Here is a 113,422-nt window from a genome sequence, read left to right as displayed (position 1 = left end):
CGTCGCGCGCATGGAGGTCGCGGTCAACCAGGGCGACTACGCCAAGGCGCTCAGCGAATACGAAACCCTGCCTGAGGCGGCCAAGGCCGCCGGCGCCGACTTTGCCGGCAAGCTGAAAGCGCGGATGGAGGTCGAGACGCAGATCGATTCGCTCATCGCCGGCGCAATGAAGGCGTGAGGAACCCAATGATCCGCATCCTCGCCTTCCTTGCCGTCGTCTTTGCGCTCGGGCTCGGCTTCGCCTGGCTGGCCGACCGGCCGGGCGAAATGCTCGTCACCTTCAACGGCTATCAATACCAGGTCAGCCTGATGGTCGCGGCGGTGGCGGTCGTTGCCGTGGTTGCCGCGGTGATGATCGTCTGGTGGCTGGTCAAGGCGCTGTGGACCAGCCCCTATACGATCTCGCGCTATTTCCGCGTGCGTCGCCGCGACCGCGGCTACCAGGCGCTGTCGACCGGGATGATCGCCGCCGGCGCCGGTGACGGCGCGCTCGCCCGCAAGAAGACCAAGGAAGCGGCAAAGCTGATCCGCTCCGATCAGGAGCCACTGATCCAGCTGCTCGACGCGCAGGCCTCGCTGCTCGAAGGCGACCATGAAGGCGCCCGCGAAAAGTTCGAGACCATGCTCGATGATCCCGAAATGCGGCTGCTCGGCCTGCGCGGGCTTTATCTCGAGGCCGAGCGGCTCGGCGACCGCAACGCAGCCCGCCACTATGCCGGCCGTGCCGCGGCGGTAGCGCCGCAACTGGCCTGGGCGGCCGAATCGACGCTGGAAGACCTGACCGAACGCGGCGACTGGGATGGCGCGCTGAAACTGGTCGACGCCCAGAAGTCGACCCGGCAGATCGAGCGTGACGCCGCCAACCGGCGCCGCGTCGTGCTGTTGACCGCCAAGGCGCAGGCGCTGATCGACAGCGATGCCAATGCCGCCCGGACGGCGGCTCTGGAAGCCAACCGGCTGCGGCCGGATTTCGCGCCGGCGGCGGTCGTCGCGGCGAAATTGCTGTTTCGGCAGAACGACGTGCGCAAAGGCTCGAAAATCCTCGAGGCGGCGTGGAAGGCCGAGCCGCATCCGGAGATCGCCGAGCTCTACACCCATGCCAGGCCGGGCGATGCCGTGCTCGATCGGCTGAACCGGGCAAAGAAGCTGCAGGAACTGAAGAAGAACCATGCCGAGTCCTCGCTGGCCGTGGCGCGCGCCGCGCTCAATGCCCAGGAGTTTTCAACCGCCCGCCGCGAGGCTGAAGCCGCCATCCGCATCGATCGCCGCGAAGGCGCCTATCTGCTGCTGGCCGATATCGAGGAGGCCGAAACCGCCGACCAGGGCAAGGTGCGGCAGTTGCTGTCGAAGGCGGTGAGAGCGCCGCGCGACCCGGCCTGGGTCGCCGACGGCGTCGTCTCCGAGCGCTGGGCTCCGATATCGCCGATCACCGGCAGGCTCGATGCATTTGAATGGCGGGCGCCGATGGAGCGGCTCGGGCAGTTGATCGACGGTCATGAGGATACGCCGGAGGCGCCGGTGCCGGCCATCGCGGCTCCAGCCAGGCCGGTACAGGAAAGAGCCGGGACGATCGAGCACACGGCGGAGACACCGGGCACAGCGACCGAGGAGAAGATGGACGACCGTGCCGGCGAGGATCATGTGACACCAATCACCGCGGCGGCGTTTGCCCAAGTGCCGGAAGATGCCGAGGCCGTCGAGCCGGCGCAGGAGCTGACGCGGCTGCCCGACGACCCCGGCGTCGATCCAGACGACGCGGCGGATAAATCGACGCGCCGGTTTCGTTTGTTCTGATCAGGGTCGAGTGGACCCGGGCTTATTGGGAATGATTTGATGTTCGAACGCGTTTTGTCGTTTCTAAGGGATCTGCCGTCCGGTGGTGGCGCCAGCCCCAGCGCCGACGATCCGCGCATTGCTGCGTCCGCCCTGCTTTTCCACGTGATGAACGCCGACGGGGTGCGCCAGGATACCGAATGGGAACGGTTCAAGAAGGTGCTGGCGGAAAGCTACTCGATCAGCGGCGACGAACTCGACGCGTTGGCGGCTGCCGGCGAGCGGGCCGACAATGAGGCGATCGACCTCTACGCTTTCACCAGCGTGCTCAAGCGCCATCTCGACGCCGAGGCGCGAAAGGCCTTCATCGGCCTGATGTGGGAGATCGTCTATGCCGATGGCGAGCTGCACGAACTCGAGGACAATACCGTGTGGCGGGTCGCCGAGCTGATCGGCGTCGAACGTCGCGACCGTGTCGAGGCGCGTCTCAAGGCGGCCGCCGCGGCGCCTGGTGCTGCCGGAACCTCAAGCGACGAATAGACAGGATCCCGCCTTCCAATGCCGCCCAAGCCAAGTCCGAGACCAAAGATCCTGATCGTGCTGCATCAGGAGCATTCGAGCCCCGGACGGGTCGGCCATATGCTTATCGAGGAAGGCTTCGACCTCGACATCCGCCGACCGCCGCTCGGCGAGGCCTTGCCGCAGACGCTGGATGGCCATGCCGGCGCCGTGGTGTTCGGCGGGCCGATGAGCGCCAATGACGGCGACGAGTTCGTCCGCCGCGAGACCGACTGGCTCAAAATTCCGCTCAACGAGAACCGGCCGCTGCTTGGCATCTGCCTCGGCGCGCAAATGCTGGTCAAGCATCTTGGCGGCAGGGTCGAGGGCCATGGCGAGGGCCTCGTCGAAATCGGCTGGTATCCGCTGAAGGCGACCGAAGCGGGCAGCAGGCTGATGCATTGGCCGGAGATGGTCTATCAGTTCCATCGCGAAGGGTTTTCGCTGCCGAAGGACGCGACGCTTTTGGCGACGGCCGAAACCTATCCCAACCAGGCCTTCCGCTATGGCGACAATGCCTGGGGCATTCAGTTCCATGGCGAATTGACCCGGGCGATGATGCAGCGCTGGGTGGTGCGCGGCGCGCACCGCTTCGAACTGCCCGGCGCCCAGCCCGGCCGCGATCATCTCGGCGGCCGGCTGATCTGGGACATACACCTCAAGCGCTGGCTCGGCGAGTTCCTGCCGATGATTTTCGGCAAGCCGGCGCTGCGGTAATCAGTTTCGCCCCCTGAGATGACGCACCTTGCGCAGCTGCGGGAACAGCACCGCCCATAGGCCGGCAACAGCGATCGCCCCGACACCCCCGACCACCACGGCCGGAACCGTGCCGATCAACGCCGCCATGGTACCGGCGCGGAATTCGCCGAGCTCATTGGAAGCGCCGACAAACACCTGGTTGACGGCGTTGACGCGGCCGCGAACGGCGTCCGGCGTCCACAGCTGGATCAGCGTCTCGCGGATATAGACGCTGAACATGTCAGTGGCGCCGAGCAGCGCAAGGGCCGCAATCGACAGCCAGGTGATGGTCGAGAGGCCGAACAGAACCGTGAACGCGCCGAACAGCGCGACGAAGCCGAGCATGACAAGGCCGGCATGGTTGCGGATCGGGTGTCCGGCCAGCCAGATGGCGACGCAGATGGCGCCGACGCCGGGCGCCGAGCGCAACAGGCCGAGCCCCCATGGGCCGAGTTCGAGGATATCGCGCGCGTAGACCGGCAGCAGCGCCGAGGCGCCGGACAGGAGCACCGCAAACAGATCGAGCGAAATCGCGCCGAGCACGATCTTTTCGCTCCAGATATAGCCGAAGCCGGCGAACAGGGTCTGTACCGTCGGCCTGTCGGTCCGGCTGCGCTGGGCAGGCTTCGGGATGGTAAAGATCAGCACGGCGGCAACCAGCATCAGCACGGCGGCGGTGGTGTAGGCGGCTTCGGCTGAAAGCCCGTAGAGCAGGCCGCCGGCGACCGGCCCGACGATGGTTGCCGTCTGCCAGGTGGACGAGTTCCAGGCGATGGCGTTGGCGAAATCCTCGGGCGGCACCAGATTGGCGAACAGCGATGAGGAGGCCGGCCCGAAGAAGGCGCGCGCGATGCCGAACATGGCGAGCACGATGAAGACCGGCATCGGCCCGGAGAGGCCGCGTAGCGTCAGCAGCAGCAGGGCCAAAGCGCAGCCCGCTTCGACCAGCACCGCCAGCGCCATGATCAGCCGGCGCCCGAAACGATCGGCAACGTCGCCGGTGACCAGCACCAGCAGCAGCGAAGGCAGGAACTGGACGATGCCGACAAGGCCGAGGTCGAATGGGTCGCGGGTGAGATCGTAGATCTGCCAGCCGACGGCGACCGACACGATCTGGGTGGAGAATGTCGAGAGGAAGCGCGCCGCCCAGTAGCTCAGAAACGGCCGATGGCGAAAGGCTGCATAACGCTGGTCAGGCGGTACTTGGGATTCTGTGGTCATGGAATAAGGCCCCGTGGCAGCGAAGTCGGCCGGCGGGGCACTTCCACGGATGGGCGCTGGTCCGGCCAAAAGAGCCTTTAGCGCAGTTCGGCGCAGGGCGCGCGCAAAAATCCGGCCTGGATCAACAATTTCGTCCTGGCAGATAACAAGCGCATGGCAAATTGCAAACCTTCGAGACTAGCCGAAACACCTCTCGCTTCGTCATCCCAGGGTCTGCGCCGCGTCGCTTTGCTCCTTGCTCCGCCCTGGGATGACGAATTGGAGGGGTGTTCGGCCAATCTCGAAAGCTTGTAATTCGCCATCAATCGTCGTCCGATACACCGGATGCGCTGCCACTCTCCGATATCAGCGATTAGCCTTCAGCCATCCTACCTTCGTCCTAGGGCGGAGCAAGGAGCGAAGCGACGCGGCGCAGACCCTAGGATGCCATGCCGTTAGCTTCGAGCGTCGCAGCTTCCGCTGAACACCAACAGACCGACCAGCAGAACGCGTTCAATGTGCATCCCGCTCGATCCAATGATATCAAGCCGTCGCCTTGGCCTTCCTGCCCCGGCCCTTGACCGGCGTGGGCGGGGGGGCTTTGCGGCCGAGGCCGATTGCCTTGGCCAGCTGCGAACGCGAGGCTGCGTAGTTGGGGGCGACCATCGGGTAGTCCGACGGCAGGCCCCATTTGGCGCGATAGGCGTCGGGCGTCAGCCCGAAATGAACGCCGATATGGCGCTTCAAGGATTTGAACTTCTTGCCGTCCTCGAGACAGATGATGTAGTCCGGCGTCACCGATTTCTTGGGATTGACGGCAGGCGTCAGCGGCGCGGCGACCGGCACTGCCGGTTGCCCGAGCCCGCCTATGGCAGCGCTGACGCTGGCGATGAGATCGCCGAGGCCGGAAGCCGGCAAGCGGTTCTTCTCGACGTATGCGGAGACGATATGGGCGGTCAGCTCGAGCAGGTCGATGTCTTTGCGAGCGTTGTTGTTGTCGTCGGTCAATCTATCTCTCCGTCCATGGGGGTCGCAGAAATTCCTAGTCGGCAAATCTGCGCAATGCAATGACGCCGCACCACGTCACACATTATTTTGAATAATAATACTAACGGCAGCGCGGGATTAACAACCCTGAGCCGGTGCTCGATAATATCAGACAATCAGCAATATCAAATAATCAGGGATTTGTCGCGCCATAGTCGAAATCCGCCCTCGAAGGCGCGTGTGTTGTCGCCGCGTCTGCAATCGGCGGGCAAGTCGGTGAGTTCGTCGACATTGCCGCCGCCGATGACCACGTAATCCGGCTGCATGGCGGTGCGAAGCCGGTCGACCACGTCGAAGACGTGTTTGCGCCATTTCTTCTTGCCGCGCTTTTGCAGGCCGCGTTCGCCGACATAGTCTTCGAAACTGCCGCGCTTCTTGTAGGGAAGATGGGCAAGCTCCATCGGCTGGGCAACGTTATCAACGATCATCGCGGCCCCCAGGCCGGTGCCGAGGCCAAGGAACAGCATGCGGCCGCCCTCATAACTGCCGATGGCCTGCATGAGCGCATCATTAACGACCTTGACCGGTTTGCCGAACTCGGCGGCGAAATCGTAGCCGACCCAGCCCTTGCCGAGATTGGCGGGTTCGGTCAGCGGCCGGTTGTGGTGCACCGGGCCCGGATAGCCCATCGAGACGACATCGTAGTGCAGTCCTTCGGCGAGCGTCTTCACCGCCGCGACCATCTGCTGCGGCGTAAGCTCCGGTCCGGAAGCGGTCTTGCGCTCGTCGCCGCCGGCGCTGGTGCGGATCTTGACGTGCGAGCCGCCGATATCGATCGCAAGCACGATCTTTTCTTCCTCCGATGCCGGTTGCTTCACCGCCTTGGCCATCGCTTTCGCCTCCCAGAACTCATTTCGCTGGATTGATCCAGCCGTTCGGCGGCCCGAATCCAGCCATGGCTTCGGCCGGCCCCCACGTCTTTGGCGCGTAGACAGGGGGCGGCGTGGTGTCGCCGAGCACCGGGCCGACGATGCGCCAGGCGAGCTCGCTGGCGTCCTGGCGGGTGAACAGCTGGCCGTTGCCGTTCATGGCGTCGCCGATCAACCGCTCGTAAGGCGGCATGTCGCCCTTCGAATCGTCCAGCGCGGTGAGCTCGACCTGCTCACCGACCATGTCATCGCCGGGCGCCTTGCGCCGGGCTCCGATCGAGATCGCCACCTGAGGATCGATGCGGAAGCGCACGTGATTGCAGTCGCCGGGCTTGATCGGATCGAAGACGTCGAGCGGCGGCCGCTTCAGCCGCACGATGACCTCGGTGGCGTGCACCGGCAGGGATTTGCCGGCGCGAATGAAGAACGGCACATCCTGCCAGCGCCAGGTATCGACGAAAAAGCGCACCGCCGCGAAGGTCTCGACCGGCGAGTTCGGCGCCACGCCCGGCTCGTTGAGATAGCCGTCGAACTGGCCGCGCACCACATCGTCCCTGGTCAGCGTCCGGATCGCCCGCAGGACCTGCACCTTCTCGTCGATGAGATCGTCGGCCGAGCGGCCGACCGGCGGTTCCATGGCGAGCAGCAAGAGGATGTTGAGCAGATGGTTTTCGATGACATCGCGAATGCAGCCGACCTCGTCATAGAAGCGGCCGCGGCCCTCGACACCGAAATCCTCGGCCATGGTGATCTGCACGCTCTCGACGTAATTGCGGTTCCAGATCGGCTCGAGGAAGGAGTTGGCGAAGCGGAAATAGAGCAGGTTCTGGATCGCCTCCTTGCCGAGATAATGGTCGATGCGAAAGATCGACTTCTCGTCGAAGACCAGATGCAGCACCCGGTTCAGCCAGCGCGCCGATTGCAGATCGTGGCCGAACGGCTTTTCCACCATCAGGCGCGCGCCCTGGGCGGCGCCCGACTGCTCCAGCCCCTGGACGACCACCTCGAACATCGCCGGCGGCACCGCCAGATAGTGCAGCGGCCGCTCAGCGCTGCCGAGCGCGGTCTTCAGCTTCTCGAAGGTCGCAGGCGCCCGATAGTCGCCGCTGACATAGCGCAGCAGCGATGCAAGCCTGGCAAAGATCTTGTCGTCGATGCTGCCCAAGGCGTTGACGATGCCGTCGCGGGCGCGCGCCTGCAGCTTGGCGAGGTCCCAGGGATCGAAGGCGACGCCGATCACCGGCTCGTTCAGCGTCCCTTTGGCCACCATGGCGTAAAGGGCGGGGAAGATCTTCTTGTGGGCGAGATCGCCGGTGGCGCCGAAAAGCACCAGCGTGTCCGATCGTTCCTGGCTCATGGGCGTGCCTCCCTGTCGCCCGTCACGAGCCGGCCTTGGGTTTTTCGACATGGCCGCCAAAGGCATAGCGCATGGCGGACAGAAGCTTGTCGGCGAATTCGGATTCGCCTTGCGAGGAGAACCTGTCGAACAGCGCCGAGGACAGCACCGGCGCCGGCACGCCGGTGTCGATCGCCGCCTTCAGCGTCCAGCGGCCTTCGCCGGAATCCGAGACCCGCCCGCCGAACTGCGTCAACGACGAATCGGCCTTCAGTACGCCGGCCGTCAGGTCGAGCAGCCACGAGCCGATGACGCTGCCGTGCCGCCAGACCTCGGCCACTTCAGCGATGTCGATGTCGAACTGGTAATATTGCGGGTTTTCCAGCGGGCTGGTTTCGGCGTCGGCGGTGCGCTGCCGTTTGCCGGCATTCGCCGACTTCAGGATGTTCATGCCTTCGGCATAGGCGGCCATAACGCCATATTCGATACCGTTATGGACCATCTTGACGAAATGGCCGGCGCCGCTTGGTCCGCAGTGGAGATAGCCGAAGGGAGCGGTTCCGGCATCCTTGGCAGGGGCGGGCGAAGCGGCGTCGGCGCCCGGCGCCAGCGTTGCCAAGACCGGATCGAGATGCTGGACCGCGCTGTCGGGGCCGCCGATCATCAGGCAGTAGCCGCGCTCGAGGCCCCAGACGCCACCGCTGGTGCCGACATCGACATAGCTCAAGCCTTTCAAGGCGAGGCGCGCGGCGTGGTCGACGGCCTCGTGATAATAGGAATTGCCGCCGTCTATGATGATGTCGCCCGGCTCCATCAGGGCAGCCACCTGGTCGACGATCTTGCCGGTGATCGCCGCCGGCAGCATCAGCCAGGCGCTGCGCGGCTTCGCCAGCTTGCCGACGAACTCCTCCATCGAGGCGGCTCCGACCGCGCCGGCGCTCACAAGCGCGGCGACGCTGGCCGGGTTAATATCGTAGACGACGCATTCGTGGCCATCACGCAGCAGGCGTCGAACCATGTTGGCGCCCATCCGGCCCAGTCCCATCATTCCTATCTGCATGGTCTCGTCCTGCCTTACTTGAGGGATCGATGATCTAAGTGGCGCTGTGATTGAAGCATGATCTTTTCCGAAAACCGGTCTCCACTTTGCGGGATCATGCTCTATCCGGTATCGCCGATGCCGACAGAAAAGCCAGCATTCTCCCAATGGCCGCTATCGGGCCAGAAGAAAGTGAAGACAATGCTATTGCCGGGGCTATTGCCCGGAGCAATCTCGGCAACCTGCAATTCCGCAAGATGGATGCCGAAAGCATTCGCGGTGGTCTCGGTGTCATGGACGGTTGCCCAATTGTCGCTGCTCCAATGAACCACCGCCCGGGCCAGAAGTTCGATACGCAGCGCCTTGCCTGCCGGGATGGTACGGATCTTGTGGTTGAAGCGCCATGCCCTGAAGCGCGACACCGTCCTGCCCTCGATATAGCGCTTGACGCCTTGCGGCGGCATGTCGAACACCGTGCCGTCGCGCAGCGACCGCAGCAGCTTGATGTGCTCGGAATGCGCCCAGACCAGCGGCTTGGCACTGCCGGAGGGCCCGCCATGCCGCAATTCGCGCTCCGGCATGTCGGGACCGTCCCAGACCTGCTCCGGCAGCAGGCCGCCCGGTCCGGCAGAGTTCTCGAACGTCCTGAGCAGGCTTGCCGCACTATCCCTGCGGCCTGCCGCCAGCTCGTAATGAGCGCGCTCGCCGACCAGCAGCGGCCAGGGCCGGCCTTGGCCGGTTCCATCGAAGGGCGCGCCGTCGGCATGCTCGCCATAGCCGTCGCCGTTGTAGCGGTACCAGAGCGGGCCCTGCGGCAGTTCGCAGCGCAATTGCGCGTCGATGACCTTGACCGTGTCGAGGATGCGCGGATCGTCGGCTGCCCTGAGGCCGAAGCGGACCAGCGCCAGCGCATCGGGGCTGACGATCGCCTTGGCCGGCCGGTCCGTATCCGCCGGCGGGCGGTTCTTGATCGGGACGTAGCCGTCTTTCGGCGATGCCGCGCCGGCGGTGTCGGGCGGGGCGATGCGGACATAGTAGCCTTCGACGCTGGCTTGCTCGCATGCGGCGGTGCCGGCGACGTAGGTCCAGCGCTCGATCTGATCGTTCCAGACATCGGCGGTTTCGCGCAGATAGTTTGCCGGCTCTGTTTTGCCGGCGGCATCGAACATGTCCGCAGCCGCAAGCAGAGCCGCGATCTCGACCGCAAGTGTGAACGGGCTGTAGCCGGCGTCTTCCTCCCAGCGGTCCTCGCCGGTGACGGGGCCGTTGCGCACGACATAGGCGGCAGCGCGCTCGATCATCGGCATGAAGGAGGAGAGTGCGGCAGGCGGCAAATGGCCGGCGCGGCGCAGTGCGTCGGCAAGCAGCAGCGGGAAGGCGCATTCGTCCATCTGGATGCCCGGCCAATAGGCCGATCCGTCGAGCCAGGCGTTCTGCGGCCAACGGCCGTCCGGCTCCTGGATCGCGCGCAGATAGCCAAGGATGCGCAAGGCTTCCGCCGGGTCGCCGGCGGCGAGGAAGCCGCCGGCGGTTTCGACCAGATCGCGCGGCCAGACCAGGTGATAGCCGCCGAGATCGTCGTCGCCCTTGTTGAAGCCCCACGGGATCGACAGGCTGGCAACGGCTGCTCCGGCAGACGAGCGGTGTGCCGCCAGCACCGCCGTGCTGAGGCGGTAGCTGTTGAGGCCGGACGCCGCATGCCGGTCCAGCGGCAGCAATCCGGCCTGCCATTTGCGCCATTTGTCGACGTAGGATCTGGCTGCGGGCCCAAAACCTTGCTTCAGGCTGGCGAAAGCAGTTTGCGCCGCCTGTTGCGGCGTCGTGCCGAAGCCCAGTGCCAGCAATATTTTTGGGTTCGCAGCCGAAAAGGCGATCTCGCCGGTCAGCGCGACATTGCCGTCCTCGGCGCTGCGGCAGGCCAGATCGAGCCGGCCGCCTTGACGAAGCTGCTGCCAGCCGTCGGAGACGCCGACATAGCCGGCCGAGCACACCTTCCACGGCAGCGACGAGGCGAGCGCCAGGCAGGTGCCGCGTCCCGATGCAAACAGGACAGGCTGTCCTTCATGGTCGTCGATCCAGGCGGTGTTGCCCATGCCGGCGTTGACGAGGTGCGGTGCCAGCAGCGCGTAGACGCGGTAGTCGGCGGCTGCGCCTTTGAGCGGCGTGAACATAATCTCCTGCAGCAAGACGGGACGTTCCGGATCCGTCAGGATGCGCTTTTCGATCCTGTAGGTTCCATCGCTTGCGGTGTTGACCAGCCGGTAGGCAGGCACCCCGTCCGCGAGGGGTTCGATACTGTGTTCGGCGTCGCGTTTTTCTTCCGAGAAATAGCCGTCAGGTCCGGTGACGATCAGCCCCAGATCGCGGGTGCAGGCGCTATCGAGGCGCGGGTAGTAGATCTCGTTGAGGATACCGTGGCTGATGGTGAACCAGATCGGGCAGGCCGGCGAGAGCGCGGTGCCGACGCCGCTCTTGGCGCTCGAGGTCCAGCGTGCCGGAATGCCGGGTGCACCCGGGGCAAGGTTCGTCGCCATTCAATCGGTCTCCCGTGCCATCCCTAGACCAGGAGTCGAACCGGTTTCAATGATTGCACCGCAAGTTGATCGCCGGCCATGGATTGCTGTTGACAGCTTGCCGTCTATCTGCATTTGTCTGATAATAGATAAAAAACAAGATTGTGAGCGTATCAGCCAATACCCCACCAGCCAGCCATTAACCACCAGCAAGACAGCAACTCACGGGAGGAGTATGACATGAGGAAAATATTCGTTTTGGGGGCTCTTGCGGCGATGCTCGCCGCAGGTACCGCGCTTGCCGACACCAGCGGCAAGAAAATCGCCTTCTCCAACAATTACGCCGGCAATTCCTGGCGGCAGGCGATGCTGGACAGCTACGCCATCGTTACCAAGAAGGCGGTTGCCGACAAGGTGGTCGGCGCCGCGGACGTCTTCACGACGGCCGACAAGGAAGTGCCGACGCAGGCAGCCCAGGTGCAGAACCTGATCCTGCAGGGCTATGACGCCATCGTCATCAACGCGGCATCTCCGGATGCGCTCAACGGCGCCATCAAGCAGGCCTGCGACGCCGGCATCGTCGTCGTCTCCTTCGACGGTATCGTCACCGAACCCTGCGCCTACCGCGTCGTCGTCGACTTCAAGGACATGGGCAAGCAGGAAGTCGAGCAGATGGCCAAGTTCCAGCCCAAGGGCGGCAACCTGCTGGAAATCCGCGGCCTCGCCGGCACCTCGATCGACGATGCCATCCATGCCGGCATCCTCGAAGGCGTCGCTGCCCATCCCGAGTTCAAGATCGTCGGCTCGGTGACCGGCGACTGGGACCAGACCACGGCACAGAAAGCCGTAGCGACGATCCTGCCTTCGCTGCCGGATGTTGTCGGGGTCGTCGACCAGGGCGGTGACGGCTACGGCGCGGCGCAGGCTTTCGCCGCCGCCGGCAAGCCACGCCCGACCATCATCATGGGCAATCGCCAGGACGAGTTGCAGTGGTGGAAGGAGCAGAAGGAAAAGGACGGTTACAAGACCTGGTCGGCATCGATCGCACCGGGCGTATCGACGCTTGCCTTCTGGGTGGCGCAGCAGGTGCTCGACGGCCGCACCGACGTGCCGCACGACCTGCTGGTGCCCTATCTTGCCTTCACCCAGGACGATTTCGAGGCCGCGCTGCCGAAGATTCCGAAGGGCGGCGTCGCCAGCCACGAATACACGCAGGAAGACGCCATCGCGGCGATCAAGGCCAACATCAAGTGAGCATGGCGCTATTGTTGCCGCCACGGATAACCGGGTATCGTTGAGGGATGCCCGAGGCCAATGCAGACATCATCATGCCGGACGGCGCCGAAAAGCTTTTCGGCGCCGTCAGTTTTGACATCATAAGACTGGACGGAGCCGAAAAACATTTCGGCGCCGTCAGGGCGCTCGCCGGTGTCGATTTCAGCGTTCGTGCCGGAGAATGCGTCGGTCTCGTCGGCCATAACGGCGCCGGAAAATCGACGCTCATGCATATGGTGGCGGGCACGCTTGCCCCCGACAGCGGGCAGATCGCGGTCCGCGGCGGTGTCGAGGCAAGTTATTCGGTGCCGCGCGCGCAGCAGCTCGGCATACGCTGTGTGTTCCAGGAGCTGTCGCTCTGCCCGAACCTCAGCGTCGCCGAGAACACGCGGATCAACCACGCGTCGCTGCATGGCTTCGGCTGGCGGCGCAAAGTGGCCGATCTGATCGCTGCCAAGCTCGACGAGATCTTCCCCGGCCACAGCATCTCGGCATCCGACATCGTCGGTGATCTTTCCATCACCAGCCGGCAGATGGTGGAGGTGGCGCGCGCCTTCACGGTCACGCAGGAGCCGCTTGAGCTGGTTATCCTCGACGAGCCGACATCCTCGCTCGACGCGCATACCGCCGGCCAGCTGCTGGCGTTCGTGCGCCGCTTCATCGCCGCCGGCAAGAGCTGCATCCTGATCTCGCATGTGTTGGGCGAAGTGCTCGGAAATGCCGACCGGATCGTGGTGATGCGCGACGGCAAAGTGGTCTCCGCCGGGCAGGCCGACGCCTTCGACCGCGACAGGCTGGTGACGGCGATGGGCGGAGCGGAGGCGCGCGAGAAGACCGCCGCAGAGATTGCGAGCGGCAAGCCGGAGCCCGGTCCGCTGCGGGTCCGGGCGCGCCCGGCGCGACAGCAGGACGGCAACGAGCTCGTCGCCCGTGCCGGTGAGATCATCGGCCTTGCCGGACTTGCCGGGCATGGGCAGACCGATCTTTTGCTGGCTATCTTTGCTGCGGCTTCCCGTGCCAAGACCGGCATCGAGGTCACCGCGCCGGTGGCGCTGGTTGCCGGCGACCGCCAGTCGGACGGGATTTTTCCGCAATGGTCGATTGCCGAGAACATCGGCATCCGTTCGCTGGCGCGATTGCGCAACGGCCTCTTGATCTCGCCGCAGCGCGAAGCCGAGCTCGCCGAGTTGTGGCAGCGGAAAATCGGCATCCGTACGCCCGACATGAACAACAACATCTTCTCGCTGTCCGGCGGCAACCAGCAGAAGGCGCTGTTCGCGCGGGCGCTCGGCTCCGACGCCAAGATCGTGCTGATGGACGATCCGATGCGCGGCGTCGACATCGGCACCAAGCTCGAAGTCTACGACCTGGTGCGCGAGGAGGCTCGCCATGGCCGCACTTTCCTCTGGTACACCACCGAAACCGAAGAGCTCGACAATTGCGACCACATCTATGTGTTCAAGAACGGCCGGATCGTCGCCAACCTTCGTCGCGACGAACTGACGGAGGAAAAGATCATCCAGTCGTCGTTCGGCGATGCGGCTGAGATGACAGCGGTATCCGTCGAGAATGGGCTAAAATCTTCGGCTCGCGCCACGAGGCGGGCGCGCATGCTGCGCAGCCTGCTGCCGGCACTGTCGCTGGCGCTGGTGCTCATCGCCATCGCCTGGCTCAACCCGCGCGCCATCAGCTATTTCGGTTTCAGCCTGATGCTCAATCTGGCGATCCCGATCGCTCTGGCGACGATCGCGCAGATGTTCGTCATCGCCGGCAACGAGCTCGATCTGTCGATCGGCACCTTTGTCGGCTTCGTCGGCTGCGTGACGGCGACATGGCTGAAGGACGCGCCGCTGCTCGGCGTCGTGATCCTGCTCGGGTCGATCGGCGTCTACGCGCTGCTCGGCGCGCTGATCCATCTGCGCAACCTGCCCTCTATCGTGGTGACGCTCGGCATGAGTTTTGTCTGGCAGGGCATGGCCATCCTCATCCTGCCCAAGCCCGGCGGCAAGGCGCCGGACTGGCTGCTGGCGCTGATGGCCTTCAAGCCACCCTTCATTCCGTTCCCGATCATCGCGGCATTGCTGATCGCAGCCGTCGTCCACTTTGGCCTGATGCGCACCTCCTACGGCGTCATCCTGCGTGGATCGGGCGGCAATTCAGCCGCACTCAAGCGCGCCGGCTGGTCGCTGCTGCGCACCAAGATCGCGCTGTTTGCGCTGACCGGCCTGTTCGGCGTTTTGTCCGGCATGGCGCTGATCGGCATCACCACCTCGGCCGATGCCAATATCGGCAATGGCTACACGCTGCTTTCGATCGCCGGCGTCATCCTCGGCGGCGGCGAGTTCGTCGGCGGCCGGGTGTCGCCGATCGGCGCCGTCATCGGCGCGCTGACGCTGGCGCTGGCGGCATCGCCGCTCTTGACGTTCATGCACATTCCGCCCGACTGGCAGGTGGCCGCCAACGGCGCCATCCTGATCATCGTGCTGGCGGCGCGGGTGCTGATCAGCCGCAGGGAGAGGTGAGCATGGCATCGCTGCGGACACTGCTCGCCAGACCCTGGATCTGGTCGTTCTTCGGGGCGCTGCTGGTGTGGCTGGCGACCATCGCCTTCACCGGCGGCTATGGCGGCGGCGGCATGATCACGGCGGCGCTGTCGCTCGCCGTCTTCACCGTCATCGTCGGCGTCGGCCAGATGTTCGTCATCACGCTCGGGCCGGGCAATGTCGACCTGTCGCTGCCGGCCAATATCGGCCTTGCCAGCGCCGTCGCCATGAAGGTCATGGACGGCAATGATGCGATGATCGCGGTCGGCCTGCTGGCAGCGCTGGCCTGCGGCATGGCGATCGGCGCCGTCAACTACCTGCTGATCTGGGCGCTGCGCATTCCGCCGATCATCGCGACGCTATCGGCCAGCTTCGTCATCCAGTCGGTCGATATCAGCTATGGGCGGGGCCTGCAGATCAAGCCGCCGCCGGGCTTTGCCGATTTCACCAACTGGCAGATCTTCGGCATTCCGGTGCTGGCGATCCTCACCGTGCTGTTCACCATCGGCGCCGGCATCGTTTTGCAGCGCATGATCTACGGACGCTCGGTGCTGGCGATCGGCCAGAACATCCGCGCTGCCTGGCTGGCCGGCGTCAATGTCGGCCGCACCCGCTTCCTCACGTACACGCTGTCGGGCGCGCTCGGCGGCCTCGACGGCGCACTGCTCGCCGGCTATTTCCGCGGCGCCAATGTCGATATCGGCAATGAGTATCTGCTGGCCTCGATCGCCGTCGTCGTCATCGGCGGCACGTCGGTGGCGGGCGGCAAGGCCAATGTGCCGGGGGTCTGGGGCGCGGCACTGTTCCTGGTGCTGCTGTTGACCATGCTCAACACGTTCGGCGTGAGCGTCGGCGTCCGCCTGGTGCTGACCGGGCTGATCATCGTCGGCGTCATCAGCGCCGCCGGTGGGCAGAAGGCGCTGCGCTAGCAAGAATCAGGTGAGGGCGATCGATCTTTCGATTTCATTTTTTCCCATTTCGAAGAGCGTTCCCCACGGGTTCTCGAAAAAAGAATGCTGTCAAGAACGAAGCTGTCTTCTCCGGACACTCCCTTCCTGATGTGCTGGATTTCTTCGCCAGCGCGCAAGCGCCGAATGATTTCGATGCCACGTATTCCGCGTTCTCGAACAGCTTTTTCCCAGAAGTCGTTGCTGAGCGGATTGCGAAATTTCAATTCAAATCGGCCAGTTCCGGACAACACCAGCCGAGACAACTCTTGCAGTCTATCGACCGTCGTGCGGACCGCCCATTTGATCGCTGTCGTTCTCACATAGAGGTCAAGATCCAGTAGGCAGTTCGCCAAAGCCTTGGCGATCGCTTCGTCGTAGTAGCCGGACGTAGACATGTAATTCACGAAGGCAACTCGGCAATCGGGGAGGGGGTCGCTTGCAAACTCCGTTGCCGGTATCTTCAGGACTTCGACTGCTTCGCCCAACTCGCCAAGGCAGTAAGCCGCGCGGAGCCGGTCGCTGGATTTCTCGGACTGCATGAGGCCGACGAGAAATTCCAGATCAACTCCTCGCCTCCATCTCCTTAGGAGTTCCTGCCCGGCTCTGTAGCTTAGATCGTGGTCATGATCGCCGTACCGGGCTTCGTCCATAAGAACGGCAGTGGACTCTCCCGCTAATTCTTTGGTCATTCCTGGTGTTGGCGACGGCCAAAATGTTGGTTGTGTTCGAATCGATACTCTCTACATCCAAAGCGACGTCGTCAATCGTTACCCGCCGGCTGACTCCACCGGCCGGTCCTGACGACCGATCGACCCGACGAAAACACCGGTTTCCATGAGAGCATTGGCGCTGTAAAGCCAATCGCGCCTTCGCCAGCATCGTTTGCAAGAGGTTTGCGTGTCCGATTTCGTCAGCACTACAAGGCACGGCAACGTCGCGGTGGTGAGCATCGACAATCCGCCGGTCAACGCGCTGAGCTTCCATGTGCGCGAGCCGCTGATGCAGGCGCTCGTTTCCCTGCGCGACGAGCCGTCGGTCGGAGCAATTGTGATAGCATGCGCCGGGCGGACCTTCGTCGCCGGCGCCGACATCACCGAATTCGGCAAGCCGGCGCGGCAACCGGACCTGGGCGCCCTAGTCGCCATGCTGGAAACCATCGCCAAGCCGACGGTCGCGGCCATTCACGGCACTGCGCTCGGCGGCGGCCTGGAACTGGCGCTCGGCTGCCATTTCCGTGTTGCCGACCGAGCGGCAAGGCTCGGCCTGCCGGAAGTCAAGCTCGGCCTGCTGCCGGGGGGCGGCGGCACGGTTCGCCTGCCGCGCCTGGTTGGTCCGCTGAAGGCACTCAACATGATCGTTTCGGGAACGCCGATCGGTGCGGCCGAGGCGCTCGCCGCCGGCCTGGTGGATGCCGTCTTCGATGGCGACCTGACCGCGCAAGCGGTGAGTTTCGCCAGCGAAACGGCCGCGAAAGGCGGTCCGTTCACACCGGTGCGCGACCGCAATGATCGCCTCGACCAGGCCGACTTGCCGGCGTTCGACAAGGAAGCGGCAGTGCTTGCCGGCAAAGCACGCGGCCTCGAGGCGCCGATCGCCTGTGCGCAGTCGGTCCGCAACGCCCTGACGCTGCCCTTCGACGAAGCGCTGGCGGCGGAGCGCGACCTGTTCGTCAAGCTTGTCGGCGGGGACCAATCACGCGCGCAGCGGCATTTGTTCTTCGCTGAACGTGAGGCGGCAAAGATTGCCGGCAAGGACGTCGTCAGGCGCAAGATCGCCCGGGTCGGCGTCATCGGCGCCGGCACGATGGGCGGCGGCATCGCCATGGCGTTCGCCAACGGCGGCGTCCCCGTGACCTTGCTGGAAGCGACGCACGAGGCTTTGCAGCGCGGGCTGGCGACGATCAACAAGAATTATGCCGTTTCCGTCATCCGCGGCTCGCTGAGCGAAGACGCCAAGCGCGAGCGGCTGGATTTGTTCAGGGGCAGCACCGACTATGCCGACCTCGCCGATTGCGACCTGATCGTCGAGGCCGTGTTCGAGGAAATGGCGGTCAAGAAGGAGGTATTCGGCAGGCTGGATGCCGTGGCCAAACCGGGCGCGATCCTCGCTACCAACACCTCCTATCTCGACGTCAGCGAAATCGCCGCTTCGACGTCGCGGCCGCAAGATCTCCTCGGCATGCATTTCTTTTCGCCGGCTAACGTCATGAAGCTTCTGGAAATCGTCCGCGCCGACAAGACTTCGCCCGACGTGCTGGCGACCATCGTCGATCTGGCACGGCGGATCGGCAAGGTGCCGGTCGTCGTCGGCGTCTGCCACGGCTTCGTCGGCAACCGCATGCTGGCGGCGCGCGGTGCGGAACTGGAGACGCTTCTGCTGGAAGGCGCAATGCCGCGCCAGGTCGACCAGGTGTTCACCGATTTCGGCTGGCCGATGGGGCCGTTCGAGATGAGCGATCTCGCCGGCCTCGACATAGGCTGGCGCAACCGCAAGGCGCGTGGCCAGACGGCCGTGATCGCCGATGCGTTGTGCGAACAGGGACATTTCGGCCAGAAGACCGGCAGCGGCTTCTATCGCTACGAAGGCGGTTCGCGCACGCCGCTGCCCGATCCCGATGTCGAGGCGCTGATCCGCAACAAGGCTGCCGAGCGCGGTGTTGCACCGCGCGCGATCGGCGCCGAGGAGATCATCGAGCGGACGCTCTATCCGATGATCAACGAGGGCGCCAAAATCCTCAAGGAAAAGATTGCCGCCCGCGCCTCCGATATCGACGTCGTCTGGGTCAACGGCTACGGCTACCCGGTCGGCAAGGGCGGGCCGATGTTCTGGGCGAGCCTCGAAGGCGTGGACAAGATCATCCGGCGGCTGGATCACTGGCACCAGCAGACCGGCAAGGATGTCTTTCGAGTGGCACCCCGGCTCAGGCAGATGGCCGAAACCGATTCCTGGGACGGCGCTGCCGGCTGAACTTGGGACTACCGAATCCGTGCGTCCATGATCTCGACAAAACGCGCGAACAGACCCGCCTGCGACTTTATCTTGAGCTTGCGGTAAATGTTGCGGCGATGAACTTTTACGGTTCCCGGCACGATGCGCATCGCCCTGGCAATCGATTCCGTGGAATGGCCCTGAAGCACCAGATCGACGACATGCTGCTCGCGCGGCGTGAGCGAAAGGCTCTTCCAGATGTGAGCACGTTCGAACTCACTGACCGGAGCAATCGCCTCGTCTTGCTTCGTCCCAACCGGTCCGTCAGCCGGAAGGGTAGGCCAGCGCAGCCTGACGAGGCTGATCACCGCAGGCGCCATGTCGCGCAGCAACCTGGCATCGGCGGTTCCGAACGGCCCCGAAGCGCGCAATCGCATTAGCGAGACCACCAGCGCGTCCTTTCCCGGCAGCGGCACGAAAAAGCCGACCTCCTCCGCAAGCCTGGTCTGGCTGTAATAGGAGCGGTAATATTCGCTGGCATAGAAGCGATCCGGCGCCAATTCGCGCATGCGCCAAAAGCCTTCCTTGCGCTCGACTGCCGCATGGTGGAACGGATCGAGCAGATAAGGCCCTTCCTGATAGAGCGCGACGAAGACGTGGCTTTCGGCCGGCGAGAATGTCTCGAACAGCAGCGGCGGGCGTGAGGCGCCGCGATAGCCGAAGATCACGCAATGATCGAAGCTGACATGCTGGCGGAGCCAGGCGACCATCGCCTTGCCGAAAAGCTCGCCGCTCGTCTCCCGCGTCGCTGCGATGAGCGCAGCGAGCCGGCTGTATTCATCCCTGCGTGAAACGCCCAATTCATACCCCTCCAGACGAGAAAATAGATGAAATATACCACCTGGGAGGTATATACTAGCCGCCATTGGCTCTGATAGCGTTTCGAGACCAACTAGCCGCTGGAGCCCGCAGCTTTGACCGCAGTGCCCGACATCGAGTTTCGCGGGGTCACCAAACGCTACGGCAGCGTGATCGCGGTCAGCGGCATCGATCTTGCCATCCCGCCGTCTGCCTTTGTCGCGTTGCTCGGGCCGTCCGGCTGCGGCAAGACAACCTGTTTGCGCATGATCGGCGGTTTCGAACAGCCAAGCGAAGGTGTGGTATTCATCCGTGGCCGCGACATGGCCGGCACGCCGCCCTATCGGCGGCCGGTCAACATGGTGTTCCAGCAATATGCGTTGTTTCCGCATCTGGATGTGGCGGACAACGTCGCCTATGGCCTACGCCAGGCGCGGCCGCGCCTGTCGTCGCGGGAGATCAGCCTGAAGGCAGGCGAGGCGCTCGCCATGGTTCGGCTTGCCGGCTATGGACGCCGCAAGATCCATGAGCTTTCCGGCGGCCAGCAGCAGCGTGTCGCCCTGGCGCGGGCGCTGGTCAACAAGCCGGCGGTGCTGCTGCTCGACGAGCCCCTGGCGGCGCTCGACAAGAAGCTGCGCACCGACATGCAGATAGAGCTGCAGAACCTGCAGCGCGAGATCGGTATCACCTTCGTCCTGGTCACCCACGATCAGGAAGAGGCACTGTCGATGAGCGATTTCGTCTGCGTCATGAATGGCGGGCGCATCGTCCAGCTTGGGCAGCCGAGCGAAATCTACGACGAACCCGCCGACCTCTTCGTCGCCGATTTCGTCGGCAAGACCAATCTCTTGAGCGGCAAGGTCGTCGGGCTCTCGGGCAAGCTCGTCGAGGTAGCGCTTGCTGACGGCACCGTCATCGCCGCGCGCAAGCGCACTTCGCTAGCCCAGGGCGAAGCCGTCTCGGTAAGCCTGCGTCCTGAATCCTTAAGTCTCGGCGCGCCCGGAAGCGGCCGGCTGAACGGGCTTGTCCGCAACCGGATCTTTCTCGGTTCCACCGCGGAATATGCAATCGAGGTCCAAGGCATCGGGACGCTGCTCGCCAAGGCCGATCATCTGGTTGGCGGTGGAAATCTCTTCAAGCCGGGTGAACCCGTCGCCGTCGGCTTTACAGCCGGAACGCCGCTGGCGTTTCCGGAGAATAACGGGACCAACCAGAGGGAAAACAAAAATGTCGAAATCGTATCGTGACGGACTGCCGATAAGCCCTGAAAAATTCGTCGACCAGTTGATGCGCCTCAAGCGCGGTTCCATCGGCCGCCGCGAGTTCCTTGGCCTCACCGGCCTAGGCATCGCAACGGCAGTAATGGCCCGCGAACTCGGCATCATGCCGTCGCCAGCCTTCGCCCAGGAGGGGCTTGGCGACCGCATGTCGATTGCCACCTGGCCCAATTATCACGACCCGGCGACGTTCGAGAATTTCAAGGCCGAAACCGGCGTTGCCGTCGAGGTGAACGTGTTCGGGTCAAACGAGGAGATGCTGGCCAAGCTGCAGGCCGGCGCCTCGGGCTGGAGCCTTTTCGTTCCGACCAACTACACGATCTCGACTTACAAGAAGCTTGGCATCATCGAAGCGCTGGATATGGCCAAGCTTGCCAATTATGACGGCTCGCAAGAAGACCCGCGCTTCACTGGGGAAGGCACCATCGACGGGGTGACCTACGCTGTGCCGAAGAATTGGGGCACCACCGGATTTGCCGTCAACACCAAGAAACTGACCAAGCCGATGACGAGCTGGAAGGAATTCTGGGACACGGCCATGGCGGAGGGCGACGGCCGGACCATGGTTCATGATTACCAGCTGACCACGATCGGCAACGCGCTGAAATATTTCGGCTTCTCGTTCAACTCGCTGAGGCCGGAGGAACTCGCCAAGGCGGAGGAATTGCTGCTGAAGGTCAAGCCGCATCTGTTCGCGGTCTCTAGCGACTACCAGCCGTCGATGCGTGCCGGCGACGCGTGGATGACGATGTGCTGGACCAATGACGGGGCGCAGCTCCACCGCGACATCCCCGAAATCGCCTACGTGCTTGGCAAGGAAGGCGGCGAGATCTGGACCGACTTCTACGCAATACCCAAGGATGCGCCGAACAAGCCTGCCGGCTATGCCTTGCTCAACTATTTGATGAACCCGAAAGTCGCGGTCAAGGAGCACCTGGCCAACGGTGCGCCTTCCACCGATGCGCGGGTCAATGCGCTGCTGCCCAAGGAGGTGCTGGACAATCCGATCCTCTATCCGGCGGCGGATCTGCTGAAGCCGCTCGAATTCGGTGCGGCTGCGACGCTAACCGATCCGGGCCGGGCCGAATTGATGGCACGCTTCAAGTCGGCTTGAACCGGGCAGGCCACAGGCTCGATGCAGGCAACTCCCCGGCGGACAGATGTCCGCCGGCACCCGGGCGGTTTTTTCAATGCGCAGCAACGTCCTCCGTCACAATCTCCTGACCGCCCTGCTGCTCGGTCCAGCAACGGCGTGGCTGGTGGTGTTTTTAGTTTTGCCGTTCGTGGCGATTGCCGTTTTCAGCGTCGGCGAGCGGGCGCCGGAAGGCGGCTATCAGGCCGCTTTCACCTTGGCGCAGTTTGCCAATCTTCCGGCGCGGGCGACCGCCTTCTGGAACACCATGGTGCTGGCGCCGGCGGGCGCACTGGCCTGTCTTCTCGTTGCCTATCCGGTCGCCTATTACCTCGCTTTGCGCGCACCCGAACGGTGGCGGCTGATCCTGCTGGCGCTTGTCGTCATCCCGTTCTGGACCAGCCTGCTGATGCGAACCTATGCCTGGATGTATGTGCTTGGCGGGCGCGGCATCCCAGCTCTGCTGGCCTATGTCGGGATGGAGGACGTGCGGCTGATCAACACGCCGGGAGCGGTTCTGCTCGGCATCGTCTATGGTTATCTGCCGCTGATGATCCTGCCGATCTATGTCAGCCTCGAGCGGCTCGACCGCCGGCTGCTGGAGGCCTCCGCCGATCTCGGCGCGACGCCGATCTCGACATTCCTCGGCGTGACGCTGCGGCTATCGCTGCCAGGTGTGATGACCGGCTTCTCGCTGGTCATGATCCTGCTGCTCGGCGAATATCTGATCCCGACGCTACTCGGCGGCGGCAAGGTCTTCTTCATCGGCAACGCGCTGGTCGATCTGTTCCTGCAATCGCGCAACTGGCCATTCGGATCGGCAATCGCCATCACACTTGTGGCGGTTTCAGTGGTCGTGCTGCTTGCCGCGAACCGCATTTCGACCCGGCTTTCGGGTGCCCGCCGGGTGGACCTGATCTGATGCGTGCCTTCGTCGTTGCAGTCTTTGCCTTTCTCTACCTTCCGATCGCGCTGGTGGTGCTGTTTTCGTTCAACGCCGGCCACCACGCCAGCGAGTTCACTGGCTTCTCGGTGCAATGGTACGGCAAGGCCCTGGCAAACCCGTTCCTGGTCGAAGCGCTGAAGAACAGCCTGTTCATCGCCACGACCAGCGCCTTGCTGGCGGCGCTGTGCGGCACGGCCGCCGCGCTTGGCCTGGCGCGTGTCGGCGTGCGGACGCGAGCCGTGTTCGATGCGCTTTTGGGTGCTGCGATCGTCGTTCCTGGTGTCGTCATCGGCATCTCGACGCTGGTCGCGCTGGTCCAGCTATTCGGGGTGGTCAACCCGTTTGTCGCTTCGCTGTGGCCGAACGACCAGCCACCGCGCCTGGCGCTCGGCTATGGCTCGATCATCGCCGCGCACGGGCTGTTTTCGATGGCGCTGGTGGCGATGATTGTCGGCACGCGCCTCGGCAGCCTCGATCGCAATCTGGTCGAGGCCTCGAGCGATCTTTACGCCACCCCGCTGACGACGTTCCGCAGCATCGTGTTGCCGCAGATCATGCCGGCGGTGATCGCCGGCTTCCTGCTCGCCTTCACATTCTCCTTCGACGATTTCATCGTCGCCTTCTTCGTCGCCGGCGCACAGACGACATTGCCGATCTATGTCTTCGCCTCGATCCGGCGCGGGGTCACGCCGGAGATCAATGCCATCGCGACGATCGTGCTCGTCGCCTCCGTTTTGCTCGTGGTGCTTGCCCAATGGCAACTGCGGCAACGAAAACCATCACACTGAAAGATAAAAAAACATGATTCTGAGAGATCGCATCGCCGTGGTGACGGGTGCCGGGTCGGGGATCGGGCGTGCCGGCGCCATGATGATGGCCAGGGAAGGCGCGCTCGTGGTGATCGCCGACAGGGACCAGGCGGCGGGGGAAGCAACCGCTTCCGACATTCGTGCGGCCGGCGGTCGGGCCGAGGCCGTCGCCACCGACGTCGGCGAGGATGCGGCGGTCGAGCAGCTCATTGCGGGAACGCTGGGCCGGCATCGGCGGATCGACATCCTGCACAATCATGCCGGGATCCAGGTCGGCGGCACGCTGACCGAAGTCGGCGCCGACGGCATGGATGCCTCCTGGCGGATCAATGTGCGGGCGCAGTTCCTCGCGGCCAGGCTGGTCATGCCGTCGATGATCGCGCAAGGCGGCGGGGTGATCCTGAATACCGCCTCGAATTCGGGTGTGTTCTACGACCGCGAAATGATCGCCTACGCAACGTCAAAACATGCAGTGGTGGCGATGACCCGGCAGATGTCGCTCGACTATGCCAAACACAATGTCCGCATCAACGCGCTGTGCCCCGGCTGGGTCGATACGCCCTTCAACGAGCCGTTCATCGCGCAGATGGGCGGGCGGGCAGCGATCGAGAACTATGTCCGCACCAAAATTCCCATGCAGCGCTGGGCCAGCGCGGAGGAAATCGCCGAAGCGATCCTGTTCCTCGTCTCCGACCGCTCGTCCTTCATGACCGGTCAGGCGCTGGTGATCGACGGTGGAGAAAGCATCGGCTGATCCGCCGCTCCCGGCGGGCGGCAGCTGAAATTCTCTTTGGCCTAACGGCCGGCGGCGAGATGTGCTTTCGTCTCAAGGAGAATGCGGCCAACATGGCTGGGTCGCGAGCAGAAACCATCAGCGCAAACGGGAAGGCTGCATAATGGCCGAGGCCTATATCTGCGACTACATCCGCACGCCGATCGGACGCTTCGGCGGTTCGTTGTCGGCGGTCCGTGCCGACGATCTCGGCGCTATCCCTCTGAAGGCGCTGGTCGAGCGCAATCCAAACATCGACTGGGCTGCCATCGACGACATCGTCTATGGCTGCGCCAACCAGGCCGGCGAGGACAATCGTAATGTGGCGCGCATGGCGCTGCTGCTGGCCGGCCTGCCCAAGGAGGTTTCGGGCTCGACCGTCAACCGTCTCTGCGGTTCGGGCATGGATGCGGTGATAATTGCTGCCCGCGCCATCAAGGCCGGCGAGGCGGAGCTGATGATATCAGGCGGCGTCGAATCGATGAGCCGCGCTCCGTTCGTGCTGCCGAAGGCAGAGACCGCCTTTTCGCGCAATGCCGAGATTTACGACACCACGATCGGCTGGCGCTTCATCAATCCGCTGATGAAGAAGCAATACGGCGTCGATTCGATGCCGGAGACCGGCGAGAACGTGGCGGAAGAGTTCGCTGTCTCCCGCGCCGACCAGGACGCATTTGCCGTGCGCAGCCAGGACAAGGCTGTAGCCGCACAAGCCAATGGCCGGCTGGCAAAGGAAATCACGCCGGTGACGATCGCGCAGCGCAAGGGCGATCCGGTCGTTGTCGACAGAGATGAGCATCCCCGCGGGGGCACGTCGATCGAAGCGTTGGCCAAGTTGCCGACGCCGTTCCGACAAGGTGGCACGATTACGGCCGGCAATGCCTCGGGCGTCAATGACGGCGCCGCGGCGCTGATCATCGCCTCGGAAGCCGCCGCGAAAAGATATGGGCTGACGCCGATCGCCCGTATTCTGGGCGGTGCCACCGCCGGCGTGGCGCCGCACATCATGGGTATCGGCCCGGTGCCGGCCACGCAAAAGCTGTGTGCCCGGCTCGGCCTGACGCCGCAACAGTTCGATGTCGTCGAGCTCAACGAGGCCTTCGCCTCGCAAGGCATCGCCGTGCTGCGCCAGCTCGGCATTGCCGAGGATGCGGCGCACGTCAACCCGAATGGCGGTGCCATCGCGCTCGGCCATCCGCTCGGCATGTCCGGAGCGCGCATCACCGGCACGGCGGCATTGGAACTGCGCGAACGCGGCGGCCGCTACGGCCTCGCCACCATGTGCATCGGGGTCGGCCAGGCGATCGCGGTGGCGCTGGAGAGATTGTGAGCAAGCGTCGATTTGCCGGGCCATTTAATGGCGCGTTCCGCCCACTCAAATTTGACCATGTGGACAAAAGCCGGGCACCGCTCCATAGTTCCTTCGCCGATATTCCAGAGAAGAGAGCCGGCTCGACACGGCGCCAATCAGAGGGGCATGCAATGGACAACGGGAAGAGCAGAATCCAATCGAAACGCGAAGGGCTTTCGCGACGCAACGTGCTGGAGCTGGGCGCGCTCGGCCTAGCGGCAGCGATGCTGCCTGGCAGCGCCTTTGCCAAGACCAAGAAGCTGAAAGTGGCGGCGATCTTCGCCACGCCGATCGAGGAGCCGTGGGACAACCAGATCCATGTTGCCCTGCAGAAGGCCGAGAAGGAACTCGGCATCGAATACAAATGGTCGGAGAAGGTGCAGACCGCCGATTTCAGCCGCGTCATGCGCGAATATGCGCAAGGCGGCTATGAGCTGGTGCTGGGCGATGCCTTCGCCGCCGAGCGCGAATCGCGCAGGACCGCCAAGCAGTTCCCGAAGACCGCCTTCCTGTTCGGCTCCGGCGCCGGGCCGGCCGAGCCGAATTTCGGCGTTTTCGACAACTGGATCCATGAGCCGGCCTATCTGTCCGGCATGATCGCCGGAAAGATGTCGAAGTCAGGCACGATCGGCGCCGTCGCGGCGATGGGCATTCCGGAAGTGAACCGGCTGGTCAACGCCTTCTTTGCCGGCGCCAGAGAGGTCAATCCCAACATCAAGAAGAAGGTCGCCTTCATCGGCTCGTTCTTCGATCCGCCAAAGGCAAAGGAAGCGGCTGTCGCCCAGATCGACGCAGGCGTCGACGTCATCTATGCCGAGCGCTTCGGCGTCATCGAAGCGGCGGCGGAGAAGAAGATCCTCGCCATTTCCAACATGTCGGACCAGTCGAGCCTCGGCCCCGACACGGTGATCACCGGGCCGGTCTGGGATATGTATCCGACCGTCGAGCAGGCGATCAAGCTGGTCAAGGCCGGCGTCTTCACCGCGCAGGATTACGGCGATTTCTCGCGCATGGCCAAGGGCGGCTCCTACCTCGCGCCCTACCACAAGTTCGACAAGACGCTGCCGGCCGAGGTCAAGGAACTGGTCGAGAAGAAGAAGGCCGAGATCCTCGACGGCAATTTCCGCGTCGACGTCGATGAGAATACGCCGGTCTCAGACTGAGCGGCGCATCCCTCCCCCTTGAGGGGAGGGTGGCCCGCAGGGCCGGGTGGGGTCCTCGGCGACGCGCTCCATCTTTTTCGGTCTAAACGTCGAGGCAGCTGAGGGGACCCCTCCCGCCTCGCTTCGCTCGGCACCCTCCCCTCAAGGGGGAGGGATATCGGCGTCAACGCCACCAGGATCCCGCCTTGTCAACGCCTGCCCCTCTCATCGAAATGCGCGGCATCTCCAAGAGCTTTGGCGCCGTCAAGGCGAACGAGGCCGTCGATCTCAGTGTCGCGCCGGGTGAAATCCTCGGGCTGCTCGGCGAAAACGGCGCCGGCAAGACGACGCTGATGAACGTGCTGTTCGGCGCCTATGCGCCCGATGCCGGCGAGATCCTGGTGCAGGGCCGGTCGGTGGCGATCAACAGTTCGGCCGATGCGCTGGCCGCCGGCATCGGCATGGTGCACCAGCATTTTCATCTCGCACCGCGGCTTTCGGTGCTGGAGAACCTCTTGATCGGCATTCCCGGCAGATCGGGCCGGATCGACCGCGCCGGCGGGCTGGCGCGGCTCGCCGAGATCGGCCGCCAGCACGGGCTGACGCTCGACCCGGACCTCCCCGTCTCGGCGCTGTCGGTCGGCGAGCAACAGCGGCTCGAAATCGTCAAGGCGCTGTTTCGCGGCGCAAGGCTGCTGATCCTCGACGAGCCGACGGCGGTGTTGGCACCAACCGAGGTCGACGGGCTGTTTTCGGCGCTGCGCTCGATGGCGGCACAAGGGCTCGGCATCATTTTCATCTCGCATAAGCTCAACGAGGTGCGAGCGCTGACGCATCGCTGCGTCGTGCTCCGGCATGGGCGCGTTGCCGGCCGCGTCGATGCGCCGGCCAGCACCACGTCGTCGGAGATGGCGCGGCTGATGTGCGGCCACGAGATCGTGCCTCCGGCCAGAGGACCGTCGATGCCGGGTGCGGCCGTGCTGACCCTCGACGGTATCTCGACATCGCATCATTCCGGCATGGCGCTGCGCGATGTTTCGCTGTCGGTTCGTGGCGGCGAGATCCTCGGCATCGCCGGCGTCTCCGGCAATGGCCAGCGCGCGCTTGCCGAGGTCATCTCCGGCGTGCGTGCGCCCGATGCCGGGAAGATGACCATAGCCGGCAAAACAGTTTCGCGGTTCTCGCCGAGCACAGTCCAGGCGCTCGGCCTCGGCCGCATACCGGAAGACCGCATGACGACCGGACTGGTCACCAATCTGCCGCTCGCCGATTCGATGGTGCTGCCGCGCATCGGCACGGCGGCGTTCAGCCGCAACGGCCTGCTCAAGCCGGATGCGATCCGCGCCTTCGCCGAGGCACAGATCAAAGCCTACGATATACGTTGCCCCGGGCCGATGACGCGCGCCGGGGCGCTTTCCGGCGGCAATCTGCAGAAGGCGCTTCTGGCGCGCGAACTCGCCTTCGATCCGAAGGTGCTGATCGTTTCGCAGCCGACTCGCGGCCTCGATATCGGCGCCGCGCGCTTCATCCACGAAAAATTCCTCGACATGCGCGCCAAGGGCTGCGGCATCGTCGTCATCGGCGAGGATCTGGAAGAGTTGCTGATGCTCTCGGATCGTATCGCGGTGATGTATGAGGGCCGCATCGTCGGCACGCTGGACAGCGCCGACGCCAGCATCGCCAGACTCGGGTTGATGATGACCGGAGCGGAGGGCCATGCCTGATGTTCCGTCTCGAGGCCCGCACCTCAACGCCCGCCTGGCTCAATCTGGCGCTGCCGCTGCTCGCCATCGGCGCGACGCTGATCCTGTGCAGCGGCCTCATTGCACTGGCTGGCGCCGGCGTGATCGAGGCCTATGGCGTTATGTTTTCGGCGTCGCTGGGCGACAGCTACGCCGTCACCGAAACGCTGGTGCGTGCCGCGCCGATGATCTTCACGGGACTTGCCGTGGCAGTCGCCTTCCGCGCCAAATTCTGGAATATCGGCGCCGAAGGGCAATTGCTGGCTGGTGCGGTGGCGAGCTGTGCCATCGGTGCAATCCCGATGCCGGGGCCGCTCGCCATGCTGCTGATGGCGCTGGCGGGCGCTGCCGCCGGCGCGGCCGTCGCCCTGATCCCCGCCACGCTGCGGGTAAAATTCAGGGTCGATGACGTGGTCAGCTCGCTGCTGCTCAACTCGGTCATTTTCTACGCACTGATGGCGCTGATCGAGGGGCCATGGAAGGACAGTTTCAGCGGCTACCCGATCTCGCCGCCGATCGAGGATACGGCCAATTTTCCGGTGCTGCTCGAAGGCACGCGGCTGCATCTCGGGGTCGTCGCGGCGCTGGTCGCCGCACCGGTCATCTGGCTCGTGGTCGCGCGCACCACGCTCGGCTTCCGCATCAGGGTCACCGGCGAAAACCCCGAGGCGGCGCGCTATGGCGGCATCAATGTTGGGCGGGTGCTGATTTCGACGGCGCTGTTGTCTGGCGCATTGGCCGGCCTTGCGGGCGTCGGCGAGGTCGGCGGCGTGCATTTCCAGGTGATGAGCGACATCTCGCCGGGCTATGGCTATTCCGGCATCGTCGTCGCCATGCTGGCGAGGCTCAATCCGCTCGGCGTCGTGCCGGCGGCGATCTTCCTTGCCGCGGTGATGACCGGCGCCGAGGCGATGTCGCGGGCGACCGGCGTTCCGGCCTTCCTCAGCGATGTCATCCAGGGAACGGCGCTGCTCGCCATGCTGGTGGCGCTGCTGTTCACCGCCTATCGCCTCCGTCGCGTGGGAATAGCCAAATGAGCGTGGTGCTGGAACAGATCTTCCAGGTCGGCTTCCTGGCCGCGATCATCCGCATCGCCACGCCGCTGGCCTTTGCGACGCTGGGCGAGATGTTCTCCGAGCGCGCCGGCGTGCTCAATCTCGGCATCGAAGGCATCATGCTTTTGTCGGCAATGACCGGCTTCACCGCGGCGAGCCTCAGCGGCAGCCTCTGGCTCGGCGTGCTCGCGGCGGTGCTGACCGGGTCGCTGATGGGCGCCGTGCACGCGCTGTTCACTGTAGCGCTCGGCCTCAGCCAGCATGTCTGCGGCATCGGCGTGACGCTGTTCTCGTCGGGCCTTGCCTATTTCCTCTACCGGCTGATCTTCGGACAGCAATCGGTGCCACCGAACATCAAGGGGTTCGAGACGCTGCCGATCCCGATCCTGTCCGACATACCGGTGCTTGGGCGGGCGGTGTTCAACCAGTTTTCGCTGGTCTACATGGCGATGCTGGCCATACCGCTGGCCGCCTTCGTGCTCTACCGCACACCTTGGGGCCTGTCGGTGCGCATGGTCGGCGAAAACCCGCGTGCCGCCGATTCTGCCGGCGTCAGCGTCATTGCAACACGCTTCCAGGCGGTGATCCTCGGCGGTGCCTTGATGGGACTGGCCGGTGCCTTCCTGTCGATGGCGCAATTCAACGCCTTCACCTTCGGTGTGGTTTCGGGGCGTGGCTGGGTGGCAATCGCGCTCGTCGTTTTCGGCCGCTGGGATCCGTGGCGATCGGCAGGCGCGGCACTGCTGTTTGCCTTCGTTGACGCCTTGCAGTTGCGTATGCAGGCGAGCGGGCTTGGCCATATCCCCTACGAGGCCTTCCTGATGCTGCCGTTCATCTTCACCATCGTCGCTATGGCGGTGATGTCGCGCAATGCGGTGGCCCCGTCGGCGCTGCTCAAGCCGTTCCGGCGCGAAGAGCGGTAGCGGCGCTTCGCCTTTCACATCGCGGTGAAGCCGTTATCGACGAACAGATGGGCGCCGTTGACGAAGCTGGCCTCGTCGCTGGCCAGGAACAGGGCTGCCTTCGCGACCTCTTCCGGCTCGCCGATCCGCCCTTGTTGCGCCGCCATTGCCGCGTCGGAGACATCGACGCCGAGTTTGTCGAGATCGGCGACCTCGCGCAGGCCATGCGGTGTCCTGATGAAGCCTGGACAGACCGCATTGCAGCGGATGTTGCGGTCGCGGAACTCGACGGCGATGGCGCGCGCGAACATGTGGCAGGCGCCCTTGGTGGTGTCGTAAAGCACCTCCATCGGCGTCGCCGCCACCGCCGAGATCGACGAGGTGCAGACGATGGAACCACCGCCGGCGGCGATCATGCCGGGCAGCACGGCGCGCGTCATCAGGAACATCGAACGCACATTGACGGCATGCAGCCAGTCCCATTCCTGCAGCGTGGTCTCCAGGAAGGGTTTGATGACGATGGTGCCGGCGTGGTTGAACAGAACCGTAACCGGGCCGAATTTTTCCGTCGCGCCCTTCACCGCCGCTTCGACCTGCGCCTCATCCGATACGTCGGCGACCCAGTGCTCGGCGACATGGCCGCGTTGCCTGATTGCCGCTGCGGTAGCCGCCGCCGCTTCGCCGTTGCGGTCGACGATCGCCACCTTGGCGCCCTCGGCCGCGAAAAGCTCCGAGGCCGCACCGCCCATTCCCGTCGCGCCGCCCGAAATGATGGCGACCTTGCCGGCCAGTCTTGTCCCCATGGTTTGCTCCCTGCTGCCTTGCCGTGACGTCGCGGCTTTCCGCTAAAGCGATGCTATCCCTCATCCATTGGATGGCCAAGGAGCCACAGACACGTGGACCTGACGTTTCCTGCCGTCACCCCGGCATGCCGCAAAAGGCAGCGCTAAGCATTAAAAGCACTAATGTGTCTATCATTTGGAGAAAATTGTTCTAAGGATCGCGCGAAAATAGCACTCGACAAAGTCTACTGATTTTATAGATTAAGCGCCGAGACGGAGGTCGATATGTCCTATAGCCAGAACGCTCAGACTGCCCGCAAAGGCCAAAGGCTGGGTTCCGACCAGGTTTGGCGGCCGGCCTATGCCGGCGCTTTCGCCTATCTCGTCTTTGCCCTTGCGTTTGTATTCACCGGGGCAGTGGTACTGGGGCTGATCCCCTGATTGTCAAGGCTCTGATCATCGAGGCTTCCTCGGGATAGCGGCCTGCCGTTTGCAGAAATTCCGGAGTTGATGAACCGAATGCCGGTGTGCATTTGCGCGCCCTGATTCCAACGTGATGGAGGAGATGGCAATGCCGATCGAGTTCACGCATGTTCCCGGTAAGATCCACGCTGCCGACGCCAGCTTTTTCTATGACTTTGTCGAGACCGCGACGAAGCTGTCACTGATCGAGGATGCTGGATTCCAGAGGATCGTCATCGACGACCAGGCCGGGCTGCTGACCAATATGGACCTTGCCGCCCAGACGCTGGACCGGACCTCGTCCCTGGAGGTCGTGCTCACGCATTGGGCAGGCGTGATCGAACCAACCGTGGCGGCGCGACAACTCGCTGCCCTCGACGCGAGAAGCGGTGGCCGGCTGTCGCTCAGGATGCTCAGCGAGCCGCTGAGCGACGACGATGCCGAGGCACGTCCGGCCGGCCACACAGTGGTCTGGCAACGCATTGATGAATATCTGGTGCTGCTGAAGCGATTGTGGTCGAACGACAGGCCGTTCGACCATGAAGGCACCTTTTACAGCATCAAAGGCGGCTATGTGCCGCGCAAGGGGCCGCATGGTGCCGATGTGACCATCCGCATGGGCGGGCAGTCGGGCACTGCGCTCAGGGTCGCGGGCAGGCATGCGGACGTGTTCGAGCTGGCACCTGGCTCGCTTGCAGAAATCCACCAGTCAATGGAGCGCGTACGCGGCGCTGCTGCCGAACACGGCCGGGCCGGCAAGCTGCGTTTCGCGCTTCCCGTCCGAATCCGTTCGGAAGACAAACCGGCCGCTTCCTGCCAGAAGGCGCTCGAACTTGCCGGGCCGCCGGCGCAGGTCGCGCTTTCGCTGCTTTCCTACGCCGCTTTGGGGATCACGGAGTTCATGATCGTCGGCGTCGACAGGCCACGCGAGATTGCGACCGCCGGCCGCGAGGCGATCGCACTGCTGCGCAATTCGCTGGCGCGTCGCGAGGCCGATGTCTCCCAACCCGGCGCGTTTGCATCGCGCCCGACCCCGGAAGCACGCGCCGGCTGAAGCGCCGGTCATCTCAGGACCCGTCCGACAATCGCGCCGAAAGCCGGCGGGTCGAATGCCGGCAGGATCAGCGGTTCGACGAAACCGTCGCGCCGGGCCGTCAGCACATATTGCAGCATGGCCTCGTTGCTTGGCATTTCGAAGATCTGGACGAAGTCATAGGCGCCGAGCGTGGCATAGAAGGCGACCGATCGTCCGCCGAGTGCTGCAACGCGCTCCTCGCTGACTTTCCTGCGATCGGGGCTGCCGGCCAGTTCCGCCAGCCCCTTGTCCGTCAAGCGCATCAGCGAAACGTAAAGTTGGTCGGTCTGGGTTGCGGCGGCTGTGCCGGCGGTCTCTTCGAGCATATCAGTGCACCTTGCCGGAGATTTGCGAAAGCGCCGCGATAACGGCGGCTGAATCGGTCAGCGCGCCGAAGATGCCGTTCTCGACCGTCACCATGTGCAGGGCTGCCTCATGCGCTTTCTGGTCGCCGCTGGCGCAAGCATCCGAGATGGTCAGGCACTGGAAATTGCGGTCGCAGGCCTCGCGCAAGGTCGTGTGCACGCAGACGTCGGTCGTGCATCCCGAAAACAGGAGATGCGTGATGCCTTGCGCGCGCAGCACATGCTCGAAATCCGTGTAGGTGAAGGCGCTGTTGCAGGTCTTGTCGACGATGATGTCCTCAGGCGCGACGTCGATCTCCGGAACGATCTGGAAGCCAGGGCCGGAGCGCAGCAGGATTTCGGTTCCTTCGAGGCCGGCCCGCTTGCGCCGCCATTTCTCGTAGGGCGTCATGTCGGCCATATCCGGCCGATAACCTTGCCTGGTGTGGATGATCCTGAGACCGGCCGCGCGGGCTGCCGCGATCAGCCGGCTGACCGTCGGCAGGATGGCTCGCAGCGGGCTCGGATCGTAGCCCTGCTTGGCGAAATAGCCTGTCGTCGACAGGAAATCCTCCTGCAGATCAATGACGACGAGGGCCGTATGTTCGGCAACCAGCCTGCCGTCATAGGGAAAATCGAAAGGTGTCGCCTTGATCATGGGGCTCTCCCGGGAGGTCAGGGCATCGAGATTTCGTTCGGCAGGACGCCGATTGCGGAGGGATGTATCCGGCAATCGACAGTTTGTCCGGGCATGACCGCGACGGTCGCTTCCGAGCGCAGCGTCGCGACCATCTCTTCGCCGGCCGTCGTCCGGAGCACGATGCGTTCGAGCGCGCCGACAAAGGAATTCTCGACCACTGTCGCCCGGAAGCCGATCTCATCGCCTGACGCCTGCCCGATGCGGATCTCCTCGGGGCGCACCCATACCGTCAGGCGATCGCCGGGCCGCTCGCGGCTGCCCTTTCGGAGGGGGAAGCCGAAGCGCGCGCCGAACGCCTCGACCATCGTCTCATCGTCATCGGCGCGGTGGCCGGTCAAAAAATTGTTCTCGCCGAGAAAACCGGCGACGAAGCGCGTCGACGGTTTCTTGTAGAGGTCGCGCGGCGGTCCGATCTCGACGATGCGGCCATGATTGAACACAGCGATACGATCGGACATCGCGATCGCCTCTTCCTGATCGTGGGTGACGTAGACGAAGGTCACCCCGGTCTCGCGATGCAGCCGCTTCAACTCCTTCTGCATCGTCTCGCGCAGCATACGGTCGAGCGCCGAAAGCGGCTCGTCGAGCAGCAGGATGCGCGGCCCGAAGGCCAAGGCGCGAGCGATGGCGACACGCTGCTGCTGGCCGCCCGACAGTTCGCGCGGCTTGCGCTCGGCCAGATTGTCGAGGCCGACCAGCGACAGCATCTCGGTCACCCGCGTGGCTATCCTTGCCTTCTCCCATTTGCGGACCCTAAGCGAGAAGGCGATGTTGTTGGCGACGGAGAGATGCGGGAACAGCGCATAACCCTGGAAGACGAAGCCAAAATTGCGGTCCTCCGGGTCGACACGGGTGATATCCCTGCCGTCGAGGCTGATCGTGCCCTTGCTCGGCGTGGTGAAGCCGGCCAGCGACATCAGCAAGGTCGTCTTGCCGGACCCGGAAGGCCCGAGCAAGGTGACGAACTCTCCTGCTTCGACCGAGAGGTTGATCCCGGTCAGCGCAGTGACCTTGTCGTAGGTCTTTGCCAGATCGTCGATGACCAGCAATGCCATGTCAGTCCGGGGTCATATCAGTTCGGGACCATGTCAGATCGGGTCCCTGATCAGCGGCGCCGTCGAGCAATGCAGGCCACCGCCGCCAAGCTCGACCGTCTCGTAGTTGCAGGTCAGCACGGTGATGCCGGCGGCATCGAGCCTGTCCGCCAAGCGCTTCGAGCGGCTGCCATGCATGATGACGCGACCGGGCGCGACGGCCAGGCAGTTGAGCGACATGGCGCTGTCTTCGGGAGGCAGTTCGATCATCTTGATGCCGCGCTTGTCCAGATATTCGATGAACGGGTAAGGAAGTTCGTTGACATTGACGATCGCCGTCTCGACGTCGACCATAATGAAGGCGCCGTCGATGTGAATACGGTATCCCGGCATCGGCACCTTGATCAGCGTCACGCCGAGGCCGGCGAGGATGCTTTCGACCTGCCGCACCCCTTCCGGATTGCAGGCGATGCTCACCGTGCAGACGGCCGTCTTGGCATCGATGAAGGCAAAGCCGCCGCCTTCGAAGACGGCCGAGCCGTGGATGGTTCCGAGGATCGGACATCCGGCCTTGGCCAGCGCCCGCGTCACCGGCAGTTCCTCGCCGCGGCGCACCCGCCGGGCCAGGCGGGTGACGATGGCGCCGCCCGGAATGCCGATGACGCTGTCACGGGTGTAGATCTGCTTCATCGCTCCAGGAGCGGCCTTGTCGACGAGGATGACGTCGACGCCTTCCGAACGCAGCAAATTGGTGAACTCGTCATGGGCGCGCTGCATGGCGGGCAAATCGGGCATCGTCCGGCCCATCCAGTACCAACCCTTTTCCGGATCGCCGAAGCCGCCGATTTCAGGCATCGGCTTGTTTTCGACCACGGAAAGCTCGTCGCCGGGCCTGTGCATCAGCACAGCGCGCAACCGGCCGACATCGTTCGAGCAACCCCAATGGCGGCCCCATACCGGGATCTGTTCCTCAGCCGTATCGAAGCCCGGCTCGGGGACGGAGCCGAATATGCTGAAGAACTTGTTCTCGCGGTATTCGTTGTCGCTCATTGCGGTGCTCATAGGCCTTCCTTTCCTTTCGATTGTTCCCGGCGGCGGGGTGCTTGAACTAGGATCTCTGGTGCCGGCGTTCGGTCAGCGCGCGTGCGGCAAGCGCCAGCACGGTTATGACGAGCAGGACGGTAGCGATCGCCGCCAGCGCCGGATCGACCGCATCCTGGATGCTGGTCCAGATGCGGCGCGGCAGCGTGACGACGGCGCGCCCGGTGATGAAAAGCGTCACCGTGATCTCGTCCCAGGAGGCGACGAAGGCGAGCAGCGCGCCGGCGGCAACGCCCGGAACGATGTTGGGCAAGATCACCTTGCCGAACACGGTCATCGGCCTGGCGCCGAGGCTTCTCGCCGCCTGCACCAGCTTCTGGTCGAGATTGGAGAGCGAGGCACCGATGGCCAGCACGGTCAGCGGCAAGGCCAGCACGACATGCACGAGAATGACGCCGGTGTAGCTGTCGAGCAGCGACAGCCGCGCCCACAGCTTGACCATGCCGACGGCGTAGATGATCGGCGGCACGATCATCGGCGACAGCAGAAGGATGCGCATCAACGACGGCCACCAGCCTCCTGCCGCCCAGGCGCCAACGGCGAAGGCGACACCGAGCGCCGTGGCAATCGCGGCGCAGGCGAGCGCGATGCCGGCGCTGGTCAGCATGCTGGGAAGCCAGCCCTTGCTCCAGTCGGCAAGCGCCGCGAAATGCTGCATCGAAATGCCGTCCTGCGGCAGCGACAGATAATCGCGGTCGGTCAGTGCGACCGGGATCACCACCAGGATCGGAACGAACAGGAAGCCGAGCAGGCACCAGGCCAGCAAGCGCGGCAGGCCAACTTCGATGATGCGCCGGGGCTTCATTGCTGCGGCCTCGCGACGAAGGCGGCGCGCAGCGCCGGGCTGCGCATGGCGGCAAAGACGATGATGCCGACCACCAGAAGCAGCATGGTCGACAGCGATGTTGCCAGGTCCCAGCGCGAGGTGCTCGAGATCTGCACCGAGATGTATTCGGCGATCATCAGGGTCTTGCCGGCGCCGAGCAGGGCGGGCGTGACGAGGAAGCCAAGCGAGAAGACGAAGACGAACAGTGTCGCCAGCGCAATGCCGGGCAGGCTAAGCGGCAGCCAGACGCGCCAGAAGATCGTTGCCGGCCGCGCGCCCAGCGAGCGTGCCGCCTGCATGATGCGGCGGTCGATGTCGGACAGATTGGCGTAGAGCAGCAGGATGGCGAACGGCATCATGTAGTGCACCATGCCGATGGTGACGCCGAAAAGGTTGTAGACAAGGTCGAGCGGCGTCGAGATCACGCCCGTACCCGTCAGCGCGCTGTTGAGGACGCCGCGGCGCCGCAGGATGGTGATCCAGGAAAACGCCCTGACCAGCACAGATATCCAGAACGGCACCAGCACCAGGAACAGCGAGATGCGGCGCCAGCCGGCCGACATATGGATGATGGCGAAGGCGACGATGTAGCTCGCCAGCACGGTCAGCACCGTGGTCATGACCGACACTTTGAGCGTCGTCATGACGACGCGGCCGACCGCGGCATTGGCGAACAGGCTCTGGTAATTGGCAAAACCCGGCTTCGGCTCGGTCAGGCTCAACGCAAGAACCTGCAGGATCGGCGCCGCATAGAGGCCGATCGCCACCAGGCTGGCGGGAACCGTCAGCAGCAGGGCTGTTGTCTTGAAATTTCGCATTGGATCAAATTCGCATCGGATGAGGGCCGCCGCCTTGCCGGTGGCAGCCCTTCCCTGTCGGCTCGCCCCTCTCAGCTCGAGATGAAGTCCAGGTACTTGTTCTGGAGCTCGGTCTCGTGTTCCGCGTAATAGGCGGGATTGAGCATGATCTGCGAGGCAGCATTCTCCTTCGTCGTCGGGTTCACGGCCGCGTCCTCCGGCGTCATCAAGGCCAGCGTCTTAGGGTTGGAAGGCCCGTTGCCCATGATCTGCAGCAGCACCAGCTGGCCGGCCGGATCGAGCGTCGAATTGATGAATTCGAACACTTTCTTGCCGGCGGGATTGCCCTTGGGAACCGACCACGCGCTGGCCGAAAGGATGTTCTGCTCCCAGATCCACTTGAACTTGTCGGGCGTTTCCTTGTGCAGGAGATTGGCGCGGGTGTGCCAGATGTTGCCCATCACGACCTCGCCCTCGCGGAACAATTGCTGGGTCTGAGCGCCGCCTTCCCAGAAGATGATGTCGGCGAGCATAGGCTTGAGCTTCTTGAATGCCCGGTCGACGTCGAGCGGATACAGGTCGGCGGGCGCGACACCGTCCGCCATGAGCACGAATTCGAGCTGGCCCTGGATCCATTTGCACATGGTGCGCTTGCCGGGGAACTTTGCCGTGTCGAAGAAGTCGGCCCAGCCGGTGGGTGCTGCACCCTTGGTTGCGTCGGCGTCATAGGCGAGCACGTTCGAATAGACATAATTCGAGACGCCGAACTCGCCGGCGAAATTCTCCGGCACCTGCGATTTGTCGACGATCGTGTAGTCGATCTTCTCGACCAGATTGCCTTTGCCCAGCGTCAGCGAATCGATCATGCCGCCGTCGGTGGCATCCCAGATGACCTTGCCGGACTCGACCATGGCCCGGATCGTGCCGATCGCAGGCCCCGCCCCGTCGATCACCACCTTCATGCCGCTCTTCTTGGTGAAGGGGTCGCCATAGGCTTTGGCGAAGGCATCCGCCGCCGCACCGCCCCAGTTGCAGACGACGATTTCGGAGGCATCGGCCAAGGCGATGCCCGGCTTCAAGGCGCCCGCAAGGCCGAGGCCGCCGAGTGCGACGAGGAACGAGCGGCGATCGATTTCACCGCGCGTGAATTTTTCCAGCGCGATCTCAGCCGCGTCTTGTGCGAAATGCGAGATTGTCATTGTTCATTCTCCCATTGTTGATGTTGACTGCAGGTTTCGCGGATTTGATCCGTCTCTGTTGTCTTTCTGGGCCATGACCTTTCCGAAAACCGGTTCCCACTTTTCGCTGACGCGGACCTTCGGTTCGGATCATGGCCTAGGTTCCCACTCTCGTCAGCGATCGGTTTTCCGCCGAGGCGTTTCCAGTCAGTTTCCAATGTGCCTTACGAGGCGCGGCCACGGAGTGGCGCACGACAAGCTTCACCGCGACCGGCGCCGCATCAGGTATCTCGGCACCGTTGATGTGGTCGATCAGCAGGCCGACCGCCCGACGGCCGAATTCCTCCGCGGACTGACGGATGGCCGTCAGCGGCGGATCAAGCAGGTCGACATTGCGGATGTCGTCGAAACCGACCAGCGACAGATCGGCGGGCACACTGATGCCGAGCTTGCGGCAGCCTTGCAAAATCCCCAGCGCCAGCATGTCGGCAGAGGCGAAGATTGCGGTCGGTGGATTGTCGAGCGCAGCGAACCGCAGGATGGCGCGCAGGCCGGACTCTTCGTCATAGTCGCCGAAAAAGACGTGGTCTGGATCCAGCTTCACGCCTGTGCGCTCGAGGCATTCCTCGAAGGCTCCGAACCGCTCCTTGCTGCTGAGCAGCGCCGGCGGGCCGCCGACAAAGGCGATCGCGTTGTGGCCATTATCAAGAAGATGCTCGGTCGCCAGCCTGGCGCCGCGACGATTATCGGCAAACAGGCGCGGCGCAATGGCGCCGGGCACATCCTCGTCGACCAGGACGACGTTGCTGCAGGCATTGATCTTCTGGACCAGCGCGCCGTCGTCCGGGTGGTTGGTCATCAGCAGGATACCGTCGACCTGCGCGTCGTCGATGCGCGACAGGAAGCCCAGTTCCTTGGCGGCCATGTTGCGGCTGTTGAACATCACCAGGCTGTAGCCGAGCCGGCTTGCTTCTTCTTCCGCCGAACTCGCGATGGCGGCGAAAAATGGGTAGGAGATGTCGGAAACGATCAAGCCGATGGTTTCGCTGCGGCCCTTGCTGAGGCGCCGCGCGATGGCGTTGGGCCGATATTCCAGTTCCGCAACCGCTGCCCTGATGCGCTCGCTGGTTTCCGCCGGCAGCTTTATGCGGCCGTTCAGATGGCGCGACACGGTGGTGACCGAGACGCCAGCCGCATGCGCGACATTCCGGATCGTCGATGCGGTGGGTTTCTTCATGAGGCGACTGTGCTCAGCGTTCCCGATAGGCGAGGATTTCAGCACAGGAAATTGCGCTTGTAAACCGCTTTACTAAACCGGTTTCGTAAAATCGAACATTACCACCATTCGGGGAAGGTCGCGTAAGCGGCCTTGGCCAGCGTCGGGATCTCCTCGTCGGGAACCGAGTTGTAGGGCCAGAGCAATCGCGGGCCGAGCGGCGCCCAGCCGCCGGCCGCCGCCATCGCCTTGTCGAGTGCTGCATCGCTGACATCGTAACGGGTGCGAAACGGTAGGACATGTGCGGCGAGGAAGGCCTGTATGCGGGCCTCGAGTTCGGCAGCTGCGGCCATGTCGGTGCGGATCATCTGCCACCACTGCACCGCGCCCTTCGGGTTGAGGCAGGCAACGTTGGAGTAGCTGCCATGGGCTCCCCCGGCATAGCCTGTTGCCAGCGTGTGGCCGGGGACGAAGACGGAAAATCCGTCCAGTCTGCGGCGCGTGTCGGCATACCAGCCGGCGTCGCCGCCCGGCAGCTTGGCGCCGACCAGCGATGGCACGGCCGCACGCAGACTGGCGATGCCGTCGAGCGTCAGGCGGCGCTTGGCGTGCGGCGGGTTGTAGAGCACCAGCGGCGTTTCGGGCGCGGCCTCGCAGAGGCCGCCGGCAAAACGCATGATCTCGTCGTCACTGGGCGGCCACCAGTCGGGCAAGGTGAATTGAGCCGCCGTCGGGCGAAGTCCGGCGACCCGCGTCAGTCGCTCCAGCGCGACGCGCGGATTGGACTGGCTGATGCCGATCTGGAAAGGAAGGCGCGCGCGGCCGGCTATGGTTGCGACCAACTCACAAAGCCGGTCGAATTCGGGCTCGGTCTGGCAATGGAATTCGCAGGCCGTGCCATTGGAATAGACGCCGTCGACGCCTGAGGCGCAGAGCCGGGCGATCGTCTCTTCCGTCGCCTGCCAGTCGATCGCTCCGCGATCGTCGATGGCCAGCATCACCGCGCCCCAGATGCCGCGCGGTGCGTGTGCGGGCAAGCGGGCCAGATGGTCGTCGAGGTCAGCGTCCACCGGCGATCTCGTGTTCGCGGCGGGTTTCGTTCGACGCGAAGGCAGCCTCGATAATGGCGATGATCTTGCGCGCATAGATGCCGTCGACCGGCACCGGCGTGTCATCGGCAATGGCATCGCGCATTGCGCTCCATTCGCGCACCAGCGCGTTATGCATCCAGTTCGGCTCAAAGGACCCGGGCAGCTCGGTCCAGACCGTCTCGCGGCCAAGCATGGTGCCGCGGTCCATGTCGATGCGCAGCGTTCCCCGCTCGCAGACCAGATCCATGGCATAGGTGGTGGCGCCGGTGCGATAGCCGACGCTCTGCACCTGGCCGATGCCGCCGCCGGCGAAGCGCAATCCGAGCAGAGCGCTGTCGTCTGCTTCCTGGTCATGGAACTTGGCGCCGAGCATGCCGCTCACCGACACGACATCGTCATCCATCAGCCAGACCAGGCGATCGACCGCGTGGATGCCGGCCGTCAACAGCATGCCGCCGCCGGTCGCCTTGCGCAGATGCCAGTCGCGGCGATTGTGCTCCATCCACAGCTTGATGATCCAGCTCGATCCGGCGAGCGGCCGGCCGAGCTCGCCTTCCTCCAGAATTTGCCTGGCCGCCATGCAGGGCGGGGCGAAATGCATGAGGTGGGCGACCATCAGCTTGACGCCACCCTTGGCCACGGCGGCGTTGATCGCATCGCAGGCAGCCACCGTCGGCGCCATCGGTTTTTCGAGCAGGATATGCTTGCCGGCCTTTGCCGCGCCGATGGCCATTTCGGCATGGAGATGGTGCGGGCTGGCAATGAGGACCGCATCGACCTCCTTGTCGTCCAGCAGCCTTCGCCAGTCCGCGTAGCCGCGGCCGCCATGTTCAGCGGTGAATTGCTGCAGTGCGTCGGCATTTCCTCGAGAGGCGGCGACGAGGCGAATGCCGCCAGCCTCAGGGATTGCCCGCGCATGGGCTGCGCCGAAATCGCCGGCGCCGATAATTCCTATTCCAATCATGGTCCTGCCTTTTGATAGGCGGCGTCGATCAGCGACATCGCCGCAACATAATCTTCGATGGACACCGGCGGAGGCGCCTTTCTGGCCAGCCGGTCAAGCGTATCGCGCATGAACAGACGATAGCGCGTCGCCGGCAGTTCGACCGGCAAGTCGACGATTGCCGCGTCGTCGAGCGTTGCGCAGATAACATGGTCGCCATGATCGATGAGGGTGGCATTGGCACTGACGATGCGCCACTCGAAGTCACCGCCGGGGCGCATCGAAGCAAAGGTGTAACCGGCCTCGACGATGAACAGCGCGCCGGCCTCGTCTTCCAGCACCAGAAGTGCGTGATCCTCGACCGGGCCGGGATGGATGCGGTTCGCGATCGAAACGCTTTTCAGGCCGAGCTTGCCGGTTGCCAGGCTGAGTGCCGCGTCGACGCCGTGTATGCCGAGATTCCTCAACGCACCCCCGCCACCAACCGCCGGGTCGAGCACCCAGGCGACACCGTCGGCGATGTAGCGTTGCGGCGGGCCGTTGACCAGCCGGAACTGGCAATGCGCCACGGGGCCGGCGCGACCTTGCCGGCGCAGCCGTTCAAGGCCGGCAACGGCCGGCCCGAAACGGTTGGGCAGGGGAACAGCGACAAAAGCCTGGTACTGCCTGGCGAGGTCGCGCAGCGCCATCAGTTCCCTCGTATGGCTGGCCGCCGGCTTCTCCAGGATCAGCGGTACCCTTGCCGCGATGATCGCACGTGCCCGCGCCGGCACCATCGAAGGGTGCCCCATCAACAGGATCACATCCGGCGGGCTGGAGAGTATCTCCTTGAAATCTTCGATAAACGGCAGGTCGTGGTGCGCGGCGAACGCATGCGCTTGGCCAGGATTCTCGTCCCAGATACCGGCGATCTCCGCACCGTAAAAGCGTGCGGCGTCGAGGTGCATTTCGGCGTGCCAGTGGCTCGAGCCGGCGAGGATAATCTTCATTCGGAGGCAGGTTTGCTATGGGCTTGCAGGATATCCTACAAGTGGCTATACGACAAGCGGCGGGCAAGCTTCAGCGGATGATGAAAGCAGTGGGATGGCGGAACTGAAGTCGATCGAACCGTTGAGCAGACCACCGCTGCTGCACGTCACCGTGCAGGAAAGCCTCAGGGCCTATATCGAAAGCAACCAGCTCAAGGCCGGCGATCCCTTGCCGCCGGAGACGTTTCTGGCGCAGCGGCTCGGCGTCGGCCGCAACTCCGTGCGCGAAGCCATCAAGGCGCTGGAATCGATCGGCATCCTGGAGACGCGACGCGGCATCGGCGTGTTCGTCAAGGAGTTCTCGTTCAAGCCGCTGCTGGACAACCTGGCCTACGGTTTGCAGGATTCGCTGCGCGACGTCGAAGAGCTGCGCGAAATCCGTCGCGTGCTGGAAACCGGCCTCATCGCCAAGACGATCGAGATGATCAGCGCCGAAGATATCGAAGCGCTGCGCCAGTTGACCGAGCGCATGCGGCAACGTGCCGAGCGCCATGAGAGCTTCGCCGAAGAGGACAAGCAATTCCATCAGCTGCTGTTCCGCTGCCAGAACAATCGCATGCTGAGCGCGCTGATCGACATCTTCTGGATGGCGTTCAACAAGGCCTCGAATTTCACCAATCTCGACAATCCGACGCCGCTGGCGACATGGCGCGACCATCACGAGATCGTCGAGGCTGTCGCCGCCAAGGATGTCGACCAGGCGCGTCGGCGGCTCGACGACCATTACCGGGGGATCCAGCAGGTTATCGCCAAAAACCGAACAAGCTGAAGAACAACCTGACTATGCCAAGGGAGGAAACCATGCGCATCAGGACCATCGCATTCTCAGTCGCCGGGCTACTGCTCGCCAGCATTGCCCCATTGACCAGTGTCCAGGCACAAAGCGCCAAGACCATTGCGGGCGGCTTCGACGTCGGCCCGGGCGGTTTTCCCAAGAACTTCAACCCGCTGGTCGCGACCGGCGGCTACAGCTGGCTCAGCACCTATTTTGAACCGCTGGTCATCTACAATGCCGGACTGACCGAGATCGAAGGCGACCTCGCCAAGGACTACAAGATCAGCGACGACCAGCTGAGCTATACGTTCAACCTGGTCAACGAGACTTGGCACGACGGCAAGCCGTTCACCTCGAAGGACGTCAAGTTCACCCTCGAGCTTGCCAGGAACAAGGCCTCCGGCAGCCTGTTTGCCGCCCGCCTCGCCAACATCGCCTCGGTCGATGCGCCGGATGACCACACCGCAGTGGTGAAGCTATCGAAACCGAACGGCTCGTTTCTATCCATCCTCTCGCAGCTGATGATCCTGCCGGAGCATGCCCTGGCCGCCCTGCCGCCGGAATCGCTGGCGACAAGCACCTGGTGGTCGACCACTCCGGTCGGCACCGGCCCGTTCAAGTTCAAGCGCTACGTGAGCGACCAATATGTCGAGCTGGCAGCCGATGACGATTATCGCGGCGGCAAGCCGAAGGTAGACGTGCTCATCAACCGCTATTTCGAGTCGCCGGCGGCGGCCGTTGCCGCGCTCCGTGCCGGCGAAATCCAGTTCACCTATGTCGAGCCCGACGATGCGGCATCGTTCAAGAGCGACAGCAATTTCAAGGTGATCGAAGGTGCCTCGTACGTGGTCAACTATATCGGCCTGAACCAGAAGGTCGACCTGTTTAGGGATATCCGTGTCCGCCAGGCAATCATGTACGCGATCGATCGCAACGCCATCATCGACAGCCTCTACGGCGGTGCCGCCGAGCCAGCCAATTGCGGCTATGTCGCGCCGCATCTCGTTCCCGCAGGCCTCGAACCCTATGCCTACGATCCGGCAAAGGCCAAGGCGCTGCTGAGCGAGGCGGGCTGGGACAAGATCAACGGCGACAAACCGATCACCCTGCTGACCTATTACGGCTCGCCGCAAGCGGCCAACGTGATGGCCGCCATCCAGTCGATGCTGGCCGAAGTCGGCATCAACGTGGTGCCGCGGGTCGTCGATACGCCGACCTATAACGGCATCGTCTACAAGCAAGGCACGCCGGACTGGAACGCCTTTCCGATGGTCTATGCCGGCCTGCAGAACGGCCCTAACCCGGCCGGCCTCAATCCCGGCCTCAACAAGTCGCAGATCCCGCCGGCAGGCTTCAACACCATGCGCATCGAGTTCGACGATCTGAGCACCGCATTGGACGCCGCGCTCGGCCAAACCGATCCGGCCAAGCTCGATCAATCCTGGCAGGGGGTCTGCAAGGTCATGAACAAGGACCTGCCCTGGGCGACGTTGTGGGTGGCCAACCGCTATGGCGTAGCCTCCAACAAGCTGCATGACTTCGTTTGGACGCCGGCGCCGGGCGGCGGCCCCTACGCAGCTCACCCCGAGCGCTGGGACATCCAGTAAGAAACCCGCAAGCAAGTGAGCAGGCGGGACCACTTTGGCGCCGCCTGCCACCGCCACGGAAAGCCCATGTTGAGCTTCATCGCCCGCCGCAGCGCCACAGGACTGCTGATGCTGGTCGCGCTCAGCGTCCTCATCTTCATCCTGTTGCGGCTGGCGCCGGGCGATCCGATCGACGCCTATATCAACCCATCGGTCCCCATGTCGGCTTCCGACCTCGAGGGCCTGCGCGAACGGCTCGGGCTCGATCGGCCGCTTCCCGTGCAATATCTCGCCTGGGTGCGCGCGGCGCTGAGCGGTGACTTCGGCTATTCGATCCAGCGCAGCGGCGTTGCCGTGCTGCCACTGGTCATGGAACGCGTCGGCCCGACGGCGCTGCTGATGGGTACGGGCCTGGCGATCGCCATCGTGCTCGGCATTTCCGCCGGCATTTTCAGCGCGGTGCGCCGTAACGAACCATCCGACATCGCGCTGTCGGTGCTGTCGTTTATCGGTATCTCCAGCCCGGCTTTTCTGACAGCGCTGCTCGGTCTCTATTTCTTCTCGGTGCTGCTGCGCTGGGCGCCGTCCGGCGGCATGCAGACCGCGGGTGCGCCGTTCTCGGCGACGGATGTGCTTGCGCACCTCGTCCTGCCCGCCTGCCTGCTGTCCGTCGGCCATGCCGCGCTGATCATGCGTTACATGCGCGCCTCGCTGCTGGAAGTGCTCAACCAGGATTACGTGCGGACGGCGCGTGCCAAGGGCGTGCGCGAGTTCTGGGTTATCATCAAGCATGCAACCCGCAACGCGCTCTTGCCGGTCATTACCTTGATCGGCTCGACTGTCGGCATCGCCATCGGCGGCGCTATCTTCCTGGAAAGCGTGTTCAACTGGCCGGGCATGGGACTGCTTCTGGTCAACGCCGTCGGCACCCGCGATTACCCGGTGATCATGGGCGCTACCCTGGTGATCGGCGTTTGCGTCATCCTGGTCAACCTCTTGACCGACGTCGTTTATGCCGTCGTCGACCCGCGCATTCAGGTGGCATGATAGCAATCACGGCGCCAGATCCTACAGTTGACCCGGCAGCCGTGCCGCAAACCAAAGGCCCGCTTCGCCGCGCGCTCGACCGCTTTTTTGAAAACCGCGCGGCGCGTGCCGGGCTTTTGATCGTCATCCCGATCCTGCTGGCGGTTTCGACGTATCCTTTGTGGTGGCCGTTCGGTCCTAACACTATCGACCTCCGAGCAATGAACAAGGCGCCGTCGGCCATTCATTGGCTGGGCAGCGACGGCGTCGGGCGCGACGTCATGGCCCGGCTGCTGCAAGGCGGGCGGATCTCATTGCTGGTTGCCGTCAGCTCGGTCGCCATCTCCAGCGTCATCGGCTTCCTGGTCGGCGCCGTCGCCAGCTTTGGCGGGCGTCTTGTCGACGGCACGGTGATGCGCCTGGTCGACCTGGCGATGACGCTGCCGCCGGTGATCTTCCTGCTGGTGCTGGCTTCGATTGCCGGCACCGGCATCGCGCCGACCATACTGGTGATTTCGCTGCTCTCCTGGCCGGTGCTGTCGCGCATGGTGCGCGCCCGGCTGCTCGAACTGCGCGAGCGCGATTTCGTCGTTGCCGCCCGCGGCATGGGGGCAGGGCTGCCACATCTGCTGTTCCGGCATGGCCTGCCCAATTGCATCGATATCCTGGTCGTCTACGCCACCTTGCAGATCGCCAACGCCATCCTGCTCGAGGCCGGCCTGTCCTTCCTCGGCCTCGGCATCGCACCGCCCGAAGCCAGCTGGGGCAACATGCTCAATCTCGCCCGCTCCACCGTGGTGCTTGAAAATTACCCCTGGCAATGGATGTTCCCGGGCGCCGCACTGGTGCTCACCGTGCTCGCCATCAATTTCATCGGCGACGGCCTGCGCGACGCATTCGACCCCCGCTCCGATCTCAACTGACCTCAAAGGTTTATCAAAATGCCCCTGTTTACCGGCGTCGTGCCACCTGTCGTCACCCCGCTCAATGCCGATTTCAGCATCGACTTTCCGTCGTTCACCCGCACCATCGAGAACCTGCTCGACGGCGGTGTTCACGGGCTGTTCGTGCTCGGCTCGACCAGCGAGGTGGTCTTCCACGACGAGGCGGGCCGCAGGGCCGTCCTCGAGCACGCGGTCAAGGTCAATAACGGCCGGGTTCCGATCTTCGCCGGGGTCATCGACCCGACGACCGACCGCGTCATCAACCACGCCCGGATCGCCAGATCGGCCGGCGCCGACGCCATCGTCGTCACCGCGCCGTTTTATACCCGCACCAGCCAGCCGGAGATCGGCGACCACTTCCGCTATATCAAGGATGCGATCGACATTCCGGTCATCGCCTACGACATCCCGGTCTGCGTCCACGTCAAGCTGGAGCGCAAGACCACGGTCGGCCTCGCCAGGGAAGGCGCCATCGCGGGCATCAAGGATTCCAGCGGCGACGACGGCAATCTGCGTTACGTGCTCAAGGACATGGCCGACGACCCCGGCTTCTTCGGCATGACCGGCTCCGAGATCCTGGTCGACAGCGTGCTGGCGATGGGTGCGCACGGCGTCGTGCCGGGGCTCGCCAATGTCGACCCGCATGGTTATGTCAGGCTGTGGAAGCTGACGCAGGCGGGCCAGCATGCCGAAGCCCGCCTGGAGCAGGAGCGGTTGCTGAAACTGTTCGAGATCGTCTGGATCTCGCTCGGCAGGACCAGCGCCGGCTCGGCCGGCGTCGGCGCCTTCAAGGCGGCGATGAAGAGCCTCGGCATCATCGCGTCGAACACCATGGCGCGGCCGCAGCGCAGCCTGAACGACGAGGAAACCGCAAAGATCGACATGATCCTTCGCGATGTGGGGCTGCTCCGCTGAGCGCCATGCCGATCCTCTCGATTTCCGGCCTGCGCGCGGTGTTCCGCATCGCGGGGCGCGACATCGCGGCGGTAAGGGATGTCGACCTGACGATCGGCTCCGGCGAGACGGTGGCGCTTGTCGGCGAATCCGGGTCCGGCAAATCTGTCACCAGCCTGTCGATCATCGGCCTGTTGCCAAAGAGGGTCGGACATATCGCCGAGGGGTCGATCGCGCTGCGGCGCAAGAACGGCACGGTTACCGAGCTGACCAGCCTCGATGCCGAGTCGCTGCGCAAGATACGCGGCAATGAGATCGGCATGGTGTTCCAGGAGCCGATGACAAGCCTCAACCCGGTCTACACGATCGGCGAGCAGATCGCCGAACCGATCCGCATCCATCTCGGCAAATCGCACCGCGAGGCAGAAGCAGACGCGGTGCGGCTGCTGGAACAGGTCGGCATTCCCGATCCGAAGCGGCGGGCGCGGCAATATCCGCACGAACTGTCGGGCGGGATGCGCCAGCGCGCCACCATTGCCATGGCCCTGTCCTGCGATCCTGGTTTGCTGATCGCCGACGAGCCGACAACCGCACTGGACGTCACCATCCAGGCCCAGATCCTCGATCTTTTGGCCGACCTGCAGGCGCAGCGCGGCATGGGCATCCTGTTCGTCACCCATAATCTCGGCGTCGTCGCCGAAATCGCCGACCGGGTGGCGGTGATGTATGCCGGGCGTATCGTCGAAACAGGTCCGGTGAGCGAAGTGTTCGCCCGTCCGCGTCATCCCTATACGGCAGGGTTGATGCGCTCGGTGCCGCGGCTCGGCCAGGCCACGGCGCTGAAGGCGGCGGGAACGCCGCTGCCGACCATTGCCGGAAATGTTCCGTCGCTCGCCTTGCTGCCCAAGGGCTGTTCCTTCGCGCCGCGTTGCCCGATGGCTATCGCTGCCTGCCGCGCTGCGGTCCCTCCATTGTTTGCGGCGACGCCGACCCAGCAAAGCCGCTGCCTGCGCTGGGAGGAGCTCTGATGGCCGACGCCCCTTTCCTCGCTGTCAAAAACCTGACCAAGCATTTTGCGCCGACAGCGTTCTCGCGCGGACCCGTCGTAAGGGCGTTGGAGGATATTTCCTTCGATATCAGGCGTGGCCAGGTGGTCGGCCTGGTCGGCGAATCCGGCTCCGGCAAGACGACGATCGGCCGCTCGGTGCTGCGTCTGATCGAGCCGACATCCGGCCAAATCAACTATGACGGCACCGACATCACCAGGCTGGGTGCCGCCCAGTTGCGCCGCCAGCGCCGCAAGATGCAGTATATTTTCCAGGATCCCTTCGCCAGCCTGTCGCCGCGCATGACGATCGGGCAGATCCTCACCGAAGGCCTGGACATTCAACGCATCGGCAAGAAGTCCGAGCGGCGGGCGAAGGCCGAGAAGGCACTTGCCGCGGTCGAGTTGCCGGTCGACGCCTATGACCGCTACGCGCATGAATTTTCGGGCGGCCAGCGCCAGCGCATCGGCATCGCCCGGGCGCTGACGCTCGAGCCGGAATTCATCGTTGCCGACGAGCCGGTCTCGGCACTCGACGTCTCGATCCAGGCGCAAATCATCAATCTGTTGCGCGACCTGCAGCTCCGGCTCGGCTTGACCATGCTGTTCATTTCGCACGATCTGGCTGTCGTCGAGTACATCTGCGATACGGTCATCGTGCTCTATCTCGGGCGCATCATGGAGGTTGCGCCGGCGGCCGAGCTTTATGCCCGGCCGCAGCATCCCTACACGCGCGCGCTGCTGTCGGCCATTCCGTCGCTCGACCCGCTGGCCAGGCAAGGCCGGCAGGTGCTCAAAGGCGATATTCCAAGCCCGGCAAACCCGCCGTCGGGCTGCGTTTTCCGAACCCGTTGCCCGTTCGCGCTGGAAGCTTGCGCCGGGGCTGTACCGCCGCTGAGGGCGACAGCCGAGGGCCATCTGAAGGCCTGCATTCGCGACGACATCGCTTAGGTTTTCTGCCCTCGGCCTACGGGAGAACTTGGGCGAGATGGACAAGGTCGTCGGCCACAAAGTCCCAGCTCTCAAGAGGCGAGAGATCGGTCGTCTGCGCCGGGCCATGCTCTTTTGGCCGAGCAACAAAGGCGGTTCCGATACCGCACCTTCGTGCCGCGGCCAGGTCGTCATTGTGCGCGGCGATTAACACGGCCTCCGCAGGTCGCACCCCCAGGATCTCCACTGCGCGGAGATAAGCCTGCGGCGCAGGCTTGTAGGTGCCGAACACATCCGAGCCAAGGACGGTGTCCCAAGGCAGGCCGGCGCGCTTGGCCATATCCAGCAACAGCCGGGTATTGGCCCCTGATAAGGGCACGATGATGAAGCGTTCCTTCAGCCTCGCAAGGCCTTTCAGCGAATCGGGCCACGGCTCCAGCCGGTGCCAGGCGAGGTTGAGTTCCTCAAGTTCGGCGGTCGGCAGCTCGGATGGGGCCAGCCCGAACTGGACGAGGGTGGCGTCCAGATTCTCCCTGTTGATCACGTCAAGTGACACGAAAGGCCGGTGCCCCGTCCGCACCGCCTCGGTCGAGGCGTCATAGCGCGACGCCCACGCATCGGCGAATTCACCGGGATCGACCTGCTCTGCACCAACTCGCGCGAGGAAGGCGCCGGCCTCCCTTGCGATACCGCTGCGCCAATCAACGACGGTTCCCAGAACATCGAAGAATAGGACTCGAGTAGTGGTCATTGAGCTTTCCTCCGACCTCATTGAAACGTCGCCGACGCCAACCCATATGCAATGCGCGTCGGATGTTTCCTCCCATTCGTCCGGCGCGTTCCCCTCTGAAGGTTTTCGACCTTCACATCTGGCCGGGCTTTGCAGCCCGGCCTTTTTTTTGCGGGGTAAGCGAGCGAGCCGAGATCATGGCGCAGGGGTGCCCAGCGTATCGATGCGTTTCGCCAGCGCCGCGGGATCGCCAAGCACGCGCAGCGTCTTCAGCCGAGCGGTGCCGCCGGCGGCGATCGAGACGCCCGATGCCGGCACGCCAAGCGCCTTAGCTACCAGCCTTTCCAGCGCTCGATTGGCGGCTCCGTTTTCCGGCACGGCGCGGACGCGGGCTTTTAGATAGCTTCGCCCATCCACCGATGTTTCGATGCCTTCCAGCCTGTCCATCGCTGATTTCGGCGTCAGCCGGACAAACAGGTCGATGCCGTCGGCGCGCCTGCGGAACGGCGCACTCATCGACGCCCTGGGCTCAGACGACCAGCGAAAGCACGGTGGTGAGCAGGAACTGCCGGATGAAGAACAGGATCAGCAGCAGGATGATCGGCGAGATGTCGATGCCGCCGAGGTCGGGCATGAAGCGGCGGATCGGCCGCAGCGCCGGCTCGGTCAGCCGATAGAGCATGTTGCTGATGGTGTCGACGAACTGGTTGCGGGAGTTGACGACGTTGAAGGCGTAGAGCCAGGAAAATATCGCCGAGGCGATGATGATCCACCAGTAAAGGTCAAGCGCCATGACAATGGTCTGAATGAGGGCGATCATGCCGGTCTCCGATTGTTGCCGACATGTAGCCACTGTAGGTGAAAGCGGCAAGAGCCGCCTTCTGCCGCATGGGCGAGGGCGCACGAACGGCCGAGCGGCATTTCGGCAGCAAGCGCAGCCTTGACAGGAAACCGCAGCGGCCGATAAAAGCCCCATCCGCTGGACGGGGCTGTAGCTCAGCTGGGAGAGCGCGTCGTTCGCAATGACGAGGTCAGGAGTTCGATCCTCCTCAGCTCCACCAGCGGATTTTTTTCGAACCCTTGCCTGGATGAATTCCAAGGAAGTCCTCCTTGGATTCACGGCGTCTCTCAGACGAAGCTCGCGAACGCATTGCAGGCCTGCTGGCGGCTTGGCACTATCGTTGCCGGGTGGATGGGTGGATTCACATCGGCGACGTAAAGACCCTCTACACCAGTAGCTTATGCGGCCTATTGCCACTGCGCCTCGTCCTTGCCAGACTTGGTCCGTCTTCAAAACCGAGGGGAATTCACCATGACCAGCACGACAAGGCGTGATTTTGTAGGTCTTACAGGAATGGCAGCGACTGCCCTGGCCGGCGCTGTTGCAACACGAGCTACCGCTGCGGAAAGCGACGTATCGCCATCGTTCGATGAGGTTCTTCAAGAGTACGATCAAAACAACACAGAAAGGACTAGATCAAAGCTGGCGATCTATGTGGTCCTTTCTCATCTGCACGCCAGTCTCGAGGAGGAATTTAGCGACCTTGGGCTAGAGCTGCCTTTAGGGAAAAAGGCCTTGCCATCGAACCTGCCGGCCAATTTCGCCGACGCGCAGGTTGCACCCCTTCCTTGGCTCTTCAAGCCCTCGGAAGTTACCGACCACGAACGAAACGGCTATGCGGCGATTGCAATGCGAATGAACGCAGTGATGGCAAGACACACGGCCGACGTGAGTGTCGGGGTTTCGCATATCATGTCGCACAAGGGATAACCGCGACCTTGCCGGCGAGAACGGCACGTCAGGCGAGCACAACGCCGGCCGGCGATTTGTTGTTGCGGGCGAACCGATTACCTGTTTTGGCGAGGCGACTGCGCTGCGAGAGTCCTCACAATGGATAAATACTTCCGGGAGGCGCCGCGCGAGATAGCAAAGCTCTCGGCACCCCGGCCAGTGGGAATTGTCAGCCGTCCGCGCGTAGTGGCGCTGCTTTCGCAGGCCCTCGACAGCGGTGCATGCTGGCTGGCGGCGCCTGGTGGATACGGCAAGACCACCGCGGTGATCGACTTTCTGGAACACGGCGGGCGGGAACAAGGCGGGCTGAAGCAAGGCGAATCGGCGTACAACTGGTATCGGGTCGACACCGAGGACCAGGACGTTGCGCGCCTTTTCCACTATCTGACGCTGTCGCTCGACGGCAGGCATGCCGGCATGCCGGTCTTTGGTCCGGAATATGCCGACAATTCCGACGATTTCGCGCGGCTGTTCTTCCGCACCTATTTCTCGCGGCTTGATCCGGGCACGATCCTGGTCCTCGACGATCTGCATCGTGCCGATGCGCCAGGCTTTCGCCGGACGCTGGCGATCCTGTTGCGCGAACGCCCCAACACTGTCCGCTGCATCTGCACATCGCGGATGCTGCCTGAGGGCGACGTCGCCGACCTCGTGCTGGCGGGACAGTTGCCGGTGCTCAACCAAACGCTGCTGGAGTTTTCGCCTGGGGAGGCTCGCAACCTCGTCACCGCCCGCTCGCAATCGCCGTCCGAGGTCGGCGACATTTCGGAGGCGCGCGGCTGGGCGGTGGGCCTTCTCCTGCTGGCCAACGCCGGAATGTACTACCCGCTTTCGCAGACCGGCCTTGCCGGGGGCGCCGGCCTTCGGGAGATTGTCGGACGTTATTTCCTGCGCGACATCGCGCCGGAGGACCAGGATCTGCTTATCAGGCTCAACGTTCTGCCGGAGATCAGCACGGAGCTTGCCGATGCGTTCCTGGGCTCGCCGCAGGCTGCTCGCCTGCTGGTGCGGCTGCAGCATCGCCAGCTGCTGATCACGCGCGACGGTCCGGGCGGCGCCGCCTTCCAGCTGCATGACTTGTTGCGCGAATACCTTGCCGGCCTACTGGACCGGCGCGTGACGGAAGCGGACCGTTCCAGGCTGCGCGAGCAGGCAGCAAAGGTCCTGCACGAGGCAGACAAAACCGACGCGGCAATCGTGCTGGCGTTGCAGGCGGGCGCCTGGCCGCTGGCACGCCAGCTCATTCTGGAGTGCGCTAACGGCGTTCTCTCGCAAGGGCGCAGGGCCAGCTTCGTCGAATGGTGCAACAGGCTGCCCCCCGACCAGATGGACGGGTGGGTCCATTATTGGCTGGGCGTCGCCTTCGCATCGGACGATGCGAAGGCCGAACCGCACTTCTCCAAGGCATGGCAAGCATTCGAGAACACCGACATGCGCGGCCAATGCCTGACGGTCGCGCGGGCGGTCGTAGTCAAGACTGCCAGCTGGCGTACGCATGAGGGGCTGGCGGATTGGACGCGCCGAGCCTCACAGGTTCTTGCCAGGGGATTGCCGGAGTTGGATCCGGAGGAACTCATGATGGTCAGGCTCGGCATCCTGCGGGCCGTCGATTTCGCCGAACCTGGCGAATTCGACGTCCATGACGCGAAGCGCCTCGTGAATGATATCCAGCAGCGCCTGACACATCTGCCGATCGAGGATTCGGTCGAGTTGCGCCTGCTGGCAAGCGAAGCGCTCATCGACTACGCGACCTCGTCGGGGCAGCGCGACATTTTTGCCAATGCCGTGGACAGCGTTGCCGCCGATCTCGAACATCCAGATATCCCGCCGCTGGTGCTCGGCATGTGGCTGGTGTCCTTTGGCTCGGCCAGCGGCCGTTACTTCCCCTATTCGCGGCGCGGTTTTGTCTATGCCTCGGCCGAGGATGCGTTGCGACGCGCAACGGCGATAGGCGAGCGGCACGCCTTACGGGGCGTCGAGTTCAGCGCCCTCTATCAGCTTCAATTGCTGATGAAGCTTCACAACAGGTTCTCGGAATTCAATGCGCTCGTCTCCCGGCTGGGCGAGATCGCGGACAGCAGGTTCACAACCCAGGTCGCTGTAGTCGCCGACTGCCACGCGGCGATGCACACGCGCAGCGGCGACTTCGTCAAGGCTTATCTCGACTGCGATGCCTTCATGGATGCGATCGAGCGGGCGAATGAGCCGATGATCGAACGCTGGCCGCATTACGTCACCAAATACCAGGTCCTGCTGGCCGATCGGCGTCCAGCGGAGGCCATTGCGCTACTCCAGGAGATCGTCGAAAGGCTGAGCGGCGGCCCTCGCCAGCGGGTCGAACTCAATATTCTGGCCGCTCGGGCCCTGGAGCAGAAGTGGAAAGGCGGCGCGTCCTATGGCACTCGTCTGGCTGAATTCATGGAGGTGTTGCGCCAGGTCAACCCCTCCGCAATCCTGCTCAACCTGCCGGACCTATTGGCCGATCTGGTCGCCGATGCGCTGGAGCGAAAGATCGACGTCGATCTCTGCCGCCGCGTCGTTCGGGCGCGATATCTGGTCCCGCCCGCTGGCCGACCCGTCCAGTGGCCTTGGCCGCTCAGGATCCACTTGATGGGAGGCTTCCGCCTCGAAATCGATGGTGCCGAGGTCGCGCCCGGTGCCAAACCTACCCGCGCGCTCGACATATTGCGCATTATCTGCCTGTCGAGGGACCAGGTCTGTTCGGTGGAAACCCTGCAGGATTGGCTCTGGCCCGACCTCGACGGCGACCAGGCCAAAGCGGCCTTGGAGCAGGCGCTGCATCGTCTGCGCAAATTGCTCGGGCAAGGCGAACTCGTAACGCTGAGAGAAGGCCGTTTGCGGCTCGCTGCCGACAAGGTCTGGATCGATCTGCAGGATTGGGAAGACCGGCTGAAACCCGTTCTGTCGGGCCAAAGAGACTGCGCAATCGAGGAGCAGGAGATGCTGCTGGAAGGCTTTGTCGGCCCGCTTTTCTCGAATGCCCCGATGCCCGCCTGGTCGAATGCCGCGGCCGACCGGGTGCGGGATGGGTTTGTGGAGCTTGCCGTGCGGATCGCCAAACACTGGCAGAGTCAAGGCAATGCGGATCGGGCACGCCAGGCGTGCCGGCGTGCGCTCGATTTCTACCCGGAATCGGCCAAACTCCATGGCACGCTCATCCAGGAGAGCCTCTCCAGGAACGATCATGCCGGCGCCATCGAGGATTACCGGCGCTATGAACGCGCGCTCGCTTCGACCGGCGATGACGAGCCCTCGCCTTTGCTGCGTTCGCTCGTGCGCCCGTTTCTCTAGACCGGTTCATCGTTTCACCGAAACGCCGAACCGCTCTATCTCTTTATTTTTGCGCAATTCCGGACGGAAAACCGTTCCACACTTTTCCTGGAATTACTCTGGCGCAGCTCGGAACTCTGTAAGCCGTCCGTAAGTCGCGGTCTGGGAACCTCGGCTCGTCGATCAAAACCGATCGCCGGAGGCCTGAAGCCCCCGATACCAACACTCACAGGAAGGAAAAGGTCATGCCGTATACTGCCAGAGCAACTTCGAGAGTGCGTGCCGGCACCATCCGCGCTGGAGCCACAAGACTTTCCGACCAGCTCAGGATCGGGCCTTGGTCGCTCCTCTCGCCCGAAGCTGTCATACAGCAAAAGTACAACTCCCTTGGAGGCGCCGGCTTCGCCGAGATCGACAGGAAGGACACTGGAAAAGCCTGGTATCTCAAGAACGGCTCATGCATTTGTTACAACGATGCCATGCACGACGCCTTTGAGATCCATGGCGAAATCTACAGGAAGTGGATTGCGCTTGGCGGTCTCGCGTGGGGCATTCCCTGCACCGACGAAACCGGAACTCCCGACGGCGTCGGCCGATACAATCACTTCAACAACAATACCGCTTCGATCTACTGGACACCGAACACCGGTGCTCAAGCGATTTGGGGGGCAATTCGCGGCAAATGGGCAGCAATGGGCTGGGAGCGCTCGGTTCTCGGCTATCCGGTCACCGACGAAACCGGAACTCCCGACGGCGTCGGGCGCTACAACCATTTTGCCAATGCCGGCTCGATCTACTGGACACCGAACACAGGAGCCAACGTGGTGTACGGTGACATTCGAAAGAAGTGGGAAAGCTTGGGCTGGGAACAGTCATATCTGGGGTACCCAACGACCGACGAGACCGAATTTGCCGACGGTGGCCGTGCCAATCTGTTTGAAAACGGCGGCATATACTGGTGGCCCGACACCGGCGCGATCGACCTTCGAGACGTCGTCGTCCACTATACCGGCCTCCATTGCTTCGGCGAGACCGACTGGGATCAGGGATCGAGTGCGGACGAACCCTATGTCATCGTCAGCGTGACAACGCCGCAGATCGCCGACACCAGGCGCAGCCAGGTCTATGGCGACGTCGATGCCGGAGATACGAGACCCGACCTTATGGAAATCTATCGAGGCAAGCCCTACGGCATCAATATCGGCACGGTGCTGATGGAAAACGATTTTGGCGACCCCAACAAATACAAGGACGAGGTGCAGAAGATCGTCATGGGCGTCCATACGGCGGGCACGCTGGCTTTGGGCCTCATTCCGGTGGCAGGACCTATCATTGCCGCGATAGCCGGCCCCGCCCTGGGATCCTTGATGCCATCGATCGGCGGCGCCATCAGCGATCTCTTCGATTGGGGCGATGACAGGATCGGGAGCGCGACAGTGACCATCTCCGCAAAGCAGATGGTGTTGCTCGCGGCACGTACGAACAATACCACCTTCAGCGGGATTGGGTTCAAAGTGGAAACGCCCCTGATTTCCGGCGAGGGGGCTTCCTACAAAGCCTATTTTGGCTTTGTGCCTGCCTAGGCCAATCGCCTCGGCAAAAACCTTCGCCGAGACAATCAAACTTACCAGCCCCGCCTTCCATTGGCGGGGCTGCCACTTCGCGACTGAGAGTTTCCGTAGCGGTCGTCGCAAGGCGCGGTCCGGATGCGGCAGCGGCCGATCAGCATAGCGGGCAAGCTGTCGTTGCCTACCCCCGCACAGCCCGTAGCGCCGCCATGAACGCGGCTCCTTCGGCCGGAACGATGGAGACCGCATTAAGTGCAGTCACCTCAACGACGCGAACGGCCAACGGGGCCGAGCGGGATCGGCGGAAACCGGATCAGGCGGTGCGCAACCCGACGCCATGACAGCCGACATCAATCAGGATGGAAAGAGAACGGTGACAAGAGCGGGCATGCATCACACCAGCCCGCGCTTGGCCATCATCGCTTCCGGGGAAGGCATCTTGCCGCGGAAGGCGGTGTAGAGTTCTTCCGGGTCCTTCGAGCCGCCGGCGGCGTAGATGTTCTTGCGCAGCCGCTCGGCCAGCGCCGGATTGAAGGGATCGCCTGTTTCCTCGAAGGCGGCGAACGCGTCGGCGTCGAGCACTTCCGACCACATGTAGGAGTAATAGCCGGCAGAATAGCCATCGCCGGCGAAGATATGGCCGAAATGCGGGGTGCGGTGACGCATGGCGATGGTATCAGGCATGCTGAGTTTTTCGAGCGTTTCGGCTTCGAAACGAAGCGGCTCCTGCGGCGCATCCGACTGCGCATGATAGGCCATGTCGACCAAGGCCGAGGCGGTGAACTCGACGGTGGCGAAGCCGGCGCCGAAGGTGCGCGCCGCCAGCATCTTGTCGACCAGCGCCTTTGGCATCGGCTTGCCGGTCTTGACATGCAGCGCATGCTTTTCCAGCACCGCCGGCACCGTCAGCCAGTGTTCGTAGAGCTGCGAGGGCAGCTCGACGAAATCGCGGCTGACCGAGGTGCCAGCGACCGATGGCCAGGTGACGTCGGTCAGCATGCCGTGCAGCGCGTGACCGAATTCGTGGAACAGGGTCTTGGCCTCGTCGACCGACAGCAAGGCTGCCTCGCCGGCCGGCGGCTTGGCGAAATTCATGATGTTGTAGATGACCGGCTTGGAGCCAGGACCAAGCTTGTAGCCGGATTTCAGCGCGCTCATCCAGGCGCCGGAGCGCTTCGAGGGTCGCGCGAAATAATCGGCGAGGAACAGGCCGCGCTCGCTGCCGTCGGCATTCTTCACGACGAAAACGCGAGCGTCCGGATGCCAGGTGGCAATGCCCTTCTTTTCTTCGAAAGAAATGCCGAACAATCGTGTTGACACGTCGAAACAGGCGTCGATGATGCGGTCGAGCTGCAGATACGGCTTCAGCTCGGCCTCGTCGAAGGCGAATTTCTCTGCGCGCAGCTTCTCCTGATAGAAGCGCCAGTCCCAGGCGGCGAATTTCTCGTTGCTGCCGGCCTCGGCCGCCAGCCGCTGCAATTCGGCCTGGTCGCTTGCGGCCTTTTCCACCGCCTTTTCCCAGACTGGATCGAGCAGCGCGTGCACCGCCTCCGGCGCCTTGGCCATGGTGTCGTCGAGCTTCAACGCGGCGTAGGAAGCGTAGCCGAGCAGCTTCGCCTTCTCGGCGCGCAGGCGCAGCATGTCGCGCACCACTTCCGTGTTGTCGGTAGCGCCGCCATTCTGACCACGCATGATGAAGGCGCGGAACGCCGTCTCGCGCAGATCGCGGCGTTCTGAGAAGGTCGAGAACGGCTCGTAGATCGAACGCGACAGAGTGACGGCGTAGCGGCCCTTCTGGCCGCGCATCTCGGCGGCTTCCGCCATCGAGCTTTTCAGGAATTCCGGCAGGCCGGCAAGGTCGGCCTCGTCGAGGAACAACGCCCAGTCGCGCTCGTCGGCAAGCACGTTCTGGCCGAAATTGGTGCCGAGCGAGGACAATTCCTCGTTGATCAAGGCCAGCCGCTTCTTGCCTTCGGCGTCGAGCCTGGCGCCGGAGCGGACGAAGTTTTTCCAGGTCTTTTCCAAGACCCGCAGCGTTTCGGCATCGAGCTTCAAAGCCTCGCGGCGCTGATAGAGATCGTCGATGCGGGCAAACAGTCGCTCATTCATCGAAATCGCCGAGAAGTGCCGCGACATCTTCGGCGAGATGTCGCGCTCCAGCGCCTGGATCGCCTCATTGGTGTGGGCGCCGGCGCGGCACCAGAAGATCGAGGAGACACGGTCGAGCGCCTCGCCGGCAAGCTCGAGCGAGGCAAGCGTGTTTTCGATCGTCGGCGTCCCGGTGTTGCCGGCAATCGCTCCGATCTCGGCCTCATGCGCCTTCAGGGCCGCGTCGAAGACCGGAGAAAAATCGCCGTCTCCGATGCGTGTGAAATCGGGCAGGCCGAGCGGCCCTTGCCATGCGGTCAGCGGATGGGCGGCGAGGTCGACGGTGGACGGCATGGGCAAACTTTCGCTGAGTGGCGGGAGAAGATGGATCGCCACCGATGTAAGGCGCCGGCCGGTTGCGCGCAACAGCGGGTCCCGTTCATGGTTCCGTCAGTAGCTGTCGCAGTTTTCGGCGATCGCGGCCTGCGAACTGGCGGTGATCTGGTCGTTGGCGACCGCAAAGGTCTCCTGCATCAGCATGTCGTTGCTGGGAAAATCATAGCAGGCGATGACAGTGGTGACGCCGCCCTCCGATTTCTCGATCCGATGGCGGATTTCGGCCCCGGCGACGGCGCCTTGCCACTCGGCGATCGAGGCGATGAATTCCTGCTTGCTTTGCACTACGCCGAGGTCGTCGAGCTTGATGCGGACGTTGTCGGCAAGCAGGTCCGACAATTCGGTGCGGTCGGCGATCAGCAGTGCCGAATACCAGCGGTCTATGATCGCGCTATCGTCGGCACGGGCGACATTTGCCGAGCAAAGCAGTGCCGCCGCCGCGAACGCGAACCGAGCTCGCATCATGCCTCGTCTCCTACTCCGTCTCCGGCCGCTCGAAATCGCCGGTTTCCTTGTTCATCACCCAAAGCTCGCCGGTCGAAATATCGAACCAGGCACCGTGCAGCGACAGTCGCCCCTTGCCTTCGAGGATCGAGACGCAAGGGAAGGTACGCAGATTGGCGATGGAATAGCGGATCGAGATGCGCTCCAATGCCGTCTGGCGCTCGGTCGCGGTCATGAAGGTGCTCGACGATACGGTCTCGGCCGCGGGCGCGATCAGGCTCATCCACTTGCCGATGAAATCGCCCGGCGACAAGGGTGCGGCCGTGGTGTCGAGTGCCGCGCGGATGCCGCCGCAGCGGCCGTGGCCCATCACCACGATGTTCTTGACCTTGAGGCTCTGCACCGCAAATTCGAGCGCCGCCGATGTCGAGTGGAACTGATCGTCGGGCGCATACGGCGGCACCAGATTGCCCACATTGCGCAGCACGAACAGTTCGCCCGGCCCGGCATCGAAGATCGCTTCGGGCGCGGCCCGCGAATCGCAGCAGGCGACGATCATCGTTTCCGGTGCCTGGCCCTCCCGCGCCAGCGAGCGATAACGGCCGCTTTCGGTGAGATAGCGGCCGCTCATGAAACTGCGGTAGCCGGTGAGAAGATGCTCGGGAAGATGGGGCATGGGCAGCGGCGGGAGCCTTTCCGGGTTGAAGGCAGCTCGGTTCAATCCCGAAAGGCTCTAGCGCATCGGCCCGAAAATCGGAACCGATTTTCGGAAGGCGGGATGGCGTGGTTTCGACGTGCCAGCCCGTATTTTGACACAGGTGAACGAACGCCGCCATTAATCGGGCTCAAAACCGCAGATTGGCGGTTCGACTATTCCGCGATGTCCAGCAGGGTCGATATCAGCAGCCTGCGCTCTTTGGCGGAGAGAATGTCCGAACCGAACAGGTTCATGCTGCGAAGCCCTTCGATGGCGAGGTAGCAGACCAGCAGCGCCTTGAGATTCGGCGTCTCCTCCTTCAGCCGCTCGAACACCTGCCGCCTGAACGATTTTATCGGCGTCAGGAAATCGGGATCCTCGGCAATCGCCGAAAATATCCAGGATGCCGACGGTTTCGACTCCTCGGCATGCTCGGCCGAAAGCTTGATATAAGTTGCAAGCGGGCTTTCGCCGTTGACGCCGGCCGTGCGGGCGGACTCCAGCGCCTGCTCGAAGGCGCGCAGGTAATCCTCCACCAGCGCCTGCATCAATTTCGCCTTGGTTGGGAAATTGTAGAGAAGACCACCCTTCGACACGCCGGCACGGCTGGCGACCGCATCCAGCGACAGGCTGCCAGGACCCGTCTCGCGCGCCACGGCGGCGGCGGCGGCGAGGATCTTCTCGCGCGAATTTGCTCTGCGGGCCTTCATCAAGCGTTCCCCATTCATTAGCTTAGGCGGAATTGACAAGACCGTCCAGACGGTACAGTAAGATCGCCGTCATTTGAAATTGGGACCAGGCACAGGTATGTGTTCCGGTCATCCGACCGTTATGCTGGGCCGTGGCCGAGGGACTGTTCGTGATCAAGCGCTTCATCATCGCCTTCATTCTGCTCGTGCTGGTGTGCGGCGGCATCGTCGGCTTCAACCTGTTTCGCGACAATGCGATCAAACAGTTCTTCGCCACCATGAAGCCGCCGGCCGCGACCGTGTCGACGGTCATCGTCAAACCGATGTCCTGGACGCCCGGCATCGAGGCGATCGGCACTGTCAGTGCCGTACGGGGCGTCGACCTCACCGTCGAAACCGCGGGCATCGTCAAGGACATCCTGTTCCATGCCAATCAAAAGGTCGCCGCCAACGCCGTGCTGCTGCAGCTCGACGATGAAGTCGAGCGGGCCGACCTCGTGGCATCGAAAGCGCAAGCCACATCCGACCAGACGACGCTGATGCGCGCTCTTGAGCTGCAGAAGCGCGGGGTCGGCACCGACGCTACGCTCGACACGGCGCAGGCAGCAGCATCGGTCTCCGCCGCGCAGGTAAACAAGCTGCAAGCGGTGCTCGACCAAAAGCAGTTGACGGCCCCCTTCAAGGGTACCGTCGGTATTCCGAAAATCGACCTTGGCCAGTATCTCACACCTGGCACCGCTGTGGTGACCTTGCAGGACATGGATACGATGCGTGTCGATTTCACCGTGCCGGAGCAGCAGCTTCCGCAGCTGAAGATCGGACAGACGGTGCGGTTGGGCGTCGGCGGCGGCGACATGCCGTTCACCGGCAGCATCCGCGGCATCGATCCGAAGATCGACCCGACCAGCCGGCTGGTGACGGTAAGGGCGGAGGTCGGCAATCCCGAAGGCAAGCTGACGCCCGGCCAGTTCGTTCAGGTGCGCGTCGAACTGCCCGAGGAGAACGACGTGCTGGCGCTGCCGCAGACGGCGCTGACTTCCAGCCTGTACGGCGACTTCGTCTTCGTGGTGCGCCCGGCCAAATCCGCCGAAGCCAACGGCGCGGCGCCCGAGGCAAAGCCGGGAGAAAAGCCGGCTGCAGATGCTGCCAAGCCCGCAGCCGAGGCACCCGCGGCAAAACCCGACGAAAAGGCGGCCGCTACCCCAGCCAAACCGGCAGCGGAAGGCAAGCCGGCAGCGGAAGAACAGAAGCCGCAGCTCGTGCTAGCCCAGGTGTTCGTCAAGCCAGGCCGCCGCAACGCCGGCCTGGTCGAGATTCTGGAGGGCATCCCGCCCGGCGACGAAGTCGTTACCGCCGGCCAGAACCGGCTCTCCAACGGCATGTCCGTTGCCGTCGACAACACGATCGATCCGAGCAAGCCAGGGAACCAGCAGGCAGCCCAGCAATGAGCTTTTCCGACCTCTTCATTCGCCGCCCGGTCCTTTCGACCGTGCTTGCCTGCATGATCCTGCTTCTGGGTTTTCAGGGCATCTTCAACCTTTCGATCCGGCAGTATCCAGAGGTTGAAGAAACGGCCATCACCATCACCACGGCCTATCCCGGCGCCAGCGCCGACCTGATCCAGGGGTTCATTTCCGCGCCGATCGCGCGTGCCGTCGCGTCGACCGAAAACATCGATTATGTGACATCGGCGAGCCGGCCGTCATCCAGCACCGTGACAGTGCAGATGAAACTCGGCTCCGACCCCGACGTCGCGCTGAACGAAGTCTTGTCGAAGGTGCAGAGCGTTCGCGGCGATCTGCCGGACGAAACCAAAGATCCGGTGATCGTCAAGGGCACCGGCCAGCAGTTCGCGATGATGTACATCTCGATGCAGAATCCGAACATGACGCCGGAACAGCTCACCGAATATATCGAGCGCGTCGTGCGGCCGCGTATCTCGACGGTCGAAGGCGTCGCCGACGTGCAGATTTTCGGCGCCGCCGAATATTCGATGCGTGTCTGGATCGACCCGATCAAACTGGCGGCGCACGGCGTGACGGCGGCGGAAGTGCTGACCGCGATCAACGAATCGAATTTCCTCTCGGCGCCCGGCGATACCGAAAACGAATATGTGGCTTCCTCGATCACGGTTCGCTCGACCCTGCAGACGCCGGAGGCTTTCGCTGCCCTTCCGCTCCGCTCGAAAGACGGCAATGTCGTGAGACTGCGCGACGTGGCCCGCGTCGAGCTCGCCGCGGCGAGCACCGACACCAGGGTCACCTTCAACGGCAAGCCCGGCATCTTTCTCGCCATCTTTCCGACGCCGGCCGCCAATCCGCTGACCACGGCGTCGGCAATCCACAAGATTGTGCCGACCATCCAGGAGACGCTGCCGCAAGGCATGACGATGGAGATCGTCTACGATTCAACCGAGCAGATCAGTGCGTCGATCGAGGAGGTGTTCAAGACCATCGGCGAGGCGGTCGCCATCGTCATCGTTGTTATCCTGCTCTTCCTCGGCTCGTTCCGCTCGGTGCTGATGCCGATCGTGACCATTCCGCTGTCGTTGATCGGCGTCTGTTTCCTACTGTTTTCTTTGGGTTATTCGATCAATCTTTTGTCATTGCTGGCCATGGTGCTGGCGATCGGCCTCGTCGTCGACGATGCCATCGTGGTGGTGGAAAACATCCACCGCCACATGGAGGAAGACGGCTTGTCGCCGATGCAGGCGGCGTTCAACGGCATGCGCGAGATCTCGTCCGCCGTCGTCGCCATGACGATAACATTGGCCGCCGTGTTCGCGCCGCTGGCCTTCACCGGCGGCCTGACAGGCGCACTGTTTCGCGAATTCGCGGTGACGCTTGCCGGCTCGGTGGTGCTTTCGGGTGTCGTTGCCCTAACCGTCACGCCGATGATGTCGGCACGCATCCTGAGGGCCGGCTCGCACAGCCGCTTCCAGCGCATTGTCGACAACACGTTCGGGCGCGTCGAACACCTCTATGAGCGGCTGGTCAGCGGCTCGCTGAAATATCGCCCGGTGACGCTGATGATCGTCATCGCACTGGTCGCCACGACCGGCTTCATGTTCACCAAGACCGCGAGCGAACTGGCGCCGGAAGAAGACCAGGGCTTCTTACTGTCTATCGTGAACGCGCCGCGCTATGCGACGTCGGACTACACCGAGACCTACGTGAACCAAATTCTCGGGCTGGTGAATGATATCCCCGAAACCAGGGCGCGGTTCTCCGCCGTCGCGTTCCAAGGCCCGACGAACAGCGCTTTCGTCGGCTTTGCGTTCAAGGACTGGGCCGAGCGCGCGCGCAGCTCGAAGGAACTTCAGGAAGACATCACTGCCCGCCTTGCCAAGGTGGCGGGCGTCAAGGCTTTCGTCTTCGCGCCGCCGACGCTGCCCGGCTCCGGCGGTGGCCTGCCGATCACGATGGTAGTGCGCTCGACCGGCGAGGCCTCCGAAGTCTACGAGGCGGCGGAAAATATCAAGAACAAGGCGCAGGCCTCCGGCCGCTTCCTCGCCGTGGAGAATTCGATGTCCTACGACGCGCCGCAAGTGACGGTGACGATCGACCGCGACCGCGCCGCGGCACTCAACCTGCCGATCGCCGACATCGGCCGGACGCTGACGCTTCTGGTCGGTGGTGCCGAGGTGGCGCAATTCGACCGCGAATCCAACAGCTACGACATCATCCCGCAGGTGCCACAGCAATTCCGCGACAATCCCGAAAAACTGGGCGAGTATTTCGTGCGCAGCGTCTCAGGCGAGATGGTGCCGCTTTCGGCGGTGGTGAAGATCTCGACCAACGCGTCGCCGGCCGCCATCGAGCAGTTCAACCAGTTGAACTCCGCCACGATTTCCGCTCTGCCATTGCCCACCGTCACCACCGGTGACGGGCTGAGGACCATCGAGGACATCGCTAGGGAAAGCCTGCCCGACACCTTCTTCATCGACTACACCGGTCAATCGCGCCAGGAGAAGGAACAGGGCTACACGATCATCATCGCCTTCGCGGCGGCGGTGCTCGTCATCTATCTGGTGCTGGCGGCGCAATTCGAAAGTTTCCGCGATCCGCTGATCATCATGATGGCGGTGCCGCTGTCGATCTTCGGCGCGATCGTGCCGCTTAATGTCGGGCTCGGCACGCTCAACATCTACACCCAGGTCGGCTTGATCACCCTGATCGGCCTCATCACCAAGCACGGCATCCTCCTGGTCGAGTTCGCCAACCAGCAGCGTGAAATGCACGGCATGCGGCGGCGCGATGCGATCATCGCCTCGGCCAGGGTGCGGCTGCGGCCGATCCTGATGACGACGGCGGCGATGGCGCTCGGCGTGGTGCCGCTGATCATCTCCAGCGGCGCGGGTGCCGCGGCACGCTATTCGATGGGCCTGGTGATCTTCACCGGCATCCTGGTCGGAACCATGTTCACGCTGTTCGTGGTGCCGATGTTCTACACCTTTATCGCCAGCAAGGACCTGCCGCATCACGCCGAAAAGCCGGATCCGAAGCTGATGCCGGTAATGCCGGATTAGATTGTACTAACATTGTACAATAAAAAGACCGGATTTCCGGCCTTTTTTGAGAGCGACGAGAGCAGTATCGCTCACTTGACGATGACGATGCTGGTGTTGGCCGGGCCGAAGACCTCGACGAGCTGGTAGAAATCGGCGGCGTTGTCCGGATGCAGACGCACGCAGCCATGCGAGGCTGGCTGGCCGAGGCGCTTGATGACGCTTGTCGCATGTACGGCGTAGCCGCCGCTGAAGAAGACCGAATGCGGCATCGGGGCGTTGTCGTATTTCTTCGAGTACCACATTTCATGCATGCGGGTCGGCTTGAACGAACCGGTCGGCGTGACGTGCGTCCTGTCGCCGGTCGAAACTTTCCAGGCGAATGTCGGCCGGCCGTCGACCAGGATTTCCATGGTCTGCTGCGATAGCGACACACGCGCGACGATCTTGTTGGCGGCGGCGTGGGCTGCGCCGTTGCCGGCACCGAAAAGCAAGGCAGCACCGGTGATGACGGCGGCGGCGATGTTGATGAGCTTGGCGGAAATGGCAGTGTACATGATGTCTCCCCTATTCTGCCGGTCGGGGCCGGCTCAATTCGATGACCGGCTTATCGGGGCGTCATGTTTCAAGCCGATTTCGCTAGATGCTCGTTTGTGTTTCGATTCTGTTTCCCCTGACAGAAAAGGTCCGTGCAAAGCAGCTTGCAGTTGCACGACGTCGTTATGACGGTGGCGTGTTTGCCTAGGCGGATCGGCCAAACCGCGGCGCGAATACGCGATTGTCTTTCGTTTGATAGGAATTCACCTGACTCCGAAACCGAGCTGCAACAAAGCGCAGCCTCGGCGGCATGATCCGGATACAGCGAACAGGCAAAGTTGACCTAACGAAAACAGCGGTCAACGAACGATCGGAAGCCAACACTGTTTTCGCGACGGTCTGGATTGGTCTGGACAGTTTCCAGCCTGCGCGTCGACCGGCTCAAGCCCCTCTGGCGGGGGCGGCTTAGGGCCGTTGAGGATGCGCGGCGCCTCCGGCAACTTGCAGCCGAGAGGACCGAAGGCCCGCGCCGCAACGGGGGGCTCCGCTGGCGGCGCGGGCGCTTCGGGGGTTCCCCTGAAGTGCCCGTAAATTCCAATTTTGAGGAACGAACAGGATGAAAACGAAATTCGCGGCTTCCGTGCTTTCCGCCCTGCTTTATGTCCAGGGCCTGCTCGGCATTGCCGGCCTCGCCACCGTGCTGCTGAAGGAACGTGCCCATGCCGGCGAGGTCAGCACGAACAGTGACATGCTGTCCGGCCCGTCGCTTCTCGTGGTGCGCTGAAGAGCATCGGACCCCAAAGTGGAAACCGGTTTTGGGAAAATCGATGCTCAAGACAAAAGGGTGGCCGTCCTGCCTTCAATCGGTGAATTGCGTGGGCGGATCGAACCGGTAGCCCGCACCCCGTATGGTGGTGATGGTTTCGGTATCGAGCTTGCGACGCAGCCGCACGATGCGCGAATCGATCGACCGATCGAAGGCTTCGGCATTTTCGGCGGGCGCGGCGGCGATGATGTCGTCCCGCGTCAGCACCTTGCGCGGGCTGGCCAGGAACAGCCTGAGCAGCGCCACCTGCCCGGGGGACAGCTGTTCTTCCGTGCCCGAGCGGTGCATGACGATGGCCGATCGGAGATCGACCGTCGCGTTCTCCAGCACGATCAGTTCCCCGGCGCTCCTGCCGCGCCGAGCCAGAAGGCCGCCTACGCGAGCGGCAAGCTCCCTGACATTGAGCGGGCTTTCGACGACGTCGGCGGCGCCGAGTTCGAGCGCCAGAACCTTGTCGACCAGATCGGCCGGGCGGCAGATCAGGATGAAATCCGGTCCACCTTCGCCGCCATGTCGCCTGAGCAGGTCGCGCCCCTCTGCCTGGCTGACGCTGTCGCCGACAACCACGACATCGATACCCTTTTCCGAAAGCAGCGATTCGGCCTCCCACGGCTGTCGCGCCGCGCGGACGTCATGACCGCGCCGCTCGAGATGATCGGCGAGATCGGTCGCAATTACTTCAGCGACGGAAACAAGCGCGATAACGGATCGTGCAGCCATGTTTTTCTACCCCGCATACGGCAACCCAAGAAGAGTGCTGGACATCATGTTTATACCCAATCTACTTTCCGCTGAAAGCGGGAGCGAAAGCATCGTGCGGGCACGAATTGTTATTGTCGAGGACGAGCCCGACCTGAGGGATGCGGTCGCCGAGTATCTCGGCGCCAGCGGCTATGATGTGGCCACGGCCGAAAGTGCGGCGGCGGCGCGCGACCTTTTGGAAACCCAGTCCTTCCATCTGGCCATTCTCGACATCGCCATGCCGGGCGAGGACGGCCTGTCGCTCGGCCGCTGGATGCGGTCGAAAATGCCGATCGGCATCATCTATGCGACGGCGGCCGGTACCGCGCTGGACCGCATCGTCGGACTGGAGCTCGGCGCTGACGACTACATCGTCAAGCCTTACGAATTGCGCGAAGTGCTGGCCAGGGTGCGCAGCGTGCTGCGCCGCGTTCCGGAGCCGACCGAGCCACAAAAGGCCAAGGCTGAAACATCCGGCGGCCGCCGGTCCGTGAGCTTCGGACCCTTTCACGCCGATCTCGACGGCAGGCTCGTCACCGGCGCCAACGGCGCGGTCATCGACATGGCCAAGAGCGAGTTCGACGTGCTGGAGGTGTTCCTGACGCGCGCCAACCGGCTGTTGACGCGGGCGGCGATCTCCGAGGCGATCGGTTTCGTCGAGGACCCGGAGTCGTCCCGCGCCGTCGACATCCGCATCATGCGGCTGAGAAAGAAGATCGAGGCGGATCCGGCCAATCCGAAATTCCTGCGCACGGTGCGCGGCGAAGGCTATATCTTCTCGCTGCCAGTCGGGGAGAACAACTAAGGCCCGGCGGCTTGAGCAAGCCACGGCCAGGAAATGACGGCTGACCATGACGGCTGAAACAACACGCGCGGACATGCAGGGCGCCAGGCAGGGCGCGGCGATGGCGGCCGTGCATGTGGTTCGTCGGCTGCGCGAAGCCGGCGACTGGCAACGCGAAATGGAGGGTATTCTCCAGACGCTTTGCGAAGCCATGGATTGTCACCGCGGCATCCTGTTTCGCCTGCGCGAACTGCCCGGCCAGGGCTTCGCCCAATCGGTCGCCGCTTATTGGATCGCCCCCCGGTTTGGCGGCGAACTGGCGTCACCGACCGTCATCATGCAGTCGGTCGTCGATTCGGACCCATTGCTGGAACGGCTGGCGGAGGACGAGCGTCAAGGCAAGATCTTCGCCGGGCACACACGCGATCTCGAAGGCTTTCTGCGGACCGATTTCGAAAAGCAGAACATCAAGTCATTCCTGTCGGTGTCGGTCTTTTCGCACGGCAATTTGTGGGGCACGCTGGCGGTCAACGACTGCATCCACGAACGCGAATGGACCGACCAGGAAGAGGCGGCGCTGCACATGGTGGCACTCGCCATCGGCGATGCCATCGAACGGTCGCCCTCCGACGCGCATGCCAGCGACGTCATTCGCCGCACCATGCTGCAGGCCTCTCTCGACGCCATCATCGTCATCGACGAGACCGGCTCGATCATCGAATTCAATCCGGCCGCCGAGAAGATGTTCGGCTATAGGCGCAGCGATATCCTCGGCAAGGACCTGCTCGACACGGTCGTGCCGGAATATTACCGCAAGGGCTATGCGTCCGGCGCCGAATATATGTCGGGCCGCGGCGCGCCGATGGTCGGCCAGCGGCTCGAAACGGTCACCCAGAACGCCGCCGGCGAGGTTTTTCCGATCGAGCTGACGGCAACCGAGATGCGGGTCGCCGATCGCCAGCTGATCTTCGGCTCTATCCGCGACCTGCGCGACAGATTGCGCGCCGAGGAGGAAATCAACCGCCAGCGCGAAAAACTGCACCAGAACGAGAAGATGGCGGCGATGGGCTCGCTGCTTGCCGGCGTTTCGCACGAGCTCAACAACCCGCTGGCCGTGGTCGTCGCCCAGTCGACGCTGCTGCATGAATTCGCCGCCGATCCGCAGACCAAGGTGCGCGCCGAAAAGGTGCGCGCCGCTGCCGAGCGCTGCGGCCGTATCGTCAAGAGCTTCCTGTCGATGGTCCGCCTGCACCCGGCCGCACAAGCCGAAACCGACCTCAACCAGGTGATCCGCGCCGCACTCGAAGTGACCGCCTATGGTGCACGGTCGAGCGGCATCATCATCGACACCGATTTCGCCAGCGGCCCGTTGCTGGCCATGGCCGATGCCGACCACGTGACGCAGGTGGCCGCCAACTTCCTCATCAACAGCCAGCACGCCTTGGCCGGCGTTGCCGGCGACCGCCGGATCAAGGTCCGGACGTTTCGCAGCGACCGCGGCAATCCCGGATTCTCGGTCGAGGACAACGGGCCAGGCGTGCCGGAAGCGATACGCTCACGCATATTCGAATCCTATTTCACCACCAAGCCGGTCGGTGTCGGTACCGGCATCGGCCTGTCGATCTCGAAATCGATCATCGAGCGGCACAATGGCAATATCTGGTTCGAGGAGGTTTCGCCGAGAGGTGTGCGTTTTATCGTGCAGCTGCCGGCGATCGCTGCCGGCGCGGCCGCCGCCGGCGAAGCTCCGTCGCGGTCGAGCGGCTTGCGTCACGCGCTGATCATAGACGATGAGCCGGATGTCGCCGCGTCGCTGTCCGATATTCTGGAGCTGATGGGCATCAAGTCGCGGGTCGTGCCGGCCTGGGTCTCGGCCGCCGCGACGCTGAGCGGCCATGTGCCGCCGGACATCGTGTTTTCCGATTTGCGCATGCCCGGCACCAGCGGCATAGCCGCCTATCGCGAGCTACTCGCCGAAATGCCGGGTGTGGCGCGGCGCTTCGTGCTTGTCACCGGCGATCTGATCGGCGCGAAAGGCGAGATCGAAGCGCTGCCGGCGCAGCAGCGACCGCCGATCCTCGAAAAACCGTTCAGCACGCTGGATGTGCGCGGTGTGCTCTCGGCCATTGCCGAGCAGGCGGCTCTGGGCGGCTAGACTCCGCGATCTCGTCCCGGAAGAAAAAGGCTCCCGGCCGACATTGCGGCGGGAGCCTGACTGGAGTGCTGGAGGGCGCTCGCAAAAAAATCAAAAAACGTTCGGCGTATCGGCCAGCGGGGCGGCATTGGCGATCATGCGGACCGGCCGTGCCTTGCCCGACTGCGCAGCGATGACGCGCAGGCAATCCAGGCTCTCGGCGCCCCAGGCCTGCCCCTTGCAGGCAAAATCGATCTCCGGCATCGGCAGGCGCGCCGTCTTGGTGGTGGTTGTCGCGCCATCGATGAGGTTGGCCGGCGGGTTCAGTGAGGCGAAGGCCGGACCGATGGTCGGCGTCAACGCCATGCCGGCAAATGCGGCAGCCGCCAGCAGCATGAACATCGCCATCGGATGATCACTGGCGCGCTGGCGCAGCGCCAGCTTCGGGCGCCGGTCGTTACGCTGGGGACCCTGCTGGCGAAGGTCGGTATCGGTGATCTGGATTTTCGTACGCATCGTCGTTTCCTTCGGTCTTCTTCTTTTCCCTGTTGAAACGAACTTAATCGCACCTTGTAACCGGCCAACGATGATGGATTAACGACTGTGTAACCGGCATGAAACCAAGCCCGCGGCCATTCCTGGGCAAACCGATCCGGCGTAGCTGGCAGCACCGGTGGCATTCTGTGCTCGTTTTCCGCTACCCACGGCACCAGATCCACGTCGCTTTTCCAGGCCCACAGAGCGTCGGGCGGTCAACAAGTGTAAGGGGATTAACGTCTGGAATTCCCGGGATTTTCTCGACTTCGATCGTTCGGACTGGGCTCTCGAATCCCGCTCGATTTCCCGTCAAGAATTCGCCCCATTTTCCCAAGCCATTGCATTTCAACGGAAAATATGCTTTTATTGAACGAGTATTCAATAAATAAAGAGCCTTTTATGAACCCGCATCTGCGTGACGTGGCAACCCCCAACGATTGGGATCGGCGGGGGCTGCCGGGCTGGAGCTATCATTCCGACGCCTTGCTCGAACTCGAGAAAGAGCACGTCTTCCGCAACCATTGGCAGATCGCCGGCCATGTCTGCGACGTGCCGAACGCCGGCGACTATCTGACGATGGATGTGGTCGGCGAGCGGGCGCTGATCGTGCGCGGCAAGGATGGCGTTGTACGCGCCTTCAACAATATGTGCCGCCACCGCGGCAGTCGCGTCGTTGCCGACAGCCAGGGCACTTGCAAGAATGCGCTGGTCTGCCCCTTTCATGGCTGGGTCTACAATCTCGACGGCACGCTGCGCGGTGCTGCCCGCCCCCGCACCTTCCCCGACCTCGACAAGACTGAATTCGGCCTGATGCCGCTCGAGCTCGAAATCTGGATGGGCTTCATCTTCATCCGTTTCCGCAAGGGTGGGCCGCAGCCATCGGTGGCCGAGCTGTTGAAGCCGATCGAAGCCGAGATTGCCCATTACGGCGTCGCCGAGATGGTGCCGTCCTGGGGCATCTGGACCCAAAAGACGCCGGTCAACTGGAAATCGGTGCGCGATGTCGACAATGAAGGCTACCACGTCGCCATGGCGCATCCGGCGCTGCAGGACCTTTACGGTGCGACCTATTTCGACGAGCCGTTCGTCAACGGCGTGTCGCGCTCGTTCGCCACCTACAATCCGCATGCCGGACGGCGCTGGAGCGTCGCGCAGTACATCAAGCTCGCACCCGAGGCGAAGCACCTGCCGGAACACCTGCGCAAGGCCTGGATCTACTACGGCATCTTCCCGAACAACGTGCTGTCGATCATGCCGGAATCGGTGCAGTTCTATCAGGAATTTCCGCTGTCGACGGGTGAGACGCTGCTGCGCGGCGCCATCTACCGCTATCGCGACGAGACCAGGGAACAGGCGGCAGCCCGCTACCTATCCTACCGCATCGACCGCGACACGCTGGCCGAGGATGTACAGCTTTCGATATGGTCCAACGAATCCATGCTGTCCGAAGCCTTCGGAGGTTTTTACCTCTCCGATCTCGAATATGGCGTGCGCACCCACCACGACCATTTGCGTAAGCAAGTTCCCGTGCTCGGATTGGAGACCGCGCCCGAGGAGAAGGATATGTGGGCACTCAACGAGGCGCTCAGATCACGCTCCTGACGCCCCCGGTCCTCAGGCCCAAATGGCGACCGGAATGCCGAAACGATCGGCGAGCGGCGGATCCGGAAACGGCATTGCCTCGCCTCTGACGATGCGTCCGGCAACCACCATCATCGCCGCAGCATCGAGGAAATCGTCGGCGGCCGCGCCGCGCGGCGGCGTCTGGTCGAGAAAATCCTGGCTATAACCATGCCGGGCAAGCAGCGCCTTGCGTTCGGCCATGCCGGCCGGATTGATGTTGCCCCTGATCTTCTTCGGCAGGCGCATCGCCCGGTCGCCGTTCAGTTTGCAGAAGGCAACTTCCGGATGCGATTCGAACACGCGGCTGCGTAGTTCGGGGCGCGCGATCAGCAGCGAATCGATCTCACGGATCTTGGCGAAGATGCCGAAGGCCTGGATCGAGACACCGCGCGGCGGATCTGAGGTCGTCCTGGCTATCTCACTTGCCTTGCGATGTGCGGCGTACCAGGCGTCGACAGTGGTGAAGGCTTCGATCTCCGCGTAGAGCGCGGCGCGGGAGGGGATGGCAAAGACACTGGACTGCCGGGCCCCGAGCAGCGGCCGCACCAGCGCCTCCGGGCCGCGACCGCCTCTTTGCGAGAAATCGGGCAGGCCGATTGGCATATCGACCGCTACCAACGAGTCGGCGGGCAGTCGGTCGAGCAACGCCGCGAAGCTTGGGAAAACGGCTGTCGACGGTGCCGCACCGGGATCGCGGCGGACGGCTATCCAGCCGGCCTTGCAACCGTCGACGCCGACAAGCACAACACCCCAGGGCGCATCATCCTGGGGCACGGCGTCTTCGGCCTGCGTCACGCCCGGCGGTCCCGTTCCGGATGCAGCAGATGGCGAAGCTGCACCATCGCCATTGGGTGCGATAGGCTCTGGGCATCGGTCTCGAGCTGCAACTCGTCGCCGCCGCGCTTGGCGGTCCGCGCCAGGATCTCGTAGACCGCCGCCGTGGTCGATTGCAGCGCCTTGGCGGCCGGCTGGCCGGACAGGATCCGCGCCAGGTAGACGGCCGCCGTCAGGTCGCCGAGCCCATTCGGCGGCTTCTCGATCAGGCGATGTTCGGCAAGCAGTGCCTCTCTGCCGGCGAGCAGTAAATTGCCGGTGCCGCCGGCCATCATCGCCGGCGCCGATGTGACCAGCATGGCCGGTGGGCCGGCCTGCAGGGCTGCAGCCATTGCCGATTTCAAGTCGGGCAGCGGCGCTCCGGCCATCCATTCCAGCTCGTAGCGGTTGGGCGTGGCGATATCGGCGATCGGCATCAGCCGGTCTCGCATGGCGATTGCGGTCGGCTCAGGTACGTAGAGCCCGCCCGAATCGCCCATCACCGGATCGCAGATATAGAGGGCGTCCGGCGTCTTCGCCTTCACTGCGCCGACCAGCGAAGCGACGGCTTCGGCCTGGCCAGCCTCGCCGAGATAGCCGGACAGCACGGCGCCGACCTCGCCCAGCCACGGCGCGCGCTCGAGGTCGGCCATCAGCGCCTTGAACTGGTCCAGCGGCGGCACGATGCGGGTGGCCCGGCCATGGCCCGGATGCCAGGGCAGGATGACGGTCGGTACCGCCCAAACCGGAAAGCCGAGCGTCTCCAGCGCAAAGACAGCGGCACGGTTGCCGACCGAGCCACGGGCGACATGGCTGGAGACGACGATGACCGCGCGCGGCGCGTCGGTTTTTTCGGCACTCATTGATTTTCCTAACTGCCCCTGGTGACGAAAAGCACGAGCCAGATCAACAGGCCGATGGCAATAAGCAAGCCCGCTGCCCGACCGATGCGGGTGCCCCAATATTCGATCGGGTCCGACCGGTCGGCATCGGCCGCGGTGACGTGGTCGCGCGCGCCTTTAGTGGTTCGTGCAAGGAACGAGGTGCCCCCCGGGTCGGTCTCGCGCGCCACCCGTTCGATGATGCGGCGTGATTCCGCGTCGCTGTCGTGGCGTTTCGCCATGGTGATGTCCCGTTTTATGCCGAGCTTAACCCGTTCGCCTCGTCTGTCACAGGGCCCGACGGCGAATGGCAGAAACCAGTAACACTTCTCGGCCGAAGTCATTTTCTTACGCAAGGATTGTGCTAATGCTTCGCCTGCCAATGCTATCGAGGGGACTTATCATGCTTGCCCAGCGCCTTTCTTCGCCGCCAATCTTCCGTAATTTAGCTGCGTTCCTGGTTATGGCCGTCATGCTGCCGCTGCTTGCCGGCTGCGGCTACAACACCGTTCCAACAGCTGAGGAAAACGCCAAGGCCGCATGGAGCGAGGTGTTGAATCAATACCAGCGCCGCGCCGATCTCATCCCCAATCTGGTCAACACGGTCAAGGGCTACGCGGCGCACGAGAAGGACACGCTCGATGCCGTGGTCGAAGCGCGCGCCAAGGCGACGCAGGTGACCGTGACGCCGGAAACGCTGAACAATCCGGAAGCCTTCAAGAAATTCCAGGACAGCCAGGCCGGCCTGACCAGCGCGCTGTCGCGCCTGCTGGCGGTGGTGGAGAACTATCCCGATCTCAAGGCCAACCAGAACTTTCTGGCGCTGCAAGCACAACTCGAAGGCACCGAGAACCGGATCACGGTCGCCCGCCGCGACTATATCCAGGCAGTGAGAGAGTACAATCTGACGCTGAGGACCTTCCCGTCGGTGATCTGGGCGACCTTGTGGTTCCGCGGCAACCAGCCGTTTGCGAATTTCACCATCGAGGAGGATAAGATGCAGCCGCCGAAGGTCGATTTCGGCACCAACACCACGCAAGGCGGGTGAAGAACAGCCGGTGAGCGTGGTCCCTATTGGCCTTGCACTCCGTAGCGCCCCCCTCTGCCCTACCGGGCATCTCCCCCTTAAGGGGGGAGATTGGCAGCTTTGGCTTCACCGCCCATCCTGCATCGTTGGAGATTGGCGAAAACAGCTGTGACAGCCGATCTCCCCCCTTGAGGGGGAGATGTCCGGCAGGACAGAGGGGGGCGCGACAGAACGCCAGCCTGGCCTTCCTGCTCGTCTTCCAAAGCCTTCTCCTCCTCCCGCTCACCGCCCTTGCCGCCGCACTGCCGGCGCTGACCGGACGGGTCGTCGACAATGCCGGCATCATCGATGCCACGACCGAGGCGGCGCTGACGCAGAAGCTTGCCGAGTTCGAGACGAAAGGGTCCGACCAGATCGTCGTCGCGACCATCCCCAGCCTCGACGGCGAGGAGATCGAGCCTTACGCCAACCGGCTGTTCCGCGCCTGGAAACTGGGCCAGGCGAAGGAGAACAACGGCGTCCTGCTTCTGGTGGCGCCGAACGACCGCAAGATGCGCATCGAAGTCGGCTATGGGCTGGAAGGCACGCTGACCGACCTGCACACCAAGCTGATCATCGAAAACGACATGGTGCCGGCCTTCCGTGCCGGCGATTTCTCAGGCGGCATCAGCAAGGCCGTCGACGACATGATCATGGTGCTGGAAGGCAATCCCGAAGAACTGGAGGCGCGCGGCGAACGCAACCAGCAGCCGCCGTTCAACAGCGACGATCTGTTCTTCACGATCTTCATAGCCATCTGGGCAATCATCTTTTTCGGCGGCCTCGCAGCCTCCATCCTGCCGCCGATCTTCGGCCAGAAGATCGGTCCCGGCCGCTATCGCTGGCTGGGCATGACCTTCGAGCCAAACCGGCGGTCGTCCGGCGGCTGGTCGGGAGGTTCCGGCGGGGGATGGTCGTCGAGTTCAAGCGGTGGCGGGTTTTCCGGCGGCGGCGGTTCGTCCGGCGGCGGCGGCTCATCGGGAAGTTGGTGACGAGATGACAAGACACGCCATCAGCCCGGTGGAATCCGGCCGTTTCATCAAAACGATCGGCACCGCGCTGTTGGCCATGGCGGTGCTGCTGGTCGGCTTCGCGGCCTTCGCCGCCGCACTGCCGGCACTGACCGGACGGGTCGTCGACAATGCCGGCATCATCGATGCCGCGACCGAGGCGGCGCTGACGCAGAAGCTTGCCGAGTTCGAGACGAAGGGTTCGGACCAGATCGTCGTCGCGACCATCCCCAGCCTCGACGGCGAGGAGATCGAGCCTTACGCCAACCGGCTGTTCCGCGCCTGGAAACTGGGCCAGGCGAAGGAGAACAACGGCGTCCTGCTCCTGGTGGCGCCGAACGACCGCAAGATGCGCATCGAGGTCGGCTATGGGCTGGAAGGCACGCTGACCGACCTGCACACCAAGCTGATCATCGAAAACGACATGGTGCCGGCCTTCCGTGCCGGCGATTTCTCTGGCGGTATCAGCAAGGCCGTCGACGACATGATCATGGTGCTGGAAGGCAATCCCGAAGAACTGGAGGCGCGCGGCAAGCGCAATCCGGCGAATGACAATCCTGTCGATCCCATCTTCATGCTGTTCATTGTCCTGTGGGCGACGATGTTCTTCGGCGGCTTGGCAATGGCGTTCCTGCCGCCGATCTTCGGCACGAAACTGTCGCCGGGCGTGTACAAGTGGCTGGGCATGACGTTCCGCTACGGCCGCCGGCCAGCTTCGTCATCCTCCGGTGGCGGTGCCTGGACGTCGGGGACCTCGTCCGGCAGTGGCTGGTCGTCGGGAAGCTCCAGCAGCAGTTGGTCGTCCGGAAGTTCCGGCGGCGGGTTTTCAGGCGGCGGCGGTTCGTCCGGCGGCGGCGGTTCTTCAGGAAGCTGGTGAGACATCAATCATGGCAACACGACCGATCAGCCCCGAGGATCATGAGCGCATCGCCGGTGCGATCCGCGCTGCCGAATCAAAGACCGACGGCGAGATCTACTGCGTCGTGGCGCATGCCAGCGACAGCTATTTCTTCCCGGCCGCTTTCATGGCGATGCTCGGCATGCTCGTCGTCAGCCTCGCCGTCGGTTATGGGCTGGAAGCCTGGTGGCTGTCGATCCGCTTGCCGCATTTCGTCATCGCCGAGCTTCTGGCGCTTGCCAGTGTGCTCATCCTGTTGTGGGCATTGCCGGCATTGCGCATCCATTTGGTGCCGAGGCGGCTGCGCTACCAGGCCGCCCACGCCAATGCGATGAAGCAGTTCCTCGCCCGCAACGTCCACCGCACCACGGCGCGCACTGGCGTGCTGGTGTTCGTCTCGATTGCCGAGCGCTACGCCGAGGTGGTCGCCGACAGCGGGATCGATTCTCGTGTCGGCCAGCATGTCTGGGACGGTGTCGTCCGCGACCTTACGGCGCATGCCGGCGACGATCGGCTTGCCGAGGGGTTCGTCAAGGCGATCCAAGCAGTCGGTGCGGTACTGGCCGAGCATTTTCCGGTCTCGACCGGCGACAGCAACGAACTGGACGACCATCTGGTCGAGATTTGATCTCGCCAAAAGCGGTTTCGCAGCGTCTCAAGGACGCACCGTCCGGCTGTGTGAAAGCATCGCGGCGGTTGACCGGACTCTTGCAATCGGGCGCAGCGGGTTTATGGTTAACCAATCATGAATACGCTGAGCATCGACATCAGGAAAGCCGAACCGCGCGATGCAGCCGCCATCGCCGACGTGCATCTCGAGGCCTGGCGCGGCGCCTATTCGGGCATCATCCCGCACCGCACGCTGACATCGATGATCAACCGCCGCGGCGCCGACTGGTGGGCGAATGCCATTCGCCGCGCTGCCACCGTCCTGGTCGTCGAAATCGGCGGCAAAATTGCCGGCTATGCGACGATCGGCAAGAACCGCGCCCGCGAACTCAGGCAGCAGGGCGAGATCTACGAACTTTACCTGCGGCCGGAATATCAAGGCATCGGGCTCGGCAGCCGGCTGTTCTCGGCCGCGCGGGCACGGCTGGCCGACCATGGCCTGAAAGGCATGGTGGTCTGGGCGCTGGAAGACAATCAGAACGCACTTGCCTTTTATGCCGGCGCCGGTGGCCGCGATGTTGCCGAAGGCGTCGAGATATTCGAGCAGAAGGCGCTGAAGAAGGTCGCTTTCGTCTGGGAATGACGGCCAGCGCATGATCCGGCCGGTTTTCGGTTCGGACGATCTCCCCGTACCATTCGCCGCATTGCACCATTCGCCGTCGCCCGCTATCGATCTCCAATCGAGAGAGGGATAAAGCGATGCGTATCGAAGCGATTGCCAGCGGAAAGAACCCGCCCGAGGACGTCAACGTCATTATCGAGGTGCCGATTGGCGGCGAGCCGATCAAGTACGAGATGGACAAGGAGGCTGGCACGCTGTTCGTCGACCGCTTCCTTCACACTTCGATGCGCTATCCCGGCAATTACGGTTTCGTACCGCATACGCTGTCGGGCGACGGTGACCCGATCGACGTATTGGTCTGCAACACGCGCGCGCTGGTGCCAGGCTGCGTCATCAATGTGCGGCCGATCGGCGTGCTGGTGATGGAGGACAATGCCGGCCAGGACGAGAAGGTGATCGCGGTGCCTTCGCCCAAGCTGACCTTGCGCTACGAGGACGTCCACGAATACACGCAATTGCCCGACATCACCCGCCAGCAAGTGCAGCACTTTTTCGAGCACTACAAGGATCTCGAACCCGGCAAATGGGTCAAGATCGAAGGCTGGTACGATGCGGCCTATGCCAAGAAGATGATCGTCGAGGCAATCGAGCGGGCCAGGCGCAAGTAATTATCGGGCGCAAATAATCAGTTGTCGACGCGGCCGAAAGCGGGCGCGTCGCCAAGCACCTCACGCCTGTCCTTGCCGCAGGCGAAGGTGCGTGCCTTCTCGTCGGCAAGCTTGCGCGCCTGATCGTTGGCGGCGGGATTGCCGGTGGCGAGCACAAGGCCGATCGTGCAACCTTCGTGGGCGTCAGGCTGGGCAACCTTGGCGACGATCAGCACTTCCGTCGACTTGTTCTCGCCCTCGGTATCGCTGATCGAGCGACGATGAATGACGGCGAAGGGAATGGCAGTTTTGCCGTTGGTTTCGATCCGCCACTCGACCTTGGGTCCAGCCGAATTGAGGCCGGAAAAGCTTTCCCAGACCGTGGTCATATCGCCAGGTGGAAAGCCGTAGAACAGCGATTCCCGCGCGTCGTCGTAGGAAACCAGCACCGGGTAGCCGCGGTAGCCCGAACAGGCGAGATCGGCCCAGTCGCCGTCGCCTTCCTCCGCTTGGGCATAGGTGACGCAGTCCTTCTCCCAATCGAGATCGGTATAGACGCTGGATATGTCGCCGGCCCGGGCCGCCTGGCAGAAACCGGCGAGGGCAAGCGGGATCAAGAGAGCGCGCATGGCGGAACAACTCAGTTCGGGGGGCGCAGCGTACCGTCAAATTTAGCAGCAGCCTAGAGGAAGTCAGGCTGCGCACAGTGGTCTGGTAAAACGGACCACTATTTCTTCAAGCTTGCCTCTATGAGAAGATCGGCGTTGCGGGCCACTGACTGCGCCGGTCCGCCGGCACCGAACAACTGACCGCTAATATAGGCGCCCTCGATCAGCAGCAGCAGCCCGTCGCCCAGCGTCTCGGCGTCGCCGGCGCCCATCGCCGCCGCCATGGCACGCAGGCGGCGGCGCAATTCCTGCTTGTTGGCCTCGCTCACGACGCGGGCCGGATGGCCATGTTCGGGATATTCGACCGCGGCATTGGTCATGCCGCAGCCACGATAATCGGGCCTTTGCGTACGCTTGCCGACACGCGTCAGGAAGGCGACGATCTGCGCGCGCGGATCGCCCGGATGGGCATTCACCGCCTCGTCGAAGCGCTCCCAGAATTCGAGGTCATAGTGCCGAAGGTAGGATGCGGCCAGCTCGTCCTTGGACGGAAAGCTGCGGTAGAGGCTGGGCTTGGTGACGCCGGCACGCCGCACGATCTCGTCGACGCCGATCGCCCTGATGCCTTGCCGGTAGAACAGATCGCGCGCCACCTGGAGAATCCGTTCGGCGGCGCGAGGCGGCGGTGCGTCATTGGCCTTGATCGTTGGTTCAATGCTTTTCATGCCTGGTCTGCCGATTAGCTGGTTGACAATGTTACCGGTCGGTACGTATGTTTCGCGCTCCTGCAACGTACCGGTCAGTAACATGATAACTCAATCCCGCCCGTTTGGCCAGCGCTACGCTTTCGTCGTGGTCGCCGTCATCTTCCTCTGCCTGCTGATCGCAGCGGGCCTGCGTTCGGCGCCGGCAGTCATGATGCTGCCGCTGGAGAACAGTTTCGGCTGGCGGCGCGACGTGGTGTCGCTGGCGGCGGCCACCGGCATCTTCCTCTATGGCCTGACCGGGCCGTTTGCCGCGGCGTTGATGGAGCGGATCGGGCTGCGCCGCACCTTGCTTGCCGCGCTGCTGTTGATGTCGGGATCGACCGCGCTCAGCCTGTTGATGACCAAACCGTGGCATCTGCTCCTCACCTGGGGCGTGTTTTCCGGCGTCAGCTCGGGCGCCGTCGCCACCGTGCTCGGCGCGACCATCGTCAACCGCTGGTTCAAGACCAATCGCGGCTTGGTGATGGGACTGATGTCGGCGTCCAGTGCCACCGGGCTGCTGGTCTTCCTGCCGCTGCTCGCCTCGCTCGCCCAGTCGGGCGGCTGGAGGCCGGTTGTCATCGCGGTCTCGGTTGCCACCGCCTGCCTGCTGCCGCTGGTCTGGCTGCTGGTGCCGGAGCGGCCGGCCTCCATCGGCATGGTGCGCTATGGCGCCGAGCTCGACGACGTGCCGCCGTCACCACCTGCCGCGCAAGGCAATTTCCTCGCGCATACGATGAGCACGCTGCGCCGCGCCGCCGGCACGCGCGTCTTCTGGTATCTGTTCGCCACTTTCTTCGTCTGCGGCTTCACCACCAACGGGTTGGTCGGCACGCACCTGATCGCCTTTTGCGGCGACATGGGCATAGGCGAAGTGCAAGCCGCCGGCCTGCTGTCGATGATGGGCATCTTCGATCTTATCGGCACGACGCTGTCGGGCTGGCTCACCGACCGTTTCGACCCGCGCAAGCTGCTCGGCGTCTATTACGGTATTCGCGGCCTGTCGCTGATCTATCTGCCCTATTCCGGCTTTTCGGCAACCAGCCTGATCATCTTCGCCGTGTTTTACGGACTGGACTGGATCGCCACGGTGCCGCCGACGCTCAGGCTTTCCAACGAGGCGTTCGGCGACCGCAGCGGACCGATCGTCTTCGGCTGGATCGTCGCCGGCCATCAGGTTGGCGCCGCGACAGCGGCCTTCTTCGGCGGCACCATGCGCGAGCTGCAAGGCAATTACGAGCTTGCCTTCCTGATCGCCGGTATGACGGCAATAGCCGCCGCCTGCATCTCGCTGCTGATCAATACCACCCGCCCGGCGTTTGATCCGGAACCGCAGGCGGCATAGGGCGCAATCGGCCGTGCTAATCTCCCCCCTTGAGGGGGAGATGGCCGCGAAGCGGCCAGAGGGGGTCGGTCCGACTGGGCTCGGCCCCTTATCGCCGATGCAGGAGGCCGGCGCTCCGTGCGAGACGACCCCCTTCTGTCGCCTTCGGCGACATCTCCCCCTCAACGAGGGAGATTCGCCAGCCTGTTCACTGTTATCAAACCTTCATCGTTTCGAAATGTGCCTGAAACATTGAAGCTGGAGCTTGGCGGCGACGTTCAATGCCATCCAGGAGACAGCCATGAACAAGATTTCGATGACGCGGCGCGCTTTCGTCACGTCGGCCAGCGCCGTTGGCCTGGTCGGCGCCTCGGGCCTCGCCCTTCCCTATTACTCGCGCGCCAATCAGCGCCCGGCGTTCACCCATGGCATCCAATCCGGCGACGTCGATGCCACCAGCGGCATGGTCTGGACACGCACCGACCGGCCGTCGCGCGTCATGTTCGAGGTGTCGTCGACCGAAAGCTTCACCAATGCCGTCCGCCTGGCGCCGCTCGATACCTCGCCGGCCAGCGATTATACGGTGAAGCGGCTGCTTACCGATCTCGCCTCCGACCAGGACATCTTCTACCGCATGGTCGCGGCCGATCTTGCCGACATCAACGCCGTTTCCGAGCCGGTCGTCGGCCGCTTCCGCACGGCACCTGCCTCGAAGCGCGACATTCGCTTTGCCTGGTCGGGCGACACCGCCGGCCAAGGCTGGGGCATCGACGAGACCGGCATGAAGACCTACGCCACCATTGCCAAGCACACGCCCGACTTCTTCCTGCATTCGGGCGATACGATCTATGCCGATGGTGCGATGAAGGACGAGGTCGACCTGCCCAACGGCGGCAAGTGGAAAAACAAAGTGCTGATCGACGAGAAGCGCAGGGTTGCCGAGACGTTGGACGAATACCGGGCGCAGTGGAAATACAACATGATGGACAGGCATGTGCTGGCGCTCAGCGCCATCTGTCCGACCTTCTATCAGTGGGATGACCACGAGGTGCTGAACAACTGGTCGGACTCGAAGGACCTGAGCGCCGACGATCGCTACACTGAAAAATCCATCCATGTGCTGGCGGCACGTGCGGCGCGCGCCTTCCACGAAATGACGACGATCCGTTACGAGCCGTCGGAGCCCGGCCGCGTCTACCGCAAGATCGCCTATGGTCCGCTGCTCGACGTGTTCTTCCTCGACATGCGTTCCTACCGCGGCCCCAACGGTTCGGATATGCAGGAGACGATGACGCCGCAATCGCGCATCCTCGGTGAACAGCAGATCAAGTGGCTGAAGCGTGAACTGGCGAATTCCAACGCAACCTGGAAAATCATCGCCGCCGACATGCCGCTCGGCCTCGTCGTCTGGAACGACGGCACCAAGAAGGTAGGGGCCGAGGCGGTCAGCAATGGCGACAATGGCCCGGCCAAAGGGCGTGAGCTGGAAATTGCCGACCTTCTTCGCTATATAAAGAATGCGGGTATCAGCAACACTGTCTGGCTCACCGCAGACGTGCATTACACAGCCGCGCATTACTACAATCCGGACAAGGCGCAGTTCCAGGACTTCAATCCGTTTTGGGAATTCGTTTCGGGTCCGATCCATTCCGCACGTTCGGGCCTAATGGTTTCGATATGACATTCGGCCCGGAGCTGAAGTTCATAAAGGCACCAACTGCCGAACAGGGTCAAAACCTACCGCCTTCGGCCGGCCTGCAGTTCTTCGGGCTCGTCGAAATCGATGGCGCCACCGAGCAGTTGACGGTGCGGCTGATGGATCGCGACGACAGCGAACTCTACAAGGTCACGCTCGATCCGGTGCGGTCGGCGTGAGCGACGGCGTCACTACCCTCGGGCCAGCCCGAGGGTAGGACGTATATCAATCGGGATAGCAGACGACGGGAATGTTGGGCCAGACGGCGCTGTCGCATCCGGCATTTTGCTGCCGCTGCTTGAAGGCGGCGCTGACCGGCCCGGTCACCACCGGATCGACGCCATCGGGAGCATCGGCAAAAAGCTGCTCCGCCGACGGCTTGTCGGACGGCAAAGCAGACCGCGTCTCCTTGAACGACGCCGCCGACTGCGCCGCGCCGGCCGCGAGGAGGACGGCGAGCGCGGTACATGCCAAAATCGGCCGGAGTTTGATGCCTATCTCGATCATGAAATTCGAACTGTCCGGACCATGAAAGGTTCCGCCTTGGTTAATAATTCCACTTCACACCAAGACATTTAAGATTTGGTGACTTTATTTGGTGGCTCGCCTCCTCTTTCGCAATTGCGAAAAACCCTGTATGAGCCGCCCAACCGAAAGAGGCAGCGCCTTTTGGCCTGCTGCCTGCAACGCTCCCGAGACCGAAACATGAAAATCCGCAATATCGCGATCATCGCGCACGTCGACCATGGAAAAACCACCCTCGTCGACCAGCTTCTGAAACAGTCCGGCTCGTTCCGCGACAACCAGCGCGTCGCCGAGCGCGCCATGGATTCGAACGACCTCGAAAAGGAACGCGGCATCACCATCCTGGCCAAGGCGACCTCGGTCGACTGGAAGGACACCCGCATCAACATCGTCGACACGCCCGGCCACGCCGACTTCGGCGGCGAGGTCGAGCGCATTCTGTCGATGGTGGATTCGGCCATCGTGCTGGTCGACGCCGCCGAGGGGCCGATGCCGCAGACCAAATTCGTGGTCGGCAAGGCACTCAAGGTTGGACTGAAGCCGATCGTCGTCATCAACAAGATCGACCGGCCAGATGCCCGCCACGTCGAAGTGGTCAACGAGGTGTTCGATCTTTTTGCAGCACTTGACGCCACCGACGAGCAGCTCGACTTCCCTATCCTTTATGGTTCAGGCCGCGACGGCTGGGTCTCGGAAAACCCCGAAGGTCCGAAGGACCAGGCTCTGGCGCCGCTGTTCGACCTCGTCATCAAGCACGTGCCGGCGCCGACCGTTCATCCCGGCCCGTTCCGCATGATCGGCACCATCCTGGAAGCCAATCCGTTCCTCGGCCGCATCATCACCGGCCGTATCGAATCCGGCACGCTGAAATCCAACCAGGCGGTCAAGGTGCTGCACCATGACGGCACCCAGGTCGAAACCGGCCGAATCTCGAAAATCCTTGCTTTCCGCGGGCTCGAGCGCCAGCCCATCGACGAGGCGCAGGCGGGCGACATCGTCGCTATTGCCGGCCTGTCGAAGGGCACCGTCGCCGACACGTTCTGCGACCTGTCGGTGACCGAGCCGCTGCACGCGCAGCCGATCGATCCGCCGACCGTGACGATGTCTTTCCTGGTCAACGATTCGCCGCTGGCCGGTACCGAAGGCGACAAGGTGACCAGCCGCGTCATCCGCGACCGCCTGCTGCGCGAGGCAGAAGGCAATGTCGCGCTGAAGATCGAGGAATCACCTGACAAGGATTCGTTCTTCGTTTCCGGCCGCGGCGAATTGCAGCTGGCCGTGCTGATCGAGACGATGCGCCGCGAAGGTTTTGAGATCGCCGTGTCGCGGCCGCGCGTCGTCATGCAGAAGGGCGACAGCGGAGAATTGCTGGAGCCGGTCGAGGAAGTCGTCATCGACGTCGACGAGGAGCATGCCGGCGTCGTCGTGCAGAAGATGTCGGAGCGCAAGGCCGAGATGGTCGAGCTTCGCCCTTCGGGCGGCAATCGCCAGCGCATCGTCTTTCACGCACCGACGCGCGGGTTGATCGGCTACCAGTCGGAACTGTTGACCGACACGCGCGGCACCGCTGTGATGAACCGGCTGTTCCATGCCTATGAACCTTACAAGGGTGAGCTGCCGGGCCGTACCAACGGCGTGCTGATCTCCAACGAACAGGGTGAATCGGTGGCCTACGCCATGTGGAACCTGGAAGACCGCGGCCCGATGGTCATCGACCCCGGCGTCAAGGTCTATCAGGGCATGATCATCGGCATCCATTCCAGGGACAACGACCTCGAAGTCAACGTGCTCAAGGGCAAGAAGCTGACCAACATCCGCGCCGCCGGCAAGGACGAGGCGGTGAAGCTGACACCGCCGATCCGCATGACGCTGGAACGCGCGCTGGCCTGGATCCAGGACGACGAGCTGGTCGAAGTGACGCCGAAGACCATCCGCCTGCGCAAGCTCTATCTCGATCCGAACGAGCGCAAGCGTTTTGAGAAGTCGGCGAAAGTGGTCGGCGCGGCATAAAGGGCAATACCGCGCAATGAGCGGTAAACTCGTCACGGCTGTCATATACGACAATCGACCCGAGGCCGAAGTTTGCGTGTCGATGCTCGACGCTTATGGAATTTATGCTCTCGCGAATTATCTTCTCGACACGGGCAGGCTTGGCTTGATCCATGTGCAAGTCGCCGACAGCGATCTCGATACGGCCAAGGGTTTGATTGGCTCGGCCTCCAAAGAGGGCGACTGACCCCTGGCCGTAACTGTCTCTGATTACGGGTGCCCTTGCCGTCGCCTCATCCACCTGCAGCCGAAATGATTTCGTCCCGGTCTGGTTCGCCAGACAGGTGGATCCGGATCGCCGTTCCCGCCCGCGCCGGCCGGCGCAAGGCTTTGGCCCCGTCCGGACCAACCACCTGCAATCGCTTCTCTTCCCAAACCTGTAGCCGCGATCGCGGGACACCGAGTTCGCTGGCCAGCAACCGGTCGAGCCGCAGCGTTGTCGGCATTTCGAGCCAGAGCTGAAGTTCGAGAGCGCTGGTATTTTCCGGCCTGTCCCCGAGCACCTGCTTATGAACGATGGCTTCGGGAAACTCCTCGACGCGCCCGATACTGCTTCGCAATGCGGCAACATCGAAAGCATGGCGCCGCGCCAGGACCGGATCATTGCTTTCGAGCGCCTGCAATATTGCCGGTTCGATATCGCGGCGGCTGCAGCGCTCCAGAATGCCGAAATTCCAGGAATTGTCGCAGTCGATGCAGCGGTAGATCAACCAGGCGTGAATGCGCTTGCCGTTGGCATTGACCCGGAATTTGCCGCTGCAGCGATAGGCTTTCAGGCCGCCGCAGCGATTGCAGTTGAGGTGAGGTCGAGGTGCGGTCTTGGGTGTGATCGCCCAGCGGATACGCAGTATCGAAGGCATGCCGAAAAGCCCTTCCCGTCGGGAAGTTCGTCAGATCGGCGATATCGAGAACCCTTGCGGGCACGGCGTGGCGAGAGACTGCGGTAGTTGGAAATCAGGTGTCGCGGGTGGTTATGCGCGACAGCGGTTCAGCAGTGCCAAACCGGTCTCGAACCGCCACCCGAGGAACACATGATGTGAAAACAGGCATCGCGACTGCGACGCCCTGCTCTGTGTTGGGGGAGTTGACGAGACCGGCGGTTACGTAGGCAAAGTGAAGCTCGGAAAGGATTTCGGAACGACATCTCTAGCCGTGAGGTGCCTGGCCGACAAGCCTTCTTTCGGTAGACGCTACCGTCGCCGGAACAGTTGGGTTATGTTGAACGACCCAAACATTTCAAACGAGACCGCGTTATGCATTTCACGTCGCTGCTGATTTTTGCCGGCGCCCTGCTAGTTGCAGCCGGCTCGCCCGGCCCATCGATCGCCGCTCTTGTGGCGCGGGTCATCTCGAAAGGGTTTCGCGACGTGTTTCCGTTCCTGCTTGCCATGTGGATCGGCGAAGCGATCTGGCTGTCCCTGGCGGTGTTTGGCCTCGCCGTGGTGGCGCAGACGTTCCATTTAGCCTTTGTCGTCGTGAAGTGGGTCGGCGTCGCCTATCTCGGCTGGCTTGCCTGGAAGATGTGGACGGCACCGGTCGAGACCAAGGAAGGCGCGCTGCCGCGCGAAGATTCGCCCGTCAGACTGTTCTTTGCCGGCATGGCGGTGACGCTCGGCAACCCCAAGATCATGATGTTCTATCTGGCGCTGCTGCCGACCATCATCGACCTCGGTTCGGTCAGCATGATCGGCTGGGTCGAGCTGACCGCGACCATGGCCGTTGTCCTGGTCGCTATCGATTTGACCTGGGTGCTCGCCGCATCACAGGCGCGCAAGCTGCTCAAAAGCAAGCGGGCGATGAAGATCGCCAACCGCGTCAGCGCCGGAACCATGGCCGGCGCTGCGGCGGCTATCGCGGCGCGGTCCTGAGCCGGCGCGTCAACCCATTTCGATTATCGGCGCAATCTCGACGCTGAAACCCGGGTCCGTCAGGATAGGACAATCCTTGGCTTTGCCGACGGCATCGTCGATGTCTTTCGCTTCGATGATGGTGTAACCGGCGGTCGGATTGCTACCGCCATTGTTCTCGACCTTGCCGCCGGGCAGCAGGGTCTTCGACATGCCGACTGGATTGCCACCGTCGACCACCGCTGAGCCAAGCTTGCCGTACCAGCCGTTCCAGGCATCCATCGCTGCCTTCCGTTCGGCCTCCTCGGTCGGCATCTTGCCCGAGCCGTGATAGACGTAGAGAAATTTCGCCATGTTCTCCTCCTTTGATCGGCGGCATCGAACCGGCATGCGGTCATGCCGCATGCCGATCATCGGACCAAACCGGCAAACAAGCAACGAGAATGCGAAGTAGCTAATATAATGTGCGGTTGGCTCGCAACGGCGGTGCCCTATCGCGCCATCGCATGGTATTCATCGTTCGGCCGCATATCGATTGCCGATGCCAGCCGGTTCGACATGTTGAAGAACGCCGCGGTCGAGGCGACGTCCCAGATGTCGCGGTCGGAAAAGCCGACTTGCCGCAGCGCCGCCCGGTCCGCTTCGACGATCTTTGCCGGCTGCCCGGTCAGCTTCACCGCGAATTCGAGCATGGCGCGTTGCCTGTCCGAAAGCTCGGCGGCGCGAAAATTCATCACCATCATCTCGCCGAAGGCCGGGTCGCCGGAAAGCTGGCGCACCGCCGCGCCATGCGCGACCAGGCAATAGTAGCAATGGTTGACCGACGAGACGGCCACCGCGATCATCTCGCGCTCGAGTTTCGACAGGCCGGATTCACCCAGCATCAAATCATTGTACATGTCGGTGAAAGCGCGCAGCTTCTTCTCGTCGAAGGCATAGGCGAGCAGCACATTGGGAACGAGGCCGAGCTTCTCCCGGCACTTGGCGAAATAGGCCTTGCTCGCGTCGCTCAGCTCCGCTGGTGCCAGGTCAAGCGCGGTAATTTTCTCCGTCATGGCGGATTTCTCCTCGTTTTCGCCAGGCTGCCGGTGAATTCCGACATTTCGTCGCAAGCCGTCAAACCTTTGTCGCCAAATACCCGTCATCTGTTAGCATAGCCGCAAAAACATGTGACGGGAGGGACTCATGGCCAGCGTAAAGTCAGCGAGCCGGTTGAAAAAAGCCGGCGTGACGAGGGGTGAAGCCGCGGGTGGCGAAAAGCCCGGCAGGCTTGCCGACTACTTGCTGGCCCGAGCTCCGGCCGAAGATGTCGCCGCCTATGACGTCATCGATCTCGAACGCGCTGCCGAACTCGCCGGCCGCGCAGTGGCCAGGCACAAGAAGGACGACTGCGTCGTTGCCATAGACGTCGATTCCGGTGTCGTCCGCCAGGGCCGGCCGATGACGGTGATCACCGTCGTCAACGACAACATGCCGTTCCTATTCGATTCCGTCCTCGGCGAGATTACAGAAAGCGCTGGCGAGCCGCTGCTGGTTACCCATCCGGTCATAGTCGTCAGGCACGGCAAGAACGGCGTCGAGGAAATCCTCGGCGATGGCGGTTATGCCAAGGGCGACCACAGCCATGACCGACTGAGCGTCATCCATGTCCATATCGGCCGCCTTTCGGCCGAGCAGGCCGAAGGCCTGGCCGCACGCCTGACCAAGCTGCTCGGCCAGGTGCGAGCCGCCGTCACCGACTGGAAGCCGATGCTTGCCCGCCTCGACCAGGCGATCTCGGAATTCCGCTACTCGCCAGTGCCGCTCGACAAGGCCCATGTCACCGAAGCGATCGCCTTCCTCGAATGGCTGCGCGACGACAATTTCACCTTTCTCGGCATGCGCGAATTCAACTACACCGGCGGCGAGACGAGCGGCATGCTCGAGCGCGCCGAAAAGCCCGGCCTCGGCATCCTTTCCGATCCCGACGTGCTGGTGCTCAGGCGCGGCACCGAAGCGGTGAGCACGACGCCGGAAATCCGTGCCTTCCTGCATGGGCCGGAACCGCTGATCGTCACCAAGGCCAACGCCAAGTCATCGGTGCACCGCCGCATCTACCTCGACTACATCGGCGTCAAGACCTACACCGGCAAAGGCGTGCTTTCAGGCGAGCTCCGTATCGTCGGCCTGTTCACCTCGACTGCCTATACGCGCTCGGTGATGAAAATCCCCTACCTGCGCTCGAAGGCGGAAACCGTCATTGCCAAATCCGGCTTCAATCCAAGCGACCATTCCGGCAAAGCTTTGATCAACGTGCTGGAGAGCTATCCGCGCGACGAGCTGTTCCAGGTTCCGGTGCCGATCCTGCGCAAGCATGCCGAAGCCATACTGGGCTTGATCGAGCGACCGCGCGTCAGGGCATTGGTGCGTGTCGACCAGTTCGACCGCTTCGTCTCCGTGCTCGTCTTCGTGCCGCGCGACCGCTACGACAGCGTCGTGCGCGAGAAGATCGGCACCTATCTGAAGACCGTCTTCGAAGGCCGGCTGTCGGCCTATTATCCGGCCTTCCCGGAAGGCGGGCTGGCGCGCGTCCATTTCATCATCGGCCGCTCCGGCGGCAAGACGCCGAAGGTCGAGCAGGCGACGATCGAGGCGGCGATCCGCGACATCGTACGGACCTGGGACGATGCACTGCGCGAGACCGCGACAGAGACCGGCGCCGATGCGAGACTCACGGCCATCGCCTCGCGTTTTTCGGAAAGTTATCGCGACAGTTTTCCGCCGGCCGTGGCGCTGGCCGACGCCGGGCGCATCGCCAAGCTCGATACGTCAAATCCGATCGCCATCGACTATTACCGTCACACCGTCCAGAAGCCGCATCAGGCTGCGCTGAAGATCTATCACCATGGCAGCCCGGTGGCGCTGTCGCGGCGCGTGCCCGTGCTGGAAAACATCGGTTTCCGCGTCATCAGCGAGCGCACTTTCGAGGTCGGCGACATTCAATCCGGCATGGTCTTCATCCACGACATGGAACTCGAGAACAGCTACGGCAGGCCGATCGACCTCGGCAATGGCGGCGCGCTTTTCCAGGATGCGTTCCTTTCCGTCTGGCGCGGCGATGTCGACAATGACGGCTATAACGGCCTTGCCCAGACCGCCGGCCTGTGGTCGGGCGAGATCACTGTCCTGCGCGCCTATGGCCGCTATCTGCAGCAGGCCGGCATCCCGCAGAGCCAGGATTTCATCGCCGCCGCGCTCAAACGTTATCCCGAGATCGCCCGCGGCCTGCATGCGCTGTTTGTCGCCCGCCTCAGCCCGACGGCCGAGACGGAAGGCGTCGTTCAGGCCAAACATCTGAAAGCCAAGATCACGGATGCGCTGGAAGACGTTCCCAACATTGACGACGACACCATCATCCGCCGTTATCTGAACCTGATCGAAGCCTCGCTGCGCACCAATCATTTCGTTGCCGATACGAAACAGAAAGGCCAATCGCTGGCGATCAAGCTCGATTCGCAATCGGTCGACGGGCTGCCGGCGCCGCGGCCATGGCGAGAGATCTTCGTCTACGGCTCCGAGGTCGAGGGTGTGCATCTGCGCTTCGGCCCGGTCGCGCGCGGCGGCCTGCGCTGGTCGGACCGTGCGCAGGACTATCGCACCGAGGTGCTCGGCCTGGTCAAGGCACAGCAGGTCAAGAATGCGGTGATCGTGCCGGTTGGCGCCAAGGGCGGCTTCTACCCGAAAAAGCTGCCGATGAGCGCCGGGCGCGACGCAATTTTCGAGGCCGGCACGGCCGCCTACAAGAATTACGTTTCCAGCCTGTTGTCGATCACCGACAATATCGGGCTGGACGGCGTCGTCCCGCCAGCCGGCGTCGTGCGGCGCGATCAGGATGATCCGTATTTCGTCGTCGCCGCGGACAAGGGCACGGCGACCTTCTCGGACATCGCCAACGCCATCAGCGAAAGGCACGGCTTCTGGCTCGACGACGCTTTCGCCAGCGGCGGTTCGGCCGGCTACGACCACAAGAAGATGGGCATTACCGCCAAGGGCGCCTGGGAAGCGGTCAAGCGGCATTTCCGCGAGATGAACCGCGACATCCAAACCACGCCGTTCACCGTCGTCGGCGTTGGCGATATGTCGGGCGACGTGTTCGGCAACGGCATGCTGCTGTCGGAGCAGACCCGGCTGATCGCCGCCTTCGATCATCGCGACATCTTCATCGATCCCGATCCCGACATGGCCGCTTCGATGGCCGAGCGCCGGCGTATGTTCGCTCTCGCCCGCTCAAGCTGGCAGGATTACGACAAGACGAAGCTGTCCGAAGGCGGCATCATCGTCTCGCGCAGCCAGAAGTCGATCACCTTGCCGGCCGCCGCGGCTGCAGCTATCGGCCTCGGCAAGACAACGGCCACGCCGGTCGAGATCATGAGTGCCATCCTCAAGGCGTCAGCAGATCTTTTGTGGTTCGGCGGCATCGGCACCTATGTCAGGGCATCGGGCGAGACCAACCAGGACGTCGGCGACCGTGCCAATGACGCGATCCGCATCACCGCGCTCGACCTGCGTGCCAAGGTCATCGGTGAAGGCGCCAATCTGGGCGTCACGCAGTGGGCGCGCATCGAATTCGGATTGAATGGCGGCCGCTGCAACTCAGATGCGATCGACAATTCGGGCGGCGTGAACTGCTCGGACGTCGAGGTCAACATCAAGATCGCGCTGGCTTCCGCCATGCGGAAGGGATCGCTGACGCGGCCGTCGCGCAACAAATTGCTGGCCGAGATGACCGACGAGGTCAGCGCCCTGGTGCTGTCCAACAATTACCAGCAGACGCTGGCGCTGTCCCTTGCTCGCAAGCGCGGCCTTGCCGACATTGCCCATCAGAGCCGCTTCATGGAGGCGCTCGAGGCGCGCGGGCTGCTCGACCGTGCCGTCGAGACGCTGCCGTCGCCGGCGGCTCTTGCCGAGCGCGATGCGCGCGGCGAGCCGCTCACCCGGGCCGAGCTCGGCGTGCTGCTTGCCTATGCCAAGATCGTGCTGTTTTCCGATATCGTCGCCAGCGACGTGCCGGATGATCCGCATTTCGACCGCGACCTGATGGGTTACTTTCCCGACCGCATGGCAAAGAAATATGCGGCGGAAATCCACGGCCATCGCCTGCGCCGCGAGATCATCGCCCGTGCCGTCGCCAATGACCTGGTCAATCGCGGCGGTCCGTCCTTCGTCAACAGGCTGCAGGAAGCGACCGGGCGCAGTGCCGCCGATGTCGTGCGCACCTTCGCCGTGGTGCGGGATGGCTTTGCACTGCCGGCGCTGTATCGCCAGATCGACGCGCTCGACAACCAGATCGACGGACAGATCCAGCTCGACCTCTATCAGGCGGTCAGCCGGCTGATCTATGTGACGAGCGGCTGGTACCTGAAGAACGATGCCGGCACTGCACTGCTCGGGCAGCGGATTGCCGAGTTGCAGGATGCGCGCAAGGCGCTTGAGCCGAAGCTCGTTTCGCTGCTGCCGGCCTTCTCGCGCGAGCGGATCGAGGAGCGGCGGCACAGCCTGTCGAGGGGCGGCGCGCCCGAGAGCCTTGCCGAGCAACTGGCGTTGACCGATGTGGCGGAACTCATCCCCGACATAGCGCTGACGGCGCGGACGGCAAATGCCGGCATCGTCGCTGCCGCCAAGGCGTTTTTTGCAGTCAGCGATGTCTTCCGTATCCCGCGCGTCGAAGATGCGGCGCGCTCGATCACGCCCTCGGATTATTACGATCAACTGGCGCTTTCCCGCGCTACCGACACGATCGGCGCGGCCAGGCGCGGCATCGCGGTGGCGGCGCTGACCGGCCATGCCGAGGCGGCGGATCCGGTGTCGGCATGGTTGGAGGCCGGCGGCGAACGGGTCGGACGCATCCGCGAGCGGCTGCAGGCGCTGACCGAGGGCGGCGACATCACCGTGTCGCGGCTGTCGGTGGCGTCCGGCCTGATGAGTGATCTGACGCAGCTGTGAGACGTCTTCCACATCGCGCGGGATTGCCGGGAAGAACTGCGCTATTGAGCGAACGGCGCCCTGCGTTGGGGGGCACCGGAGCATGATCCCAAAAAGTGACGATCGGCTTTTGGACAAGATCGTGCTCAACAAGAAGACGGAGCGTCATTCCGATTCGATCGGCATGGAGCAAGCTCCAGCGGAGGGGACATGGCTGAGATGGCAGTGCAGCGGGCATCGGGACGCGGCATCTGGGGATGGATGCTGTTCGACTGGGCGGCACAGCCGTTTTTCACGGTCGTTACCACCTTCATCTTCGGTCCTTATTTCGTCTCGCGCATGGCCAGCAATCCAGAGACCGGGCAAGCGGCCTGGGGCTACGGCATTGCCGCCGCCGGCCTCGTCATTGCCGTTTTGTCGCCGGTCCTCGGCTCGATCGCCGATCAGACCGGACCACGCAAACCGTGGATAGCCTTCTTCGCCGCGGTTAAAATCACCTGCCTCACCCTGCTGTGGTTCGCCGCGCCCGGCTCTAATCTTTTTCTGGTCGTGGCGTTGTTCTCGCTGGCGTCGGTCGCGGCGGAATTCTCGACTGTGTTCAATGATTCGATGATGCCCCGCCTGGTGCCGAAGAGCGACATCGGCAGGATCTCGAACATGGCCTGGGGACTCGGCTATCTCGGCGGCATGATCGCACTGATCTTCGTCGTTACCGTCATGGCCGGCTCGCCTGAAACCGGCAAGACCGTCGTTGGGCTCGACCCGATCTTCGGCCTCGACCCCAGGCTCGGCGAGGACGCGCGCGCTACCGGGCCGTTGTCGGCGGCCTGGTATTTCCTGTTCATCCTGCCGATGTTCTTCTTCACGCCTGATGCGATCAAAGGCATTCCAATCGGGCCGGCGGTGCGCGAGGGACTATCGGAACTGAAGTCGACGCTGGCCGAAGTGCGCAAGCGCAGCGGTATTTTTCGCTTTCTCGTCGCCCGTATGATCTATCAGGACGGCGTCAACGCACTGCTGGCGCTAGGCGGAACGTTTGCGGCGGCAATGTTCCATTGGTCGATTACCGAGATCGGCCTGTTCGGCATCATCCTCAACGTCGTTGCCATCGTCGGCTGCCTGGTTGCCGCACGCCTCGACACAGCGCTGGGTTCCAAGACCATAGTGATGATTTCGCTGGTCATGCTGAGCATTGCCACGATCGGCATCGTTTCTACCGGGCCGGGCTATACGCTGTTCGGCGCCTGGGTGATGCCCGGACTGGATGGTGGCGGATTGTTCGGCACGGCGGCGGAAAAAGCCTACATTTTCTACGGCCTGCTGATCGGGCTTGCCTTCGGGCCGGTGCAGGCATCGTCGCGCTCCTACATGGCGCGCAGCGTCTCCGCTGCCGAATCGGGCCGCTATTTCGGCATCTATGCGCTGGCCGGCCGGGCAACCAGTTTTGCCGCACCCTTCATGGTGGCCACGATCACCCTGGCTAGCGGCTCGGCGCGGCTCGGCATGGCGGCGATCGTGCTGTTCCTTGGCGCCGGCATGGCGATCCTGATCGGCACGCCCTATCCGGCGGATCGGCCGGCGGAGTGAGCTGCTCTTGCCTTCTCCCACAGCGGGAGGGTAACGCGTTCAATGCCGGAAATGCCTCACTCCGGTGAAGACCATGGCAATGCCGTGAGCGTCGGCGGCGGCGATGACATCATCGTCGCGCATCGAGCCGCCGGGCTGGATGACGGCTGTGGCGCCGGCTTCGATTGCCGACAAAAGCCCATCCGCGAACGGGAAAAAGGCATCCGAGGCGACGACCGAGCCCCTGGTCAAAGGCTCCGTCAGGCCGGCAGCCTCGGCCGCGTCGAGCGCCTTGCGCGCCGCGATGCGCGAGGAATCGACCCGGCTCATCTGGCCGGCGCCGATGCCGACTGTAGCGCCATCCCTGGCGTAGACGATGGCGTTCGACTTGACGTGCTTTGCCACGCGAAAAGCGAATTTCAGATCGGCCAATTCGGCCGGCGTCGGAGCGCGCCTGGTCACCACTTTCAGCTCGAGGTCATCCACCACCGCGTTGTCGCGGCCCTGGACCAGCAAACCACCAGCAACCGATTTCAAGCCAAGGCCCGCCGCGCGAGGGTCGGGCAGGCCGCCGGTGACCAGCAGGCGTAGGTTCTTCTTGGCGGCAATGATGCGCACTGCTTCTTCGGACGCCTCCGGTGCGATGATCACTTCGGTAAAGGTCTTGACGATCTCTTCGGCGGTTCCGGCATCGAGGACGCGGTTCATGGCGACGATGCCGCCGAAGGCCGAGACCGGGTCGCAGGCCAGCGCCTTGGCATAGGCCGCCTGCAGCGAAGCGTCCTCAGCGACGCCGCACGGGTTGGCGTGCTTGATGATGGCAATTGCTGCGGAGCGCGACGGGTCGAACTCGCCGACCAGCTCGAAGGCAGCGTCGGTGTCGTTGATGTTGTTGTAGGAAAGCTGCTTGCCCTGAAGCTGGCGCGCCGTGGCGACGCCCGGCCGCCTGTCGCCGTTGACATAGAAGCCGGCGCCCTGATGCGGGTTTTCGCCATAGCGCATCACCGACTGCAGCTTGCCGCCGAAGGCGCGCCATGTCGGATGCTCGATCTCAAGCGCCTCGGCGAACCATCCCGAGATCGCCGCATCGTAGGTGGCGGTGCGGGCAAAGGCCTTGGCTGCCAGCTTCTTGCGGAAATCCAGCGACAACGAGCCGAAATTCATCTCGAGCGCGTTGAGCACCGAGGCATAGTCATCGGGATCGGTGACGATGCCGACATAGGCGTGGTTCTTGGCCGAGGCACGGATCATCGCCGGGCCGCCGATGTCGATGTTCTCGACGATCGCCGCGTAGTCGGCGCCGGAGCGACGCACCTCTTCGAACGGATAGAGATTGGAGACGACGAGATCGATCGGCTCGATGCCGTGGTCGCGCATCGCTGCGGCGTGCTCGGGATCGTCGCGCACGCCAAGCAGTGCGCCATGCACCGACGGGTGCAGCGTCTTGACGCGGCCGTCCATGATCTCGGGAAAGCCGGTGAGCTCGGACACGTCGCGCACCGCCATGCCTGCCTCGGCAAGGGCCCTTGCGGTGCCGCCGGTCGAGACTAGCTCGACGCCGGCCGAAGCCAGCGCCCTGGCGAAATCGATCAGGCCGGTCTTATCAAAGACGGAAAGGAGCGCGCGACGGATGGGTACAAGGTCGGGCGCGGGAATGTTCTTGGCGGCGACGGCCATGGGCTGGCGGCCTTTCCAGTTCTGGTTGGAGAGCGTCCGCGGGCCGTAGCATATGAGGCCCGGAAATCAAGCCGCAAGACTTGATCAGTGTCTGCCGTTGCCATCGGCTTCAGCTTTTTCCGGACGGCCGGCGATGATGGTGCGCGTCAATTGCCAGTGGACCTCGGAAATTTCCGAGGCCTTGAACGCAAGCACGATCTGGCGGCTGCGGCGCGGGCCGCCAAGCCCTGCGAAATAGATCGATTCCTCGACCTCGGGCACCACTTCGGTAGAGGTAAACACCCAGGTGTCGGCATGGTCGGCGGCCAGCACCAGACGGTCATGCTCATCCTGGAGCAGGCTTATATCGGGATGGACATGGAAACGCACCGTGACGAAGTCACGGCCATTGTTGCGGATAGAAGCGCCGCCCGGGCGCAGGAAACGGTCCCTGCCGGCAAGTACATTGCCGTCGGTCGATAATTTCAGCTCGCGCTCATGCAGGAAGCCGAAGCGCGCCACATAGCCGTCATGGCGGGCGATGAAGCCCTGGCTGCCCTTCTGGTCGGTGCGCTTGCAAGGCACATGCTGCGGCCCGCCGATCAAAGGCGTGCCGAGCAGGTCGTTGACGCGCAAGGAGTGATTGAAACGCGCCGACGACGTGTCGTTGATGGTGGCGGTCGAGTGGGCGGCGGTGGCGCGGGCAAGCGGCCGGAACTCGGCGGCGCCATAAGTGTCTATTCCGGCGTTGACGATATAGTGCTGGCGGCCCGACGATAATTCGAAGGCGAGGCATCCGGCGTGAGCGGCATTGGATACGTCGACGGGGGGCGGCAGGCCGGTATCGGCGATCACAGTGACACCGCCCATCGACAGGCGCTCATAACCCGAATGCGGCGCGTGCAGCAACGGTGCGCCGGCGGTGTCGTCGTGATGCAGGATGCTGGCGATACGGTCGTGAATGGTGGCGCCCATGCCGTTGAAGCGGGCAAGGCTGCCGTCCTGATGGCGAAAGAAGCGCAGTGCCGGCAGCATCCGGTCGATGGCTCCGATCAGGGCGGCCGGCGGCGTCTCGGCCTGATTGGCGTATGTCTGGCGCAACGGCAGAAGGTCGGCGAGGATTTCAAGCACGGTCATCGGATTACGCGAGAGATGGCCGCCGTCAGGCAGGATCTGGCGGTCGAGCTCCTCGGCGAGATTGCGGGTGGCACCGCGTAGCGCCGAGGCCGGCGCCGGCAGCGACAAAGCGGCAAAGGCCAGCGCAATGCGGGCGCGCAGCCTGTCCTTGCCGTCCGGCATCTCGCGCACCATGGCGCGCAGATAGCGGATCTGGACGGCGAGCGATTTCAAGAACGCGCGGTAGAACGGAAATTCGGCGCCCTGCAACACGATCGACGAATGCTGCAGCCAGGCAATGACACGCTTGGCCGTCGTGCCAGGCTCCCAGGCGACGCCGGAAATATGGCTGCCATGGATTGCAATCCAGTCGGAAACCAACGCCCGCGCGTTGGCGGCGGCGAGCTCGGTACCGGCGGCACGCATATGGCGCAGCCAGCGAAAGCCATGCAGCGTTTTCTGCCAGCCGGGATTGGGCACGTCGATCTGGAAGGGCGATTTGCCGCCGGTCTCGACCAGATGCCCCGAAAGCGGATAGCGGCCGTAATAGATCTCGAGCGCGATCTGAGGATCGGCGAGCCGCAGGTCCGGTGGGGCGATCAGGACGCGCTCCGGCGTACGGCCTGAGTAGCGCCAGCGATAGAGTGGCCCGGCGCGCAAGCGCCGGCGCGTCTTGCGCCAGAACTCCCTCGCGACAAGCGTCCACAGACGCGTCGTGTTACCGGCAGCGATTGCCAAAACCCCTCCTGATCGTCCTCACCCAAGCACAAGTTTATATGATTCAAGAACTTGTGCGAAGGCGAATTCCGCGGCAGTGGGGCCGTTCAGCCTGTTTTCCATGCCTCCTCGCCCCAAGAAGCCGGATGGCGCTTCAAGATCGGCCCTTAGCCGGCTCTGCGCATGCGGGCGGCGAAGAAGCCGTCCAGCCCGGAGCGGCCCGGCGAGCCTAGCTTCAGATCGGCAGGCGTGGTGCGCAACGTGCCTTGCGGCGTCAGAAACGGGTCGATGCCGGCGATCTCACCCGGCCGAAGCGGGTCGTCGACAATCTCCGCATTGCCGGCGAGAAAGTCGCGATAGAGCTCTTCGCCTTCCAGCGGATCGAGCGAACAGTTGGAAAAGACGATGCGTCCACCAGGCTTGACCAGGGTGACGGCGCGGGCAAGCAGCCGGCGTTGCAGGTCGGCCAGTTTTTCGACGTCGGCCACCGTCTTCGTCCAGGGGACGTCGGGATGCCGCCGCACCGTGCCGGTCGAAGAGCAAGGTGCGTCGAGGAGGACGGCGTCGAAGAGGTCCTTCGGCTCGTATTTGAGCAGATCGGCCTGGACGATCTCGGCGGCCAGACCGAGCCGTTCGAGGTTCTGCGTCAGCCGTGCCAGCCGCGTTTTGGACATGTCGAGCGCGGTGACGTGGGCGCCGGCGAGGATCAGCTGGGCGGTCTTGCCGCCCGGCGCGGCGCAGAGGTCGGCGATTCGCAAACCATTGATGTCGCCGAACAGCTGGGCCGGCAGGCTGGCCGCTGCATCCTGAACCCACCAGGCGCCTTCCCCAAAGCCGGGCAGTTCGGTCACGGAAGCGCTGAGCTTTTCCACCCGCACCGTGCCGGTCGGCAAGACAAAGCCGCCGAGCCGTTCGGCCCACAGCGCCGGGTCCGACTTGACCGAGAAATCGACCGGTGCCTCATGGCGATGGGCGAGCAGTATCTGCCGGGCCTTGTCGAGGCCGTAGACTGTTTTCAAACGGTCGGAAAACCATTTTGGCGCCTCGTCGGTAGCGGCAAATGCTGCGGCGAGCTCGTCCTGCTTGGCCCGCGCCAGCGTGCGCAGCACGCCGTTGACGAGGCCGGAAAAGCGCGCCGTGCGCGGATCGGACTTGGCGTGTGTCACGGCGAGGTCGACGGCGGCGCTGTCGGGAACATCGAGGAACAGGATCTGCGCTGCCGCCACATGCAAAATGTGCGAAAGCGCCGTGGCGTTGGGCGGCAGCGGCTTTTCCAGGCGACGGGCCAAAAGGCCTGATATGGTCATGCGGTAGCGCAGGGCGGTGACCAGAATGGCGCGCACCAAAGCGCGGTCGCGCAGGTCGAGCGCCTTGTATTGTGGATGGCCGTTTTCATGGTCGGTCAGCCCGTCGAGCGGCGTTTTCGCGTCAATGACGGCGGCAAGCAGGCGCGCGGCTGCCTTGCGCGCGGCGAGACCGCGAGCTTCTGAAGCCTCACTGTGAGTTGGCCTCATTGTGTCGGCGATCGGTTGACTAGTTTAAATATGGCGCTGACAAAATCTTCTTTACTTCCTAGGGGTGAGATCACCTGAATGTAGTCTTTCTCAACCGTGCCGACATAGTCCGCGACTTGCTTTGGAGATGCACCATCCCCGACAAGTCGGACGATGTGGCGGAGATAGGTGTCATATTCATCTTCAGGAAGTGGGCGAAAGCCCAGGTCACTTGATGTTGCTATGCTCGCCATCGGTATGCCGATAGGGTTCCAGTGCCTTGCACAAAGATCGCGCATTTCCGCCAGCGAGATCCCGCCTTTTTTGTCTGTCGCGCTCGTCACGACCACGGACCTTTGGGGCCGGTCGGATTGCGTCCCCAGGGATTGGGTCTCGGCTTGGCCGGCTCAGCCGGCCTCTCGGGCCGCGCGGCCCTGTCCCACGGACCAGACGGCTGCCCGGTCGCTTCCGGCGCCGGCCTTGGCGTCGCGGCCGCTTCGGGTGCGCCGGCCATTTCGCTCGCCATCCTCTGCAACGCGGCGATGCGGTTTTCTGTGCTCGGGTGAGTGGAAAACAAACTGTCCATACGCTCGCCGGAAAGAGGATTGATGATGAAGAGATGGGCGGTTGCCGGATTGCGCTCGGCATCCGGGTTGCGGATGCGTTCGGCGCCCCGCGCGATCTTGTCAAGCGCCGAGGCGAGCCACAGCGGGTGTCCACAGATTTCGGCACCGCGCCGGTCGGCCTCATATTCGCGGGTGCGGCTCACCGCCATCTGCACGATCATGGCGGCCAAAGGCGCGACGATCATTGCCACCAGCACGCCGACGATGCCGAAGGAATTGTTGTTGTCGCGGTTGCCGCCGAAAAAGAAGGCGAAATTGCCGAGCATCGAAATTGCGCCGGCAAAGGTGGCGACGATCGTCATGGTCAGCGTATCGCGGTGCTGCACATGGGCGAGCTCGTGCGCCATCACCGCCGCGACTTCTTCATGCGATAGCCGCTCGAGCAGGCCGGTGCTGGCGGCGACAGCGGCATTTTGCGGATTGCGGCCGGTGGCGAAGGCATTGGGCTGCGGATTGTCGATGAGATAGGTTCTCGGCATCGGCAGGCCGGCACGTTGGGCGAGACCCTGCACGATGGCGTAATATTCAGGCGCGTTGCGTTCGTCGACTTCGATCGCACGGTGCATCGACAGCACCATCTTGTCGGCGTTCCAATAGCTGAACAAATTGGTGCCGGCGGCGATCAGCAAGGCGATCATCATGCCGCCGGATCCGCCGACCAGATAGCCGACGCCCATGAACAGGGCCGTCATTGCGGCCAAAAGCATGGCGGTGCGAAGGGTGTTCATCGTCTGCTCCATTTGGGCCCAACAAAGGGGTCGATCCTTGTGGGCCCATCGCTATATGATGGGAAACAGCGGTTCCCGTTTCAATCGGGGCCTGTTTCAATCTAGCGGAAGATCGCATGATCGACAAAACCAGCCAAACGCATGCTAACGGCTCGCCGCAAAAGCCGCTGACCCCGGCAGCCAGGCGCGCCTTGGTCGAGGCCGAGGCCCGGCGGGAGAAATATCGCGAGCAGGAAGCCACGCTGCCGAGGGAGATCGGCGGGCGCGGCGGCAAGGAGCCTGGCCGCTATGGCGACTGGGAGGTCAAGGGCCTGACCAGCGACTTTTAGCGCAAGCAGGATGCTAGTTAAGCAGGCTGTGCGGTCCGTTCCGCTTCGATGGCAATCCAGCCGTTGTCATCGACAGCGATGCCGATCGCGCCATAGCCGGTGATGGCGGCATGCGGCGTCTGCAACGGATGCCGGTGCGTGGCGCTGATCACCACGATTGCAGCGCCCGCGGCTTCGGCTGCCGCTATGCCGGCCGGCGCGTCCTCGAAGACGAGGCAGTCGCGCACATCGACGCCGAGCCGTGCGGCCGCCAGCCGGAAGCAGTCGGGTGCCGGCTTGCCGCGAGCCACGTCCTCCGCCGCGACGATCACGGCGGGAGCCGGAATGCCGGCGGCCTGCAGGCGCAGCAAGGCAAGTTCGCGCGGTGCCGAAGTGGCGATCGCCCAGCTTCCAGGCGGCAGCGACGCCAAGAAGGCCGCGGCGCCGGCAATCGGGCGAATGCCCTCGACATCGGCCGCCTCGGCCTGCAAAAGCGATTCGGCTTCGCGGGCAGGATCGACGCCTGGGAGCGCCAGCCGGCCGATGGTCTCGATCGCCCGCACGCCGTGGATGGTCGGCAGGAATGCGGCGACGTCAAGACCTTGCCGATGCGCCCACGCTGCCCAGACCCTTTCCGCCGCGGCGATCGAATTGAGAATCGTGCCGTCCATATCGAACAGGAAGGCCGCGAATTTTCTGCCTGCGAACATCGGTTTCCCGGGGTCATCTTGGAGGAATTATTTCGAAAGACGCGTGTCGATCGACCGTAACGTTGCCGCGTCCGTATGGGAAGTCGCGAGGCGTCGTTTTTGACGACCACAAGGAACCGCCGCACACTCTCCTGCGTTGACCAGCACTATCTTCCATGACGATCGTAGGGGGACGGCGATGCTGATCAGGCTCGGCTATGAAATTGCCATTGAATGCGCTGCAGCCACGCCGATTGTTTCGCTGCTCGAGATCCATCGGGATCGCCAGGCCGACATCAAGCGGCAGACGCGCGTGCTGACGTCGCCGTCGGTTCCGACCAGGGTCTACCACGATCTTTTCGGCAATAGCTGCCGCCGCTTCACGGCGCCGGCCGGAAGCTTTCGCATCCTTTATGACGCGGTGGTCGAGGACAGCGGCGAGATGGACGAAGTCAACACGCTGGCCGGGGAAGTCCCGGTTGCCGAATTGCCGGACGAGGTGCTCGGCTATCTGCTCGGCAGCCGTTACTGCGAGACCGACCATCTCGGCGACCTGGCCTGGCAACTTTTCGGCCAGCTTCCGCCGGGCTGGGCGCGGGTGCAGGCGATCGTCGACTATGTCCACAACCGCCTGTCCTTCGGCTACGGCTATGCGCGCTCGACCCGCACGGCGGCGCAGGCGCATGAGGAGCGCGTCGGCGTCTGCCGCGACTTTGCCCATCTGGCGATCACGCTCTGCCGCTGCATGAACATCCCGGCCCGCTACGTGAACGGCTATCTCGGCGATATCGGCGTGCCCGCCGATCCGGCGCCGATGGATTTCTCGGCCTGGGTGGAAGTGTTCCTCGACGGCAGATGGTACACCTTCGATCCTCGCCACAATGTGCCGAGGATCGGCCGCGTCGTCATAGCCCGCGGCCGCGACGCCACCGACGTGCCGCTGCTGCACAGTTTCGGCCCTCATCGGCTCAGCCTGTTCAAGGTCTGGACCCACGAGCAGGAAGGCAATCTGTTCAAGCCGCCCTATCGCGGCGTCGACAAGACCGTCAGCGCACGGATGCTGGCCTGATCTTCGGACACATTCGCAGTCCGGATTTCCACCTGCCGCCACTGCGGCAGCACTGATCCTGTTCGATACATCTCGTCTGTACCGGATTGGGACGCAGTCCAGCCGTCTCGAATTGCGAGCCCGAATCTTGGTAAGCGCTTTTTGAACAAAGCCGTGCCGACGCGGCTTTCGTTTACCCGCTGTTTACCTTGTCGCCGCTCGAAACCGCTTGGAAACAATGGCCTGAGCGGGGGCCGCTCGCTTTCCCGCGCCCGGCGGCGCGATCCGGCCGGATTCCTGCAATGCGCGTTCGGACAGCTGCAGGCTGTAGCGAATGGAGGCGGAAAGAATGCGGCGTTTCGGGGGTCTTGTTCAGGCGATCGGCGGCTTTGCCGGGGATCGCAGCGGAAATTTCGCGGTCCTGTTTGGTATAATCGGCTCAGTACTGGCGCTGAGTGTCGGCTTTGCCGTCAACGTATCCCAACTCTACAATGTGAAATCGAGCCTGCAAGGCGTCGTCGACGCTGCGGTCACCTCGACGGCCCGCGACCTGACGACCGGCGTCATCAGCGAGGCCGAAGCCAGCAAATCGGTGCAGGCCTTTCTCGATGCCAACAGCACGGCGGGTATCCTGCAGGACAATCAGATCGTTCTCGACAAACTGACCGTCGACCAGACCGCCAGGACCGTTCAGGCGGACGTTCATGTCAATGTCAGCTATTATTTCCCGCTTTTCAGCACGGGTAGCATGCAGCGCGTTCCCGCATCGACGACGGCTCTCTATTCGGACAAGCAGATCGAAGTCGCGATGATGCTCGATGTGACCGGCTCGATGGCAGGCCAGAAAATCATCGATCTGCGGACGGCTGCGGCGAATGCCGTCGACAGTTTTCTGGGCGGTCAGGACACCTCCAAACCGCGCGTGCGGGTTGCCATCGTACCTTATGCCAATTCGGTGAATGCCGGTACACTTGCCGCCAGCAGCGTCTATGTGGAAACCACCGCCAGCCAACGCAAACAGGCGCCGGCCAATGACGCTGTGCAGTATGTCTCGGGGCTCATCCGTCCTGACAATTGCGCCACCGAACGCAAGGGGACCTACCAATATTCGGACGCAGGCCCCGACGCCAGCATGGTCAACCGCGACTACCTGCTGTCGTCCTTCGCCTGGCAAACCGGCACCGCCGCCTGCCCGGCCACCACGCTGATGCCGCTGACGGCGGATGCGACGGCGCTCAAGACTGTCATCAAGAATTTCGTCGCCTCCGGCGGCACTGCCGGCCATATCGGCGTGCAGTGGACCTGGTACATGCTCTCGGAGAACTGGGGGGGCATCATGAGGACTTCGCAGCGGCCGGCCAAGATGGATCCAAGAAAGGTCGCCAAAATCGCGATCCTGATGACCGACGGCGAATTCAACCTGTCCTACTTCGATGCGAGCACGGTGAGCGACGTCTACAATGACGCCGGCAAGGAGCCGACCCGCACGGCCGCCAAGAAACTTTGCGCTGCCATGCGCGACAACGGCATCGAGATATTCACTATTGGGTTTGACCTAAACGAAACGAATGCCAAGGCCACGCTCCAGGATTGCGCGAGCCCGGACACCGCCAAGATCAAGCACTTCTACCAAGCTGCCAATGGAACCGAACTCAACCAGGCTTTCCAGGACATAGCGCGCAACGTCGAGATGTTGACCGTAACCAAATAAGGGACAACAGCCCAAAAAGGAAAAGGCCGCCGCTTCTCGCGAAGTCGGCGGCCTTCCGTGTTTCCGTCCATGGCGCGGCTCCTGGCGGCGACGGTTGGTCGCCAGCCGCGCATCTCGCGCCTTAACGGGAAGACTGCTTCCCGAAAGTGCGATCCGCTGAGGCCACGTTCTGGAAAACGAAATCACTCGACATCGGATCACCTCCTTTCGATTTGTTGAACACTTCCTCATGATGGGGTGTCATCCGGCAAATGGCAAGGCGCGGCACTCGAAAATCCTGAACAAGCGTGCTTGTGCACTCGGGCGGCTTGCGGCCGGCCGATCGGGCAGGCAAGATCGAGCCGCGATTGTTCCGGGCCGTTATTTGCCGGGTAAGGGAGGACGGGGATGGAGGCAGCCGAGAGAGCGGCCCGGATTGTTCGGACGGTCATCGAGACGCTGAAGCCGGGTTTCGCGGTGAGGCTGTGGACAGGCGAGCGGATCGGCCCGGCTACCGGCCCGGTGCTCACTATCAACGACCAGGACATCGTCTGGCAGATCGTACGTCGGCCCTCTTTATCGACGCTGATCGAGATGTGGATTGCCAAGGCGGTCGACGTCGAAGACGGATCGCTGTTCGATTTCTACGCCTTGCCCACGCACGGCAAGCTCAGGACGAAGCTCAAGACATTGCCGAAGCTGGCGATCCTGCGCGACCTGCCGGCGGTGCTGTTTTCGCGAAAACAGATGACGACGCGAACCGATCTTTCCGGCCGCAATCCTTTCGTCAGCGGTTCGAGCAAGGAGGCGATCCAGCATCATTACGACATTTCCAACGCATTCTACCGGCTCTTCCTCGACGAGCGCATGGTCTATAGCTGCGGCTACTTCAAGGATTTCGCCAACGATATCGATCAGGCCCAGAGAGACAAGCTCGACCATATCTGCCGCAAGCTTCGCCTGAAGCCCGGCGACAGATTGCTCGACATCGGCTGCGGCTGGGGAGCGATGCTCATCCATGCGGTGAAGAATTATGGCGTCGTCGGCCACGGCGTTTCGCTATCGGAAGCACAGACCGAACTCGCCCGTGAACGCATCCGCGCCGCCGGGCTGGAGGACCGCATCACCATCGAGATCAAGTCCTATGCCGAGCTGTCCGGCTCCTTCGACAAGATCTCCTCGATCGGCATGTTCGAGCATCTGGGGCTTGCCAACCATGCGGCCTATTTCTCGAGGATCCATCGCCTGCTCAAGCCCGGCGGCATCTATCTGCACCACGCCATCACCCGGCGCGACAAGGGCAGCTTGAAGAAGACGCTGCGCAAGGGGCCGGAATTCAAGGCGCTGATCAAATACATTTTTCCGGGCGGCGAACTCGATACGATCGGCATGACGCTCGGCAATCTCGAGGCGCACGGCTTCCTCGTCTACGACGTCGAAAACTTGCGCGAGCACTATGCGCGCACCTGCAGGCTATGGGCAGAGCGTCTCCACGCACGCTTCGACGAAGCCATCGCCGAGGTCGGCGAAGCCAAGGCGCGGCTCTGGCTGCTTTATCTCACCGGTTGCTCGATCACCTTCGAACGCGCCTCGGCGCAGGTCTTCCAGACCGTTGTCACTAGGCGCGCGCGCGGCCCGAGCGGCCTGCCGCCGACGCGGGCGGATTTGTATCGATAGCTACAGGAGGCGCATCGTGGCGCCGATCTCGACGCGGGCCGGTCGGTCGACGGTGCAGTAGACGCCGAGATTATGGGCGTTGTGGCGGACCAGGCTGCGCAGGATTGCCGGGTCGTGGTCGAACCCGTTCTGGCCAATGATGGTGAAGCCGCAGCGGCGGCACGGCTCGGAGATGGTCAGGAGCAGGTCGCCGATTGCCAGCTTGCACCCGATCCATTCCGTCTCGGGAAACGACCCCTCGACCTCTGGCATATCGACGACGATGTTGGGGCGGAAGCGGCGCGCGTCGGCGGTGCCCTCTGGATGCAGCACTTTCAAACGCGCCAGTGAGGCGGTGGTCAGCAGATGAATAGGGGTTTTGACGTAGCGTTCCGTCAGCAGGGGGCCGAGGTAATCCGGAGCCGCATTTTCCCGGCGGAACGGCCGGATGGAAGCCGCAAAGCCGAGATACGCGGAAACCGCGCGATCACTTTGCGCGCCAGGTGCCGAAAGCCAGCGTCCGTCGGGGATGGCGACCTCCAGCCTGCCGGCCTGCGACAGCCGGGTGCGGATGCGGGGCACCTTGTGCCATTTCGCTTCGCGGTCGGGCCGCGCGATTTCATCGGTCGAGGTATCGACAAGACCAAACAGGCGGTCGCCTTCGACGGTATACCAGTCGACGGAGATCGCCTCCTGAAACTCGCCGGCGAGCGAGCTCGCGGGATAGCGCCAAAGCTCGGTGACGGCGCCCAATGCGGGTTGCATCAGCCCTTCTTGTTTTGCCGGTTGGCGATCAGGTCGTCGACGACTGCCGGGTCGGCGAGCGTCGAGGTGTCGCCGAGCGCGGCAAAATCATCCTCGGCGATCTTGCGCAGGATGCGCCGCATGATCTTGCCGGAACGGGTCTTCGGCAGGCCGGGCGCGAACTGGATCTTGTCGGGCGAAGCGATGGCGCCGATCTCCTTGCGGACATGGGCGACGAGCTCCTGGCGCAATTCCTCGCTTGGCGTCTCGCCGGCCATCAGCGTGACATAGCAGTAGATGCCCTGGCCCTTGATATCGTGCGGGTAGCCGACGACGGCGGCCTCCGAGACCTTCTCATGCGAAACCAGCGCCGATTCGACCTCGGCGGTGCCCATCCGGTGGCCGGAGACGTTGATGACGTCATCGACGCGACCGGTGATCCAGTAGTAGCCGTCAGCATCGCGGCGGCAGCCGTCGCCGGTGAAGTACCTGCCCTTGTAGGTCGAGAAATAGGTCTGCACGAAGCGGTCGTGATCGCCATAGACGGTGCGCATCTGGCCCGGCCATGAGTCGGCAATGCAAAGATTGCCGCTGGCTTCGCCTTCCAGTACCTTGCCGTCGGCGTCGACCAGCTGCGGCTTGACGCCAAAGAAGGGCCGCGTCGCCGAACCCGCCTTGAGGTGGGTGGCGCCCGGAACCGGCGTGATCATGATGCCGCCGGTCTCGGTCTGCCACCAGGTGTCGACGATCGGCACCTTGCCGTTGCCGACGACGTTGAAATACCACTCCCAGGCTTCCGGATTGATCGGCTCGCCGACGGTGCCGAGCACGCGCAGCGACTTGCGCGACGTTTTGGTGACATGGGCATCGCCGGCGCCCATCAGCGCGCGCAGCGCCGTCGGCGCCGTGTAGAAGATGTTAACCTTGTGCTTGTCGATCACGTCCCAGAAACGCGACTGCGACGGGTAGTTCGGCACGCCTTCGAACATCAGCGTGGTGGCGCCGTTGGCGAGCGGCCCGTAGACGATATAGCTGTGGCCGGTGACCCAGCCGACATCGGCGGTGCACCAGTAGATATCGCCCTCATGATAGTCGAAGACATATTGGTGGGTCATCGAGACATAGACGAGATAGCCGGCGGTGGTGTGCAGCACGCCCTTCGGCTTGCCGGTCGAGCCGGATGTGTAGAGGATGAACAGCGGGTCCTCGGCGTTCATCTTCTCGGGCTTGCATTCGGCCTTAACCGTGGCGACCTCGTCATGGTACCAGACGTCGCGCCCGGCGGCCCAGCCGGTCTTGCCGCCGGTGCGGCGCACGACCAAGACCTTTTCGACTTTCGTTCCGGCCTTGGCGGCGATCTCGATCGCCTTGTCGGTGTTCTCCTTCAGCGGGATAGTCTTGCCGCCGCGCAGGCCTTCGTCGGCGGTGATGACGAAGGTCGACTTACAGTCGTCGATGCGTCCGGCCAGCGCATCCGGCGAAAAGCCGCCGAAGACAACCGAATGAATGGCGCCGATGCGCGTGCAGGCGAGCATCGCATAAGCGGCCTCCGGGATCATCGGCATGTAGATGGTGACGCGGTCGCCCTTCTTGACGCCGTGCTTCTTCATCACATTGGCGAGGCGGCAGACACGTGCGTGAAGTTCGTTATAGGTGATCTTCCTGTCGTCGTAGGGATTGTCGCCTTCCCAGATGATGGCGGTCTGTTCGCCGCGCTTCTTCAGATGCCGGTCGATGCAGTTCCACGAAACGTTTGTCTGGCCATCCTCGAACCATTTGATCGAAACCTTGCCGTCGAAGGACGTGTTCTTGACCTTGCTGTAGGGCTTGAACCAGTCGATGCGCTTGCCGTGCTTGCCCCAGAACTTGTCCGGGTTCTTGACGCTGTCGGCGTACCATTTCAGGTAGGTGTCATTGTCAATCAGCGCGTTCTTCTTCCACGCCGGCTGGACGCGATGGACATGAACATCGGACATTTCTTCGCCTTCCTCCCCAAAACCAAACCGCCGGCTTGACCGCCGGCAGGATCGCGGCGATGCGGCCGCGAATTCGCGCGCATTATTAACAGTTCGGCGGTGACGGCAACATTAGACGTTGGATTCGCGCGGCGGGATGCCGCAGGTGCCTTGCCCGGCGGTGTCAGCACTCTCGTGAGGCGGCTGCTAAGCGCATGTTTTTGCGGGAGGAATCTGGTTTGATCGTAGAAATATCAATAGACGAATAAGCAAATGGGGTGCACAATTTCAGGCTGGGAGGAAGGAGAATCAACCAGGGGACCGCAATGCGCGACCATTCAGAAATGGACCTGATGCTCAAGGGCTATGGCTTGACCACGGCCAAGATTCTTTATCACTTCCCAGATCATCCGCATCTGCTGCAGAGCTTCATCTGGCAGGATTACGACATCGCCCCGAAATTTCCCGTGCTGATCCGTTTCATCGAGTTCTGGAAGGCCAAGCTCGAAGGCCCGCTGCATTCGGTCAGCTACACGCACCAGAAGCTGATCGCGCCGAACGAATGGCGCAAGGTCGACGGCGAGTTCGTTCTGCATTAGCCGGGCGGGCGGCAGTCTGGGAGCCGCCGCCCAGCTTTTGGAGCGTCAGACTGCGGGCGGGTTCAGCCGGGCAAAACCCTCCTGCCGGCGATAGGGAAAATACGGATAGGGTGCGGTGACCTCACTTGCCGTGTCGAGCTTCTTCATCTGCTCGGCTGTCAAGGACCAGCCGACGGCGCCGAGATTCTGGCGCAACTGCTCCTCGTTGCGCGCGCCAATGATGACGGAGGCGACGGTCGGCCGCTGCAGCAGCCAATTGATGGCGATCTGCGGTATGGTCTTGCCGGTTTCCTCGGCGACAACATCAAGCGCGTCGACGACCCGATAGAGATGCTCATCCTCGACGGGCGGTCCGAAGCTTGCCGTGTCGTGCAGCCGGCTTTTCTCAGGCAGCTTCTGGCCACGGCGGATCTTGCCGGTCAGGCGGCCCCAGCCGAGCGGGCTCCACACCAGCGCACCGACACCCTGGTCGAGGCCGAGCGGCATCAACTCCCATTCATAGTCGCGTCCGACCAGCGAGTAAAAGACCTGATGGGCGACGTATCGGGGATAGCCGTATCTGCCCGCCAGGCCGAGCGATTTCATCACTTGCCAGCCGGAAAAATTGGAGACGCCGACATAACGCAGTTTGCCGGCGCGCACGAGACTGTCCAGTGTCGACAGCACCTCCTCGATCGGTGTTGCTGCGTCGAAGGCGTGCAGTTGCAGCAGGTCGATGTAGTCGGTGCCAAGGCGCCCCAGCGCGTCTTCGACGGCCTTGATCAGGCGTGAACGTGACGATCCGGCATCGTTGGGACCGTCGCCCATCGGCAGCGAGGTCTTGGTCGAGATCAGCACGGCGTCGCGGCGGCCCTTGATGGCAGCGCCGAGCACTTGTTCGGAAGCGCCATTCGAATAGACGTCGGCGGTGTCGAACAGGTAGACGCCGGCCTCAAGGCAGATGTCGACCAGCCGCCGTGCTTCCGTCGCATCGCTGTTGCCCCAGGCGCCGAACAGCGGGCCTGAACCGCCGAAGGTTCCAGCGCCGAACGAGAGCGCCGGGACCTTCAGGCCTGATGCGCCAAGATTTCGATAATCCATGGGTTTGCTCCTTGTGGAAGGATGGCTGTTTCAAAGATTGGTTGAGGTTTGCGTTCTATGACCGCGCGATTTCCGGTGTAGCGAGGACAGGATCTCGGTCGAGACGCAGCGCAAACGCCGCCACGGCAAGCGCTGAAAGTGGCAACAGCGCCGCGACCCAGGTGACGGCACCGAGGCCGGGACCATGGGCGATGACCACGCCGCCGAGCCAGGCGCCGGCCGCTTTGCCGAGGTTGAAGGCGGCGATGTTGAAGGATGAAGCTAGGCTCTGGCCGGCGCCTTGCGCTTTCTGCAACACCCATAACTGTAGCGGCGCGACGGTGGCGAAGGCGGCGGCGCCGAGCAGGCCGACATAGATAACGGCCATGACCTGGCTGTGCAGGGCGAAGGTCATGGTGCCGAGCACCAGCGCCAGCACGACGAGACTGCTGAGAACGGACGGTACCAACCAGCGGTGGGGGGGGGGGGGGGGGGGGGGGGGGGGGGGGGGGGGGGGGGGGGGGGCGGGGCGGGGGGAGCGGGGGGGGCGCGCC

General features: G+C 63.4%; 101 protein-coding genes, 1 tRNA gene and 3 pseudogenes (1 of these 105 cut by a window edge). 56 read left to right on the top strand and 49 right to left on the bottom strand.

Annotated features, from left to right (window positions below):
* The 4 genes in view from NKJ55_RS19680 to NKJ55_RS19665 are tightly spaced (at most 39 nt apart) and all read left to right on the top strand, a layout consistent with a single transcriptional unit that may run on beyond the window.
* On the top strand, positions 1-178 hold the end of the coding sequence (locus NKJ55_RS19680) for a COG4223 family protein (protein ID WP_352451314.1). It extends 1,313 nt beyond the left edge of the window; 178 of the gene's 1,491 nt are visible here — the last part of the coding sequence; the start codon falls outside the window, past its left edge; the stop codon is at positions 176-178.
* 8 nt (positions 179-186) lie between these two features.
* Positions 187-1,794, top strand: a complete 1,608-nt coding sequence (locus tag NKJ55_RS19675; protein ID WP_352451313.1) for a heme biosynthesis protein HemY — start codon at positions 187-189, stop codon at positions 1,792-1,794.
* Between the two features lie 39 nt (positions 1,795-1,833).
* A complete protein-coding gene (locus NKJ55_RS19670) occupies positions 1,834-2,313 on the top strand; it encodes a tellurite resistance TerB family protein (protein WP_023678200.1) in 480 nt (159 codons plus the stop codon).
* A gap of 18 nt (positions 2,314-2,331) precedes the next feature.
* Entirely contained in the window at positions 2,332-3,048 is a 717-nt protein-coding gene (locus tag NKJ55_RS19665; RefSeq protein ID WP_023678199.1) for a glutamine amidotransferase, read from the top strand.
* Here NKJ55_RS19665 and NKJ55_RS19660 read toward each other — a convergent pair whose 3' ends face one another.
* The 6 genes from NKJ55_RS19660 to NKJ55_RS19635 form a co-directional block, all read right to left on the bottom strand.
* A complete protein-coding gene (locus NKJ55_RS19660; RefSeq protein ID WP_352451312.1) occupies positions 3,049-4,290 on the bottom strand; it encodes an MFS transporter in 1,242 nt (413 codons plus the stop codon). It lies immediately after the preceding gene.
* Positions 4,291-4,812: 522 nt separating this feature from the next.
* The gene (locus NKJ55_RS19655) at positions 4,813-5,277 is read right to left on the bottom strand and encodes a Ros/MucR family transcriptional regulator (RefSeq protein ID WP_352451311.1); all 465 of its coding nucleotides are present in this window, start codon (positions 5,275-5,277) and stop codon (positions 4,813-4,815) included.
* A gap of 164 nt (positions 5,278-5,441) precedes the next feature.
* Entirely contained in the window at positions 5,442-6,146 is a 705-nt protein-coding gene (locus NKJ55_RS19650; RefSeq protein ID WP_352451310.1) for an ROK family protein, read from the bottom strand.
* A gap of 19 nt (positions 6,147-6,165) precedes the next feature.
* A complete protein-coding gene (gene zwf / locus NKJ55_RS19645; RefSeq protein WP_352451309.1) occupies positions 6,166-7,542 on the bottom strand; it encodes a glucose-6-phosphate dehydrogenase in 1,377 nt (458 codons plus the stop codon).
* Positions 7,543-7,564: 22 nt separating this feature from the next.
* Complete coding sequence (gnd, locus tag NKJ55_RS19640; protein WP_352451308.1) at positions 7,565-8,581, bottom strand: phosphogluconate dehydrogenase (NAD(+)-dependent, decarboxylating); 1,017 nt, start codon at positions 8,579-8,581, stop codon at positions 7,565-7,567.
* 101 nt (positions 8,582-8,682) lie between these two features.
* Entirely contained in the window at positions 8,683-11,094 is a 2,412-nt protein-coding gene (locus tag NKJ55_RS19635; RefSeq protein ID WP_352451307.1) for a glucan 1,4-alpha-glucosidase, read from the bottom strand.
* Positions 11,095-11,313: 219 nt separating this feature from the next.
* Between NKJ55_RS19635 and NKJ55_RS19630 the strand changes: the two genes are divergently transcribed.
* From NKJ55_RS19630 to NKJ55_RS19615, 4 genes and pseudogenes are all read left to right on the top strand, one after another.
* Positions 11,314-12,327 (top strand): ABC transporter substrate-binding protein, encoded by a 1,014-nt coding sequence (locus tag NKJ55_RS19630; protein WP_352451306.1) that lies wholly within the window; start codon positions 11,314-11,316, stop codon positions 12,325-12,327.
* Between the two features lie 74 nt (positions 12,328-12,401).
* Positions 12,402-13,892 (top strand): annotated as a pseudogene (locus NKJ55_RS19625) (sugar ABC transporter ATP-binding protein); the annotation flags it as partial.
* A 3-nt stretch (positions 13,893-13,895) separates the two neighbouring features.
* The gene (locus NKJ55_RS19620; protein ID WP_023678190.1) at positions 13,896-14,870 is read left to right on the top strand and encodes an ABC transporter permease; all 975 of its coding nucleotides are present in this window, start codon (positions 13,896-13,898) and stop codon (positions 14,868-14,870) included.
* Positions 14,871-14,872: 2 nt separating this feature from the next.
* Complete coding sequence (locus NKJ55_RS19615; RefSeq protein WP_352451305.1) at positions 14,873-15,820, top strand: ABC transporter permease; 948 nt, start codon at positions 14,873-14,875, stop codon at positions 15,818-15,820.
* Here the strand turns inward: NKJ55_RS19615 and NKJ55_RS19610 are convergent.
* Positions 15,817-16,530, bottom strand: coding sequence for a hypothetical protein (locus NKJ55_RS19610; RefSeq protein WP_352451304.1), 714 nt, complete (start codon positions 16,528-16,530; stop codon positions 15,817-15,819). The genes NKJ55_RS19615 and NKJ55_RS19610 overlap by 4 nt on opposite strands.
* Before the next feature lie 208 nt (positions 16,531-16,738).
* Between NKJ55_RS19610 and NKJ55_RS19605 the strand changes: the two genes are divergently transcribed.
* A complete protein-coding gene (locus NKJ55_RS19605) occupies positions 16,739-18,808 on the top strand; it encodes a 3-hydroxyacyl-CoA dehydrogenase NAD-binding domain-containing protein (protein WP_352451303.1) in 2,070 nt (689 codons plus the stop codon).
* 8 nt (positions 18,809-18,816) lie between these two features.
* Here NKJ55_RS19605 and NKJ55_RS19600 read toward each other — a convergent pair whose 3' ends face one another.
* The gene (locus tag NKJ55_RS19600; RefSeq protein WP_352451302.1) at positions 18,817-19,629 is read right to left on the bottom strand and encodes a helix-turn-helix domain-containing protein; all 813 of its coding nucleotides are present in this window, start codon (positions 19,627-19,629) and stop codon (positions 18,817-18,819) included.
* A 114-nt stretch (positions 19,630-19,743) separates the two neighbouring features.
* On the opposite strand from NKJ55_RS19600, the gene NKJ55_RS19595 reads away from it, so the two are divergent.
* The 10 genes from NKJ55_RS19595 (at position 19,744) to NKJ55_RS19550 (ending at position 30,776) form a co-directional block, all read left to right on the top strand.
* Positions 19,744-20,874: an ABC transporter ATP-binding protein gene (locus NKJ55_RS19595; RefSeq protein ID WP_023678187.1), complete on the top strand. Its 1,131-nt coding sequence runs from the start codon at positions 19,744-19,746 to the stop codon at positions 20,872-20,874.
* On the top strand, positions 20,855-22,018 hold the full coding sequence (locus NKJ55_RS19590; RefSeq protein ID WP_352451301.1) for an ABC transporter substrate-binding protein: 1,164 nt from the start codon (positions 20,855-20,857) through the stop codon (positions 22,016-22,018). The genes NKJ55_RS19595 and NKJ55_RS19590 overlap by 20 nt, the downstream gene beginning before the upstream one ends.
* Positions 22,019-22,094: 76 nt before the next feature.
* The gene (locus NKJ55_RS19585; RefSeq protein ID WP_352451300.1) at positions 22,095-22,958 is read left to right on the top strand and encodes an ABC transporter permease; all 864 of its coding nucleotides are present in this window, start codon (positions 22,095-22,097) and stop codon (positions 22,956-22,958) included.
* Positions 22,958-23,770 carry an ABC transporter permease gene (locus NKJ55_RS19580; RefSeq protein WP_352451299.1) on the top strand — a complete coding sequence of 271 codons (813 nt, stop codon included), beginning with the start codon at positions 22,958-22,960 and terminating at the stop codon, positions 23,768-23,770. The genes NKJ55_RS19585 and NKJ55_RS19580 overlap by 1 nt, the downstream gene beginning before the upstream one ends.
* A 13-nt stretch (positions 23,771-23,783) precedes the next feature.
* Positions 23,784-24,545 carry an SDR family NAD(P)-dependent oxidoreductase gene (locus NKJ55_RS19575; RefSeq protein WP_023678183.1) on the top strand — a complete coding sequence of 254 codons (762 nt, stop codon included), beginning with the start codon at positions 23,784-23,786 and terminating at the stop codon, positions 24,543-24,545.
* Between the two features lie 142 nt (positions 24,546-24,687).
* Positions 24,688-25,893, top strand: a complete 1,206-nt coding sequence (gene pcaF, locus NKJ55_RS19570) for a 3-oxoadipyl-CoA thiolase (RefSeq protein ID WP_352451298.1) — start codon at positions 24,688-24,690, stop codon at positions 25,891-25,893.
* Between the two features lie 152 nt (positions 25,894-26,045).
* Positions 26,046-27,077 carry a BMP family protein gene (locus NKJ55_RS19565; protein WP_352451297.1) on the top strand — a complete coding sequence of 344 codons (1,032 nt, stop codon included), beginning with the start codon at positions 26,046-26,048 and terminating at the stop codon, positions 27,075-27,077.
* Positions 27,078-27,289: 212 nt separating this feature from the next.
* A complete protein-coding gene (locus NKJ55_RS19560) occupies positions 27,290-28,780 on the top strand; it encodes an ABC transporter ATP-binding protein (RefSeq protein ID WP_502901491.1) in 1,491 nt (496 codons plus the stop codon).
* Entirely contained in the window at positions 28,780-29,835 is a 1,056-nt protein-coding gene (locus NKJ55_RS19555; protein WP_352451296.1) for an ABC transporter permease, read from the top strand. The genes NKJ55_RS19560 and NKJ55_RS19555 overlap by 1 nt, the downstream gene beginning before the upstream one ends.
* Positions 29,832-30,776, top strand: coding sequence for an ABC transporter permease (locus tag NKJ55_RS19550; protein ID WP_352451295.1), 945 nt, complete (start codon positions 29,832-29,834; stop codon positions 30,774-30,776). Before NKJ55_RS19555 ends, NKJ55_RS19550 begins: the two co-directional genes overlap by 4 nt.
* A gap of 14 nt (positions 30,777-30,790) precedes the next feature.
* On the opposite strand, the gene NKJ55_RS19545 is transcribed toward NKJ55_RS19550, so the two are convergent.
* On the bottom strand, positions 30,791-31,558 hold the full coding sequence (locus NKJ55_RS19545; RefSeq protein WP_352451294.1) for an SDR family NAD(P)-dependent oxidoreductase: 768 nt from the start codon (positions 31,556-31,558) through the stop codon (positions 30,791-30,793).
* Between the two features lie 264 nt (positions 31,559-31,822).
* Between NKJ55_RS19545 and NKJ55_RS19540 the strand changes: the two genes are divergently transcribed.
* Positions 31,823-31,978 carry a hypothetical protein gene (locus NKJ55_RS19540; RefSeq protein WP_023678176.1) on the top strand — a complete coding sequence of 52 codons (156 nt, stop codon included), beginning with the start codon at positions 31,823-31,825 and terminating at the stop codon, positions 31,976-31,978.
* Positions 31,979-32,108: 130 nt separating this feature from the next.
* A complete protein-coding gene (locus NKJ55_RS19535; RefSeq protein ID WP_352451293.1) occupies positions 32,109-33,053 on the top strand; it encodes an LLM class flavin-dependent oxidoreductase in 945 nt (314 codons plus the stop codon).
* Between the two features lie 8 nt (positions 33,054-33,061).
* Here NKJ55_RS19535 and NKJ55_RS19530 read toward each other — a convergent pair whose 3' ends face one another.
* The 11 genes from NKJ55_RS19530 to NKJ55_RS19480 form a co-directional block, all read right to left on the bottom strand.
* Positions 33,062-33,400 (bottom strand): GYD domain-containing protein, encoded by a 339-nt coding sequence (locus tag NKJ55_RS19530; protein ID WP_352451292.1) that lies wholly within the window; start codon positions 33,398-33,400, stop codon positions 33,062-33,064.
* A gap of 1 nt (position 33,401) precedes the next feature.
* Positions 33,402-34,076 (bottom strand): cysteine hydrolase family protein, encoded by a 675-nt coding sequence (locus tag NKJ55_RS19525; RefSeq protein ID WP_352451291.1) that lies wholly within the window; start codon positions 34,074-34,076, stop codon positions 33,402-33,404.
* A 17-nt stretch (positions 34,077-34,093) separates the two neighbouring features.
* Positions 34,094-35,173, bottom strand: coding sequence for an ABC transporter ATP-binding protein (locus NKJ55_RS19520; protein WP_352451290.1), 1,080 nt, complete (start codon positions 35,171-35,173; stop codon positions 34,094-34,096).
* A 33-nt stretch (positions 35,174-35,206) separates the two neighbouring features.
* Positions 35,207-36,214, bottom strand: a complete 1,008-nt coding sequence (locus tag NKJ55_RS19515) for a dimethylarginine dimethylaminohydrolase family protein (protein ID WP_352451289.1) — start codon at positions 36,212-36,214, stop codon at positions 35,207-35,209.
* Between the two features lie 46 nt (positions 36,215-36,260).
* The gene (locus tag NKJ55_RS19510; protein WP_352451288.1) at positions 36,261-37,058 is read right to left on the bottom strand and encodes an ABC transporter permease; all 798 of its coding nucleotides are present in this window, start codon (positions 37,056-37,058) and stop codon (positions 36,261-36,263) included.
* A complete protein-coding gene (locus NKJ55_RS19505) occupies positions 37,055-37,897 on the bottom strand; it encodes an ABC transporter permease (RefSeq protein ID WP_352451287.1) in 843 nt (280 codons plus the stop codon). Before NKJ55_RS19505 ends, NKJ55_RS19510 begins: the two co-directional genes overlap by 4 nt.
* A gap of 71 nt (positions 37,898-37,968) precedes the next feature.
* A complete protein-coding gene (locus tag NKJ55_RS19500; RefSeq protein ID WP_352451286.1) occupies positions 37,969-39,075 on the bottom strand; it encodes an ABC transporter substrate-binding protein in 1,107 nt (368 codons plus the stop codon).
* A 136-nt stretch (positions 39,076-39,211) separates the two neighbouring features.
* Positions 39,212-40,291 (bottom strand): LacI family DNA-binding transcriptional regulator, encoded by a 1,080-nt coding sequence (locus NKJ55_RS19495; RefSeq protein WP_352451285.1) that lies wholly within the window; start codon positions 40,289-40,291, stop codon positions 39,212-39,214.
* 98 nt (positions 40,292-40,389) lie between these two features.
* The gene (locus NKJ55_RS19490; protein WP_352451284.1) at positions 40,390-41,340 is read right to left on the bottom strand and encodes a dihydrodipicolinate synthase family protein; all 951 of its coding nucleotides are present in this window, start codon (positions 41,338-41,340) and stop codon (positions 40,390-40,392) included.
* Positions 41,330-42,325: a Gfo/Idh/MocA family protein gene (locus tag NKJ55_RS19485; RefSeq protein ID WP_352451283.1), complete on the bottom strand. Its 996-nt coding sequence runs from the start codon at positions 42,323-42,325 to the stop codon at positions 41,330-41,332. Before NKJ55_RS19485 ends, NKJ55_RS19490 begins: the two co-directional genes overlap by 11 nt.
* Positions 42,322-43,293 (bottom strand): Gfo/Idh/MocA family protein, encoded by a 972-nt coding sequence (locus NKJ55_RS19480; RefSeq protein ID WP_352451282.1) that lies wholly within the window; start codon positions 43,291-43,293, stop codon positions 42,322-42,324. Before NKJ55_RS19480 ends, NKJ55_RS19485 begins: the two co-directional genes overlap by 4 nt.
* A 94-nt stretch (positions 43,294-43,387) precedes the next feature.
* On the opposite strand from NKJ55_RS19480, the gene NKJ55_RS19475 reads away from it, so the two are divergent.
* The 7 genes from NKJ55_RS19475 to NKJ55_RS19445 all read left to right on the top strand — a co-directional run bounded on the left by NKJ55_RS19475 (position 43,388) and on the right by NKJ55_RS19445 (position 50,553).
* Positions 43,388-44,101, top strand: a complete 714-nt coding sequence (locus NKJ55_RS19475; RefSeq protein WP_352451281.1) for a FadR/GntR family transcriptional regulator — start codon at positions 43,388-43,390, stop codon at positions 44,099-44,101.
* Positions 44,102-44,133: 32 nt separating this feature from the next.
* Positions 44,134-45,714, top strand: coding sequence for an ABC transporter substrate-binding protein (locus NKJ55_RS19470; RefSeq protein ID WP_352451279.1), 1,581 nt, complete (start codon positions 44,134-44,136; stop codon positions 45,712-45,714).
* Positions 45,715-45,780: 66 nt separating this feature from the next.
* The gene (locus NKJ55_RS19465; RefSeq protein ID WP_352451277.1) at positions 45,781-46,740 is read left to right on the top strand and encodes an ABC transporter permease; all 960 of its coding nucleotides are present in this window, start codon (positions 45,781-45,783) and stop codon (positions 46,738-46,740) included.
* Positions 46,737-47,642, top strand: a complete 906-nt coding sequence (locus NKJ55_RS19460) for an ABC transporter permease (protein ID WP_352451276.1) — start codon at positions 46,737-46,739, stop codon at positions 47,640-47,642. The genes NKJ55_RS19465 and NKJ55_RS19460 overlap by 4 nt, the downstream gene beginning before the upstream one ends.
* An 18-nt stretch (positions 47,643-47,660) precedes the next feature.
* Positions 47,661-48,578, top strand: a complete 918-nt coding sequence (locus NKJ55_RS19455; RefSeq protein WP_352451273.1) for a dihydrodipicolinate synthase family protein — start codon at positions 47,661-47,663, stop codon at positions 48,576-48,578.
* Positions 48,575-49,585 carry an ABC transporter ATP-binding protein gene (locus NKJ55_RS19450; RefSeq protein ID WP_352451324.1) on the top strand — a complete coding sequence of 337 codons (1,011 nt, stop codon included), beginning with the start codon at positions 48,575-48,577 and terminating at the stop codon, positions 49,583-49,585. Before NKJ55_RS19455 ends, NKJ55_RS19450 begins: the two co-directional genes overlap by 4 nt.
* Positions 49,585-50,553 (top strand): ABC transporter ATP-binding protein, encoded by a 969-nt coding sequence (locus NKJ55_RS19445; RefSeq protein ID WP_352451271.1) that lies wholly within the window; start codon positions 49,585-49,587, stop codon positions 50,551-50,553. Before NKJ55_RS19450 ends, NKJ55_RS19445 begins: the two co-directional genes overlap by 1 nt.
* A gap of 16 nt (positions 50,554-50,569) precedes the next feature.
* On the opposite strand, the gene NKJ55_RS19440 is transcribed toward NKJ55_RS19445, so the two are convergent.
* From NKJ55_RS19440 to NKJ55_RS19430, 3 genes are all read right to left on the bottom strand, one after another.
* Positions 50,570-51,304: a haloacid dehalogenase type II gene (locus NKJ55_RS19440; RefSeq protein WP_352451269.1), complete on the bottom strand. Its 735-nt coding sequence runs from the start codon at positions 51,302-51,304 to the stop codon at positions 50,570-50,572.
* Positions 51,305-51,457: 153 nt separating this feature from the next.
* Positions 51,458-51,778, bottom strand: a complete 321-nt coding sequence (locus NKJ55_RS19435) for a DUF167 family protein (protein ID WP_352451267.1) — start codon at positions 51,776-51,778, stop codon at positions 51,458-51,460.
* A 13-nt stretch (positions 51,779-51,791) separates the two neighbouring features.
* On the bottom strand, positions 51,792-52,082 hold the full coding sequence (locus NKJ55_RS19430; RefSeq protein WP_023678162.1) for a YggT family protein: 291 nt from the start codon (positions 52,080-52,082) through the stop codon (positions 51,792-51,794).
* 165 nt (positions 52,083-52,247) lie between these two features.
* Between NKJ55_RS19430 and NKJ55_RS19425 the strand changes: the two genes are divergently transcribed.
* The 4 genes from NKJ55_RS19425 to NKJ55_RS19410 all read left to right on the top strand — a co-directional run bounded on the left by NKJ55_RS19425 (position 52,248) and on the right by NKJ55_RS19410 (position 57,928).
* A tRNA-Ala gene (locus NKJ55_RS19425) sits at positions 52,248-52,323 on the top strand.
* A gap of 251 nt (positions 52,324-52,574) precedes the next feature.
* Positions 52,575-53,033, top strand: coding sequence for a hypothetical protein (locus tag NKJ55_RS19420; protein ID WP_352451265.1), 459 nt, complete (start codon positions 52,575-52,577; stop codon positions 53,031-53,033).
* A gap of 120 nt (positions 53,034-53,153) precedes the next feature.
* The gene (locus NKJ55_RS19415; RefSeq protein WP_352451264.1) at positions 53,154-56,366 is read left to right on the top strand and encodes an AfsR/SARP family transcriptional regulator; all 3,213 of its coding nucleotides are present in this window, start codon (positions 53,154-53,156) and stop codon (positions 56,364-56,366) included.
* A gap of 224 nt (positions 56,367-56,590) precedes the next feature.
* Complete coding sequence (locus NKJ55_RS19410) at positions 56,591-57,928, top strand: LGFP repeat-containing protein (RefSeq protein WP_352451262.1); 1,338 nt, start codon at positions 56,591-56,593, stop codon at positions 57,926-57,928.
* A gap of 378 nt (positions 57,929-58,306) precedes the next feature.
* On the opposite strand, the gene NKJ55_RS19405 is transcribed toward NKJ55_RS19410, so the two are convergent.
* The 4 genes from NKJ55_RS19405 to NKJ55_RS19390 all read right to left on the bottom strand — a co-directional run bounded on the left by NKJ55_RS19405 (position 58,307) and on the right by NKJ55_RS19390 (position 62,248).
* On the bottom strand, positions 58,307-60,361 hold the full coding sequence (locus NKJ55_RS19405; RefSeq protein WP_352451323.1) for a M3 family metallopeptidase: 2,055 nt from the start codon (positions 60,359-60,361) through the stop codon (positions 58,307-58,309).
* 90 nt (positions 60,362-60,451) lie between these two features.
* A complete protein-coding gene (locus NKJ55_RS19400; protein WP_352451322.1) occupies positions 60,452-60,859 on the bottom strand; it encodes a nuclear transport factor 2 family protein in 408 nt (135 codons plus the stop codon).
* Positions 60,860-60,872: 13 nt separating this feature from the next.
* Positions 60,873-61,517: a carbonic anhydrase gene (locus NKJ55_RS19395; protein WP_352451260.1), complete on the bottom strand. Its 645-nt coding sequence runs from the start codon at positions 61,515-61,517 to the stop codon at positions 60,873-60,875.
* Positions 61,518-61,711: 194 nt separating this feature from the next.
* A complete protein-coding gene (locus NKJ55_RS19390; protein WP_352451259.1) occupies positions 61,712-62,248 on the bottom strand; it encodes a TetR/AcrR family transcriptional regulator in 537 nt (178 codons plus the stop codon).
* Between the two features lie 149 nt (positions 62,249-62,397).
* On the opposite strand from NKJ55_RS19390, the gene NKJ55_RS19385 reads away from it, so the two are divergent.
* Both NKJ55_RS19385 and NKJ55_RS19380 read left to right on the top strand, forming a co-directional pair.
* A complete protein-coding gene (locus NKJ55_RS19385) occupies positions 62,398-63,675 on the top strand; it encodes an efflux RND transporter periplasmic adaptor subunit (RefSeq protein WP_502904493.1) in 1,278 nt (425 codons plus the stop codon).
* Positions 63,672-66,755: an efflux RND transporter permease subunit gene (locus NKJ55_RS19380; protein ID WP_352451257.1), complete on the top strand. Its 3,084-nt coding sequence runs from the start codon at positions 63,672-63,674 to the stop codon at positions 66,753-66,755. The genes NKJ55_RS19385 and NKJ55_RS19380 overlap by 4 nt, the downstream gene beginning before the upstream one ends.
* 71 nt (positions 66,756-66,826) lie before the next feature.
* Here the strand turns inward: NKJ55_RS19380 and NKJ55_RS19375 are convergent, their stop codons facing one another.
* Positions 66,827-67,291 (bottom strand): L,D-transpeptidase, encoded by a 465-nt coding sequence (locus tag NKJ55_RS19375; protein WP_352451256.1) that lies wholly within the window; start codon positions 67,289-67,291, stop codon positions 66,827-66,829.
* 596 nt (positions 67,292-67,887) lie between these two features.
* Between NKJ55_RS19375 and NKJ55_RS19370 the strand changes: the two genes are divergently transcribed.
* The gene (locus NKJ55_RS19370; RefSeq protein ID WP_352451255.1) at positions 67,888-68,055 is read left to right on the top strand and encodes a hypothetical protein; all 168 of its coding nucleotides are present in this window, start codon (positions 67,888-67,890) and stop codon (positions 68,053-68,055) included.
* A 75-nt stretch (positions 68,056-68,130) separates the two neighbouring features.
* On the opposite strand, the gene NKJ55_RS19365 is transcribed toward NKJ55_RS19370, so the two are convergent.
* Entirely contained in the window at positions 68,131-68,817 is a 687-nt protein-coding gene (locus NKJ55_RS19365) for a response regulator transcription factor (protein WP_023678149.1), read from the bottom strand.
* Between the two features lie 46 nt (positions 68,818-68,863).
* Here NKJ55_RS19365 and NKJ55_RS19360 point away from each other — a divergent pair, with 46 nt between their 5' ends.
* On the top strand, positions 68,864-69,643 hold the full coding sequence (locus NKJ55_RS19360) for a response regulator (protein WP_198023578.1): 780 nt from the start codon (positions 68,864-68,866) through the stop codon (positions 69,641-69,643).
* Positions 69,644-69,689: 46 nt separating this feature from the next.
* A complete protein-coding gene (locus NKJ55_RS19355; protein WP_352451254.1) occupies positions 69,690-71,777 on the top strand; it encodes a PAS domain S-box protein in 2,088 nt (695 codons plus the stop codon).
* A gap of 90 nt (positions 71,778-71,867) precedes the next feature.
* Here the strand turns inward: NKJ55_RS19355 and NKJ55_RS19350 are convergent, their stop codons facing one another.
* On the bottom strand, positions 71,868-72,272 hold the full coding sequence (locus NKJ55_RS19350; RefSeq protein ID WP_352451253.1) for a hypothetical protein: 405 nt from the start codon (positions 72,270-72,272) through the stop codon (positions 71,868-71,870).
* A 420-nt stretch (positions 72,273-72,692) separates the two neighbouring features.
* On the opposite strand from NKJ55_RS19350, the gene NKJ55_RS19345 reads away from it, so the two are divergent.
* A complete protein-coding gene (locus tag NKJ55_RS19345) occupies positions 72,693-73,895 on the top strand; it encodes an aromatic ring-hydroxylating oxygenase subunit alpha (protein ID WP_352451252.1) in 1,203 nt (400 codons plus the stop codon).
* A 12-nt stretch (positions 73,896-73,907) separates the two neighbouring features.
* On the opposite strand, the gene NKJ55_RS19340 is transcribed toward NKJ55_RS19345, so the two are convergent.
* Genes NKJ55_RS19340 through NKJ55_RS19330 form a run of 3 tightly spaced genes read right to left on the bottom strand, consistent with a single transcriptional unit; the run spans position 73,908 to position 75,852 of the window.
* Entirely contained in the window at positions 73,908-74,711 is an 804-nt protein-coding gene (locus NKJ55_RS19340; RefSeq protein WP_352451251.1) for a DUF429 domain-containing protein, read from the bottom strand.
* The gene (pdxY, locus tag NKJ55_RS19335; protein WP_352451250.1) at positions 74,708-75,592 is read right to left on the bottom strand and encodes a pyridoxal kinase PdxY; all 885 of its coding nucleotides are present in this window, start codon (positions 75,590-75,592) and stop codon (positions 74,708-74,710) included. The genes NKJ55_RS19340 and pdxY overlap by 4 nt, the downstream gene beginning before the upstream one ends.
* An 8-nt stretch (positions 75,593-75,600) precedes the next feature.
* Positions 75,601-75,852, bottom strand: a complete 252-nt coding sequence (locus tag NKJ55_RS19330) for a hypothetical protein (protein ID WP_023678142.1) — start codon at positions 75,850-75,852, stop codon at positions 75,601-75,603.
* Positions 75,853-76,013: 161 nt separating this feature from the next.
* Between NKJ55_RS19330 and NKJ55_RS19325 the strand changes: the two genes are divergently transcribed.
* From NKJ55_RS19325 to ppa, 6 genes are all read left to right on the top strand, one after another.
* Positions 76,014-76,658, top strand: a complete 645-nt coding sequence (locus tag NKJ55_RS19325) for a LemA family protein (RefSeq protein ID WP_352451249.1) — start codon at positions 76,014-76,016, stop codon at positions 76,656-76,658.
* Between the two features lie 167 nt (positions 76,659-76,825).
* Complete coding sequence (locus tag NKJ55_RS19320; protein ID WP_352451248.1) at positions 76,826-77,668, top strand: TPM domain-containing protein; 843 nt, start codon at positions 76,826-76,828, stop codon at positions 77,666-77,668.
* A gap of 76 nt (positions 77,669-77,744) precedes the next feature.
* Positions 77,745-78,563, top strand: coding sequence for a TPM domain-containing protein (locus tag NKJ55_RS19315; protein WP_502904494.1), 819 nt, complete (start codon positions 77,745-77,747; stop codon positions 78,561-78,563).
* Positions 78,564-78,573: 10 nt separating this feature from the next.
* Positions 78,574-79,212 carry a TPM domain-containing protein gene (locus NKJ55_RS19310; protein WP_352451246.1) on the top strand — a complete coding sequence of 213 codons (639 nt, stop codon included), beginning with the start codon at positions 78,574-78,576 and terminating at the stop codon, positions 79,210-79,212.
* 117 nt (positions 79,213-79,329) lie between these two features.
* Positions 79,330-79,836 carry a GNAT family N-acetyltransferase gene (locus NKJ55_RS19305; protein ID WP_023678138.1) on the top strand — a complete coding sequence of 169 codons (507 nt, stop codon included), beginning with the start codon at positions 79,330-79,332 and terminating at the stop codon, positions 79,834-79,836.
* A gap of 116 nt (positions 79,837-79,952) precedes the next feature.
* The gene (gene ppa / locus NKJ55_RS19300; RefSeq protein WP_352451245.1) at positions 79,953-80,483 is read left to right on the top strand and encodes an inorganic diphosphatase; all 531 of its coding nucleotides are present in this window, start codon (positions 79,953-79,955) and stop codon (positions 80,481-80,483) included.
* Positions 80,484-80,500: 17 nt separating this feature from the next.
* Here the strand turns inward: ppa and NKJ55_RS19295 are convergent, their stop codons facing one another.
* Both NKJ55_RS19295 and NKJ55_RS19290 read right to left on the bottom strand, forming a co-directional pair.
* Positions 80,501-81,091 (bottom strand): hypothetical protein, encoded by a 591-nt coding sequence (locus tag NKJ55_RS19295; RefSeq protein ID WP_352451244.1) that lies wholly within the window; start codon positions 81,089-81,091, stop codon positions 80,501-80,503.
* 98 nt (positions 81,092-81,189) lie between these two features.
* On the bottom strand, positions 81,190-81,795 hold the full coding sequence (locus NKJ55_RS19290; RefSeq protein ID WP_292664336.1) for a TetR/AcrR family transcriptional regulator: 606 nt from the start codon (positions 81,793-81,795) through the stop codon (positions 81,190-81,192).
* An 82-nt stretch (positions 81,796-81,877) separates the two neighbouring features.
* On the opposite strand from NKJ55_RS19290, the gene NKJ55_RS19285 reads away from it, so the two are divergent.
* The gene (locus tag NKJ55_RS19285) at positions 81,878-83,161 is read left to right on the top strand and encodes an MFS transporter (RefSeq protein ID WP_352451243.1); all 1,284 of its coding nucleotides are present in this window, start codon (positions 81,878-81,880) and stop codon (positions 83,159-83,161) included.
* A 280-nt stretch (positions 83,162-83,441) separates the two neighbouring features.
* Positions 83,442-85,015: pseudogene (locus tag NKJ55_RS19280) on the top strand (alkaline phosphatase D family protein).
* A 46-nt stretch (positions 85,016-85,061) separates the two neighbouring features.
* On the opposite strand, the gene NKJ55_RS19275 reads toward NKJ55_RS19280, so the two are convergent.
* Entirely contained in the window at positions 85,062-85,343 is a 282-nt protein-coding gene (locus NKJ55_RS19275) for a hypothetical protein (protein ID WP_352451242.1), read from the bottom strand.
* A gap of 198 nt (positions 85,344-85,541) precedes the next feature.
* Here NKJ55_RS19275 and typA point away from each other — a divergent pair, with 198 nt between their 5' ends.
* Together typA and NKJ55_RS19265 are read left to right on the top strand one after the other, a co-directional pair.
* Positions 85,542-87,371, top strand: a complete 1,830-nt coding sequence (typA, locus tag NKJ55_RS19270; protein ID WP_352451241.1) for a translational GTPase TypA — start codon at positions 85,542-85,544, stop codon at positions 87,369-87,371.
* Between the two features lie 16 nt (positions 87,372-87,387).
* Positions 87,388-87,597 (top strand): hypothetical protein, encoded by a 210-nt coding sequence (locus NKJ55_RS19265; protein ID WP_352451240.1) that lies wholly within the window; start codon positions 87,388-87,390, stop codon positions 87,595-87,597.
* Positions 87,598-87,643: 46 nt separating this feature from the next.
* On the opposite strand, the gene NKJ55_RS19260 is transcribed toward NKJ55_RS19265, so the two are convergent.
* Positions 87,644-88,270: a DUF1062 domain-containing protein gene (locus tag NKJ55_RS19260; RefSeq protein WP_352451239.1), complete on the bottom strand. Its 627-nt coding sequence runs from the start codon at positions 88,268-88,270 to the stop codon at positions 87,644-87,646.
* A 393-nt stretch (positions 88,271-88,663) separates the two neighbouring features.
* Between NKJ55_RS19260 and NKJ55_RS19255 the strand changes: the two genes are divergently transcribed.
* Complete coding sequence (locus NKJ55_RS19255; RefSeq protein WP_352451238.1) at positions 88,664-89,278, top strand: LysE family translocator; 615 nt, start codon at positions 88,664-88,666, stop codon at positions 89,276-89,278.
* 9 nt (positions 89,279-89,287) lie between these two features.
* Here NKJ55_RS19255 and NKJ55_RS19250 read toward each other — a convergent pair whose 3' ends face one another.
* Together NKJ55_RS19250 and NKJ55_RS19245 are read right to left on the bottom strand one after the other, a co-directional pair.
* Positions 89,288-89,611 carry a YciI family protein gene (locus tag NKJ55_RS19250; protein ID WP_023678126.1) on the bottom strand — a complete coding sequence of 108 codons (324 nt, stop codon included), beginning with the start codon at positions 89,609-89,611 and terminating at the stop codon, positions 89,288-89,290.
* Positions 89,612-89,748: 137 nt separating this feature from the next.
* Entirely contained in the window at positions 89,749-90,312 is a 564-nt protein-coding gene (locus tag NKJ55_RS19245) for a peroxidase-related enzyme (protein WP_352451237.1), read from the bottom strand.
* Between the two features lie 130 nt (positions 90,313-90,442).
* Between NKJ55_RS19245 and NKJ55_RS19240 the strand changes: the two genes are divergently transcribed.
* Both NKJ55_RS19240 and NKJ55_RS19235 read left to right on the top strand, forming a co-directional pair.
* A complete protein-coding gene (locus tag NKJ55_RS19240) occupies positions 90,443-95,239 on the top strand; it encodes an NAD-glutamate dehydrogenase (RefSeq protein ID WP_352451236.1) in 4,797 nt (1,598 codons plus the stop codon).
* Positions 95,240-95,428: 189 nt separating this feature from the next.
* On the top strand, positions 95,429-96,805 hold the full coding sequence (locus tag NKJ55_RS19235) for an MFS transporter (protein ID WP_352451235.1): 1,377 nt from the start codon (positions 95,429-95,431) through the stop codon (positions 96,803-96,805).
* A 39-nt stretch (positions 96,806-96,844) separates the two neighbouring features.
* Here NKJ55_RS19235 and purH read toward each other — a convergent pair whose 3' ends face one another.
* The 5 genes from purH to htpX form a co-directional block, all read right to left on the bottom strand.
* Positions 96,845-98,461, bottom strand: a complete 1,617-nt coding sequence (gene purH, locus NKJ55_RS19230; RefSeq protein ID WP_352451234.1) for a bifunctional phosphoribosylaminoimidazolecarboxamide formyltransferase/IMP cyclohydrolase — start codon at positions 98,459-98,461, stop codon at positions 96,845-96,847.
* 84 nt (positions 98,462-98,545) lie between these two features.
* Positions 98,546-100,294, bottom strand: a complete 1,749-nt coding sequence (locus NKJ55_RS19225) for a heparinase II/III family protein (protein WP_352451233.1) — start codon at positions 100,292-100,294, stop codon at positions 98,546-98,548.
* Positions 100,295-100,440: 146 nt separating this feature from the next.
* A complete protein-coding gene (locus NKJ55_RS19220) occupies positions 100,441-101,787 on the bottom strand; it encodes an RsmB/NOP family class I SAM-dependent RNA methyltransferase (RefSeq protein WP_352451232.1) in 1,347 nt (448 codons plus the stop codon).
* Positions 101,784-102,110, bottom strand: coding sequence for a hypothetical protein (locus NKJ55_RS19215; protein WP_352451231.1), 327 nt, complete (start codon positions 102,108-102,110; stop codon positions 101,784-101,786). Before NKJ55_RS19215 ends, NKJ55_RS19220 begins: the two co-directional genes overlap by 4 nt.
* Positions 102,107-103,120, bottom strand: coding sequence for a zinc metalloprotease HtpX (gene htpX / locus NKJ55_RS19210; RefSeq protein WP_352451230.1), 1,014 nt, complete (start codon positions 103,118-103,120; stop codon positions 102,107-102,109). Before htpX ends, NKJ55_RS19215 begins: the two co-directional genes overlap by 4 nt.
* A gap of 116 nt (positions 103,121-103,236) precedes the next feature.
* Here htpX and NKJ55_RS19205 point away from each other — a divergent pair, with 116 nt between their 5' ends.
* Positions 103,237-103,449 carry a DUF1674 domain-containing protein gene (locus NKJ55_RS19205; protein WP_352451229.1) on the top strand — a complete coding sequence of 71 codons (213 nt, stop codon included), beginning with the start codon at positions 103,237-103,239 and terminating at the stop codon, positions 103,447-103,449.
* 17 nt (positions 103,450-103,466) lie between these two features.
* Here the strand turns inward: NKJ55_RS19205 and NKJ55_RS19200 are convergent, their stop codons facing one another.
* Positions 103,467-104,138, bottom strand: coding sequence for an HAD-IA family hydrolase (locus NKJ55_RS19200; protein ID WP_352451228.1), 672 nt, complete (start codon positions 104,136-104,138; stop codon positions 103,467-103,469).
* A gap of 178 nt (positions 104,139-104,316) precedes the next feature.
* On the opposite strand from NKJ55_RS19200, the gene NKJ55_RS19195 reads away from it, so the two are divergent.
* From NKJ55_RS19195 to NKJ55_RS19185, 3 genes are all read left to right on the top strand, one after another.
* Positions 104,317-105,186 (top strand): transglutaminase-like domain-containing protein, encoded by an 870-nt coding sequence (locus NKJ55_RS19195; RefSeq protein WP_352451227.1) that lies wholly within the window; start codon positions 104,317-104,319, stop codon positions 105,184-105,186.
* 328 nt (positions 105,187-105,514) lie between these two features.
* Entirely contained in the window at positions 105,515-106,876 is a 1,362-nt protein-coding gene (locus NKJ55_RS19190) for a pilus assembly protein TadG-related protein (protein WP_352451226.1), read from the top strand.
* 387 nt (positions 106,877-107,263) lie between these two features.
* Positions 107,264-108,532 (top strand): class I SAM-dependent methyltransferase, encoded by a 1,269-nt coding sequence (locus NKJ55_RS19185; protein WP_352451225.1) that lies wholly within the window; start codon positions 107,264-107,266, stop codon positions 108,530-108,532.
* On the opposite strand, the gene NKJ55_RS19180 is transcribed toward NKJ55_RS19185, so the two are convergent.
* Together NKJ55_RS19180 and acs are read right to left on the bottom strand one after the other, a co-directional pair.
* On the bottom strand, positions 108,533-109,276 hold the full coding sequence (locus tag NKJ55_RS19180; RefSeq protein ID WP_352451224.1) for an MOSC domain-containing protein: 744 nt from the start codon (positions 109,274-109,276) through the stop codon (positions 108,533-108,535). It abuts the gene before it with no gap.
* Positions 109,276-111,231 carry an acetate--CoA ligase gene (gene acs, locus NKJ55_RS19175; protein ID WP_352451223.1) on the bottom strand — a complete coding sequence of 652 codons (1,956 nt, stop codon included), beginning with the start codon at positions 111,229-111,231 and terminating at the stop codon, positions 109,276-109,278. Before acs ends, NKJ55_RS19180 begins: the two co-directional genes overlap by 1 nt.
* A 305-nt stretch (positions 111,232-111,536) precedes the next feature.
* On the opposite strand from acs, the gene NKJ55_RS19170 reads away from it, so the two are divergent.
* On the top strand, positions 111,537-111,809 hold the full coding sequence (locus tag NKJ55_RS19170) for an usg protein (RefSeq protein WP_023678111.1): 273 nt from the start codon (positions 111,537-111,539) through the stop codon (positions 111,807-111,809).
* A gap of 45 nt (positions 111,810-111,854) precedes the next feature.
* Here the strand turns inward: NKJ55_RS19170 and NKJ55_RS19165 are convergent, their stop codons facing one another.
* A complete protein-coding gene (locus NKJ55_RS19165; protein WP_352451222.1) occupies positions 111,855-112,889 on the bottom strand; it encodes an aldo/keto reductase in 1,035 nt (344 codons plus the stop codon).
* A 55-nt stretch (positions 112,890-112,944) separates the two neighbouring features.
* Positions 112,945-113,343 (bottom strand): annotated as a pseudogene (locus NKJ55_RS19160) (MFS transporter); the annotation flags it as partial.
* Between the last annotated feature and the right edge of the window lie 79 nt (positions 113,344-113,422).

The sequence above is a fragment of the Mesorhizobium sp. M0106 genome (genome assembly GCF_040322715.1).
Lineage (GTDB): Bacteria > Pseudomonadota > Alphaproteobacteria > Rhizobiales > Rhizobiaceae > Mesorhizobium.
The sequence above is the reverse complement of the archived record's forward strand: the minus strand, read 5'-3'. Positions and strand labels throughout refer to the sequence as shown.

What these genes read in the sequence shown, in the direction of transcription:
- NKJ55_RS19555 (WP_352451296.1), top strand. Translation starts at nt 28,780, where the DNA reads ATGTTCCGTCTCGAGGCCCGCACCTCAACGCCCGCCTGGCTCAATCTG.
- NKJ55_RS19200 (WP_352451228.1), bottom strand. Translation starts at nt 104,138, where the DNA reads ATGTTCGCAGGCAGAAAATTCGCGGCCTTCCTGTTCGATATGGACGGC.
- NKJ55_RS19400 (WP_352451322.1), bottom strand. Translation starts at nt 60,859, where the DNA reads ATGCGAGCTCGGTTCGCGTTCGCGGCGGCGGCACTGCTTTGCTCGGCA.
- NKJ55_RS19445 (WP_352451271.1), top strand. Translation starts at nt 49,585, where the DNA reads ATGGCCGACGCCCCTTTCCTCGCTGTCAAAAACCTGACCAAGCATTTT.
- NKJ55_RS19330 (WP_023678142.1), bottom strand. Translation starts at nt 75,852, where the DNA reads ATGGCGAAACGCCACGACAGCGACGCGGAATCACGCCGCATCATCGAA.
- NKJ55_RS19580 (WP_352451299.1), top strand. Translation starts at nt 22,958, where the DNA reads ATGCGTGCCTTCGTCGTTGCAGTCTTTGCCTTTCTCTACCTTCCGATC.
- NKJ55_RS19470 (WP_352451279.1), top strand. Translation starts at nt 44,134, where the DNA reads ATGCGCATCAGGACCATCGCATTCTCAGTCGCCGGGCTACTGCTCGCC.
- NKJ55_RS19650 (WP_352451310.1), bottom strand. Translation starts at nt 6,146, where the DNA reads ATGGCCAAGGCGGTGAAGCAACCGGCATCGGAGGAAGAAAAGATCGTG.
- htpX (WP_352451230.1), bottom strand. Translation starts at nt 103,120, where the DNA reads ATGAACACCCTTCGCACCGCCATGCTTTTGGCCGCAATGACGGCCCTG.
- NKJ55_RS19565 (WP_352451297.1), top strand. Translation starts at nt 26,046, where the DNA reads ATGGACAACGGGAAGAGCAGAATCCAATCGAAACGCGAAGGGCTTTCG.
- NKJ55_RS19390 (WP_352451259.1), bottom strand. Translation starts at nt 62,248, where the DNA reads ATGAAGGCCCGCAGAGCAAATTCGCGCGAGAAGATCCTCGCCGCCGCC.
- NKJ55_RS19190 (WP_352451226.1), top strand. Translation starts at nt 105,515, where the DNA reads ATGCGGCGTTTCGGGGGTCTTGTTCAGGCGATCGGCGGCTTTGCCGGG.
- pdxY (WP_352451250.1), bottom strand. Translation starts at nt 75,592, where the DNA reads ATGAGTGCCGAAAAAACCGACGCGCCGCGCGCGGTCATCGTCGTCTCC.
- NKJ55_RS19520 (WP_352451290.1), bottom strand. Translation starts at nt 35,173, where the DNA reads ATGGCATTGCTGGTCATCGACGATCTGGCAAAGACCTACGACAAGGTC.
- NKJ55_RS19255 (WP_352451238.1), top strand. Translation starts at nt 88,664, where the DNA reads ATGCATTTCACGTCGCTGCTGATTTTTGCCGGCGCCCTGCTAGTTGCA.
- NKJ55_RS19360 (WP_198023578.1), top strand. Translation starts at nt 68,864, where the DNA reads ATGTTTATACCCAATCTACTTTCCGCTGAAAGCGGGAGCGAAAGCATC.
- NKJ55_RS19550 (WP_352451295.1), top strand. Translation starts at nt 29,832, where the DNA reads ATGAGCGTGGTGCTGGAACAGATCTTCCAGGTCGGCTTCCTGGCCGCG.
- NKJ55_RS19510 (WP_352451288.1), bottom strand. Translation starts at nt 37,058, where the DNA reads ATGAAGCCCCGGCGCATCATCGAAGTTGGCCTGCCGCGCTTGCTGGCC.
- NKJ55_RS19615 (WP_352451305.1), top strand. Translation starts at nt 14,873, where the DNA reads ATGGCATCGCTGCGGACACTGCTCGCCAGACCCTGGATCTGGTCGTTC.
- NKJ55_RS19635 (WP_352451307.1), bottom strand. Translation starts at nt 11,094, where the DNA reads ATGGCGACGAACCTTGCCCCGGGTGCACCCGGCATTCCGGCACGCTGG.
- NKJ55_RS19350 (WP_352451253.1), bottom strand. Translation starts at nt 72,272, where the DNA reads ATGCGTACGAAAATCCAGATCACCGATACCGACCTTCGCCAGCAGGGT.
- NKJ55_RS19460 (WP_352451276.1), top strand. Translation starts at nt 46,737, where the DNA reads ATGATAGCAATCACGGCGCCAGATCCTACAGTTGACCCGGCAGCCGTG.
- NKJ55_RS19245 (WP_352451237.1), bottom strand. Translation starts at nt 90,312, where the DNA reads ATGACGGAGAAAATTACCGCGCTTGACCTGGCACCAGCGGAGCTGAGC.
- NKJ55_RS19285 (WP_352451243.1), top strand. Translation starts at nt 81,878, where the DNA reads ATGATAACTCAATCCCGCCCGTTTGGCCAGCGCTACGCTTTCGTCGTG.
- NKJ55_RS19165 (WP_352451222.1), bottom strand. Translation starts at nt 112,889, where the DNA reads ATGGATTATCGAAATCTTGGCGCATCAGGCCTGAAGGTCCCGGCGCTC.
- NKJ55_RS19480 (WP_352451282.1), bottom strand. Translation starts at nt 43,293, where the DNA reads ATGAAGATTATCCTCGCCGGCTCGAGCCACTGGCACGCCGAAATGCAC.
- NKJ55_RS19430 (WP_023678162.1), bottom strand. Translation starts at nt 52,082, where the DNA reads ATGATCGCCCTCATTCAGACCATTGTCATGGCGCTTGACCTTTACTGG.
- NKJ55_RS19305 (WP_023678138.1), top strand. Translation starts at nt 79,330, where the DNA reads ATGAATACGCTGAGCATCGACATCAGGAAAGCCGAACCGCGCGATGCA.
- NKJ55_RS19185 (WP_352451225.1), top strand. Translation starts at nt 107,264, where the DNA reads ATGGAGGCAGCCGAGAGAGCGGCCCGGATTGTTCGGACGGTCATCGAG.
- NKJ55_RS19275 (WP_352451242.1), bottom strand. Translation starts at nt 85,343, where the DNA reads ATGATCGAGATAGGCATCAAACTCCGGCCGATTTTGGCATGTACCGCG.
- NKJ55_RS19675 (WP_352451313.1), top strand. Translation starts at nt 187, where the DNA reads ATGATCCGCATCCTCGCCTTCCTTGCCGTCGTCTTTGCGCTCGGGCTC.
- NKJ55_RS19465 (WP_352451277.1), top strand. Translation starts at nt 45,781, where the DNA reads ATGTTGAGCTTCATCGCCCGCCGCAGCGCCACAGGACTGCTGATGCTG.
- NKJ55_RS19365 (WP_023678149.1), bottom strand. Translation starts at nt 68,817, where the DNA reads ATGGCTGCACGATCCGTTATCGCGCTTGTTTCCGTCGCTGAAGTAATT.
- NKJ55_RS19485 (WP_352451283.1), bottom strand. Translation starts at nt 42,325, where the DNA reads ATGATTGGAATAGGAATTATCGGCGCCGGCGATTTCGGCGCAGCCCAT.
- ppa (WP_352451245.1), top strand. Translation starts at nt 79,953, where the DNA reads ATGCGTATCGAAGCGATTGCCAGCGGAAAGAACCCGCCCGAGGACGTC.
- NKJ55_RS19525 (WP_352451291.1), bottom strand. Translation starts at nt 34,076, where the DNA reads ATGATCAAGGCGACACCTTTCGATTTTCCCTATGACGGCAGGCTGGTT.
- NKJ55_RS19440 (WP_352451269.1), bottom strand. Translation starts at nt 51,304, where the DNA reads ATGAGGTCGGAGGAAAGCTCAATGACCACTACTCGAGTCCTATTCTTC.
- NKJ55_RS19495 (WP_352451285.1), bottom strand. Translation starts at nt 40,291, where the DNA reads ATGAAGAAACCCACCGCATCGACGATCCGGAATGTCGCGCATGCGGCT.
- NKJ55_RS19475 (WP_352451281.1), top strand. Translation starts at nt 43,388, where the DNA reads ATGGCGGAACTGAAGTCGATCGAACCGTTGAGCAGACCACCGCTGCTG.
- NKJ55_RS19530 (WP_352451292.1), bottom strand. Translation starts at nt 33,400, where the DNA reads ATGCTCGAAGAGACCGCCGGCACAGCCGCCGCAACCCAGACCGACCAA.
- pcaF (WP_352451298.1), top strand. Translation starts at nt 24,688, where the DNA reads ATGGCCGAGGCCTATATCTGCGACTACATCCGCACGCCGATCGGACGC.
- NKJ55_RS19240 (WP_352451236.1), top strand. Translation starts at nt 90,443, where the DNA reads ATGGCCAGCGTAAAGTCAGCGAGCCGGTTGAAAAAAGCCGGCGTGACG.
- NKJ55_RS19515 (WP_352451289.1), bottom strand. Translation starts at nt 36,214, where the DNA reads ATGAGCACCGCAATGAGCGACAACGAATACCGCGAGAACAAGTTCTTC.
- zwf (WP_352451309.1), bottom strand. Translation starts at nt 7,542, where the DNA reads ATGAGCCAGGAACGATCGGACACGCTGGTGCTTTTCGGCGCCACCGGC.
- NKJ55_RS19620 (WP_023678190.1), top strand. Translation starts at nt 13,896, where the DNA reads ATGACAGCGGTATCCGTCGAGAATGGGCTAAAATCTTCGGCTCGCGCC.
- NKJ55_RS19370 (WP_352451255.1), top strand. Translation starts at nt 67,888, where the DNA reads ATGAAAACGAAATTCGCGGCTTCCGTGCTTTCCGCCCTGCTTTATGTC.
- NKJ55_RS19665 (WP_023678199.1), top strand. Translation starts at nt 2,332, where the DNA reads ATGCCGCCCAAGCCAAGTCCGAGACCAAAGATCCTGATCGTGCTGCAT.
- NKJ55_RS19355 (WP_352451254.1), top strand. Translation starts at nt 69,690, where the DNA reads ATGACGGCTGAAACAACACGCGCGGACATGCAGGGCGCCAGGCAGGGC.
- NKJ55_RS19325 (WP_352451249.1), top strand. Translation starts at nt 76,014, where the DNA reads ATGCTTGCCCAGCGCCTTTCTTCGCCGCCAATCTTCCGTAATTTAGCT.
- NKJ55_RS19345 (WP_352451252.1), top strand. Translation starts at nt 72,693, where the DNA reads ATGAACCCGCATCTGCGTGACGTGGCAACCCCCAACGATTGGGATCGG.
- NKJ55_RS19630 (WP_352451306.1), top strand. Translation starts at nt 11,314, where the DNA reads ATGAGGAAAATATTCGTTTTGGGGGCTCTTGCGGCGATGCTCGCCGCA.
- NKJ55_RS19265 (WP_352451240.1), top strand. Translation starts at nt 87,388, where the DNA reads ATGAGCGGTAAACTCGTCACGGCTGTCATATACGACAATCGACCCGAG.
- NKJ55_RS19250 (WP_023678126.1), bottom strand. Translation starts at nt 89,611, where the DNA reads ATGGCGAAATTTCTCTACGTCTATCACGGCTCGGGCAAGATGCCGACC.
- NKJ55_RS19500 (WP_352451286.1), bottom strand. Translation starts at nt 39,075, where the DNA reads ATGACAATCTCGCATTTCGCACAAGACGCGGCTGAGATCGCGCTGGAA.
- NKJ55_RS19380 (WP_352451257.1), top strand. Translation starts at nt 63,672, where the DNA reads ATGAGCTTTTCCGACCTCTTCATTCGCCGCCCGGTCCTTTCGACCGTG.
- NKJ55_RS19575 (WP_023678183.1), top strand. Translation starts at nt 23,784, where the DNA reads ATGATTCTGAGAGATCGCATCGCCGTGGTGACGGGTGCCGGGTCGGGG.
- NKJ55_RS19310 (WP_352451246.1), top strand. Translation starts at nt 78,574, where the DNA reads ATGGCAACACGACCGATCAGCCCCGAGGATCATGAGCGCATCGCCGGT.
- NKJ55_RS19420 (WP_352451265.1), top strand. Translation starts at nt 52,575, where the DNA reads ATGACCAGCACGACAAGGCGTGATTTTGTAGGTCTTACAGGAATGGCA.
- NKJ55_RS19260 (WP_352451239.1), bottom strand. Translation starts at nt 88,270, where the DNA reads ATGCCTTCGATACTGCGTATCCGCTGGGCGATCACACCCAAGACCGCA.
- NKJ55_RS19535 (WP_352451293.1), top strand. Translation starts at nt 32,109, where the DNA reads ATGCCGATCGAGTTCACGCATGTTCCCGGTAAGATCCACGCTGCCGAC.
- NKJ55_RS19540 (WP_023678176.1), top strand. Translation starts at nt 31,823, where the DNA reads ATGTCCTATAGCCAGAACGCTCAGACTGCCCGCAAAGGCCAAAGGCTG.
- purH (WP_352451234.1), bottom strand. Translation starts at nt 98,461, where the DNA reads ATGGCCGTCGCCGCCAAGAACATTCCCGCGCCCGACCTTGTACCCATC.
- NKJ55_RS19670 (WP_023678200.1), top strand. Translation starts at nt 1,834, where the DNA reads ATGTTCGAACGCGTTTTGTCGTTTCTAAGGGATCTGCCGTCCGGTGGT.
- gnd (WP_352451308.1), bottom strand. Translation starts at nt 8,581, where the DNA reads ATGCAGATAGGAATGATGGGACTGGGCCGGATGGGCGCCAACATGGTT.
- NKJ55_RS19590 (WP_352451301.1), top strand. Translation starts at nt 20,855, where the DNA reads ATGTCGAAATCGTATCGTGACGGACTGCCGATAAGCCCTGAAAAATTC.
- NKJ55_RS19170 (WP_023678111.1), top strand. Translation starts at nt 111,537, where the DNA reads ATGCGCGACCATTCAGAAATGGACCTGATGCTCAAGGGCTATGGCTTG.
- NKJ55_RS19415 (WP_352451264.1), top strand. Translation starts at nt 53,154, where the DNA reads ATGGATAAATACTTCCGGGAGGCGCCGCGCGAGATAGCAAAGCTCTCG.
- NKJ55_RS19505 (WP_352451287.1), bottom strand. Translation starts at nt 37,897, where the DNA reads ATGCGAAATTTCAAGACAACAGCCCTGCTGCTGACGGTTCCCGCCAGC.
- NKJ55_RS19295 (WP_352451244.1), bottom strand. Translation starts at nt 81,091, where the DNA reads ATGCGCGCTCTCTTGATCCCGCTTGCCCTCGCCGGTTTCTGCCAGGCG.
- NKJ55_RS19435 (WP_352451267.1), bottom strand. Translation starts at nt 51,778, where the DNA reads ATGAGTGCGCCGTTCCGCAGGCGCGCCGACGGCATCGACCTGTTTGTC.
- NKJ55_RS19585 (WP_352451300.1), top strand. Translation starts at nt 22,095, where the DNA reads ATGCGCAGCAACGTCCTCCGTCACAATCTCCTGACCGCCCTGCTGCTC.
- NKJ55_RS19455 (WP_352451273.1), top strand. Translation starts at nt 47,661, where the DNA reads ATGCCCCTGTTTACCGGCGTCGTGCCACCTGTCGTCACCCCGCTCAAT.
- typA (WP_352451241.1), top strand. Translation starts at nt 85,542, where the DNA reads ATGAAAATCCGCAATATCGCGATCATCGCGCACGTCGACCATGGAAAA.
- NKJ55_RS19180 (WP_352451224.1), bottom strand. Translation starts at nt 109,276, where the DNA reads ATGCAACCCGCATTGGGCGCCGTCACCGAGCTTTGGCGCTATCCCGCG.
- acs (WP_352451223.1), bottom strand. Translation starts at nt 111,231, where the DNA reads ATGTCCGATGTTCATGTCCATCGCGTCCAGCCGGCGTGGAAGAAGAAC.
- NKJ55_RS19395 (WP_352451260.1), bottom strand. Translation starts at nt 61,517, where the DNA reads ATGCCCCATCTTCCCGAGCATCTTCTCACCGGCTACCGCAGTTTCATG.
- NKJ55_RS19560 (WP_502901491.1), top strand. Translation starts at nt 27,290, where the DNA reads ATGCGCGGCATCTCCAAGAGCTTTGGCGCCGTCAAGGCGAACGAGGCC.
- NKJ55_RS19545 (WP_352451294.1), bottom strand. Translation starts at nt 31,558, where the DNA reads ATGGGGACAAGACTGGCCGGCAAGGTCGCCATCATTTCGGGCGGCGCG.
- NKJ55_RS19195 (WP_352451227.1), top strand. Translation starts at nt 104,317, where the DNA reads ATGCTGATCAGGCTCGGCTATGAAATTGCCATTGAATGCGCTGCAGCC.
- NKJ55_RS19375 (WP_352451256.1), bottom strand. Translation starts at nt 67,291, where the DNA reads ATGTACACTGCCATTTCCGCCAAGCTCATCAACATCGCCGCCGCCGTC.
- NKJ55_RS19235 (WP_352451235.1), top strand. Translation starts at nt 95,429, where the DNA reads ATGGCTGAGATGGCAGTGCAGCGGGCATCGGGACGCGGCATCTGGGGA.
- NKJ55_RS19205 (WP_352451229.1), top strand. Translation starts at nt 103,237, where the DNA reads ATGATCGACAAAACCAGCCAAACGCATGCTAACGGCTCGCCGCAAAAG.
- NKJ55_RS19220 (WP_352451232.1), bottom strand. Translation starts at nt 101,787, where the DNA reads ATGAGGCCAACTCACAGTGAGGCTTCAGAAGCTCGCGGTCTCGCCGCG.
- NKJ55_RS19660 (WP_352451312.1), bottom strand. Translation starts at nt 4,290, where the DNA reads ATGACCACAGAATCCCAAGTACCGCCTGACCAGCGTTATGCAGCCTTT.
- NKJ55_RS19610 (WP_352451304.1), bottom strand. Translation starts at nt 16,530, where the DNA reads ATGACCAAAGAATTAGCGGGAGAGTCCACTGCCGTTCTTATGGACGAA.
- NKJ55_RS19410 (WP_352451262.1), top strand. Translation starts at nt 56,591, where the DNA reads ATGCCGTATACTGCCAGAGCAACTTCGAGAGTGCGTGCCGGCACCATC.
- NKJ55_RS19290 (WP_292664336.1), bottom strand. Translation starts at nt 81,795, where the DNA reads ATGAAAAGCATTGAACCAACGATCAAGGCCAATGACGCACCGCCGCCT.
- NKJ55_RS19315 (WP_502904494.1), top strand. Translation starts at nt 77,745, where the DNA reads ATGGCGGTGCTGCTGGTCGGCTTCGCGGCCTTCGCCGCCGCACTGCCG.